The sequence below is a fragment of the Acidithiobacillus sp. AMEEHan genome (assembly GCF_030996345.1).
GTDB lineage: Bacteria > Pseudomonadota > Gammaproteobacteria > Acidithiobacillales > Acidithiobacillaceae > Igneacidithiobacillus.
In genome coordinates this window covers 57672-173014 of record NZ_CP118747.1, presented here as the reverse complement: position 1 = coordinate 173014, position 115343 = coordinate 57672, and the positions used below count along the sequence as shown (strand labels likewise).

At 59.7% G+C, this 115343-nt stretch carries 102 protein-coding genes, 5 tRNA genes and 8 pseudogenes (2 of these 115 cut by a window edge); 50 read left to right on the top strand and 65 right to left on the bottom strand.

All coding sequences use genetic code 11. The features are described from left to right. From ilvA to ORD17_RS00850, 5 genes are all read right to left on the bottom strand, one after another. Positions 1–1362 carry the 5' portion of a threonine ammonia-lyase, biosynthetic gene (gene ilvA / locus ORD17_RS00870; protein WP_308389042.1) on the bottom strand. 207 nt of this gene lie to the left of the window's left edge, so only the first 1362 of its 1569 coding nucleotides appear in the window; it begins with the start codon at positions 1360–1362; its stop codon lies off the left edge, out of view. Beyond that, the gene (locus ORD17_RS00865; RefSeq protein ID WP_308389041.1) at positions 1359–1751 is read right to left on the bottom strand and encodes a LysR family transcriptional regulator; all 393 of its coding nucleotides are present in this window, start codon (positions 1749–1751) and stop codon (positions 1359–1361) included. Before ORD17_RS00865 ends, ilvA begins: the two co-directional genes overlap by 4 nt. After that, a complete protein-coding gene (locus tag ORD17_RS00860) occupies positions 1738–2694 on the bottom strand; it encodes an alpha/beta fold hydrolase (RefSeq protein ID WP_308389040.1) in 957 nt (318 codons plus the stop codon). Before ORD17_RS00860 ends, ORD17_RS00865 begins: the two co-directional genes overlap by 14 nt. After that, complete coding sequence (locus tag ORD17_RS00855) at positions 2691–2900, bottom strand: (2Fe-2S)-binding protein (RefSeq protein ID WP_308389039.1); 210 nt, start codon at positions 2898–2900, stop codon at positions 2691–2693. Before ORD17_RS00855 ends, ORD17_RS00860 begins: the two co-directional genes overlap by 4 nt. 27 nt (positions 2901–2927) lie before the next feature. Continuing rightward, positions 2928–3012, bottom strand: a tRNA-Leu gene (locus ORD17_RS00850). 53 nt (positions 3013–3065) lie between these two features. Between ORD17_RS00850 and ORD17_RS00845 the strand changes: the two genes are divergently transcribed. Then, the gene (locus ORD17_RS00845) at positions 3066–3674 is read left to right on the top strand and encodes a nucleotidyltransferase (RefSeq protein WP_308389038.1); all 609 of its coding nucleotides are present in this window, start codon (positions 3066–3068) and stop codon (positions 3672–3674) included. A 1-nt stretch (position 3675) separates the two neighbouring features. Here the strand turns inward: ORD17_RS00845 and ORD17_RS00840 are convergent, their stop codons facing one another. From ORD17_RS00840 to ORD17_RS00805, 8 genes and pseudogenes are all read right to left on the bottom strand, one after another. Beyond that, entirely contained in the window at positions 3676–4746 is a 1071-nt protein-coding gene (locus tag ORD17_RS00840; RefSeq protein WP_308389037.1) for an alkene reductase, read from the bottom strand. 94 nt (positions 4747–4840) lie between these two features. Next, on the bottom strand, positions 4841–5800 hold the full coding sequence (locus ORD17_RS00835; RefSeq protein ID WP_308389036.1) for a hypothetical protein: 960 nt from the start codon (positions 5798–5800) through the stop codon (positions 4841–4843). Positions 5801–5939: 139 nt separating this feature from the next. After that, positions 5940–8980, bottom strand: a pseudogene (locus tag ORD17_RS00830) (efflux RND transporter permease subunit). Next, complete coding sequence (locus ORD17_RS00825; RefSeq protein WP_308389035.1) at positions 8980–10014, bottom strand: efflux RND transporter periplasmic adaptor subunit; 1035 nt, start codon at positions 10012–10014, stop codon at positions 8980–8982. The pseudogene ORD17_RS00830 and the gene ORD17_RS00825 overlap by 1 nt, the downstream one beginning before the upstream one ends. Next, positions 10011–11351: a TolC family protein gene (locus tag ORD17_RS00820; RefSeq protein WP_308389034.1), complete on the bottom strand. Its 1341-nt coding sequence runs from the start codon at positions 11349–11351 to the stop codon at positions 10011–10013. The genes ORD17_RS00825 and ORD17_RS00820 overlap by 4 nt, the downstream gene beginning before the upstream one ends. After that, positions 11348–12706: an ATP-binding protein gene (locus ORD17_RS00815; protein WP_308389033.1), complete on the bottom strand. Its 1359-nt coding sequence runs from the start codon at positions 12704–12706 to the stop codon at positions 11348–11350. The genes ORD17_RS00820 and ORD17_RS00815 overlap by 4 nt, the downstream gene beginning before the upstream one ends. Beyond that, on the bottom strand, positions 12703–13374 hold the full coding sequence (locus ORD17_RS00810; RefSeq protein WP_308389032.1) for a response regulator: 672 nt from the start codon (positions 13372–13374) through the stop codon (positions 12703–12705). The genes ORD17_RS00815 and ORD17_RS00810 overlap by 4 nt, the downstream gene beginning before the upstream one ends. A gap of 41 nt (positions 13375–13415) precedes the next feature. Next, positions 13416–13715 (bottom strand): PepSY domain-containing protein, encoded by a 300-nt coding sequence (locus tag ORD17_RS00805; protein WP_308389031.1) that lies wholly within the window; start codon positions 13713–13715, stop codon positions 13416–13418. A gap of 164 nt (positions 13716–13879) precedes the next feature. On the opposite strand from ORD17_RS00805, the gene ORD17_RS00800 reads away from it, so the two are divergent. Beyond that, a complete protein-coding gene (locus ORD17_RS00800) occupies positions 13880–15484 on the top strand; it encodes a multicopper oxidase domain-containing protein (RefSeq protein WP_308389030.1) in 1605 nt (534 codons plus the stop codon). 3 nt (positions 15485–15487) lie between these two features. On the opposite strand, the gene ORD17_RS00795 is transcribed toward ORD17_RS00800, so the two are convergent. Next, entirely contained in the window at positions 15488–16519 is a 1032-nt protein-coding gene (locus ORD17_RS00795) for a hypothetical protein (RefSeq protein ID WP_308389029.1), read from the bottom strand. A gap of 298 nt (positions 16520–16817) precedes the next feature. Here ORD17_RS00795 and ORD17_RS00790 point away from each other — a divergent pair, with 298 nt between their 5' ends. From ORD17_RS00790 to ORD17_RS00735, 12 genes are all read left to right on the top strand, one after another. Then, positions 16818–19190 carry a TonB-dependent receptor domain-containing protein gene (locus tag ORD17_RS00790; protein ID WP_308389028.1) on the top strand — a complete coding sequence of 791 codons (2373 nt, stop codon included), beginning with the start codon at positions 16818–16820 and terminating at the stop codon, positions 19188–19190. A gap of 62 nt (positions 19191–19252) precedes the next feature. Beyond that, the gene (locus tag ORD17_RS00785) at positions 19253–19834 is read left to right on the top strand and encodes a cytochrome b/b6 domain-containing protein (RefSeq protein ID WP_308389027.1); all 582 of its coding nucleotides are present in this window, start codon (positions 19253–19255) and stop codon (positions 19832–19834) included. Between the two features lie 191 nt (positions 19835–20025). After that, entirely contained in the window at positions 20026–20823 is a 798-nt protein-coding gene (locus ORD17_RS00780; protein WP_308389026.1) for an MBL fold metallo-hydrolase, read from the top strand. Continuing rightward, on the top strand, positions 20820–21164 hold the full coding sequence (locus tag ORD17_RS00775) for a roadblock/LC7 domain-containing protein (RefSeq protein ID WP_308389025.1): 345 nt from the start codon (positions 20820–20822) through the stop codon (positions 21162–21164). The genes ORD17_RS00780 and ORD17_RS00775 overlap by 4 nt, the downstream gene beginning before the upstream one ends. Positions 21165–21237: 73 nt before the next feature. Then, complete coding sequence (locus ORD17_RS00770) at positions 21238–22584, top strand: hypothetical protein (RefSeq protein WP_374693378.1); 1347 nt, start codon at positions 21238–21240, stop codon at positions 22582–22584. A 45-nt stretch (positions 22585–22629) separates the two neighbouring features. Next, entirely contained in the window at positions 22630–23079 is a 450-nt protein-coding gene (locus ORD17_RS00765; RefSeq protein ID WP_308389023.1) for a hypothetical protein, read from the top strand. A gap of 93 nt (positions 23080–23172) precedes the next feature. After that, positions 23173–25044 carry a diguanylate cyclase gene (locus tag ORD17_RS00760; RefSeq protein ID WP_308389022.1) on the top strand — a complete coding sequence of 624 codons (1872 nt, stop codon included), beginning with the start codon at positions 23173–23175 and terminating at the stop codon, positions 25042–25044. Beyond that, positions 25041–25613 (top strand): heme NO-binding domain-containing protein, encoded by a 573-nt coding sequence (locus ORD17_RS00755; protein WP_308389021.1) that lies wholly within the window; start codon positions 25041–25043, stop codon positions 25611–25613. Before ORD17_RS00760 ends, ORD17_RS00755 begins: the two co-directional genes overlap by 4 nt. Continuing rightward, a complete protein-coding gene (locus ORD17_RS00750) occupies positions 25610–26950 on the top strand; it encodes an ATP-binding protein (RefSeq protein ID WP_308389020.1) in 1341 nt (446 codons plus the stop codon). Before ORD17_RS00755 ends, ORD17_RS00750 begins: the two co-directional genes overlap by 4 nt. Then, positions 26947–27303 (top strand): response regulator, encoded by a 357-nt coding sequence (locus ORD17_RS00745; protein ID WP_308389019.1) that lies wholly within the window; start codon positions 26947–26949, stop codon positions 27301–27303. Before ORD17_RS00750 ends, ORD17_RS00745 begins: the two co-directional genes overlap by 4 nt. Then, a complete protein-coding gene (locus ORD17_RS00740) occupies positions 27300–29366 on the top strand; it encodes an EAL domain-containing protein (RefSeq protein WP_308389018.1) in 2067 nt (688 codons plus the stop codon). The genes ORD17_RS00745 and ORD17_RS00740 overlap by 4 nt, the downstream gene beginning before the upstream one ends. A 4-nt stretch (positions 29367–29370) precedes the next feature. Next, on the top strand, positions 29371–30024 hold the full coding sequence (locus tag ORD17_RS00735) for a thiopurine S-methyltransferase (protein WP_308389017.1): 654 nt from the start codon (positions 29371–29373) through the stop codon (positions 30022–30024). A 682-nt stretch (positions 30025–30706) separates the two neighbouring features. Here the strand turns inward: ORD17_RS00735 and istB are convergent. The 6 genes and pseudogenes from istB to ORD17_RS00695 form a co-directional block, all read right to left on the bottom strand. Beyond that, entirely contained in the window at positions 30707–31489 is a 783-nt protein-coding gene (gene istB / locus ORD17_RS00730) for an IS21-like element helper ATPase IstB (RefSeq protein WP_308389016.1), read from the bottom strand. Continuing rightward, positions 31486–32508, bottom strand: coding sequence for an IS21 family transposase (gene istA, locus ORD17_RS00725; RefSeq protein ID WP_308389015.1), 1023 nt, complete (start codon positions 32506–32508; stop codon positions 31486–31488). The genes istB and istA overlap by 4 nt, the downstream gene beginning before the upstream one ends. Positions 32509–32866: 358 nt before the next feature. Beyond that, the gene (locus ORD17_RS00715; RefSeq protein WP_308389014.1) at positions 32867–34186 is read right to left on the bottom strand and encodes a cation:proton antiporter; all 1320 of its coding nucleotides are present in this window, start codon (positions 34184–34186) and stop codon (positions 32867–32869) included. A 380-nt stretch (positions 34187–34566) separates the two neighbouring features. Beyond that, positions 34567–34862 (bottom strand): annotated as a pseudogene (locus ORD17_RS00705) (transposase); the annotation flags it as partial. 210 nt (positions 34863–35072) lie between these two features. After that, positions 35073–35393 carry a winged helix-turn-helix domain-containing protein gene (locus tag ORD17_RS00700; protein ID WP_308389013.1) on the bottom strand — a complete coding sequence of 107 codons (321 nt, stop codon included), beginning with the start codon at positions 35391–35393 and terminating at the stop codon, positions 35073–35075. A 77-nt stretch (positions 35394–35470) separates the two neighbouring features. Then, entirely contained in the window at positions 35471–36886 is a 1416-nt protein-coding gene (locus ORD17_RS00695; protein ID WP_308389012.1) for an MFS transporter, read from the bottom strand. Between the two features lie 248 nt (positions 36887–37134). Here ORD17_RS00695 and ORD17_RS00690 point away from each other — a divergent pair, with 248 nt between their 5' ends. Together ORD17_RS00690 and ORD17_RS00685 are read left to right on the top strand one after the other, a co-directional pair. Beyond that, positions 37135–37482 (top strand): metalloregulator ArsR/SmtB family transcription factor, encoded by a 348-nt coding sequence (locus tag ORD17_RS00690; protein WP_308390113.1) that lies wholly within the window; start codon positions 37135–37137, stop codon positions 37480–37482. Beyond that, positions 37479–37928 (top strand): ArsI/CadI family heavy metal resistance metalloenzyme, encoded by a 450-nt coding sequence (locus tag ORD17_RS00685; protein ID WP_308389011.1) that lies wholly within the window; start codon positions 37479–37481, stop codon positions 37926–37928. The genes ORD17_RS00690 and ORD17_RS00685 overlap by 4 nt, the downstream gene beginning before the upstream one ends. A gap of 443 nt (positions 37929–38371) precedes the next feature. On the opposite strand, the gene ORD17_RS00680 is transcribed toward ORD17_RS00685, so the two are convergent. Beyond that, positions 38372–38447: transfer RNA gene (locus ORD17_RS00680), tRNA-Asn, on the bottom strand. 149 nt (positions 38448–38596) lie between these two features. Between ORD17_RS00680 and cutA the strand changes: the two genes are divergently transcribed. Together cutA and dsbD are read left to right on the top strand one after the other, a co-directional pair. After that, entirely contained in the window at positions 38597–38920 is a 324-nt protein-coding gene (gene cutA, locus ORD17_RS00675; RefSeq protein WP_308389010.1) for a divalent-cation tolerance protein CutA, read from the top strand. 63 nt (positions 38921–38983) lie between these two features. Then, positions 38984–40840: a protein-disulfide reductase DsbD gene (gene dsbD / locus ORD17_RS00670; protein ID WP_308389009.1), complete on the top strand. Its 1857-nt coding sequence runs from the start codon at positions 38984–38986 to the stop codon at positions 40838–40840. 10 nt (positions 40841–40850) lie between these two features. On the opposite strand, the gene ORD17_RS00665 is transcribed toward dsbD, so the two are convergent. From ORD17_RS00665 to glnE, 4 genes and pseudogenes are all read right to left on the bottom strand, one after another. Next, positions 40851–41072 (bottom strand): zinc-finger domain-containing protein, encoded by a 222-nt coding sequence (locus ORD17_RS00665; protein ID WP_308389008.1) that lies wholly within the window; start codon positions 41070–41072, stop codon positions 40851–40853. Then, positions 41062–41979: a branched-chain amino acid transaminase gene (locus ORD17_RS00660; protein ID WP_308389007.1), complete on the bottom strand. Its 918-nt coding sequence runs from the start codon at positions 41977–41979 to the stop codon at positions 41062–41064. The genes ORD17_RS00665 and ORD17_RS00660 overlap by 11 nt, the downstream gene beginning before the upstream one ends. A 9-nt stretch (positions 41980–41988) precedes the next feature. Next, entirely contained in the window at positions 41989–42372 is a 384-nt protein-coding gene (locus ORD17_RS13400; RefSeq protein WP_374693417.1) for a hypothetical protein, read from the bottom strand. A 137-nt stretch (positions 42373–42509) separates the two neighbouring features. Continuing rightward, positions 42510–44851: pseudogene (gene glnE / locus ORD17_RS13395) on the bottom strand (bifunctional [glutamate--ammonia ligase]-adenylyl-L-tyrosine phosphorylase/[glutamate--ammonia-ligase] adenylyltransferase); the annotation flags it as partial. Positions 44852–45007: 156 nt separating this feature from the next. Between glnE and ORD17_RS00645 the strand changes: the two are divergent. Then, complete coding sequence (locus ORD17_RS00645) at positions 45008–47755, top strand: bifunctional YncE family protein/alkaline phosphatase family protein (protein ID WP_308390111.1); 2748 nt, start codon at positions 45008–45010, stop codon at positions 47753–47755. A gap of 81 nt (positions 47756–47836) precedes the next feature. Here ORD17_RS00645 and ORD17_RS00640 read toward each other — a convergent pair whose 3' ends face one another. The 5 genes from ORD17_RS00640 to ORD17_RS00620 form a co-directional block, all read right to left on the bottom strand. Continuing rightward, the gene (locus tag ORD17_RS00640; protein WP_308389005.1) at positions 47837–48865 is read right to left on the bottom strand and encodes a phospholipase D-like domain-containing protein; all 1029 of its coding nucleotides are present in this window, start codon (positions 48863–48865) and stop codon (positions 47837–47839) included. Positions 48866–48890: 25 nt separating this feature from the next. Next, entirely contained in the window at positions 48891–49133 is a 243-nt protein-coding gene (locus tag ORD17_RS00635) for a DUF465 domain-containing protein (protein WP_308389004.1), read from the bottom strand. Positions 49134–49261: 128 nt separating this feature from the next. Further along, positions 49262–51670, bottom strand: a complete 2409-nt coding sequence (locus ORD17_RS00630; protein ID WP_308389003.1) for a DUF2309 domain-containing protein — start codon at positions 51668–51670, stop codon at positions 49262–49264. After that, positions 51667–53361, bottom strand: coding sequence for a proton-conducting transporter membrane subunit (locus ORD17_RS00625; protein WP_308389002.1), 1695 nt, complete (start codon positions 53359–53361; stop codon positions 51667–51669). Before ORD17_RS00625 ends, ORD17_RS00630 begins: the two co-directional genes overlap by 4 nt. A 109-nt stretch (positions 53362–53470) precedes the next feature. Next, positions 53471–54448 carry a LysR family transcriptional regulator gene (locus ORD17_RS00620; RefSeq protein WP_308390110.1) on the bottom strand — a complete coding sequence of 326 codons (978 nt, stop codon included), beginning with the start codon at positions 54446–54448 and terminating at the stop codon, positions 53471–53473. Between the two features lie 126 nt (positions 54449–54574). Here ORD17_RS00620 and ORD17_RS00615 point away from each other — a divergent pair. Together ORD17_RS00615 and ORD17_RS00610 are read left to right on the top strand one after the other, a co-directional pair. Next, positions 54575–54661: transfer RNA gene (locus ORD17_RS00615), tRNA-Leu, on the top strand. A 65-nt stretch (positions 54662–54726) separates the two neighbouring features. Next, a complete protein-coding gene (locus ORD17_RS00610) occupies positions 54727–55242 on the top strand; it encodes a DUF3568 family protein (RefSeq protein WP_308389001.1) in 516 nt (171 codons plus the stop codon). Between the two features lies 1 nt (position 55243). On the opposite strand, the gene ORD17_RS00605 is transcribed toward ORD17_RS00610, so the two are convergent. The 6 genes and pseudogenes from ORD17_RS00605 to purH all read right to left on the bottom strand — a co-directional run bounded on the left by ORD17_RS00605 (position 55244) and on the right by purH (position 60625). Further along, positions 55244–56329: a quinone-dependent dihydroorotate dehydrogenase gene (locus tag ORD17_RS00605; protein WP_308389000.1), complete on the bottom strand. Its 1086-nt coding sequence runs from the start codon at positions 56327–56329 to the stop codon at positions 55244–55246. After that, on the bottom strand, positions 56326–57216 hold the full coding sequence (gene hemF, locus ORD17_RS00600) for an oxygen-dependent coproporphyrinogen oxidase (protein WP_308388999.1): 891 nt from the start codon (positions 57214–57216) through the stop codon (positions 56326–56328). The genes ORD17_RS00605 and hemF overlap by 4 nt, the downstream gene beginning before the upstream one ends. A gap of 2 nt (positions 57217–57218) precedes the next feature. Further along, positions 57219–57794 carry an L-threonylcarbamoyladenylate synthase gene (locus ORD17_RS00595; RefSeq protein WP_308388998.1) on the bottom strand — a complete coding sequence of 192 codons (576 nt, stop codon included), beginning with the start codon at positions 57792–57794 and terminating at the stop codon, positions 57219–57221. Then, a complete protein-coding gene (purD, locus tag ORD17_RS00590; protein WP_308388997.1) occupies positions 57781–58914 on the bottom strand; it encodes a phosphoribosylamine--glycine ligase in 1134 nt (377 codons plus the stop codon). Before purD ends, ORD17_RS00595 begins: the two co-directional genes overlap by 14 nt. 47 nt (positions 58915–58961) lie before the next feature. After that, positions 58962–59030, bottom strand: a pseudogene (locus ORD17_RS00585) (hypothetical protein); the annotation flags it as partial. Between the two features lie 24 nt (positions 59031–59054). Then, positions 59055–60625, bottom strand: a pseudogene (gene purH, locus ORD17_RS00580) (bifunctional phosphoribosylaminoimidazolecarboxamide formyltransferase/IMP cyclohydrolase). Between the two features lie 262 nt (positions 60626–60887). Here purH and ORD17_RS00575 point away from each other — a divergent pair. The 6 genes and pseudogenes from ORD17_RS00575 to ORD17_RS00550 all read left to right on the top strand — a co-directional run bounded on the left by ORD17_RS00575 (position 60888) and on the right by ORD17_RS00550 (position 65092). Beyond that, entirely contained in the window at positions 60888–61460 is a 573-nt protein-coding gene (locus ORD17_RS00575) for a phosphoribosyltransferase family protein (protein ID WP_308388996.1), read from the top strand. Continuing rightward, positions 61457–61792, top strand: a pseudogene (locus tag ORD17_RS00570) (adenylyltransferase); the annotation flags it as partial. The gene ORD17_RS00575 and the pseudogene ORD17_RS00570, both read left to right, overlap by 4 nt. A 62-nt stretch (positions 61793–61854) precedes the next feature. Beyond that, positions 61855–63102: an adenylyl-sulfate kinase gene (gene cysC, locus ORD17_RS00565; RefSeq protein ID WP_308388995.1), complete on the top strand. Its 1248-nt coding sequence runs from the start codon at positions 61855–61857 to the stop codon at positions 63100–63102. Positions 63103–63105: 3 nt separating this feature from the next. Continuing rightward, positions 63106–64593, top strand: coding sequence for an NFACT RNA binding domain-containing protein (locus ORD17_RS00560; RefSeq protein ID WP_308388994.1), 1488 nt, complete (start codon positions 63106–63108; stop codon positions 64591–64593). Beyond that, positions 64593–64796 carry a hypothetical protein gene (locus ORD17_RS00555; RefSeq protein ID WP_308388993.1) on the top strand — a complete coding sequence of 68 codons (204 nt, stop codon included), beginning with the start codon at positions 64593–64595 and terminating at the stop codon, positions 64794–64796. The genes ORD17_RS00560 and ORD17_RS00555 overlap by 1 nt, the downstream gene beginning before the upstream one ends. Next, on the top strand, positions 64757–65092 hold the full coding sequence (locus tag ORD17_RS00550) for an N-acetyltransferase family protein (protein ID WP_308390109.1): 336 nt from the start codon (positions 64757–64759) through the stop codon (positions 65090–65092). Before ORD17_RS00555 ends, ORD17_RS00550 begins: the two co-directional genes overlap by 40 nt. Positions 65093–65096: 4 nt before the next feature. Here ORD17_RS00550 and ORD17_RS00545 read toward each other — a convergent pair. Continuing rightward, a tRNA-Ser gene (locus ORD17_RS00545) sits at positions 65097–65186 on the bottom strand. Between the two features lie 145 nt (positions 65187–65331). Here ORD17_RS00545 and ORD17_RS00540 point away from each other — a divergent pair. After that, positions 65332–65604, top strand: coding sequence for a hypothetical protein (locus tag ORD17_RS00540; RefSeq protein ID WP_308388992.1), 273 nt, complete (start codon positions 65332–65334; stop codon positions 65602–65604). A 6-nt stretch (positions 65605–65610) separates the two neighbouring features. Here ORD17_RS00540 and ORD17_RS00535 read toward each other — a convergent pair whose 3' ends face one another. The 11 genes from ORD17_RS00535 to ORD17_RS00485 form a co-directional block, all read right to left on the bottom strand. After that, positions 65611–66222, bottom strand: a complete 612-nt coding sequence (locus ORD17_RS00535; protein WP_308388991.1) for a class II aldolase/adducin family protein — start codon at positions 66220–66222, stop codon at positions 65611–65613. A gap of 3 nt (positions 66223–66225) precedes the next feature. After that, positions 66226–66609: a Smr/MutS family protein gene (locus ORD17_RS00530; protein WP_308388990.1), complete on the bottom strand. Its 384-nt coding sequence runs from the start codon at positions 66607–66609 to the stop codon at positions 66226–66228. Continuing rightward, a complete protein-coding gene (locus ORD17_RS00525) occupies positions 66593–67255 on the bottom strand; it encodes a YoaK family protein (RefSeq protein WP_308388989.1) in 663 nt (220 codons plus the stop codon). The genes ORD17_RS00530 and ORD17_RS00525 overlap by 17 nt, the downstream gene beginning before the upstream one ends. Before the next feature lie 2 nt (positions 67256–67257). After that, on the bottom strand, positions 67258–71085 hold the full coding sequence (locus ORD17_RS00520) for a DUF3683 domain-containing protein (RefSeq protein ID WP_308388988.1): 3828 nt from the start codon (positions 71083–71085) through the stop codon (positions 67258–67260). Continuing rightward, positions 71082–71915 (bottom strand): pantoate--beta-alanine ligase, encoded by an 834-nt coding sequence (panC, locus tag ORD17_RS00515; protein WP_308388987.1) that lies wholly within the window; start codon positions 71913–71915, stop codon positions 71082–71084. The genes ORD17_RS00520 and panC overlap by 4 nt, the downstream gene beginning before the upstream one ends. Further along, positions 71915–72700 carry a 3-methyl-2-oxobutanoate hydroxymethyltransferase gene (panB, locus tag ORD17_RS00510; protein ID WP_308388986.1) on the bottom strand — a complete coding sequence of 262 codons (786 nt, stop codon included), beginning with the start codon at positions 72698–72700 and terminating at the stop codon, positions 71915–71917. The genes panC and panB overlap by 1 nt, the downstream gene beginning before the upstream one ends. Further along, on the bottom strand, positions 72697–73290 hold the full coding sequence (locus ORD17_RS00505; RefSeq protein WP_308388985.1) for a deoxynucleoside kinase: 594 nt from the start codon (positions 73288–73290) through the stop codon (positions 72697–72699). Before ORD17_RS00505 ends, panB begins: the two co-directional genes overlap by 4 nt. Beyond that, complete coding sequence (gene folK / locus ORD17_RS00500; RefSeq protein ID WP_308388984.1) at positions 73284–73835, bottom strand: 2-amino-4-hydroxy-6-hydroxymethyldihydropteridine diphosphokinase; 552 nt, start codon at positions 73833–73835, stop codon at positions 73284–73286. The genes ORD17_RS00505 and folK overlap by 7 nt, the downstream gene beginning before the upstream one ends. Next, positions 73805–75079, bottom strand: coding sequence for a CCA tRNA nucleotidyltransferase (locus ORD17_RS00495; protein ID WP_308388983.1), 1275 nt, complete (start codon positions 75077–75079; stop codon positions 73805–73807). The genes folK and ORD17_RS00495 overlap by 31 nt, the downstream gene beginning before the upstream one ends. A gap of 10 nt (positions 75080–75089) precedes the next feature. Further along, positions 75090–76538 (bottom strand): polynucleotide adenylyltransferase PcnB, encoded by a 1449-nt coding sequence (pcnB, locus tag ORD17_RS00490; protein WP_308388982.1) that lies wholly within the window; start codon positions 76536–76538, stop codon positions 75090–75092. An 89-nt stretch (positions 76539–76627) separates the two neighbouring features. Next, complete coding sequence (locus ORD17_RS00485) at positions 76628–77689, bottom strand: AbrB family transcriptional regulator (RefSeq protein WP_308388981.1); 1062 nt, start codon at positions 77687–77689, stop codon at positions 76628–76630. 180 nt (positions 77690–77869) lie between these two features. On the opposite strand from ORD17_RS00485, the gene guaB reads away from it, so the two are divergent. The 3 genes from guaB (at position 77870) to ORD17_RS00470 (ending at position 82223) form a co-directional block, all read left to right on the top strand. Next, the gene (guaB, locus tag ORD17_RS00480) at positions 77870–79336 is read left to right on the top strand and encodes an IMP dehydrogenase (protein ID WP_308388980.1); all 1467 of its coding nucleotides are present in this window, start codon (positions 77870–77872) and stop codon (positions 79334–79336) included. After that, on the top strand, positions 79333–80952 hold the full coding sequence (gene guaA / locus ORD17_RS00475; RefSeq protein WP_374693377.1) for a glutamine-hydrolyzing GMP synthase: 1620 nt from the start codon (positions 79333–79335) through the stop codon (positions 80950–80952). The genes guaB and guaA overlap by 4 nt, the downstream gene beginning before the upstream one ends. Positions 80953–81386: 434 nt before the next feature. Then, the gene (locus ORD17_RS00470) at positions 81387–82223 is read left to right on the top strand and encodes a hypothetical protein (RefSeq protein WP_308388978.1); all 837 of its coding nucleotides are present in this window, start codon (positions 81387–81389) and stop codon (positions 82221–82223) included. A gap of 143 nt (positions 82224–82366) precedes the next feature. Here ORD17_RS00470 and ORD17_RS00465 read toward each other — a convergent pair whose 3' ends face one another. The 4 genes and pseudogenes from ORD17_RS00465 to ORD17_RS00450 form a co-directional block, all read right to left on the bottom strand. Then, positions 82367–83275 carry a DMT family transporter gene (locus tag ORD17_RS00465; protein WP_308388977.1) on the bottom strand — a complete coding sequence of 303 codons (909 nt, stop codon included), beginning with the start codon at positions 83273–83275 and terminating at the stop codon, positions 82367–82369. Positions 83276–83339: 64 nt separating this feature from the next. After that, positions 83340–84352 (bottom strand): annotated as a pseudogene (locus ORD17_RS00460) (NADH:flavin oxidoreductase/NADH oxidase). A gap of 55 nt (positions 84353–84407) precedes the next feature. Continuing rightward, a complete protein-coding gene (locus ORD17_RS00455; RefSeq protein WP_308388975.1) occupies positions 84408–85139 on the bottom strand; it encodes a dienelactone hydrolase family protein in 732 nt (243 codons plus the stop codon). Between the two features lie 72 nt (positions 85140–85211). After that, positions 85212–85817, bottom strand: a complete 606-nt coding sequence (locus ORD17_RS00450; protein WP_308388974.1) for a TetR/AcrR family transcriptional regulator — start codon at positions 85815–85817, stop codon at positions 85212–85214. Between the two features lie 64 nt (positions 85818–85881). On the opposite strand from ORD17_RS00450, the gene ORD17_RS00445 reads away from it, so the two are divergent. The 5 genes from ORD17_RS00445 to ubiD all read left to right on the top strand — a co-directional run bounded on the left by ORD17_RS00445 (position 85882) and on the right by ubiD (position 90218). After that, on the top strand, positions 85882–86655 hold the full coding sequence (locus ORD17_RS00445; RefSeq protein ID WP_308388973.1) for a TatD family hydrolase: 774 nt from the start codon (positions 85882–85884) through the stop codon (positions 86653–86655). Beyond that, on the top strand, positions 86645–87394 hold the full coding sequence (locus ORD17_RS00440; RefSeq protein ID WP_308388972.1) for a tRNA threonylcarbamoyladenosine dehydratase: 750 nt from the start codon (positions 86645–86647) through the stop codon (positions 87392–87394). Before ORD17_RS00445 ends, ORD17_RS00440 begins: the two co-directional genes overlap by 11 nt. 61 nt (positions 87395–87455) lie before the next feature. Next, a complete protein-coding gene (locus ORD17_RS00435) occupies positions 87456–87848 on the top strand; it encodes an SCP2 sterol-binding domain-containing protein (protein ID WP_308388971.1) in 393 nt (130 codons plus the stop codon). An 82-nt stretch (positions 87849–87930) separates the two neighbouring features. Beyond that, a complete protein-coding gene (locus ORD17_RS00430; RefSeq protein ID WP_308388970.1) occupies positions 87931–88722 on the top strand; it encodes a PhnD/SsuA/transferrin family substrate-binding protein in 792 nt (263 codons plus the stop codon). Between the two features lie 23 nt (positions 88723–88745). Beyond that, positions 88746–90218, top strand: a complete 1473-nt coding sequence (gene ubiD, locus ORD17_RS00425; RefSeq protein WP_308388969.1) for a 4-hydroxy-3-polyprenylbenzoate decarboxylase — start codon at positions 88746–88748, stop codon at positions 90216–90218. 15 nt (positions 90219–90233) lie between these two features. Here the strand turns inward: ubiD and ORD17_RS00420 are convergent. Beyond that, a tRNA-Gly gene (locus tag ORD17_RS00420) sits at positions 90234–90307 on the bottom strand. Between the two features lie 107 nt (positions 90308–90414). Here ORD17_RS00420 and ORD17_RS00415 point away from each other — a divergent pair. From ORD17_RS00415 to ORD17_RS00375, 9 genes are all read left to right on the top strand, one after another. Continuing rightward, positions 90415–90717 carry a metalloregulator ArsR/SmtB family transcription factor gene (locus ORD17_RS00415; protein ID WP_308388968.1) on the top strand — a complete coding sequence of 101 codons (303 nt, stop codon included), beginning with the start codon at positions 90415–90417 and terminating at the stop codon, positions 90715–90717. A gap of 81 nt (positions 90718–90798) precedes the next feature. After that, on the top strand, positions 90799–92229 hold the full coding sequence (locus tag ORD17_RS00410; protein WP_308388967.1) for a TolC family protein: 1431 nt from the start codon (positions 90799–90801) through the stop codon (positions 92227–92229). Next, on the top strand, positions 92226–93299 hold the full coding sequence (locus ORD17_RS00405) for an efflux RND transporter periplasmic adaptor subunit (protein WP_308388966.1): 1074 nt from the start codon (positions 92226–92228) through the stop codon (positions 93297–93299). Before ORD17_RS00410 ends, ORD17_RS00405 begins: the two co-directional genes overlap by 4 nt. After that, positions 93292–96579 (top strand): efflux RND transporter permease subunit, encoded by a 3288-nt coding sequence (locus tag ORD17_RS00400; protein ID WP_308388965.1) that lies wholly within the window; start codon positions 93292–93294, stop codon positions 96577–96579. The genes ORD17_RS00405 and ORD17_RS00400 overlap by 8 nt, the downstream gene beginning before the upstream one ends. A gap of 1 nt (position 96580) precedes the next feature. Next, positions 96581–96802, top strand: coding sequence for a DUF2892 domain-containing protein (locus ORD17_RS00395; RefSeq protein ID WP_308388964.1), 222 nt, complete (start codon positions 96581–96583; stop codon positions 96800–96802). 3 nt (positions 96803–96805) lie between these two features. After that, positions 96806–97225 (top strand): rhodanese-like domain-containing protein, encoded by a 420-nt coding sequence (locus ORD17_RS00390; protein ID WP_308388963.1) that lies wholly within the window; start codon positions 96806–96808, stop codon positions 97223–97225. Then, complete coding sequence (grxC, locus tag ORD17_RS00385; RefSeq protein ID WP_308388962.1) at positions 97225–97482, top strand: glutaredoxin 3; 258 nt, start codon at positions 97225–97227, stop codon at positions 97480–97482. The genes ORD17_RS00390 and grxC overlap by 1 nt, the downstream gene beginning before the upstream one ends. A 15-nt stretch (positions 97483–97497) precedes the next feature. Then, the gene (gene trxC, locus ORD17_RS00380; RefSeq protein WP_374693376.1) at positions 97498–97923 is read left to right on the top strand and encodes a thioredoxin TrxC; all 426 of its coding nucleotides are present in this window, start codon (positions 97498–97500) and stop codon (positions 97921–97923) included. Beyond that, positions 97920–98756: a carbon-nitrogen hydrolase family protein gene (locus ORD17_RS00375; protein WP_308388960.1), complete on the top strand. Its 837-nt coding sequence runs from the start codon at positions 97920–97922 to the stop codon at positions 98754–98756. The genes trxC and ORD17_RS00375 overlap by 4 nt, the downstream gene beginning before the upstream one ends. A gap of 7 nt (positions 98757–98763) precedes the next feature. Here the strand turns inward: ORD17_RS00375 and ORD17_RS00370 are convergent, their stop codons facing one another. Then, complete coding sequence (locus tag ORD17_RS00370; protein WP_308388959.1) at positions 98764–99252, bottom strand: DsrE family protein; 489 nt, start codon at positions 99250–99252, stop codon at positions 98764–98766. 93 nt (positions 99253–99345) lie between these two features. Between ORD17_RS00370 and ORD17_RS00365 the strand changes: the two genes are divergently transcribed. From ORD17_RS00365 to ORD17_RS00355, 3 genes are read left to right on the top strand one after another with little or no spacing between them, the layout of a single operon-like run. Further along, the gene (locus ORD17_RS00365; protein WP_308388958.1) at positions 99346–100581 is read left to right on the top strand and encodes an SbmA/BacA-like family transporter; all 1236 of its coding nucleotides are present in this window, start codon (positions 99346–99348) and stop codon (positions 100579–100581) included. Between the two features lie 8 nt (positions 100582–100589). Next, entirely contained in the window at positions 100590–101117 is a 528-nt protein-coding gene (locus tag ORD17_RS00360) for an ATP-binding cassette domain-containing protein (protein WP_308388957.1), read from the top strand. 27 nt (positions 101118–101144) lie between these two features. Beyond that, the gene (locus ORD17_RS00355) at positions 101145–101711 is read left to right on the top strand and encodes a thioredoxin family protein (protein ID WP_308388956.1); all 567 of its coding nucleotides are present in this window, start codon (positions 101145–101147) and stop codon (positions 101709–101711) included. A 3-nt stretch (positions 101712–101714) separates the two neighbouring features. On the opposite strand, the gene ORD17_RS00350 is transcribed toward ORD17_RS00355, so the two are convergent. The 11 genes and pseudogenes from ORD17_RS00350 to ORD17_RS00300 form a co-directional block, all read right to left on the bottom strand. Continuing rightward, a complete protein-coding gene (locus tag ORD17_RS00350; RefSeq protein ID WP_308388955.1) occupies positions 101715–101918 on the bottom strand; it encodes a hypothetical protein in 204 nt (67 codons plus the stop codon). Positions 101919–102055: 137 nt separating this feature from the next. Then, entirely contained in the window at positions 102056–102514 is a 459-nt protein-coding gene (gene lspA / locus ORD17_RS00345; RefSeq protein WP_308388954.1) for a signal peptidase II, read from the bottom strand. Continuing rightward, complete coding sequence (ileS, locus tag ORD17_RS00340) at positions 102514–104856, bottom strand: isoleucine--tRNA ligase (RefSeq protein ID WP_308388953.1); 2343 nt, start codon at positions 104854–104856, stop codon at positions 102514–102516. The genes lspA and ileS overlap by 1 nt, the downstream gene beginning before the upstream one ends. Positions 104857–104945: 89 nt before the next feature. Then, positions 104946–105275, bottom strand: a pseudogene (locus ORD17_RS00335) (class I tRNA ligase family protein); the annotation flags it as partial. 23 nt (positions 105276–105298) lie between these two features. Then, positions 105299–106249 carry a bifunctional riboflavin kinase/FAD synthetase gene (locus ORD17_RS00330; protein ID WP_308388952.1) on the bottom strand — a complete coding sequence of 317 codons (951 nt, stop codon included), beginning with the start codon at positions 106247–106249 and terminating at the stop codon, positions 105299–105301. Positions 106250–106304: 55 nt separating this feature from the next. Continuing rightward, on the bottom strand, positions 106305–107831 hold the full coding sequence (murJ, locus tag ORD17_RS00325) for a murein biosynthesis integral membrane protein MurJ (RefSeq protein WP_308388951.1): 1527 nt from the start codon (positions 107829–107831) through the stop codon (positions 106305–106307). Positions 107832–107877: 46 nt separating this feature from the next. Then, positions 107878–109818 (bottom strand): lytic transglycosylase domain-containing protein, encoded by a 1941-nt coding sequence (locus ORD17_RS00320; protein WP_308388950.1) that lies wholly within the window; start codon positions 109816–109818, stop codon positions 107878–107880. 9 nt (positions 109819–109827) lie between these two features. After that, positions 109828–110196, bottom strand: coding sequence for a hypothetical protein (locus ORD17_RS00315; RefSeq protein WP_308388949.1), 369 nt, complete (start codon positions 110194–110196; stop codon positions 109828–109830). A gap of 81 nt (positions 110197–110277) precedes the next feature. Continuing rightward, positions 110278–111057: a metal ABC transporter permease gene (locus ORD17_RS00310; protein ID WP_308388948.1), complete on the bottom strand. Its 780-nt coding sequence runs from the start codon at positions 111055–111057 to the stop codon at positions 110278–110280. Further along, positions 111057–111917: a metal ABC transporter permease gene (locus ORD17_RS00305; RefSeq protein WP_308388947.1), complete on the bottom strand. Its 861-nt coding sequence runs from the start codon at positions 111915–111917 to the stop codon at positions 111057–111059. Before ORD17_RS00305 ends, ORD17_RS00310 begins: the two co-directional genes overlap by 1 nt. After that, positions 111910–112728: a metal ABC transporter ATP-binding protein gene (locus ORD17_RS00300; protein ID WP_308388946.1), complete on the bottom strand. Its 819-nt coding sequence runs from the start codon at positions 112726–112728 to the stop codon at positions 111910–111912. Before ORD17_RS00300 ends, ORD17_RS00305 begins: the two co-directional genes overlap by 8 nt. A gap of 221 nt (positions 112729–112949) precedes the next feature. Here ORD17_RS00300 and ORD17_RS00295 point away from each other — a divergent pair, with 221 nt between their 5' ends. After that, positions 112950–113834 (top strand): ABC transporter ATP-binding protein, encoded by an 885-nt coding sequence (locus ORD17_RS00295; protein ID WP_308388945.1) that lies wholly within the window; start codon positions 112950–112952, stop codon positions 113832–113834. Continuing rightward, positions 113831–115343, top strand: partial view of a CPBP family intramembrane glutamic endopeptidase gene (locus ORD17_RS00290; RefSeq protein ID WP_308388944.1) — the 5' portion only. The gene runs 680 nt beyond the window's last position; only the first 1513 of its 2193 coding nucleotides appear in the window; it begins with the start codon at positions 113831–113833; its stop codon lies off the right edge, out of view. Before ORD17_RS00295 ends, ORD17_RS00290 begins: the two co-directional genes overlap by 4 nt.

The window sequence follows — 115343 nt, the reverse complement described above, 5'->3', positions numbered from 1 at the left end:
GAACAGGCTGATGTTCCAGCGCCCGCCGACCTTGTCGAGAAATTCCATGAGGGCGCCGGGGCGCTCGGGAAATTCAAAACGAAAAATGCGCTCGTTACGGGCCTGCACCGCGTGGCCGCCAACCATATGACGAATGTGTAGCTTGGCCATCTCGTCGTCGCTGAGGTCCAGCGCGGTATGTCCCGTATCGCGCAATCCCTGCAGCAGGGTCTCGGCGTCGCTGCGGTCGCGTACGGCAACGCCGACAAAGATCTGCGCCTCGTCGCGATGATGCAAGCGGTAGTTGAATTCGGTGATGACGCGCTGTCCGCCAATGGCAGCACAGAAGGCCTGGAAGGCCCCGGGACGTTCGGGAATGGTAACGGCAAAGAGGGCTTCGCGCGCTTCCCCGATTTCGGCGCGCTCGGCGATGAAACGCAGTCGGTCGAAGTTCATGTTTGCGCCGGAGAGGATGGCCACCCACGCCCCCCGCCCGGCCGGTGCGGGTCCTTCTAGCGCCAGACGCTTCAGTCCGGCAACCGCCAGGGCGCCGGCCGGCTCCATCACCGTACGGGTCTCGTCGAAGACATCTTTGATGGCGGCGCAGATTTCGTCATTGCTGACGCGCACGATCTGATCGACGTACTGACGGCAAAGGGCGAAGGTATGTTCGCCTACCTTGCGCACGGCGACACCATCGGCGAAGATCCCGACCTGTTCCAATTCAATCCGCTCGCCAGCCTGCAGGGACCGATACATGGCGTCGGCCTCGAAGGGTTCGACACCGATGATGCGGATCTCCGGCACGATACTTTTCAGGTAAGCGGCCACGCCAGCGATCAGACCGCCACCCCCCACGGGTACGAATACCGCATCGAGGGCATTTCCGCGTTGACGGAGCAGTTCCGCCCCGACGGTACCCTGACCGGCAATCACCAGGGGGTCGTCGAAGGGGTGGATGAAGACCATGCCGGTTTCGACGATGAGCTGCTGACAGTAGGCCTGCGCGTCGGAATAGCTGTCGCCGTGCAGAATGACCTCAGCACCCAGGGTCTGCACGGCGCGGACCTTGATCTCCGGGGTGGTGCGCGGCATGACGATGCAAGCGCGAATGCCGAGGAACTGGGCGCTGCGGGCGACCCCCTGGGCATGATTGCCGGCACTCGCCGCAATTACGCCCCGCTGGCGTTCCTCGTTGGACAACTGTGCAATCCGGTTGTAGGCCCCGCGTAGTTTGAAGCTGAATACCGGCTGCAGATCTTCGCGTTTGAATAGGACCTCCCGCCCGAGGCGGGCGCTCATTTTGGGCGCAGCTTCGAGTGGCGTCTCACGGGCGACGTCGTAGACCCGACTGCAGAGAATTTCGCGGAGCAGGTCTTTCACTCGGGGGTTCCGTGGCTTGGGGGAAGGGGGCCGTCGGGGCGCAACCACTGGCGGAACTGATCAATGTCCTCTCGCAACACCTCACTGGCCTTCTTTTCCATTGCCTCATAGTGGGCCAGGACTGCTTTGCCCAGATCGGTGAGAAAGGCGCCGCCACCGCGCGTGCCGCCCGTTGCCGTACCCACCAGGGGAGCAACGAAGGAGCGATTCATGGTGTCGACCAGTAGCCAGGCGCGGCGATAGCTCATGTTCATGGCGCGTGCCGCAGCCGAGATCGAGCCCTTTTCCTCGATGCGGTGCAAAAGTTCGGCCTTGCCGGGACCAATGGCGATGGCCTCGGCCAGCAGTATGCGCAAACGCGGCGCGATGACATGACTATGCTTCTGCATCTGGATTCTCTCCCTGAAAAAAACGCAGGATTTGCTCCGGAAGCCAGTCGGTATCTCCGGGAAATCTGCCTTGCACGTAGGCAACATGGCCACCGCGCTGGGTGAAACAGCGATGCACGGCAGGACTGCGTGGCCATTTCGCAACGGCATCCAGAGGTACGATAGGATCATTGCGACTATTGATCAACAGCGTGCGCGTGCGTACCTGTGCAAGACCCGGTCCGGCAGAGCCCTGCTGCCAGTAGCTCATGGCATCGCGAAAGCCATGGACCGGCGCGGTGAAGGCATCGTCAAATGCCCGTAGACTCTTGCTGCGGTGCACGGCCTGCCAATCCACCAGGTCGGGAAATCGCTGGGCATAGCGTCCCATCTGTCGTTTCAGGGTGCGGACAAAATACTGCTCATAGAGGGGGTGAGCAGCGATATGGGCGGCCGTGGCCACCAGATCGACCGGGGCACAGACTGCAGCCGCCGCCGTCAGGCGCTGAGGGTGTCCGGCACCGAGATATTTGAGCAGGGCATTGCCGCCGAGAGACACGCCGACGGCGTAAAGCGGGCGCTGCAACGCCTGCAGCCGCTCGACGATCCAAGCAATTTCCGCGCTATCACCGGCGTGATAGGCGCGTGGGAGGAGATTATCGATGCCGCCGCAACCCCGAAAATTGATGAAACAGCCCGTCCAGCCGAAGCGCTGCAACGCGGCACCGATGGACAGGGCATAGTGTCCTCGACTGCTACTGCCGAGGCCGTGAAAGAGGACCAGCACCGGGCTGTCGCCCTGGCCATCCACCCAGTCGACGGCAATGCGATCTTGATCTGGTGTCGTCCAGATTTCGCGACGCAGGGGTATAGACGCCCTGCGGGAAAAAAACGGCGCCCAGATGGTTTCGAAATCGCCGTTGGGGAGCCAGAATGGAGGGCGAAAGCGGCAGGAGAACGTCAATCTTCGATGTAGGCGTCGTGCGCCCGCAGGTACTGCTCCAGCTCTTCGATGCAGCTACCACAGCCGGAACCACAGCCCGCATGCACCATCAGCAGTTCCATGAAGGGTAGGGGTTGGGCGCGCTGGCGCTCGAGGATTTCCTGAAAAGTGGCCGCCGAGCAACAGCAATAAGGGCTGTCGTCGATTTCCTGCGCTTCTGCTGACATTCTCGCTGCGTCCCTCGATCATCAATGTGGTGCGAAGAGGGAGACTCGAACTCCCACGCCTTGCGGCGCTGGAACCTAAATCCAGTGCGTCTACCAATTCCGCCATCCTCGCGTCTGCGTTATCTTATCCCCTAGGGCCCTCCCGGACAACGACGGAGTCGAAAAATGGCTAAGTCCCCACAACGCTTGCGTCAGTTATTGGCAGTGGAGGCGGCTCGCATCATGGTGGACGAAGCCGTGGGCGATTTTCGCAGCGCCAAGGAGAAGGCCGCACGCCGGCTGGGCGTCCATGCCCAGCAACACTGGCCGAGCAACATCGAGATCCACAGTGAGCTGCAGGCGCGATTGCAGCTCTTCCATGCGGACACCCAGCCCCAGGTCTTGCGCCATTTGCGGGAAATCGCCCTGCATGCGATGGAGTGGCTGCAGGCGTTTCAACCGCGCCTGGTGGGACCGGTCTGGGAGGGGGATGCGACGGAGAATAGCAAAATTACCCTGCATCTGTTTGCCGATGCCCCGGAAAGTGTGGTGTTTTTCCTTCTCGATGCCCAAGTCGACTACGAAGAGGGTTGGCAGCGCCTGCGCTTTGGCGACGCCAGCGCCGTGGATTACCCCACTTTTTTGTTGGAGCTTGAAGGTGTGCCCCTGCGCCTGGTGGTCTTCGCTCTGGACGAAGACCGCCGCAGCCCGGCTTCGGCGCGCGATGGGAAACCCTTGCCGCGGGGCAGCATCGCGCAGCTACAGCGATTGTTGGCCGCAGAAAGTCCCCGCTGATTCAGCCGGCCAGGGTTGGATAATCGGTGTAGCCTTCCGGTCCTGGGGTATAAAAGGTGTTGGGGTTGGGCTGGTTGAGCGGGGCGCCGCGGCGAATACGCGCGGGTAAATCGGGATTGGCGAGAAAGGCAGTGCCGAAAGCCACGGCGTCCGCTTTGCCCTCGGCTATGGTCCTCTGTGCCTCCTCTGGAGTATATCCCATGTTGACCACGAGCGTGCCGCGATAGTGTTGACGCACAGGAGTCAGCACATCGCCCGTCTGCTTCCCGTAAAAATCGGCACGCATGAGGTGGAGATAGGCGAGGTTCCGTTCATTGAGGGAAGTCGCCAGCCAGGCAGAGAGTCCCACAGGATCGCTATCCTTCATGTCATTGAAACTGTTGAGTGGTGACAGACGCACGCCGACGCGGTTCGCCCCTATGGCTGTACTTACAGCGTCCAGAACCTCGAAAAGGAAGCGGGCGCGGTTTTCCCGACTGCCCCCGTAAGGCCCCTCACGATGGTTGCTCCCGTCGCGCAGGAATTCATCGATCAGGTAGCCGTTGGCCGCATGGACTTCGACCATGTCGAATCCGGCCGTTCTGGCATTGCGGGCCGCCTGCGCAAAGCCTGCGATGATGGCTGGGATTTCGTCGTCCGATAGCGCGCGTGGCAGGGTATAGCCCTGTTTCCCCTTGGGCGTGTAGACCTCTTCATTGGCAATGGCGATGGCACTCGGTGCTACCGGGATCGCGCCATGGTTGAGATCGGGATGGCAGGCACGCCCACCATGCCAGATTTGCAAGGCAATTTTTCCACCGGCCTGGTGCACGGCATCGGTCACTTTGCGCCAGCCGGCGATCTGCTCAGCGGAATAGATGCCCGGTTCGTGCCAGAACGCCGAATTCCCGGGCAAAATCATGGTCGCTTCGGCGATGATCAGGCCAGCGCTCGCCCGTTGGGCATAGTATTCGGCCATGAGCGGTGTGGGCACGTGTTCGCCTTCGGCACGGCAGCGAGTGAGGGGAGCCATCCATATTCGATTGTCAAGTTCGATGGCGCCCAACGTCAGGGGAGAGAATAGGTCCGTCATACTTGCTCCTCAGCTGGATCAACTGCAGAGAATGGTACCGACCGGTCAGTCTGTTTGCAACTCCACCGATATCGGTATCAGCCTTCCGCGCCGTTCATCGGTTAGGCTTATGTGGCCGGAAATAGACCCACGCCGCCAGAAACAAAAACGCGAAGATATAGATGTTGGTGGTGCCAAGGACATCGCCTTTGTTGGCAGTGCTTCCCGGCGCATAGGGTGCACCCCAACCCTCGGCGGTGGTCCAGACGCCAAAGCTGTAGGCGATGCCGACGGGAATGATCCAGCGCAGCTGCTTGCCACCCACCAACAGAAATAGGGCGATCACGCTTTCCACCAGCGCGGCGAAAACGCCGAAGAGAAAAGGACCCACGGCGTTGATGATATGGATGAAAAAGGTGATATAAGCGGCAATCCATGCCGGCTCACCGGGAAGGGCCTGCTGCAGGTAGCTGACGGCGTTGTGCAGGAAAAATGGCTGCCACTTCCAGAAGGCATCGAAGGCCCAGAGCAGACCAAAAAGTATGCGTGCGGTGTGCATGGCTGCCGGGGAAAGACGCCCAGGGCGTGTGCCAGACAGACTCCAGCAGTCCCAGGAGCGACTGGCGATGACAAACACAAAAACCAGCGCATAGATGATGGCAGTGCCCGGATCTGTGGCGCCTTGGGTGTAGGGGCCGCCAAAGCCGCCGACGGTGCTCCACAGCCAGAGGTTGTAGAACACCCCGACGTAAGCCAGGAAGGGTAGCAACAGTCCGGTGATCAGGCTGACGGCCAGAATTGCGTCGAGCACGATGGTGATCCAGGCGACCAGGTTCGGGCCAATACTGGCAACCACGGATGCCATCCAATGTCCGTAGGCCATAACCCAAGCGGATTGCCCGCTGACCCAGTCAGCACTGAAGGTATCCAAAAAATGCGCACGGTATGCGGGACTGAGCTGCAGGGCGGCGTTGATCAGCCAGACGCATCCAAAAAGGATGCGCACCACAGCGAAGGCGCGTTGTTGCGGAGAATACTCGGCAATCGTGGGTGCTGCAGTAGTTGCGGTAGTCATTGGTGAACTCCTTGTGCTGCTGAGAATAAAGCGCTTTCATCAGACCGCAGATCGACGGCGCGCCCCGCCATTCTTCGTCTGCGGCAAAGCGTGAAGGTCTGGAAACTGCTCCAGCCAATTGGTATTCATCTATCGATCGTCATTCATAACTCCGGGAGTTACGCCGCGGTAGAATCCTCTGCAGGGTGGCATAGATTCCCGGCATCACCAAGAGCACCAAGGGAATTTCGGCGAGTAGGCCGGAGATGATGGCGACGGCCAGCGGAGCCTGCATTTGTGCGCCAGCGCCAATCCCCAGGGCCAGGGGTAGCAGGGCGAGAATGGCGATGATGGCGGTCATGAGGACCGGGCGTAGGCGTGCGGCGCCAGCCCGCACGAGTTCTTCCGGATGATGGTTGCGCAGCTCTGCAAAGTAGAAGATCGCCGTCTCGGTGACGATGCCGACGATCATGGTCATACCGATCATGGCGGTGAGATTGCGCTCGGTACCCGTCAGCCACAAACCGACGAATACCGCCCCCAGGGCCAGCAGCGCGGTAATCAGGATACTGAACACGATAGCAAAGTTTTCGTAGAGAAAGAGGAGCAGCGCCGCAACGAGCAAAATTGCTGCCAGCAGTACCAAGGCCAGATCATGCATGGCCTGCTGCTGTTCCTGATAGAGACCGCCGTATTCCAGGTATACCCCGTGTGGTAGTGGGAGTTTGGAGAGATGTTGCTGAATTTGCGCGAGGACCGTACCCATGGCGTAGCCGTTATCGATGCGCGCGGTAACGGCGATCATCGGTTGCAGATTTTCCGCATCCAGCTCCGCCTGGCCTGCTTGGATGGAGATCGTGGCCACCTGATCGAGAAAAAAGGTCTGCCCGCTGGGCGCAATCAGCGGCAGGTGGCGCAGCTGATCGATCCGCTGGGAGAGGTCTTGCGGGGCGCGCAGACGCACACCGATCATTTCCTCGCCGTGCGGAATTTGGGTGACTACCTGCCCCTGCAGCAGGGTGCGCAGCTGTTGGGTGACTTCGGCGGGTGTCATACCCGCAATGGCCCGTGCACGCAGGGGATCGACGTGGATGTCGATGGCATCCCCGGCAATGGTAATGCCGTCAAAGGCCTCGGTGACCCCGGGAACCCCCTTGATCGTCCGGGTGATCTGCCGCGCAATGGGTTCCAATTCTCGGGGGTGATTGCCAAAGATCTTGATTTCTATGGGTTGTGGAACGGCGGTCAGGTCGCCGATCAGGTCTTCCATGAGCTGACCGGTTTCCACTCGTAAGCCTGGCACCTGATTCTCGATCTGCGCCCGCACACTATCCATGACCTGCCAGATGTTGCGTTTGCGCTGGGTCTTGAGACGGATGAAAAAGTCGCCGGTATTGGCCTCGGTAATCCCGCCACCCAACTGCAGTCCAGTGCGTCGCGAGTAGTCGGCGACTTCGGGTGTCTGTGCCAGAATCTGCTGTACCTGATCCAGCAGGCGATCGGTCTCCGCGAGGGAAGTCCCCGGGGGGCGCGATAGTCCAGCACAAAGCCACCCTCGTCCATGGGGGGCAGAAAGCCGCTGCCCACCTGGGTGTAGGACCATCCGGACAGGGCGACCAGCAAGCCCACGGAAAGCAGGAGCCACCCGGGTTTTTGCAGGAAACGGGCGAGCAACTGCCGGTAGCGCTCGGTGGCCCAGCGCTGCAGCGATCCCTGATGCTCGGCCCGGTCGGCGTCTTTCTGCCGGAGCAGCAATTGCGCCAATACCGGAACGGCGAGAAAGGCAACTAGAAAGGAAATGAGTAGGGCAGCGGCAATGGCGATGGCCAGGGCCTGGAAAAATGCGCCCGTCACCCCTGATAGAAAGGCCAGCGGAAGAAAAATGATCAGCGTCGCCGCCGAAGAGCCGGCCAAGGGGATGCTGAGTTCCTGCGCCAGATGCAGGATCGACCAGTCTTTGCGCTCTTCGCTGATGCGCCGCATCAGGTGTTCGAGCATGACGACCACGTCATCCACCACCAGGCCGACCGCTGCCGCCATACCGCCCAGGGTCATGATGTTGAAACTCTGATGCAGTACGTAAAGGACCAACGCACTGGCGATCAACACGCTGGGCAAGGTGATGGCGACGATCAGGGTAAGGCGCAGATTACGGAGAAAGGCGAAGAGCACCAGGGCGGCGAGGAGGGCGCCGATGATGATCGCATCGCGCACGCTGCCGGCAGCGGCGGTGATGAGTTGGCTCTGATCGTACCAGGTGCTGATCTTCACGCCCGGGGGTAGCGAGGCTGCACTGCTGCGCAAAAGTTTGCGCAGGGCCTGGTCGATGGCGACGGTGTTACCGCCTGGTTGCTGCAAGATGTTGAGGAGCACGGCGTTCTTGCCGTTGGCGGTGACTGTGGTCCACGCGGGACGCGTGCCCTGCTTGATCTTGGCCACATCGGCGAGATCGACAATGCCTTCGGGACCGCTTTTGAGGATGGTCTTGCCGATTTCGTCGCCATTGACCAAGTGGCTCGTGCTGAGGATCTGATACAGGCGGTAGTGGCGTTGGCTGCGCCCCACTGCCTCGATGATATTCGCACCCGCCAGGGCCTTTTCGACGTCGACATAGGATAGACCGTAATGTTGCAGGAGCCAGGGATCGACGGAGACCTCAAACTCTTCCTGGGCGCCGCCCTGTACCGTCACTTGCGCGACCCCAGGGATGCTCAACAGGCGTGGGCGTAGTTGATAGTAAGCGACGCGTCGCAACGCCACGGGATCCAGCTGCGCGGAGGTCAGGGCCAAGCCCAGAATCGGATCCACGGTCGGATCCATGCGGCGCGCATGAAACTGGGTACCAGCGGGGAGTTTGGGCAGCTCCTGATTGATGGCGGCCTCGACCTGCAGGAGGGCGTTTTGCATGTCACTACCCCAGGCGAATTGCACCGAGATATCTGCCGCGCCCCGCGCCGTGGTCGAACGGATCTTGCGTACCCCGGGTACCGCACGCAGGGCCTGTTCCAGGGGCAGGGTCAGGGCGATCTGGGTCTGGCCAATGGGCATATTGCCGGCATCTACCGAGACTTCGATGCGCGGAAAGGAGACTTGTGGGAAGAGTGCGACCGGCAGTTTCTGCGCCGCCAGCAGACCACCGAGGGTGAGCAGCAGGAGCAAAAAGAGGAGGAAACGACGGTGTCGGAGCAGCCAGTCACCCATCAGGATTTCCCCTCCAGACGCAGGGACATGCCTTCCTGTAATTCATAGTTTCCCAGGCTCACGACCGCCTCGCCGGCGTGGAGCCCGTGCCGTACCTCGATCCATTTCCCCTCCTGCCAGCCGGTTTCGATCCAGCGCTTTTGCGCGATACCGTGCGCATCGACGAAGCAATAGGACCGTCCATGCTCGCGCAGGACAGCGGAGTCGGGAATGGCCAGGGACTGCTGCTGGGCAAGGGTGATCTCGCCACTGAGCAGGGTGCCGGGAAGGGCTTGGGCGTCCGCCGGTAAGGGTACGATTACCCCGGCAAGACGCGTGTTCGGATCGACTTGCGCCAGGACCTGTTGCACCTTGGCGGACCAGGATCGCCCACGATCTTCCAGGCTGCGCAAGACGACCTTGGCTCCCGGATGCACCTCGGCGAGATCTTGCGGCTCCACACCGAGGGCGACAACGCGCGCCGACGCAGGGTTGATGGTGAGAAAGGATTGCCCCGCCGCGACGGTATTGCCCGCCTGGACCGGGACGGCGGTAATGACGCCGGCGATGGGGGCGCGAATGGCGCCTCCCTGTAAGGACTGTTGGCGCTGCTCCAGGCTCTGCAGTAGTGCCTTGGCTTTGGCGAGATTTTGGGCCGCGCTCTGCACCTGGGCATTGGTGGCCAGCTGCCGTTGCCGCAGATCGCTTTGGCGCTGCCATTCGTTCTGTGCAAATCGCAGATCGATTTTTGCCTGTTCCACCTGCAGTTGCTCGGCGGGCGAGGCGCTGAGGCGCAGTAGTAGCTGTCCTTTCCGTACCTTTTCCCCAGGAACCACCAAGACCTGTTGCACGACACTTTCACAACGTGCGCTGAGCAGGTGGGCCGCCTGGCTGGCAAAGGCTACGGTGCCATAGGCGCGCAAAGTGTGGGTGAAGAGCCTGCTCTGCACCGGGCTGATCTGCACCAGCGCCGAGGGCGCGGCGTTGCCCGCCAGAGATGCAAGCCCAACCAGGGCGGTGAGGGCAGTGAGTTGCAGCGCACGCTGCCAGTTCATGGGGCTTTTCTCCATTTTTCCCAGGGAATGCCAACGGCCAGTTCCAGGGCGGCCTGATCTTCTGTAGCCGCCCCTTCCAGGCTCAGGAGTTGCAATTTTTTGTCGAGCAGCTGGCTGCGGACGCTTTCATATTCGACGAGGGTCGCGTTGTGCTCCGCTACCGCCTGGCGCAAAACCTTTTCCGCCTGCGCGAGCGCTGGCAATTGGCTGCGCAAGAGGGTGATCTCCGGGCGCAAACGCTGCAGGTCCTGCACCAGGCTCGCAATGTCCGCGCGTGTCTGAAAAAGCCGGGCGCTATAGGCGGCGTGCAATTCGGCGCGGGTTGCCTCGCTCTGCCGGATGGCTGCGCGATTGCGGTTCCAGAGTGGTAGGTCGAAGGTGATGCTCGGCCCCCAGGTCTGCACGTTGGAGGTGTCGGCGGCGTGGTTGACACCAATGCTGAAGCCCGGGTATTGACCAAGGATGGCGCGCCGAACCTGAGCCTCTTGGGCGTCGTACCCGGCACGCAGCGCCGCCAAATCGAGACGATGCTGTAGTGCCTCGCGCACGAGCTCCTTCTCGGGGGGCAGTTTCGCCAGGCTTCGTGGCGCCGCCAAGTTGAGGTGGAAGCTGGGAGGTAGTCCCAACTGTGCATTGAGTTCTTGTTGAGTTTTGGCCACCTGACGGCGCAGTGCCAGTTCGCGATCCCGACTGTCCACATAGGCAATCTGGCGCAGGGCATGGTTGGGCAGGGTCGTATCCCCGGCGCGGAGATTCTCCGATGATTTCTGGTAAAGTTCCTCGCTGATCTGCGTCGCGGCGGCGGCAATGGATTCCTGCTCCTGCAGAAAATAGAGTTTGCGCGCCAGAATGCGGACCTGATTGGCCAGCAGCCATTCCTGCCAGGCCACGTCATAGCGGACGGAACGAGCCTGCGCACGGGCGATGGCAAGATTGGCAGAACGGGTGAAGAGGCTAGCCAGACTCCACTGCAGACCCAAGCTGTAGGCAGAATAGTAGCCGGGAGTGGTCGGCAGATCGGCACTGAGGGAAAGCTGTGGATCGGGTAGCAACCCTGCGGCGAAGACCTGCGCATTCGCAACTCCCAGCTTGGCGCGGGTAGCACGCAGTTGCGGATTGAGCAGGATAGCGATTTGCGCCAGTGCCGTGCCCGACAGGGGGGCATGAAGATTGATTGCGTCAGTGTGGAGATGATTTCCAGCGTTGGCCGCGGCGAGTGCCTCGCTGAGGCTCTTGGGCTGCGGGATCTGCGTGGACAGTGGCAGCGGATGGTAGCTGGCGCAAGCACTGAGCAGCAGCATCCCCGTGGCAAGCGATAGAGAACGTGCTCCTCTCATGCGACACCGGCTGGGGGCATTCCGGCTAAGGGCTGGCGGTACTGAAACAGCAGCCCTCGACCTGCGTGACCATCGCGCAATTCGATGCTGCCGCCCAGCCGCCTGGCGGCGGCGGCAACAATGGCCAGCCCAAGGCCAGTGCCTTCGCCCTCGGCATCCGCGGCGCGATGGAAGGGGGAGAAGATCAGCTCACGTTGGGCGGGGGGGATACCCGGACCTTCGTCCTCAATCTCCAGTTGCAACGTGTCCTCGTGTGCCTGCACTCGTACTGCTACCAGACTCTTGGCTGGCGCGTAACGTAGCGCATTGTCCAGAACATTGCTGATCAGTACACGTAGCGCGAGGGCTTCGGTGTAAAGGGGCAAAGGGCCAGAGGGCATCTGCAATTCGAGATCGATGCCCTTGCTTTCCGCTACTGGAAGGCGATCCCCAAGGATTTCCCGCAGCAATTCGCCAAGTTCGATGCTTTCCCGCTTTTCCGTGCCGGCAAGTTGGCGCTCGAGGGTGAGCAGTTGATCGAGGAGATGGCGACTGCGTGCCAGACCCGCGTCTACCTGCTGCAATCGCTGCCTGCAGCTATCCCAGCTGGCGGCGCGTTCGGCATTTTCGACCTGCAAGGAGAGGGCAGCCAGGGGCGTGCGCAATTCATGGGCGGCGTCGGCAATGAAGCGGCGCTCCGTCTGCATCAGATCGGCAACCCGTTGCAGCAACTCTTGGATGGCGAGCCAGAAGGGCAACAGCTCGCGCGGCACCGGGGTGCTTGGCAGACGGATTTGTGCCTTGTCCGGCTGTAGTGCCGACAATTCCCGTGCCAGGCGGCGCAGAGGACGAAACACGGAATAGACCTGCCAGCGCAGGGCAAGAAGGACGATCGGCAGCAGCAATAGGATCGGCCAGATGCTCTGCTGTGCCCCGTCCCAGGCGGCTTCCTGTAGTACCGAGATGGGCTGGGCGACGGCAAGGCGATCGCCGCTAGGCAACGCAGCAAGGAATACCCGCCAGTGCTCTCCCTTTGCCTGCAGATGATGAAAGCCGGGTTTCCACTTCGAAGGGATCGGCAGCGCATCATTATTCTGATCGATGCCAACCCGCTCCACGATCACCCTACCAAACTCTTCGTCGTGATCGATATGATTTTGCTTGTGCCGAAACCAAGGCGCACGCAGATCGTGCTGGGGCAGATGGGCCGGATCGACCCATTGGGCGATTTCGGCCAGGGTCGCATCTTGCAGGTGTTTGGCGTCTTCGTAGGCCAAACCGTAGTCTACGGCGGCGGCAATGACCCCGCCGAGGATGAGCCAAAAGCTCAAGGTCCAGAAGAGACGCCGCTGCAGCGAAGGAGCCGCAGTGCTCATCCGTACTTCTCTACCAGCCAGCCGGCACCGCGCAGGTTCTTGATGGCGTCGCTGCCCAATTTTTTGCGCAGGCCATGGATGAGGAAGTCGATACTGTTGCTCTCCACCTCTTCGCCCCAGCCGTAGATGCGCGTCTCCAGCTCTTCCCGGCTGAGGATGCGTCCGGGTTTCTGCAGTAGGGCGCTGAGCAGGGCAAACTCCCGGCGCCCCAGGCGTTGTCGCTGGGATTCTGCTCCTTCCCGCCAGGCCTCGTGGCTGCTCGGATCGAGATGAATCTTGCCATTGCTGAGCAGAACTTGCCCACTGCCACCTTGCCGTCGCTGCAAAACGCGCAGGCGGGCCAGCAGCTCCCTGCTCGAAAAGGGTTTGATCAGGTAGTCGTCGGCACCGGTATCGAGGCCTTCGATACGGGTCTCGACGGCGTCCCGGGCGCTAAGAATAAGTACGGGAATCGCGCTTCCCTGGGCGCGCAAGGCACGCAAGAGATCCAGACCCTCCCCATCGGGAAGACCGAGATCTAGGAGCAAGACTTCGTGCTCAGGAGGGGTGAGGGCGGCACCCGCGGCCCGGGCGCTACGCACCCAGTCCACCGCGTGACCACCCTCGCGCAGGGCAAGGACGAGGGCCTCTCCCAGCATTTCGTCATCTTCTACCAACAAGAGTCGCATTGGCCTTGATTGCCCTCGTCAACCGTACAGACGCCTGTTACTCAATCCTTGCCGTTGTCGATGGAGTTTTCCAGGACCTTGCCCGTGACCGCGTCCACTCCCACTTCGTGGGTTACCGTACCACGTTGAATATCGAAAGAGTAACGCAGGCCGCTACCGCCGGCCTCCTTCTCTAGTTCCACGTCGGTAATCTTGCCTGGGAAGGCCTTGCTGGCAATCGCTTTAGCCTCGGTCAGACTCACCTTAGCCTCCTTACTGTACTGCTCGCCCTTGAACGCGAGTGCGGAACCACTGGCAACCAGACCCACGAGAACCAACCCAATGATGATCTGCTTTTTCACGCTACCCTCCAACATTTCCGAGAACGCCCCATGCGTTCACGGTGCAGAGTGTGCAGCAGGAGTATTAGCTAGCAATTAGTCGGGAAAACGACAGTTGACTTTCTACTTCTTTCAAGTGTTATGGTGGACCTATCGCCACGTTTCTCAACTCATAGGGTGTCAACATGTCGAAAGAACCCCTTTTCCCGCTTTCTCGTAGGCAGTTTCTGACCCTTGGTGGCGGTGGTCTGCTGAGTCTGACTGCCCTTGTGGCCCTTGGCAAGAAAAACATGGAGGGGATGCGGATGTCCGCTCCGTCCGCGGCGCTACCGAAACCGCACTTTTCTGCGCCCTTACCCATTCCGCCGCAGTATACGGGTCATCTGGCCGCTGATGGCGTGCGGGAATTCCACTTACGGATTGGTGCGGGAACGAGCCAGCTCTGCTCTGGTTTGCACACGCCTACCTGGGGCTACAATGGCGGGCTTCTGGGGCCGGCATTGCTGATTCCCCGTCATCAGCCGGTGCGCCTCTGGGTGCATAATACCCTTGCGGAGAGCACCACGACCCACTGGCATGGCGCCCACGTGCCGGGCAGTATGGACGGAGGGCCGCAGAGCCTGATTCTTCCAGGAAAGGTCTGGCGCTACGAATATCAGCTTGCGCAGCCTGAAGCAACGCTTTGGTATCACCCGCACCCCGCCTCCCGCACTGGTCCCCATATCTATGCCGGCCTAGCCGGTTTGTATCTGGTGCAGGACGGTACCGACGCGGCTCTCGGGTTGCCACGTGACTGGGGTGTCGATGACATTCCGGTGATCGTACAGGATCGCTTGCTAGACGACTCTGGAACTTTGCAGTACATGCCAATGGCCATGGATGTGATGGGCATGAAAGGCAATCGTTTCCTGATCAACGGTAGGGAATCGCCGGTTCTGGAGGCGCCCGCCCAATGGCTGCGGCTGCGACTGCTCAATGCCTCCAACGCTCGCCTCTACAATTTTGCCTTTTCCGAAGATCGCGAATTTTACGTTATTGCCAGTGATGCGGGCTATCTGGCGGCACCAGTCGCCGTACAGCGCTTGCTTCTCGCGCCGGCGGAGCGAGCGGAAATCCTGATCGATTTGCGTCGTCTGGCCGGGAAAGAGCTCTACCTTCGCAGTGATTCCGGGAGTGTGGTCCCTGCCTTGAGTCTGCGGCCCATGGACAGCGACCAGTATGATCGCAGTAACTTCCCTCTCTTGGCCATTCGTGTGCGCCCGGCGCAGCAGCCCGGAGGGACGTTGCCAGAGCAATTGGTAGATATTCCGCGTTTGCGCCCCGATGCACCTGCGCGTCGTTTTGTACTGCGGGGCATGGCGATGCGCCAGGACATGCCCGAATTGCGCAAAGCGATGCAGCAGGTCCGCTATGCTGGCCCGGGGGGAATGTCATTGGGAATTGGGGGGGAGCCCTTGTTCTCAATCAATGGCGCTAGCATGAATATGTCAGTGATCAACGAGCGATTACGACTCGGAAGCACGGAGATCTGGGAAATAATAAATCAAGCCGAAATGGCGCACACGTTCCATGTGCATGGGACATCCTTTCAGATTCTCGCGCGCGATGGTGCACCTCCTCCGGCGACGGAGCGTGGGTGGAAGGACACCCTGCTCATCCGCCGCGAGGAAACAGTGCGTTTCATTGCCCATTTTGGCCAGAAAGCCACTGAGGAATTTCCGTACATGTACCACTGTCACATGTTGGAGCACGAGGACAACGGCATGATGGGGCAATTCACCGTTACCTAAAACTCAAGGTTTGGACGAGATTGGTCGATAGACGAATATTGTGTGATCCATCCCTGCATAGGCATAGATTTCGTGGGTTTGGGGATTGACTGCACCGGTGTGGGTGCTGAGGTATCCAGTTTTGACAAAACCCACGAGTTGCAGGGTCTTGGCGTTATACACGTTGAATCCCTTGCCTTTGCTCTCGAAGGCGTAAATCAATTGATATTTGGGATCGAGGGCAACCTCATCGATTCCTGCTTTGGAGGGCAGGCGTTTGATGATTTTCAGGTTGCTGGCGTTTAGGACGAGAATGCCGCCCTTCGTGGTACCGACCCACAGATCGCCGGTTTTTTCGTCATATACCTGACCCTTGGTGTGCGAGCTTTCTCCCACCGATCCCGGCAGCGCGGTATTTACCTTGGCGATGATCTTGTTGGTTTTTAGATCGATGGTCTCTTCCCAGGAGTCATCAGGAATGTAGAGAAGATTCGCCTTGGCGCGCAGCACGCCGACATCTGGGCCGCTGCCAGATGTGGGGTAGAGCGGAATTTGGCCCAGGTACACCGGTTTTTCCCCAAGGCTGTAGATATCGATCCAGTTGCTATCGTTCATCACGACGTACAAACGATGGTTTTTTTCATTGGCATAGATGGCATCGGGAGTTAATCCGACGGGATGGAAATGATACACGACTTTCCAATTCTGCTTGGAAACGACATAAATCTGATCGTCTGGATGACCATGGGATTTGGCATTAGATGTCCAATAGACGTAGTTTTTATCCCAAGACATTCCCGAGGGATTCTCTATCCCGCCCTGAATGATATGGGAAATGTTATGGGTCTTGGTGTTGATGACGGCGCCACCGCTACGGGCCATGGAGGCGTAGATTTGTTGGTTACCGGGGTCATAACGAAGTAGGTCGCCATGGCCATCGACCGTAGGCAAGGTGATTTTTTTCACTAGGGCAAAGTTGACAGAATCGGCCATGGAGCTCAATGGGAGCAGAACAAGGGCAACGGCGATGCCACGACGGAGCAGAGAGAGTTTCATTGGGTATCCTTTGCAATGTAGCGGGTGGCGAAACGATAGCAGGCAAGATGGCCCTGGTCCATGCCATTGGCTATACATCTGGGTGCCGAACGATTCCTAATTTTTTGCTAATTGATGGGCGCTAAATTCGCGCGGAAGCAGCGGATAGAAAAACTCGCAGCAACAATTGACTGTCACAAAAAGTTCATAAAAGGTTCATAAAATTGTAATAATAATGTGCTAGCTTCTCTCGTGTTTGGTTGTTGTACGACCAAATGGTTTGTTGCAATACAACGCCCAGCTACGAGAGGTTAATCGCATGTCAACAAATTTTGTATCTTCGCGTCCCCACCGTGGGGCGCCCTCTGTCCTGCGCGCGGCGATGGCTGCCGCTGGTTTCCTGTTCATCGGCGTTGCCCACGCTGAAGATTCCGTTACTGCTCCTACGCAATCCACGATTTCCATTGGCGAAGTCAGTGCCGCCGTTGCCGCTACTAGCGACCTTGGCAGCAAGGAAGCCAGGAGTCTCACCCAGAAACACAATTTCACTTCTGGACAATCCATCAAGGTGCTCGACAAGGCGCAGATGGCCGCTGCGGGTCCCATGGGTGGGAGTGCCCAGGCCCTCAGTTACGCTCCCGGTGTTGGTGTATCTGGGTATGGCTCCAGTGGCGCGACCAAGACTTCCATCAGTATCAACGGCATCAAGCAGGGCTGGGGCGGTTTTTCTGGCGGTCAGATCGATGATGGTAGTCTTTCCGTAACCTTCGATGGTGTGCCGATGGTTGACCCGTCTACCGGCTTGTGGCAATCACCTCAGGTTCCACAGACCGGGATCCTGCAGGGCATTGGCATTACCTATGGTCCAGGTAACCCAGAGAATCGCTGGTATAACAATATCGGCGGTCAAATCAATTTCGTGCCGCTGCAGCCAACTGCCAAGCCCGGTGGCGATATCAAGCTCACCTATGGCAGCTATGATTCGAAAAATATCGTTTTCAACATTCGCACGGGCAACGTCGATGGATGGTCGACAATTCTGGCCGGAGGCGCTGGTTCATCGAATAGCTATCGGCAAAGCCCTGACGGTTTCAATAACCCCAGTTACAGTTATGCGTGGTTCTTGAAGACGAGAAAGACCTTCAGTAATGGTGATTTTTCTGTGGGTGCGTATTTGGCAAAAGGTTCTGGCTATCGTCCGGTACCCATTCCAGTCAATCCCATTGCCGGTGTGACCTTGAATGGCACTGCGAACTCGCCGTTGTACAGTCAGGCAACGAGTGGCTTCTACTCCTCCTTACCCAACGACGTTTGGTATAAGCAGGACAGCAACAGTACTTGGCTCTTGTACAGTAAGCTGAATGTCGACCTGGACAAGATCTGGTCGCTGCACAACATGATCTGGTACCGCTACGGCCATCGTTTACACTTCCATTACAATAACTATGGCCTAAGCAACCCGAGTAACCTCTATGAGTACAACAATCCCCATGACGCGGTGTATGGAGACAAGCTCTTCCTCACCGCTAAGCTTCCGTATAACGAAGTAAGTTTTGGCGGATTTTTCCTGAACAGTGACTACAACACTCGAAACGCGTTCTACAACACCAATGCGCCATACTTTGGATCGCGACTTGTACCCAACGCCCACTATCGTAGTGATTATTTCCAGCAGACCGATCTCGCTGCCTTCGTGCAGGATCGGATCAACCCGATGGAAAATCTGCACATCACCCCAGGAGTCCGTGTCATCAATTATCAGACCCGCTATACCCCCTCTGGGCAGACAGACTTTGCACAGGCGTATGCCCTGTATCCGCAGAATAATCAGGGTGTTCTGCCAGCAGCAAGTAGGAGTTTTACCCAGGTGGAGCCGTCGCTGGATTTCAATTGGCGTCCCATTCCGTGGTTGGCGCTCTTTGCCAGTTACGCGGAAGCCTACAAGGAGCCACAAGTGGGTGGCGGCGGTGGGCTTTATCAGTCAACAGCGCCCATCTATAACCTGGAGCGCAGCGCTGATTATAATGCCGGTGTCAAGATCCACTTTGACCATGCGGCATTTCTGCATCATTTCCTCTTTACCGCAAGTTTCTATCATCTCCACTATACCAATCAGTATATTCCTCTCTATGACAGCAACGGGAACTATATTGGCGATGCCAATGGCGATTCCATCTATCAGGGCGTGAATCTGGCGTTGGATGACGAGATTTTGTATAACCTCGATCTGTTCATGAATGCGAACTTCGAGAAGGCGGTTTTCGGTCACTACGTCACCGGTGGGGTCTCCTATAATGGCCTGCCGGTATCGAATGTTCCCAACAAGACCTTCAACATTGGTGTGATTTATCGCCTGCCTTTGGCGGGAACCGTGCTGCAGCCGCGTCTGTGGTATCAGTATGTGGGTGCGCAATCGATGTTTAATAATGCTGGTATGCCCAGTACGGAGAAAATGCCTGCCTATGGTACCCTCAATCTCGGTATCGACGAGAAAATCCCCACGGTTGGCATGGTACCGTTCCTACGGCATGTCGATTTGAGCCTGAATATTCTCAATCTCACCAATAATCACTACAACGAATTCCAGTACATTACGGCTGGTGGCTTGTTGGGTGGGAATTCGGCCGGCCAGGTTTTGGCCTTGCCAGGTGCGCCACTCACGGTGTTCGGCAGTATCTCCGCGCACTTTTGATCGTGTATTATGCTTGGCGCCGATATCGTGGATGTTGGCGCCTTTTCTGCTGAGAGAAAACCATGGAAGAGCAATCTTGGCCCTTATCATTAAAATGGTTACATTTGGCCCTGGCGATCCTAGTGACATTCCAATTGTTCAGTCAATTGAAAATGCATGCGATCTGGAAGCATGTGGGTGTTGCCCTGTATCAGCATGTGCTGTACTGGGCGCATATGCTTCTGGGTACCACAACCTTTCTGGTCATCCTCCTGTTCTGGCGAGAGATTTGTCTGTCGCGAGAGCTTCGCTTGCATCTGTTTCCCTATCTGGGGATACATCGTGAACGAATTTGGATGGATATGCGCGGTGCCCTGCAAGGAAGCCTGCCCGAGGGTGGGATGCGCGGCGGGTTGCCCGGCTTTGTGCATGGATTGGGTATTCTCGTGGTTACGGCGATGGGGCTTACGGGCATTTTGATGTTCTATTTGATTTTTTCTGCCCACGGAGTGAAACCCGCCGCTACCTATTATGCCCTACCCAAGAGCATCCATTCTCTGGTTGCCAATTTGCTCTGGGGATATTGGGGTGGGCACATCGCAATGGCCTTGCTGCACGCACGGAAGAACCCTCGCATCCTGCGGATTTTCGTGCCGGAGACATAAGCTCGATACCCTGGCACCGGTGTCTGGCTGCAGGATCACCCCGCGTACGCCGGTCGATGCTGCTCGCCGTGCTTTCCGGTTTGTTCGAGGCAGGGAAAGATGCCTGCGGAGCTGCTGCCAACCGCCTTGCAATCATATTAGATTATACTAAATATCTTGCCGTCTGATTATCTGGAATAGGAAAGATATGTATGAGCGTATTGCTGTACGATGACGGTGAACATAAATGTGTCGCGTTTACGGACCTGGTGGAGGGGGAGGGCATTCAGGCCAACCAGTTTCTGATTGTTCACCAGGGTGAGGGGATGCTGCTCGACCCAGGAGGCAATCTGACCTACAAAAACCTCCTTGCCGGCATGGCCGACTATTTTTTGCCGGCACATCTGGACTATGTCTTTGCCTCCCACGAAGATCCGGACATCGTTGCCTCGGCCAATGGCTGGCTCCTGATCACCGATGCCAAGATTCTCATTGCCCAGGAATGGACACGCTTTCTGCCACACTTCTGCTCCAAAGGAATGACCGCCGGACGGGTCATTGGCATTCCCGCGCAAGGCGCCATGGTTTCCCTCGCGGGACAAGACCTGCATCTCATTCCTGCCCACTATCTGCACTCGGTGGGCAATTTTCAGGTCTACGATCCACGGAGCAGGATCCTGTTTTCCGGAGATATTGGTGCCAATCTGGTGAGCGGGAAGGAAGCCATGACTCCCATCGAGGGTGCCGACGCCTTTCATGCGCACCGCGCGAGATCGGGCATGGATGCCTTCCATCGCCGCTACATGGGTGGCAACAAGGTCTGTCGACTCTGGGCACAGATGCTGCGCAGTATGGATGTCGACTGGATCGTGCCGCAACATGGCGCTTCCTTCAAAGGCAAGGAGACCGTCCGTGCCTTCCTCGATTGGTTTGCGGAGCTGGAATGTGGTCCGGACCTGCTGAATGAAGAAGCATTCCAATTTCCTATCCGCTCAGGAGAAGCGCTGTGAATCCAGAGAGATTTCAAAAGCTGTCGACAAAGATCCACGCTGCTGTAGCGAGCGTTCGCAGTATTGCCGTGATTTCCAGTGATGGAGCCATCCTGCACTACGCGGGGGAAAAAGTGGCCGACGAGCGGCTGATCGGCGTGGCGGGAGCGGCGGTAATGCGGCTGGCGGAACATGTTGGCTCCGGCCTTGCCGAATGTGCAACGCAGGAGATCATCATCCGCTGCCAGGATCATGCCGCCCTGTTTCTTCCTCAGAGCGCTGACACCCTGCTGATGATCGTGCTGCCCGCCGATGCTGATGTCCAAGGTTTGGGTCAAAAGATCAGGACGCTGGAGGGCTGAGCCGAACGGCAGGATCCCGAAATCTCGCCTATCTAAGTCGTTGGTCCACAGATATGCCAGGGGTCCCCTTGTTATGTACGCGTGCCAACCAGTTCGCGACGATCACAGCGGGGTGGTGGTTCTCGATGGAGAGCCGATGGTCTTCCATTGCAACCACTACAACCGCTTTCTGCAGCTCGTGGTGGAAGACTGTCATTACATTGCCCATGAGCCAATCCTGCAAGACGCCGCTACCGAAGTCGTCTTTCGCCAGTTGCGAGGGATTTTTGCCAGGCATCCTGAATGGAGGCTGGAAGAGCGAACTGCCTGTGCAGAAACGCTCTACCGCTACTGTGGATTCGGTAATCTGGACTTCACGCATGTCGATCAGAGCACAGGGGAATGGATGGATGTCCGCGAGACCCACTCCCACTATGGAAGTGCCCTGCGCCTGAACTATGGAGTGCGTCGCAGTCCTGGCGAATATTTTGACCTGGGTTTTGCCGTAGGCAGCCTTTCCGCCATCCAGGAGCGTCCCCTGCAGGGAGCCATTCAGACCAGCCCTGAACCCATTTCCAAAGGCGGCGATGCCACGGTTTTCCGGATCATCCCCCGTCTCGAAGGAGATTTTCCGCTCCGGACCCCGGCCATCTCGCAGCCGATTCTACCAGAAGGGGCCGCGCAGATATCGCCGCGCACGCAGAGTCTCCATGTAGACGAGGACGCCATCATCGGCGCCGTGGGAACACTCCCTCTGTCCGGTGACGAAAACGGCCTGATCCCGGCCTTCGGTGTCTACCTGACCCGGCACTATGCCGACTACTACAACCTGGTCTCCTTTCGCTTCGAGGAAGCATTGGCGCAGGCCTTGTCCACCCACAAATACCTGGGGGAGATGCTCTGGTATGAGTATCCCGCCCTGTTTTACTACAAAGACAAGTTTTGCCACCTACAGGGCAAGGCCTTGGCGCAAACCCTGCTGATCGAAGCAGGACATATCTGCGGCTTCAACACGATGGGGGGGATCATGCGCTCCGATCCCTGGTACCAGCTCGTTGTCCCCCAGCTGCATAGCAAAGAGGATTGGCTGGCAGGGATCATCGCCTGCATCAATGCCCTGGGTTGGGGAATCTGGCGTATTGCCGAGATCATCCCCAATGAACGGCTGGTGTTGCGCGCCTGGTATCCCTATGAATCACTCGGCTATCTGCGCATCTACGGCAGTTACTCCGACCACCCCATCGATTATTTGATGACCGGAATCGGCGCCTCGCTGATGAATCTGCTCTATACGGCGGATATTACCACCAAACCGGATCTCACCCTGGACTTCTATTATCAGGTGAACCGCAGCAAAGGGGGATTCTGGGGCCGACAGACCCGTTGTGTTGCCCAAGGAGACGCATATTCCGAAGTGGTTGTAGAACGGAATTGTTTGTGATTTTGGGGGTTGTTGAGTCCTGGAACGGATTGCGGGAGACATTTGATGACAGAGCAGGTCAAGCAATGTGCGATGGATACCAAGGACGTGGTCGAGCTCCTCTACAGCATTGCCAATCAGGTGGGCGTGCTGATCGGCGATAAGGGCGCCGTCAGCGTCTTTCGTTTTGCCGGCAGACAACTGGGCAAAAAAATTGGAGAAGGCCATGCCGGTAAAAGCGTCGAGGAGGCACGGGCCCTGGTGTCCGACTTCTTCCGTAACAAGGAATTCATGGAAGGAGTCTGTCTGCTGGATGGCCAAGCAGAGCTTGTGGGTTGCAAGATCGGGCTCACCTTGCGCGAGCAGGGAATTCCTGCCGGCAACCACGCCCTCTGCCATTTTGGCTTTGGCCTCATCGACGGGGTCGTGGAATCCGTCACGGGTCGGAAAATCGTGACCCTGCACTTGCGTTCGGAGTATCACGAAAACGGCGTGACCTGCTCCGAAAGCTGGTGAACGAATGGGGAGTTGCAAGTTGTCAGGATGGAAATGCGTTTCCAAGATACGCATGATTCGGCGGTTTCTCTACAGTGAGGGTGCGGCCCAGCCATGACCATGGATGATTTTTTGCGCTATCTGGATGATTGCGACTGCCCCTCGCCGCCCCGCTTGGCCTTGGAGCTGCTCGAGATGCTTGATCGGCCGGAGGTATCCGTACGCGACATTGCCGAAAGGGTGCGGCGAGATCCCATCCTTGCCGCCAAGGCTGTGCAGCTCGCGAACTCGGCGCTCTACCGGGGTTTGCGTCCAGTGGTCGCCATCGAAGATGCGGTCATGCGCATTGGCTTGGCGGTGCTTGCTCGGCTGGCGATTGGTCTTTCTCTGACGGAGCAGCGACCGGCCCTCTCCCGTTTCTTCGATTTGCCCCGTTACTGGAGTGCCGCCCTCATACGCGCAACGGCCTTGCAGGCGCTCGCCAAGGCAATTGGTGCCTGGTCGCCCACCGAGCTCTTCACTGTCGGGTTGCTGGCCGACATCGGTGCCCTGATTCTGGCCTGTGCCGTCCACGAGCCCTATGGCCGTATTCTGGAAAGCAGCAGCGATCTGGTAGAGCGGCTGGAAAAGGAACAGGCCGAGTTTGGCTTTGATCACCGACAGCTCAGCGCCGCACTGCTGACGCGTTGGGGGCTTCCCGGCTTCATGGCAGAGGCCGTGAGTTCCGACGACGCCGATGCCGGCAGTCATACGCTTCGGAGTCAGGAGCTGCGGGCGATGCTGAATATCGCACGTTGGTTTGGCGGCTACGCTGACGGCAGTTGTGCGGAGAATGCCCCGCCGCCAGAGCGGCTGCTCGCCAAATTCGGACCGCACAATGACCTGATGGACCGGATCCGCACGGAGATCGAAGGTGAGTGGCAAGATCTCGCCGATCTTTTCGAGATCGATCCACCAGCCGATGTGCGCAGCCGACTGCAGCAGCTTAGTCATCCCGAAGCAATGCCCTTGGTGGGGCGCGCCAGCGGTGCCGGCCGCGCGGTCCGGGTGTTGGTCGTCGACGACGACGTTGCCAGCCGCACGCTGCTTCGGCGCATGCTGGAGCCCGCCGGATATGAAGTGCTGGAAGCCAGCGATGCGGAATCGGCGATGGAGCTCATTCAGCAATTCCTGCCCCGGATTCTGATTCTCGACTGGGTACTACCGGGCATGGATGGCGCGGGCCTCTGCCAGTGTCTGCGCAAACAGTTTGGCGGACGGGTATATCTGCTGGTACTTTCTGCCGTCATGAATGGTGAACACACGGTACAGGCCTTGGATGCTGGTGCCAACGACTTTCTGGAAAAGCCGGTTTCCCGGAACTTGCTACTGGCCAAACTCAAAAATGCGCGCGATGCCGTCGAACTCACCCAATCGCTCGAAGAGGCACAATACCAAGTTCGTGAAAGTCAGCGCGAACTCCTTCTGTTGAATGAGGCGCTGCGACAGGCCGCCGCGCAGGACGACCTGACCGGCCTGAGCAACCGTCGTAGTATCGACCAGTATCTCGAGGAAGCCTGGGAAAGCTCCCGGCGCTATGCTTCCCGTCTGGCTGTCGTCATGCTCGATGTCGATCACTTCAAGCAGGTCAATGATGAACATGGTCACGACACCGGCGACCGTGCGTTACGAGCCCTGGCAAAGATCTTGAAAGATCACGTCCGCAGCAGTGACCGAGTGGCACGCTGGGGGGGTGAGGAGTTCGTGGTCGTGTGCAGCAATAGCAGCGCAGAGGAGGCCGCGCAGCTTGGCGAGCGGCTCCGCAGGGCGGTAGAGAAATTGGCCGGCGACTTCCCATCCATCACCCTCAGCGGCGGTGTTGCCGAACGTACACCAGAGATGTCCAGCCCGGATGATCTGCTGCGGGCGGCCGACCAAGCCTTGCTGCAGGCCAAGCGCGATGGACGCAATCGCATCATTCTGCACGGCACAGGTGGCAGCGCATGATTGGCCTGATTCAGAAAGTGCTGTTGGATATGGTCCAGCAGGTGGGTGGTGACGAGGCGCTGGCGGAGGTCAAACGACGCACCGGACTCGCGCCGGATTTCCAATATCGCCTCGATACCGATTACGATAACGAGGAAGTCAACGAGCTCCTGAAAAATGCCTGCCTCGTGCTGGGCGTGGATCAGGACGAGGCATTTCGTATCTACGCGCGGTTTTTTCTCGCGGAAACCTTCACCCGCTTCCCAACTTTTTTCCAAGTATCGGCCGATGCTCGCGAGTTCCTGGCACGTCAGCCAGCGATCCACAACATGCTAGCCTCGGGCCTGCGCGATACGGCAAAACGCGATGCGGTCAACGACAAGTTTGCCGTGGAGGAAGGTCCGGAAGGAAAATTGCTCGTTTTTTATCGTTCTCCCAACCGCTATTGCGGCCTGTACATCGCCTTGGCCGAGGAGTTTGGCAAACACTATGGACAGCAGGTGCAGATCGACGTTCTCCAATGTCGGAAGCGCGGTGATACCGAGTGTGCGTTTCAGCTGCAGTTCAGCGCCAAGGATGACTCCCATTGAAGATTGGTGACCCAGATCCGTTGCGCCAAGCGCTACACGAAATCAGTAATCAGCTTTGTCTGGCCGTGGACGGTCGGGTGGATTTCACTGTCCGCGCGCAAGTTGCCGATCCTGATATCGAACAACTGGTGCTGCTGATCAATTTTCTGCTGGATTCCGTAGCCCGGCTTCTCGATCGCGAACAGGCCAATGTCCGTGATCTCGATCAGCGCGTGGCTGAGCGCTCTGCTTTGCTCAAGGCAACTTGGGACACTCTGCTCGATGGACTGATCGTGATCGATGCCCACGGTACCATTCTGGAAGCCAATCCTGCGGCCAGGCAATTGCTGGCCACAGACGATAGCCTCCTGGGTTGCAACATCAAGGTTTTCATGCCGGAGCCTTACGCTCATGAGCACGATAACTATCTGCTTCGCTACCTGCAAAGCGGTGAGAGACGCGTCATTGGCGTCGGACGAGAGGTTGAGGTTCGTCGGCGTGATGGGACTCGGATACCCGTGCATCTTGCCGTCGCTGAAATTTGTGTCCACGAGCAACGCCGTTTTGTCGGTTTGTTACGCGACATTCGCGAGCAACGGGCGCAAGAAAGAACTCTGGAAGAGCGCCGTCAGGCCGCCGAGGCGGCATCGTTGGCCAAGAGTCGTTTTCTTGCCGGCATGAGCCACGAACTACGCACCCCCCTCAATGCCATTATCGGCTACAGTGAGCTGATCCTCGAGGAGCTCGATGATGGCGTAGCAGCCGAAAACAGTCGCAGCGATCTCCAGGCAATCCGCGATGCCGGCCGGCATCTGCTGGGGCTGATCAATGACGTCCTGGATATGAGCCGGATCGAGGCTGGCCAGACACGGGTACATAGAGAACCCGTCCACCCCGCCGAGTTGGCGCGCGCGGTGGGCAATGTTGCGCGGCCGCTGGTGGAAGGCAATGGCAATCGCTTTGCGCTGGAGCTGGATGCGCAACTCCCCATATTGGACACCGATAGCGGCAAACTGCGCCAATGTCTCCTCAATCTGATCGGCAATGCAGCAAAGTTTACTCGCGATGGCGTCGTCACTTTGCGCGTGCAACGGGTTTACGACGACGTCCGATGGACAGTTTCGGACACGGGTATTGGTATCAGCCCCGAGGCAATGAATCGTATCTTCGATGCCTTTGTGCAGGCCGAGGACGACATCGACCGTCGCTTTGGCGGCACCGGGCTTGGTCTGGCTCTTACCCGTCAATTGATCGAATTGCTCGGGGGACGTATCGAGGTGGAGAGCCATCTGGGGATCGGTTCCTCCTTCCATCTTTTTCTGCCGCTCTCGTCGACAGCCGGAGGAGAGGGACGATGAATCTGCTTCTCGCTGAGGATGACGCACGAAATCGCGATATGCTCAGCCGTCGCTTGCAGCGCCGGGGATTTACGGTCATCGAGGCCGAAAATGGCCACATCGCCGTGCAGGCAGTCAAGGCGCATGGCCCGCAGATCATCCTGATGGATCTTGCCATGCCCGAGATGAATGGCTGGGAGGCCATCGAACGCATTCGCGAGGCTGATCAAAAGGTGCCGATCATCGTACTGAGCGCCCATTCCCTGGGCGGTGAACGGGAGAGGGCGCTGACTTTGGGGGCTCAGGCCTACCTGAGCAAACCCATAGATTTTGAGCAGCTACTGGAGTCCATCAAGGAATTGGTAACGTCGTGACTTTTGAATCGATTTCCCTGCCGGCACCCATTCTGGTCGTCGAGGATGACTCCGCCAGCCGTGCCCTTTTGCTGCGCAGGCTTTCCCGTGAGGGCTGGGAAGCGCAGGGGGTGGCAGACGGTATAGCCGCCCTGACTTGGCTGGAGAAACAACAAGCGGCAGCTATCCTGCTGGACATCGGTCTGCCGGGGCTGACGGGGCTCGAGGTCCTGGCGCGGATCCGCAGCACGCATACGGCCAATGTCCTGCCGGTCCTCATGGTGACAGCGTTTGATGAAGAGGACCATCTCGCCGAAGCGTTCGCCCTGGGCGCCAACGACTATGTCAGTAAGCCCATCGACTTTACTACCTTACGTGCCCGCCTTCGGTCCTGTTTGAGCCTCAGCCATTCCCACCAGAAATTGCAGCAAGCACGGGTCCGCCAAGAGCTGATTTTGGCCGGAGCCAATGATGGCATCTGGGAGTGGTTCGTGCCGGACGATCTTATGGAGCATTCGGCGCGCTGGAGCGAACTGCTCGGCGGTGCATCTATCGCGCGTACGGATCCCAGCGCGGAGTGGCTGCAACGTATTCACCCGGACGATCGCCCACGGGTAGAGGCGGAATTGGTGCGGTTTCTGCATACGCCCGGACAGACCGACTTCCACTGCGAGTACCGAATGCTTGGCGACGATGACCGGTACCGCTGGGTGCTCACCCGCGGCGCCGCTCTGCGGTCTGACGATGGATCGTGTTCGTATTGCGCTGGCACGCATACCCACATCAGTCACCTGCGTTACACCAACCGGCTTACCGGCTTGCCGAATCTCCTGTATCTCACGGACGAGCTGGCGCGCCGGGCGGTGCTGGCAGGGGCAGTGGGACAGAGCGAGCAGACTCTCATCTTGCTGCAGCTCACCAACCTTGAAAATTTTTTGGACAAAAACGAAGGGCGCCGCGCCGCGGTTGCTGCGCTGGGCAGAGCGCTCGCGCAGGAATTGCCGAGTTGCCTGGTCGGCAGTGGAGAGCAGTTGGAACACCTGCTGCTTTTACCCCAGCCCGAGCAGGGTGGGGCGGTCTCTGGCGAGAACTTGGCGCGCCGGGCCATAGCGATCGTCAATGCCGGGTCCCCGTACTTTCCACCGTGTACCGCGGTGGCGGGCGTCGCGACGATGACTCCGAGCGAACTTGTGCCTTCCGCAGACGTGCTCCTTGCGGCAGCCCAAGCGGCGGCGCAGGAAGCAGATGCACTCGGACTGGGCCTGTATCGCTTCGATGACGCCTTACGGCAACGCAGCAAACGCCGTCGAGAACTGCGTACGGAATTGGCGCTTGCCGTAAAAAATCGTGCGTTTCAACCCTGGCTCCAGCCCATCGTCCATGGCCATGGGCAGCTCGTGGGTTTCGAGGCTCTCGCCCGCTGGCAGCGCGAGGATGGCGAACGTGTTTCTCCCGCCGAGTTCATCCCTTTGCTGGAAGAGGCGGGATTGATCGGGAAGTTGACCGAGCAGATGCTCGATGCTTCCTTGCCGATGATTCGCGAGTGGATCCAAGGTGATGTAGTGCCAGCGGATGCCTATGTCGCCATCAACTTCCCACCGGGACTTCTCGATGATCAATTGCCGGCAAAGCTCATCGGACATCTGCGCCAGCATGGACTCGGTCCCCACAATCTCTGCGTGGAAGTGACCGAGTCCACAGCGGTGACCAACCTACAAACCGCCGGTGATTGCCTGCAGCGCTTGGGGAAGGCCGGTTTTCATCTGGCGCTGGATGATTTTGGTACCGGATACGCGTCCCTGAGTACTCTCCATCGCTTGTCGTTCGATACCCTCAAGATTGATCAAAGTTTTGTACGCGATTTCGATTCTCAAGAAGAAATCTGGCGTATGATCGAAGCCATCATCGCGATTGCCCGTGCCCTGAACCTGAAAGTGGTTGCTGAAGGCGTGGAAAACTTGGATCAGGCCGAGGCCCTGCGCGGAGCAGGGGTGGACCGTTTACAGGGTTATTTATTTGCCAAGCCCATGCCCCGCAGTGAGTTGGAGACTTGGCTGAGGGCCAATCAGCGGAAAATGGAATAGGGTAATGAGCGCAGAATCTTGGTTGCAACGTTGGCAGGAAAATCGGATTGGTTTTCATCGCTCGGAATTCCATCCACAGCTCGTACGCCATTGGAGTCAGCTGGGAGCAAGTAGCAATGGTTGGGTTTTCGTGCCGCTTTGTGGCAAGAGCCTGGACCTACTGTGGCTTGCCAAGCAGAGATACAAGGTACGGGGGGTCGAACTCAGCCCAATTGCCGTCGAGGCATTTTTTGCCGAGCACGGCCTGGAACCCGAATCTGAACGCCAAGGCGCCTTTCAACGATACCATTGTGGGGCTTTGGAAATTTTCTGCGGAGATTTTTTTGCCCTCTCGCGAGCGGATCTCACTGACACCGTGGCGGTTTACGATCGGGCAGTGCTCATTGCCCTGCCGCCGGAAGTGCGTTCTGAATACGCCCGAATGCTGCACCATCTGTTGCCCAATCGTCCGCCCATGCTGCTGATTACGCTGGACTATCCGCAAGGCACCCGAGCTGGTCCGCCCTTTGCCGTGGAGGAAAGTGAAGTCAGAAACTTGTACGAACCCGCATGGTCTGTAGAAACACTGGAGACCAGAGACCTTCGCAGCCAGGAGGGTAAGGAGGAGCTTGTACGCTTCGACGAATTGACCTTTCTGTTGCGCCGAGGTGAAGCCTGACGAGGCGATGGATCTTCCGCTCCCCGGGACGGATTCGAACTGCCGACCTAGTGATTAACAGCGAAAATCCCTCGCTTCTCATGACTTCTCAGCAAATCCAGGTTACCTATGTAAATCGTAGGGTAAAGCTTGTTTCCGGTGATTATTCAGTAGTTGCAATCGGACAGAATTTTCGCTCTAGGTATGCCACGGCTAAGCCACGGACAGAAAGCCCACTGATTTTTTAGCAGTCGTTCATCTCGCTAGGAGCAACTGTCTTTGGACATCAGCTCGCAAGCTCGGTTAGGAATCAGCCCGCTGCCAGTAATCGTCCAACCCACCTTCACAGTCGCTGAGTTTTCCCTGACGCTATGCTTGGTTTTTTCTCTGGGAGTAGCGATGTAACCGGTATCCCTGCGGCGTTTTTTCACGGAGTGGATAGTGTTGTCATGATGGCTCCTTTACGCCGATCCCGAAATGGCGCCGTATTGCCGATCGCTGACACCTTGGAAGACGCGCTCTTCTGTGGAATGGGCTACGTTGGAGTGGGTTCGAAGGTACAACAGCCATGGGCCCTACGGACCCTTGGGATACATCTCTACGGCGGAAGCAGAGGCAAACTGTCAACGCCGGTTGAAAATTGACCCACTTTGGGCGAAAAACGCCGGTTGAAAACTGACCCACCCTGGCTCCTTGGTGATGGCTACGCTGTAACCATTGTTGGTGAATTGGTTGCTCCTGCCCGGCGCTTGTTTCTCAGCCGAAAGCTCTCTCCGCTGATCTGCACGATGTGGGCATGGTGCAGGAGACGGTCGAGCATGGCGGCGGTCAAGGTCTGATCATCGGCAAAGGCACTAGCCCATTGGGTGAAAGGCAAGTTGCTGGTCAGGATCATGCTGCCCCGCTCGTAGCGTTTGGCTACCACATTGAAGAAGAGGTTGGCTTCTTCCCGTCCGAAAGGTAGATAGCCGATCTCGTCGATGACCAGCAGCTTCGGTGCCGAGACCACGCGGTTAAAGTATTCCCGCAATCGGTCCTGCCGATGGGCAGCCATGAGTTGCAGCATGAGATCGGCGGCGGTGACGAAGCGGGTTCGCAGTCCTGTCATCACGGCGCGATAGGCCAGGGCAATGGCAATATGGGTCTTGCCCACTCCGCTGGGACCAAGCAGGACAATGTTCTCGGCCCGTTCCAGGAAGGTCAGGGCCGAAAGCTCCTGCAACTGGGCCCGCGGTGCACCGGTAGCAAAGGCAAAATCGAACTGCTCCAGGGTCTTGATGGCCGGGAGGCTGGCCATTTTGAGGAGTGTCTGGCGGCTCCGCTCGCGCCGAGCATCGTGCTCGGTTTGTAGTAGGTGCTCGAGGAAATCGGCGAAGCTGTCTTCCTGCTCCGCCGCCCTTTGCGCCAGGGATATCCAGTCCGCACCGATGCGCTCAAGCTTGAGCTCCTGACACAGAGCCTGGATGCGATCGTGTTGGAGATTCATTCCACGCCCTCCAGGAGTCGGTCATAGACGCACAAAGGATGCTGGATGCTTTCATGGGGCAGGACTTGTCCAGACCTCTCGACGGTCCGTGGTGTCGCGGCAGCGGTGCGCAGAGGCAAAGGGAGCAAGGCCTGTCGCTCTTCCACCAAACGGACGGCGGGCTGGACCCCCGTCGTGCCATGTACACGCAGATGGGCGACATTCTCTAGCCAGGGCCCCACATGGGCATTGGCCGTGTCCACGTCCAGGACCAGTCCGGCACTCCGGAGGGTGGCCAAGAGCGGGGTGACGAAGCTTTCCTTCAAGTAACGGTTGAAGCGTTCCACCTTGCCTTTGGTCTTGGCCCGATAGGGGCGGCAGACTTGTGGTTGGAAGCCATATTCGCCGGCTAGGTTCAACAGCCCGGGATGCCAGCGGTGCTTGCCCTCCCCATAGGCATCCCGCTCCAGAATGACGCTGCGGGCATTGTCGAAGAGGACCCGCCGGGGGACTCCGCCAAAGTAGGCGAAGGCCAAGCGTAAGCCTTCCAGCCAAGATTCGCCGTCTTCGTGGCTGCAGAAACGCACGAAACTGGCCCGACTGTACCCCAAGGTGGCCACAAAGGCCCTGAGGGGATTTCGGCCCAGCCGGATGGTAGTGAAATCCGCCTGCATCTGCTGCCCTGGCGCCGTCTCGAAACGGAACAAAGGCTCCGGGGTGGGCTTCCGAAAGGGTGCCAAATACGCTTTGAGTTGCGTGTATCCACCGCCATAGCCCTGAGCCTGAATCTCCCGCAACAGCACCGTGGCAGGTATCCAATGCGGCCGGGCCGCTTCCATGCGCCCCTGCAAATAGGCTTTGAAGGGATCCAGCTTGGTTGGCGGTGCCGCCGGCCTGCGATAACGGGCAGGCTCCGGGTTCTCCTGCAGGTAGCGACGCACCGTGTTGCGTGATATCCCCAACTCCCGCGCGATGGATCGGATACCCATGCCCTGTCGGGCCAATATTTTGATCTCCACTGCTTGCTCCTGGGTCAACATGTCGGCAGCTCAAAGCCGCCATTCTCGCCCAAGGTGGGTCAATTTTCCCCCGGCGCTAGTGGGTCATTTTTGCACCGGCGGTAACAGCAAACTACTATGGCTAACTGAGTGAACAGCCGCCAGCGGCAGCAAAAGAAACAAAAGACGCCTTCCACTAAACCCGCGGGGTTCAATGGCTTGGTAACGCTGCAGGTTCTGGGAGAGAGCCAGGAGTGAGGGGCGCGTGACCAAATCGCACCAAGTGGACGAGTGGTTGTCGTGGGTATACTCCACGGGATATCCGGCAACTGTCCGCAGGAATAGCTGAGCGAGTTCGTCTATCGCTTCAGCGTCGCTGGTCAAGACAGTAAACTTTGAGTCAAATAGTTTTTTGACCATTGGATATGGGAGAGGGAGCGGGTAGTTGCATCCCGGCCCGGGGTAACCAGACACGGAGAAAAGGCGTCGTGATGATGGTGCTGAAGATGGCCATGATCACCAGCATGGTGAAAACCTGCTGGGATATGGCACCAAGATCATAGCCCACATTAATGACGATCAATTCCATTAACGCCCGGGTATTCATCATGATGCCGATAACCTTCGCCTGGTGGTGATTCAAGCCGGAAATCCTTGCCGCCCCATACGCACCGGCGAACTTGCCTGCGGTCGCAAAGAGTAAGGTCAGTCCGCACCAACCCCAGAGTGACACACTATCCAATCCGCCAATATTGGTACGCAGGCCCGTATAAGTAAAGAAAATCGGCAAAAAGAAGACTAGCACAAAGGGGGAGACCCGCTCAGCCCACGCATTGGCGAACTCATCTGCGTCATGGAGAATGACCCCCATGATAAAGCCGCCAAAGATCGTAAAAATGCCTAATGAAGAGGTGACCAGTCCGGAAACGAATATGCTGATCAGGATGATTCCCAATAAATTCGGAGTCAGTTTTCCTCCTGTGCTGAAGCGCCGGATCATCCATTTCATTAGCGGCCGAATGCCAAGTATCCAGATGATGATGAAGGATATTACTAAAAGAATCTTGATCACGAAGGCAACCGCCTCAAAATGGGACAGCGCCAGGGTCGTCACAAGCGCGAGCAACAACCAGCCGACGACGTCGTTGATCGCGGCAGCACTGATGGCGATGACTCCGAGTCTGGATCTGGTCATGCCTAATTCCATCATGATACGGCCGAGGACAGGTACGGCCGTAATGGCAAATGCTGTAGCGATGAAGAGAGCCGATGTCCACCGCCCGGCCTGGGGAGAGAGTATGGGAGCGCTGACCAGGGCGAACCCTAGACCAAGAATGAATGGTGCCAGTATGCTTGCTACTGCCACCCATAACACCGCATTCCGATTGACCTTTTCTTTCAGATGGGAAAAATCGAATTCCAGGCCAACCTGAAACATCAATAGAGTAAGTCCCAGTTGGGAAAGGGCATCTAGAGGCCCGGCAGAAATTGAATGAAAAATGTAATGGAAGGTGTCTGGCAGCAATAGGCCAAGCAGTGACGGACCCAGAACAATTCCGGCGATGATTTCGCCAACGACTGCCGCTTGGCCGATCCTCCGGGCGATCTCTCCACCAATGCGCGCAACCAATATGATGACGCTGAGCTGAATCAATGTGAAATAGATCAGCAGCTCGGACCTCTGTGCAGGCAGATCGAAAATATGACTAAAAATACTCACGGAAGGCTCCCAGGTTTATGTCATGGCGCCATTGATGGAAATCGGCGGTTTGCATTTTGAAATGCAATACTGCTAGTTAGCTCCTTGAGTTTCTGTGCAATTCCTTTGGTTGGTGTCAGAAGTCCAAGGATTTTCGTGGTCGATTGTTCATCCCCTCGGCCACTTTGGTCAAGTATTGCCGGGAGTGTTGCGACAAATCAGTTCCTTTGGGGAAGCACTGGCGCAGAAGCTCATCGGTGTTCTCGTTCGCGGACCCTTACCAAGGGTTGTGAGAGGGTCGGCAAAGTAGACTCGCCAATGGGTGCGATTTTCCTGTTCTTCGTGCCGAGCCATCCCCCCACTCTGGTCAGAGGTAAGCGTCTTGCGTAGAGCCAGAGGCACTTTCTGTCCCTTGGCGGTCACGCCAATGATCACCAAGAGGCAGATGCGCGGATCATCCTCCGCCCGCAAGTTGGTGTAGATGCCATCGGCCCGCCGGCATGCGTACCGTTTCCGCAGTAAAGATCGGTGCTGCCACTCGGCGTGCTCTCGCGCCCACTCGGCTTTCAGGCGCCCCAGCGCGGCCGCGGATAATCCCTGCACCTGCTCGCCCTCAAGGGGCCACCAGTGCACTGCGCAGATTTCCGGAAGACACTCCGCGCAAACACAGCCAAGGCGGAGCGGCGGCAATGCGGCGGAAGCAGCCGTTCAGGATAGCCGGACAACCTTTGGCGGATTATTTCTTTGGTATAAAATGGTGAATGCTGTATCCGACATTTTCCTACGCCTAAAAAGTGCCAGTAAACCATTTATAAGATTTCTCTATAAATCATTGCCAATGTCACTCGGCTTTTGGTGGTGTGGCCAATTAAAAGATCGCCATGCGAGTCCTCTGGCGAAGTCTTCTTTAGTCAGGCAGTAATAATCGATAACCCACTCCTCTAACTGCTTCTATCCAGCTTTCCGCATGATACTCGCTCAGTACTTTTCTTAACCGATAGATACGAACAACCACGGTATTTATCTTGTCGCGCGGATAATGAAATAAATCATTTAGCTCTTCCAAAGAGATTACTCGGTACCTGTTTTTATATAGATAATAGAGAAGCCTAAAATTTGGCGTTGATATTTTTATTGCTTTTCCATAAATGAAAACCATCATATCCTTCTCATAAATCACCAGAGGGGATTTTGAAGATTTTGATTTATCACTTACTTTGTGACTCATGGTTAACTTCTCACTACATGCAGGCAGCAGAGAGCTGCCGCAGAAGGCAAACTCTCAACTGATTCGCTGATTAGGGCTTAGACACTAGGGTTGGAAGCAATACCCGCAGGCACTGAAATGCTACTTTCCCCACTGATCTCTTCCAAAGTCTTACCGCTGGGTTCTGGCAAAGTCAGTTTGGTAAGGATGACACCGACTACCGATACCCCTGCCGAAAAGAGCATGACACCTTTGACGCCTCCGGCAGCGCTGATGAAGGGAAACACGAAGGTGCCTACAAAAGCCCCGAATTTGCCAATGCCGGCAGCCATACCATGGCCTGTAGTCCGGATGCTGGTTGGGAACACTTCTGCGGGCATAACGAAGGTTGTGCAGTTGGGTCCAAACTCGATGAAAAAGAAGCTGATTCCGTACAGGATGAGGAAGGGAGCAACCTCGCTGGTAATCCCGGGCACCAAGGCAATTGCGGCAAATGCCGCTGCCATGACTGCAAAGCCGATCATTTGGAGCCGCTTATGACCCACTGCATCCATGAAGAAGATCGATGCTAAGTACCCTGGAATGGCGAAAATGGCAAAGATCATCAACGCCCATGCACTCCCTGCAAGTTGGTTAGATGTCGGAGCAACCAGTTTCAGGATTTCAGGCGTGGAGATGGCATTTCCGTAAAAGGCGTAGTCATTGAGGAACCATGCGCCACCCGTACCCAAAATGAGGATCAGATACTTGGGATTGCTCAGCATTTCGCCAAGACTGATACGCTTGGGCTTGATTTTCTGCTCCACCTTTGATTGCAGCTGCCCAGAAGAGTACACCGCCATATCATTGGCTGCCTCGTCGACGTCACCTCGAACCAAGGCTTTGTAGCGCGGTGATTCCGGCATGGTGCGCCGTAGATAGAGTACGGCAAGGGGCGGCAGTGCGCCCAAACCCAACATGATTCGCCAGACGGAGTCTGGCGGAAGTCCAGAAGCTTCCAAAGTCAATGCCACAATAGGACCAAAGGCCAGACCCAGACCCTGCATGCCGAAAACCATCGAGGTCATAGCGCCACGTTTTTTGGCATTGGCGTACTCTGCCATCAGCACGGCACTCATGGGGTAGTCACCACCGATACCAATGCCGAGAATGACGCGGAACACGAGGAGCCACAGAAAACTGGGAGCGAAAGCACAGGCAAGGGCACCAATCGCCATGAGCAGGGCTTCCATACCATAAATGCGTTTGCGGCCCACGACGTCAGCCAACCGGCCGAAGACGAAGGCGCCAAGAAAAGCGGCTACTAGTGAGGCGCTGCCGAGGAGGGCGATTTGGTCAGTACCCAGATGCCATTGTGGCTTGATATACACCAGGGCAGATCCGATGATGAACAAATCATAGGCGTCGGTGAAGAAGCCCATACCCGCGGTGAAGGCGGCGCGAAGGTGAAAGAAACTGATAGGGGCGTTATTGAGGTTGTCGATTACATCGAGCTTGGTTGCTGTACGGTCCATGCGTACTCCTGCTGATATTGAAGTGGTATTTCCAAAACCGTCGAAGAGTCTAGCACGCTAATATGACACTAGTGTGACACTTTTATGAATCTTTTATGACGCTTGACAGCCAGCTGTATGCTTTGCTGGCGGGCAGGGCGGCAGCAAGCAAAGCGCAGGTTGTGACTGCAGGCTGTGACCTTGCCACCCTCGGGTCTTTGCGTTAGGATGAGATATTAAGTTTCCAGACTTATGGAAATATTGATATGCTGAACGATGACCTTGCGGTTAGTGCGCTCGCAGCCTTGGCGCAGAAGAATCGTCTGGCGATTTTCCGGCGGCTAGTTGTCGAGGGGGCCCAAGGGCTCACGCCAAGTGATCTCAGCGACGAGCTCAAGCTCCCCCCGCCCACGCTATCATTCCACCTCAAGGAATTGCTTTGGTCTGGATTGCTGCACAGCCAGAAGGACGGGCGATCCATTCGCTATCGGGTAAATTTCAGTACTATGAATGAGTTGCTACAATACCTTGTCGAAAACTGCTGCCAGGGAAGCTCTTGCGATTTGGTGAGCGAAAAGCTGTGCCAGGCAGACCATAGAGGAGTAAAGGGTCAATGAAAAGATTTCATGTTCATCTCGCCGTAACGGACCTCAATGCCAGCATCCGCTACTACAGCGCGCTGTTCGCTAGCGAGCCTAGCGTGTTGAAAGAAGACTATGCCAAGTGGATGCTCGAAGATCCTCGCGTGAACTTTGCCATATCCCAACGGGGAGCCCGCCCAGGCCTGGACCACCTCGGCTTTCAAGTGGAGTCGGATGAAGAATTAGATGAAATCAATCAGCGTTTGGCAGCGGCGGAGTTGCCATCTATCGAGGAATCCAATACCTCATGCTGTTACTCACGATCGAATAAATACTGGTCGACTGATCCGCAGGGGGTTGCTTGGGAAGCTTTTCACTCGCTAAGCAGTATCCCGACATTCAACGATAAATTTTCTGTAGTGGGGGAAGCCGCAGCATGCTGTTCGCCCAAGCGGCCAGCGGAAAAAACCTGCTGTTCATGAAAAGAGGATGACAGTTTTTTGGTCTGGAACGGGCCTTGGAGCCGTAGATCTGATCCACGGGCGAGCGCTTTTCGCAATCTGATGTCGCGCTATCACCACTCCCGCTCCACCCAAGAGTTGCGGGCTGGAATGTGGTTTTCCAAAAGTTCCACGGCAGACCGACCACCAGATCAAATCGCCGGCGCGAGGCCGTTCTCGTATAAATGCGCGAAAAGGCGTACTGAGCAAGGCGATTCTCCGTCCGAATGTTCGCACCCCCCTATTCTCGACCAAAGTTCGTTGGCTTCAGGTAAGCCAGAAAGACAATCTGCAAACCATATCCGTTGCTACTTGGGGTGCTGGATATAAGTTGGAATTCAACCCATCTTGGCTGTAGGTACGCCACAGGTAAGCTAAGACAATAAAAAAGGCACTTAGAAGTTAGCCTAAGTGCCTAAGTTATTTGGCTCCCCGGGACAGGCTCGAACTGCCGACCTAGTGATTAACAGTCACCCGCTCTACCGACTGAGCTACCGGGGAAAAGTTCGCGTAGGATAGCGATGGAGGGCGTTGACGTCAACCAGCTTCGCGCCCCGCTTTGTGCCCGGTCAACGCTGGCTTCCGGGCGATTTGCCCGCTCCTCTTCTGCTATGCTGCACTGAGTTTAGAAGATCTGGATGGAGCAGGGTATGGCAGAAGAAATGATCGTGGTGCTCTGTTCGCTGCCGGGAGACGCAGCTGCTGAACAGCTCGCCGGGATTTTGGTAGAGGAGAAACTCGCCGCTTGCGTGCAGGTCTTGCCGGCCATGCAGTCGGTGTTTTTCTGGGAAGGGCAGGTACGAGTCGCGGCAGAAAAGCTGTTGCTTTGTAAAACCTTCGCGAGCCGCTACTCTGCCTTGGAGCAGCGCTTGACTGCGTTGCACCCCTACGATGTCCCGGAAATTCTGGCACTTCCCGTTACCGCCGCGCTCACCTCCTATCGTGGCTGGATGGGGGACGTGCTCCGTGGATGATCCCGGTCTGAGTCTTGCTAGCCGATAGGGAATGGCGCGAATCATCAAATTGGGGAGCGGTGCATGAGAGTAGGGAATTCAGGCGGATGGCAGAGATCCTGGTGGGAGCTTCGATCTCGTCTGGGAGCCAGTGTGTTGGCCCTGCTGGTGCTCTGCTGCGCGCTTTGGGGCAGCACAGCCTTGGCGGGGCAGTTTCTTTCGCCGGATCAGGCGTTCCGCTTTTCCGCCGAGAGCGCTGGCGCAGGGCGTCTGGCCCTCCAATGGAGGGTGGCGCCTGGTTATCATCTCTATCGTTCCATGGTCCGGGTGCAACTGGCGCCAAGCAATGTCCAGATGGGGAAATTGCAACTGCCGCCGGGCAAGCTGCTCGATGACCCGGCCTTTGGCAAGGTGCAGGTGCTAGAAGGCGACAATCGGGTCCTCCTGCCTTACCGCATTCAGGGGCCGGCGCCAAAGGAAATCCAGGTAACTAGCGAATTCCAGGGTTGCGCCAACGCCGGTGTCTGCTATCCACAGCAGAAAAAGACCATCAGCGTTTCTCTCGCCCCAGAAGTTCTCGCAGAGAGCGCACCGTTGGCTTCCTCCAGCAGTAGTGCAGCGACCAGCTCATCCCTGCTGAGTTCACCAGCAAGTCCTCCGCAGAACAATGCCCAGAGCCTCGCCAGATCCTTGCGAGAAAGCTTTGGCTGGACCCTGGTGCTGTTTTTTGTGTCGGGGCTGGGTCTGGCCTTTACTCCTTGCGTATTTCCGATGATCCCGATCCTGTCCGGCATCATCGTGGGCCAAAAGGAGCGGCCGGGGCGTACCCGCGCTTTCGCCTTGTCGCTGGCTTATGTTTTGGGTATGGCCCTGACCTACACCATTGCTGGTATTGCGGCAGCCTTGACGGGCGCCTATCTACAGGCCTTTTTCCAAAGCCCGTGGGTAATCGGCGCCTTTGCTCTGATTTTCCTGCTGCTGGCATTGTCGATGTTCGGTTTTTATGATTTGCAGATGCCCTCTGCCATCCAGAGCCGCTTATCCCGCGTTGGCAAGGGTGGGCATCTCTTCAGCAGCTTCATCATGGGCATTTTGTCGGCGCTGATTGTCGGCCCGTGCGTGGCTGCACCGCTCGCGGGCGGTCTGCTTTTCGTGTCGCAAACCGGAAATGTGCTGCTCGGTGCTTTGGCGCTGTTCGCGCTGGGTCTGGGAATGGGCGTGCCACTGCTGGTCATCGGCACCTCTGCCGGACATTTTTTGCCCAAGGCCGGTGCCTGGATGGATGGCATCAAGGCGATTTTTGGGGTCTTGATGCTGGGCGTAGCGATCTGGTTCTTGAGCCGGATCCTGCCAGGCAGCGTTACCTTACTGCTCTGGGCGTTGCTGGCAATATTTTCTGGGGTCTACCTGCGCGCCCTCGAGCCTGCGGCTACGGGGGGATGGAATCTGTTTCGCAAGGCCTTGGGCGTTACCCTACTGGCCTATGGACTGGTGATGGGGGTCGGAGCCTTGCAGGGGCAGTCCGACCCTCTGCATCCCTTGGCTGTCAATACTTCTAGCCCGGCGTCCAGTAACAACGCTGTCGAATTGTCGTTTCAGGTGGTCAAAAGTCCCGCGGCCTTGCAAGCCGCCTTGCAGACCGCCCGAGGGAAGCCGGTGTTGGTGGATTATTGGGCCAGTTGGTGCGTGGAATGCGCGCGTATGGACCAGATTGCCTTTCGTGATCCCGCGGTGAAAAAGGCCTTGGCAGGGTATACGCTCATTCGGGTGGACGTGACGGCTAGCGATGCCAATAGCCAGGCGTTGCTGAAACGCTATCAACTGGCGGGACCTCCTGCCTTCATTCACATCGACCGCAGTGGGCAGGTGGCTGCTGTACAGGAAGGATATCTGGGCCCAGATGCCTTTTTGCGCTGGCTGGACAGGTCTTCCCGACAGTGATTCGAGGCTGCTAGTGCCCGCTCTTGGCGAGCGGGCCACCTTTGAGCAGATACAGTGTGCCGCAGTAGGGGCAACGCGCCTCGCCGGTCTCCTCTATTTTCAGGAATACCCGCGGGTGTCCATTCCAGGACCCGCCTGCCGGGCGTGGGCAGGCGAGGGGGAGCTCCTTGGGGTCGATCTCGACGAACCCCTTTGCACAGCAGTGGATTTCGTTGGCAACCTCAGTCGACATAGTGCAACCACTCCGGATGGTCATCGCGCCGGCCCGCAACGGTGTCGAAATAGCGCTGCTGCAGGGCCTCGGTGATGGGGCCGCGGCGGCCATTGCCGATTTTGCGGTCGTCGATTTCGCGGATCGGGGTCACCTCGGCCGCCGTTCCGGTAAAGAAGGCCTCGTCGGCAATGTAGAATTCGTCGCGGGTGAGCTGCTTCTCGACAATGGGAATACCGGCATCGCGGGCAAAGCGCAGGATGGTATCGCGGGTGATGCCTTCGAGGGCGCTGGTCAGGGTCGGGGTGTAGAGGATGCCGTCGCGGACCATGAAGATGTTCTCGCCAGAACCCTCGGCGACATAGCCTTCGCGGTCGAGGAGCAGGGCCTCGTCGTAGCCGGCATGATGGGCTTCGCGGTGCGCCAGCATGGAGTTCATGTAGTTGCCACTCGCCTTGGCCTTGCACAGGTGAATGTTGACATGATGCCGACTGAAGGAGCTGATCTTGACGCGAATGCCGCGCTCCAGGGCTTCCTGCCCCAAGTAGCTGCCCCAGGGCCAGGCGGCAATGAGGGCATGCACCTTGAGCCCGCGCGCCGACAGGCCCATGCCTTCGGCGCCGTAGAAGAAGAGGGGGCGAATGTAGGCCGATTCGAGACGATTGGCGCGAATCACTTCCTTGGTTGCGGCGTTGATCTCTTCCGGGGTGAAGGGTGCGTCCATCTGCAGGATTTTGGCGCTGTTGAAAAGGCGCTTGGTGTGCTCGGGCAGTCGGAAGATGGCCGCACCGCGCTCCGTAGCGTAGGCGCGTTCGCCTTCGAAGCAGCCCAGACCGTAGTGCAGACTGTGGGTCAGGCCGTGCACCGTCGCCTCGCGCCAGGGCACCAGCTGACCATCGAACCAAATGAATCCATCACGATCTGCCATCGACATCATTCACTCCTCAGTGGGCCCTAGGCCCAGTCGTAAAGTCCATTGCCGCACCTGCTCGGTGAGACCCTGCAGGGTAGCAAATTCTGCGTCGGCGCTTTCGAGTACGGGAGACTCGAGGCGCAGCCAGCGGCGATTTTCTGCCTCGCGCAGGGCACGCCAAGCCCGCAGCAGGGTGTTGACCGCGTCTTCCTCCCAAAGACCGAGGGCAGCGATCGCCTGCAAGGCCGGGCGCGTACCGGGGTGGTGCAGCAGCGCGGAATTGTCGGCAGAAAGGGAGAGAATAGCAAACTGTACGAGAAATTCGATATCCACCAGTCCGCCGGGGCTCCATTTGAGGTGAAAGGCGTTGCGAGGGACGGGTTTTTCCTGGGCGATGCGTTGGCGCATGGCGATGACTTCTTGGGCCAATACCCGGGAGTCGCGGCGTTGGGAGAGGATTTCCTCGCGCAGTTGGGCGAATTTTTGCCCGAGCCGGGGTCGCCGGCAATGAAGCGGGCGCGGGTGAGGGCCTGGTGTTCCCAGGTCCAGGCGGATTCGCGCTGATATTTCTGGAAGGCGGCGAGGGAGCTGACCAGGGGACCGGACTGCCCGCTCGGGCGCAGGCGCATGTCGATTTCGTAGAGGGTGCCGGCGCGGGTGAGGACACTGAGGATGTGGATCAGCTTCTGCCCCAGGCGCGCAAACCAGGTGGCGGCAGGCAGCGGGATCCGCCCCGCACTTTCTAGCTCCGGCGCCATGTCGTAGAGAAAGACGAGATCGAGATCCGAGGCCAGCCCCATCTCCATGCCGCCCAGTTTTCCGTAAGCGATGATGGCGAAGGGAATCTCGGGGTAGCCGGGCAGGGGGCCATGCTGCTGCAGCATGGCTTCGATTGCCCAGGGTAGGGCGCGCTGCAGGCAAAAGCTGGCGAGTTCGCTGAGTTCCGTCAGCAGGCTGTCGATGTCTTTGCTTTCCGCCCAGAAATCGCTGGCGAGGAGCAGGGTCTCGGTATTTTTGAAGCGGCGCAGGAGGTCCATGCGTTCTTCCAGATCGCGGCCCTCGTCTTCGGTACTGCTGAATAGCTGTGGCCAGTCCCGCGCTGCCGCCGAGCGCTGGCAGAGGACGTCTTCGAGGAGGGTCGGAAAGCGGGTGAGTTCTTGGCTGAGCCAGGGGCTGGCAAGGAGTTCTTCGAGGCGGCCGAGCCAGTGGGGATTTTCGGCGAGCAGGGCGAGATATTGCGGCTGCCCGAGGAGGGCATCGAGGAGTTCGAGGTTGCGGTGCAAGAGGGTGCCGGGATGGTCGGCGGCAGCGAGGCGTCGCAAGAGCGGCGGAACGAGGGCATCCAGCCTGGCTTGACCGCGTTGGGAGAGCTGCAGCACCCGGCGGCTGCGAGCAAAACGCCGCAATTCCTGCCAAGCCATGCCGTCGCCGTCCCCGGGCAGCAGTTGCTGCCAGCCTTCGGGCGGGTTCTCGTCGAGGGCATGACGCGCTGCGAGCCAGGCAAGATTGGCAGGGTCGTCTTGGTTCTCTCCTGGGGTTGTCGGTAGCACTTCGCGGAACAAGGCATGGACGGCGGTTCGTCCGCTGGCGATTTCCTCCTGCAGTCCGTCGGCACTGTCCAGGCCGAGGGCGCAGGCGAGGCGCGCCCAGCTCAGGGGATCGTTGGGGAGCGCTTGGGTCTGGCGGTCGTCGATCATCTGTAGGGCATGTTCTACCCGGCGCCAAAGGCAATACTGTTGCCGCAGGGTCGCTATGGCGTTTGCCTGCAGCAGTCCGGCAGCGCCAATCTGCGCTAGCGACTGCAGGGTGTTGCGCTGGCGTAGCTGGGGCAAGCGGCCACCATGAATCAATTGCAGGGACTGGACGATGAACTCGATTTCCCGGATGCCGCCTTGGCCTTTTTTGATGTCTTGGCTCGCCCGACCTTGTTCGGCATCCATCAGGGCCTTTACCCGGCGCAGGCCGGCGAGGGCGGTAAAATCGAGATAGCGGCGGTAGAGAAAGGGTTGCAGGCGCTCGAGCAGCGCGGCGCCAAAGTCCAAGTCGCCGGCTACCGGGCGGGCCTTGAGCAGGGCGTAGCGCTCCCAACTGCGGCCATGGCGATGGTAGTACTGTTCCAGGGCATCGCCGGTAACGCAGAGGGGCCAGCGTCGCCAAAGGGGCGCAGGCGCATATCGACGCGAAAGACGAATCCCTCGGGGCGGTTTTCTGCCAGGGCGCGGATCAGCCATTGGCCGAGGCGCTGGAAGTAGGTGGCATTGTCGAGGGGGAGGGGGCCATCGCTCTCGCCTCTGGCGCCATAGACGAAGAGTAAATCGATATCCGACGAGAGATTGAGCTCCTCGCCGCCGAGCTTGCCCATGCCGAGAACGACGAAGGGGACCGCGGCACCCTCCTCGCTGCGGGCGAGGCCATGGCGTTCCTGTATACGCCGCTGGCCGTAGTCGAGGGCCCATTGCAGGGTGTTCTCGGCGAGGTGGCTGAGGGCGGCAAGGGTGTCTTCGAGCGCCTCGGGGCCGGATAGGTCGTGCCAGAGAATCTGCAGCATGCGTAGCTGGCGGTAGCGGCGCAGCGCGGCAAGAAATTCCTCCTCGCTGCCGTGCAGGTCGGGCGGAGGGGGAGCTGCTTGCGGCTCCGGCAGGGCGGCGAGCCATTCTGGATGCTGTAGAAGCTGCCGCCGGGCATAGGGGCTGGCAAAAAGCAGGCGCCGTAGGCGTAACTCCTCGGCAGATCCAGGGGCCAGCAGCGCCAGGGTTTGTCCAGCCCCTCCCGCAGGGCCGCGATAGCCTCGTCCACACGCTCCCACTCCTCGGGCCAGTGCACGGGTAGGTTTTGCAGACAGGAGGACAGAGGAGGGGATACGTTCATGTTCATCAGAATGTAACATTTCTGTGCTAACGTCGAGGGATGGAAATCGGTTGCTAGCGGCGCAGAAGGAGGAAATCGCGTGCCACGTTTCTGTCGTTCCCTCGTCCTCGCGGTACTCACGGCTTCGGGTTCTGTGATTGCCTCCCCTGCCGCTCTCGCTTCGCCAACGGTAGCGGTGTACGACAATGCCGGCGGGATTGCGGCGCCGTCCTTGATCCCTGAGCGGGACAACCGCGATTTGCTGGCGCCGGTTACGGTGAATGCCGCCAATCGCGACTGGGTTACCCATGTCCTGCCCACAGGGCGCATTGTTTCGCCGGTCGGGACTGTCAACGGGACCCCAAACTTTGCCGCCAATGTCGTGCCTCTGGGTACGGGCGTGGTGGCGGTGCTCGCCAATGGTGCCACGGCGGCGCAGACCGTTACCCTCTATGACACTCAGAGCCTCAAGCCTGTTGCGCAAGTAGCAGCCTATAAGAAAGAGCCGGAGGCGAAGGACGCGGCTGTTGCCAAGGATTCCACTCCCATCGGTCACCAGAGTTTTTACCAAGGCATTACCCCCGGCCCCGATGACACCTTCTTTACCGCCGGTGGCGCGAGCAACGACGTGGTGCAATTCCGTTACCACGACGGCAAGGTCGAGCTACTGCGCCGCTATCCCTTGCAATGGCAGCCTTTTCCCAAGGACCAATACCCCTACTACTACCAGGGCGAGCATCGCGCCAATGAGCCGCGCCTGTTCTATCCCGATGCCGTCGTCCTCGGGCCGCGGCAGCGGCATCTCTTCGTGACTGGGATGCTGAGCAACAGCATTGCCCGCATCGATTTGCAGACCGGGCAGACGGAGTATCGGAATGTCGGGCCCTATCCCTTCGCCATGACTCTGGCGGATGGCGGCAAGAGCTTGGTGGTGAGCCTCTGGGGAGCCGATGCCGTGGCGGTGCTGGATCCGGAGACTTTCCGACTCTTGGGTACGGTGGCAGTGGGACCCCAGACCGGCCCCGATCACTATGCCGCCGGGGTCCATCCCACGGCCTTGGTCGCTGCTCCGGAGGGGCCGGATGTGTACGTTGCCCTCGCCAATGTCGACCAAGTGGCCAAGGTGGACAGTCGCAGTCTGCAACTCAAAGGCGTACTCAACGACAGCCCGTATCCCGATGCGCCGCCGGGGTCCTATCCCAATGCCCTCGCCATTGCCCAAGGCAAGCTCTTCGTTGCCAATGCCGGCAACAACGACGTCGCGGTCTATGATCTGGCCACTGGCAAGGCCTTGGGGCTGATTCCCACGGCCTGGTATCCCACCGGAATGACGGCCACGGACGATGCCCTCTACGTGGTAGCTGCCAAGGGCCTGGGGACCGGCCCCAACGTCCAGCACCAGTGGGTGGGGACGATGATGGGCGGCGTGCTGCAGAAGATTCCTCTTGCGGACCTTGCCGCCAAGCTACCCGAGTGGACTACGGCGGCCCTGCACAACGACGGCTTCAGCCCGCAACAGCAAGCGGCGCGCCGGGCTGAGGATGCCAAAACCACGGCTTTCCTACGCAAGCGCATCCAGTACGTGGTTTTCATCCTGCGGGAGAACAAGACCTTCGATGAGGACTTGGGCGATTACCGGCCGGCGGGGGTCTGGGCCGATCCCAAGCTCGATCTCTACGGCGAGAAAGAACTACCCAATCTCTATGCTCTCGCCAGTCGCAATACCCTCTTTGTGAATTTCATGGCTGATGGTGAGGTCACTGCCCAAGGACACCAATGGACAACGGCGGCCTCGGATTCCGACTTCGTGCAGCGCACTTGGCCCATGTATTACTCCGGCCGCGGGCTGGTGGGCAATCCCGGCTGGACCCAGCCTCTCATTCCCGTCGGCGAGCCGGGCAAGCCCGATTTCCATCCCAGCTCCGACAACCCCTACTCTATCTATCGCAATCTATCCGCCTTGGGCAAATGGAGTAATCCCTGGATCAGCTATCCGCAGCGGCTTTTTCTTTTCAACGATCTGCTGCATCATCACGTGTCCTTCGAGGATTTTGGCGAGTTCGTATCGCGTTCTCAGGAAGGCAACATCTCGCCAGCGATGAAAAAGCATCTGGCAACCGATTTCCCTGGTTGGGATCGAATGCTCTTGGATACCCAGCGCGAGCAACTGGCAGAGAACTGGCTCAAGGCCCATCCTGGCGCCAAGTTTCCGCGTTTCATCTATATCTGGTTACCCGACGATCACACTGCCGGACGCAGTCCCTGCTACTACACCCCGGACTATTATGTGGCCAACAACGATTACGCCACTGCCAAGTTCATTCATTACCTCTCCACCACCCCCGAGTGGAAACACATGGTGGTGTTCCTCACCGAGGATGACGCCCAGTCCGGCGCCGACCACATCAATGCGCACCGTACCTTTGCTTTGGCCATGGGGCCTTGGGTCAAAAAGGGTTTTCTGGAAACCAATCTCTACTCCCAGGTGAACATCCTGAAGACGACGGAGGCCATCCTCGACCTGCCGCCGATGTCGCAGTGGGACCAGAATGCGAGCGTCTTCAGCGGAATTTGGACCGACCATCCGGACTTTGCTCCCACGCCCAAGCCCATTCCCATTCAGGTGCCCTTAGCCTTCAATCCCGGGCAATGCGGCGATATCAAACTCTTACGTCGGGAAGCCGGTATGGCCGGTCACTCCCTGAGTGGCGCCTGGTTCCGTCGTCATCAGAATGAGCTTGGTGCCCAGTTACCACCGCCGGCCAAGGATGTCAGCTACAGCCCCACCACCTTACTTAAGGTGCCCGGCCCCGAGCAGATGAAGCAGGAGTGGATTGCGAGTAAAGGGGTGAAGTCCTATGAGCAGGTCATGGCCTACCTGCAGAAGATGGCGGCGGCCCATCACGCACCCCTCGCGGCTTATCAGGCGGGGGAGGACGAGTAGAATGTGAAACGTGTGGCGGCGGCCCGCGAGGGCGTCATGAGCCGATCCGCTGTCGCTGCCTCAGCATCGATAGCCAGATCGCTAACGCGCGTGGCGTAAGGCGTCACCGGCTGCATCCACGACCAATCGCCCGCCTTCGACGACCGCCTTGCCTATGGCCCAACCCATGCCATTTGGTAAATGATGGGTGTCTGACGCAGGTGTCTGGGCGGCATGTTCCGGATGCTCCTGCCCTTGCTGCCAGTCGGCGTCGAACTGCTGCTGCAGGGTGGAGACGGCCGCACTGCGGAGCAAGACCCCCATCTCCCGGTTGTCTTCCAAACTGGTCTGGCTGAAATTCTCGGAGCCCACGAAGGCCAGATTGGTGCCCACGATCATCTTGGCGTGGAGATAGAGCGGTTTGCTTGGCAAGAAGCGCACCTGGCAACCGTGCTGGCGCAGGAGTTCGACATTCTGCAGATCATCGGGATTCAGCGTCGCCGGCAGCAGGAGACGCAGCTCGCTACCCTTGGCGGCCAACGCATCGAGAATGGGACGATAGGGCCCGAGTTCCTCGCTTTCTATGGCAATGGCCCCTGGCTGCCGAATGACGTCGAGGATGGGCCCGAGACTGTGGCCGGGGGAAAGGACCAGACGCTCTGCGCTCTCTTGGGGCGCGCGCCGATTGTCCCAGTCAGCGTCGAAAACCGCATGCACTGCCGAGACAATGGCGGGATCTCGGGTGACATACAGATATTCCCGGTTGTGGTGAAAGGCCGACCAACTGAAATTGGCGCTGCCGATTTCTGCTTCATGGCCATTGGCGCAATATTTGGCGTGGTAGAAAGCGTAGTGCTCACCATGGGAGGTGAAGCGATAGGGCGCCGTTTTCCACTGCACTCCCGTCGCGGCTATGGCGCGCTCTTCTTTCTGTACCTGCCACGGCTTCATGCCGTAGGGCTTGGCGGCGATGATCACCCGCACTCGCACCCCTCGTTCCTGGGCGTTTGCCAGCGCCGCGAGGATTTTCCGATCATTCAGGTAATAGACACCAATGTCCAGTTCGCGGCGCGCATCGCGAATGATTTGGAGCACCGGTTGCACGCCCGCGTTGGGTTCGATGTAGAGCATGAGAGGGCTTCCGCAATGGGCTGGCTCAACTTTCCGACTGCAGGATCCGATAGAGCTCGTCCTTGAGGGCGAGACGCTGTTTCTTCATTTCCTCCAGGGAACTGCTGCCGGAGGCAGCGTCATTCCGCTCGATGTGCTCGATCTCGGCCGTCAAGGCGTCGAACTCGGCCAAGCGTTTAGCAAAGTGGGGATGATTGACGCGGAGGGTGCTGATGCGTGCTGCAAGTTCCGGAAATTCCGTTGCTAGATCCTGATGTTCGCTTTCCATGGGAAGATCCTCTTGGTGGATGACGAAGCCCGCTGAAAGTAGCAGAGATTGCGATAGATTGCAGCCGCCGCAAGTCAGTGGCCCCGAGAATCTCTGCGCGGGGCCAAGTACGAAGCAAACGGTGAATACTAGACGCGCACCCAGTCTCCGGCGCCGCGTCGCTCGCGCAATTCCCCCTCGCGACCGATCTGCAGTAGGGTTAGCCAGCGGTTATCGACCAGTTGGCGCAGGGCTGGACTTTCGGCGATGATGCGGTCCATGGCCTCACAAGGTGCCTCTACGAGGGCCGAGAGGCGCAGGGGCTCATGCTGCAAATTGCTGGTATTGTCGCGCAAGGATTGCTCGGACAAGCCTACCCGCAGATCACCGCCGTTACCTTCCAGGACGCCGATGGTGCCGCCGACCACATTGTGCAGTACCTTGTTGCCGCAGCCTTGGCGCTGGTTATCGATGGTCGACGCGTAGTATTGCATGTTGATCCAGTTCGCTACCACCAAGGGTGCGGTAAGGATGAGCCGCAATACGGAAAAGTCCGGGTCTTTGTTCGCGTCATAGTCGTGCAGGAAAGCGCGGCCGGCGAGATTGCGTCCCCGAGTTCGCCAGCGCGGGGCGGCGATGAAGGCGGCATTGCCGGCCAGGGCCCATTCCGGTCGCACCTGGGACCAGTCCCGACCTCGATGCAGGAGGTTTTGCGCCACGGCGACAGGGTCACGTAGATCGGGTTCGAGGCGCAGGATGCGCTCCAATCCGCAACGCTTACCGGCTTCGGCCAGACTCTCCTGTAATTCCCGTAGCCGTTCGGGGTCGAGGCGCGGGTCGTCGATGCCGACCAGGATTTCCACTTGATCGGTGGTGGTATCGTGCAGGGCAGGCAAAAAGACGACCTTGTCGTCGATCTCCCAACCTTTTGCGCGCAGGCCGATACGCACCGCTGGGTCGTTGAGCAGATCCGCTGCTGCGCGGGCATTTACCTCTCCGGTTTGCCCTGCGCAGGCGCCACAATCGAGACCAGCGCGGTGCGGGTTGTTGGTGGTAGAGCTGCCGTGCCCTACCAAGAGCACCAGCTGTGCCATGCCGTGATTCAGCCCCAGACCAGTGAGGATGGATGCCGCCATCTGCACCCGCTCTTCGGGATGCAGGGAGGGTGGCAAAACGCAGTGCAACCGGGTCCGTGCAGCGGCGGAGAGCCCAGCCAGATCGGGTGGCAAAGAGGGGCGCTGCCAGCCCACGGTGTGCGCCAGCAGTTTGCCGACGTAGCTCAAGCCAGCGGTCTCGACGAAAGAGAAACAGGATGCCGCCGATAGTTTGAAGTGCTTCCATTCGGCGCTCCGACGCAGGCGGCGAAAACGCCGCTGCAGGATCTTTTCTGGTCCGGTCTCCTCGACATGCACTTGCGGACGTAGCAGCACCGGTGCCTGCGCGCGGGCGACATTGTCGCCCTGGCGTTTGTAGTCGAGCAGGACGCCAAAGAAACCGGCAAAGCCGATGGTCTCAAAATCGTCGAGGACGCTCTCCAGGTGGCGACGAAAGACCTCGGAGCGGACGTCGATACAGAATGCCGCCTGTATCCGCGGTTTCCCGTTGCTTCGATGGGTCCGCGAGGGCTGGCGGCGCAGGCACGCTGCGAGCTGGCGGCGATAGGCGATTTCGCTGGCACGCAGGAGCACCTCGCTGCGCCGTGCATCCTCGTGTTCGGCATTCTTGTCGTCGTAAAGCCAGCCGCGCAGCTGTCGCCGCCAGGAGTCCACGATCGCGGGCTTTGCGAGCTGGCGCAGGAGTGCCTCCCAGACCAGACGAATGCTAAGCAGATCGAGAAGATCCGCATCGGACTTCCCCTCGAGCTCCGCTTGCCAGAGCAGGTAGCGGCACCAGCTCGCCCAGCCGTTGATGGATTTGAGTAGGACCAGAAGATACGCCTCTACTACTGCATCGGGTAGGTCCAGAACCTCCAGAGCCCAGCGTCTGGCTGCTGTTGCATCTGTAGAGAGAGCAAGCAGCTGTTTACGGGCAGGGCGCAAGCCCATGGGACCCAGGCTGTGATCGTGCAGGGTATATTGGCGCCAGGCGGCAAACAGTCCCTGACTCGGATCTTTGGGCAAGGACCAAAGGGCCTGCCCGCGATCATAGTAGGCCGCCAAAAAATGACTGATCTGCTCCAGTACGTATTGCGAGATGGATGCGTGTCCCTGTCGGTTCATGAGCTCCGGCAGCAGGGGCAGGCGCATGGGCGGCTCTATCTGCCCCTGCAGATAGGCTTGCCAATCCTCTTCGTCCCCACCAAGACCCAAGTCTTCGGCAGCACGAAGGATGTCTTCAATGGAAAGTTTGCCCGCGCTCACTTGCTCGGCGTACCAGCGCCGGTCCATGATCACCCGCTCGCCAACGCTTCCTTGCAGCTCTGCGGCGAGCTCGGCAAAGGGGCGGTCGGCAAAGCCCCAGTAGGGATTTACGGCAATGTAGCTATCCAGGGGCCAGAGCGGGGCGATGCGGCGTGTCACCTGCTCGCAGAGGGTGGTAAATTGCTCTTCACGATTCATTGCGCACCTCCAGAATTTTCCAGAACTTCCTGATTACGGGCGATATTCTCCAAAGACTCCAAGGCAAGATTCTTGCGCGGCAGCTCCACTCCGACCTTCTCGGCCCAGAAGCGATGGGAAAACTGCTCGACCCAGTAGTCCACGTACAAGCCGTTGTAGAGATGGGTGTAGAGGGCGAGTTGCAAGCGCTGGGGTAGCAATGCTCGGCCTGGCCCCTGCAGCCAGCTCAGGAGCAAAAAGCTGGCGGCAACGGCATAGACCAAGACTTGCTCGGCAAGGCCCGTATCATCCAGGGGAGCAGCCAAATCGCTGCGGAAGAGCCAAACAAAGAGACTGTGCAGGAGCAGGTAGAGCCCGCCAGTCAGCAACGCCAGGCTGAGGGCGCTCAAGCGATCCGCCAGGTTGTCGAAGCCAAAGCCTTTGACCAAAAGCTGCGACAGGGCGATGGAGACGATGGCGACCAAGGCAAACCAGTCTGGGTCGGCCAGGGGATTTTCCCCCAATGCCCAAGCCCCGCCGCCAGCAATGACCACTCCCGCCAGCACTGCTGCCATCCAGACGCCCATGGTCGGGATCTTCTTGGGACCCGCCGGCACCTGCCGCAGTTGGTCGGTCACGCTCCCCGAGGAAAGAAAAGCGTGCGCCTTGTACAGGGAGTGCCCCAGGAGATGCAGGAGTGCCAAGGGGAAAAGACCCAAACCCAATTCGAGTGACATGAATCCCAGCTGTGCCGTCGTCGACCAGGCAAGGGCTGACTTGATGGCGGTTTGGGTGGTCATGACCAGAGAGGCAAAGAACACCGTGAGCAGGCCCACCGCCCCCAGGAAAAGCAATGCGTCGGGTACTCGTACCAGCAGAGCACTGCAGCGCAGAGCGATGATGGCGCCGCTGTACACGACTCCGGCGTGCATCAGGGCCGAGACCGGGGTTGGCGCCTCCATGACCTGAATCAGCCAACCTTGAAAGGGAAACAACGCGCTTTTGAGGATAACCGCTGCAACCAGCAACCATGCGGCAATCTGCAGGCTGATGGGCAAGCTTGCGCTGTGTTCCACGCTGTGGCGCAGCGCCGCAAATTGCAGGCTGCCCGTCGCTTGGCCGATGAGGACGGTTGCCCCGAGTAGGCAGAGATCCGCACTGCGGCTGAAGATCGACTTCTTGTGCGCAGCCATGATCGCTTTTGGGCGCTCGCTGTAGAACTTCAGCAATCGATGCAGGGTAAAGCCGGTGGCAAAAATTCCCAAGGTAAAGAGCCCGACGTTGCCGGCCACGACGACAATGAGAAAGAAACCGGCAGTGCTGGCCAAAAGCCGCGAAAAACGTGCCTGCTGCGGGTCACCATCGAGGTATTGCACGCTGTACTGCGCAATCATGACGATGACAAAGGCTGCCAGGGTGGCCAGGGTCAGGGTGAGTCCATTGACGGCAATCGATAGCGGTAGCGAAAAATGCAGACTTGGAAGGGGAATCTCCGCCAGCGTCAAGTCGGCGCGGGCACCGAGCAAAAACGTGCAATCGGCGAACAGCGCCGCTGCCAAGGCGAAGAAGGCTGCCCAGCGTATCCGTTGACGGGTGTTGAGGGCAGCGTGACGGGTGGGCTGTACCCGCGCCAGGGCTGCCAACAAGAGTCCTGTGGGCATGAGGGCCAAGGCCGCTGCGCTGAGCCAGGGGACGGAAAGATGGGTATACATCGCTGCCTCCTTCGTAAGAAACCGAGGGAGACTCTAGGAGATGTATCCTATTTATTCAAATTTGAATTAACAATGAAATAGATTTATTTTTATAAATGTTAAAGCCACGTCAGCGCAAATGTTGCGCCAGGCCTGGCCAGAGAGCCACCAAACGGCGCGTGATAAAATCTTCCTGAGCCACGCAAAACTCCAAAAATCGCTGGGCAGTGAGTGAAAGGGTCTTGCCTCGTGGATAGACCAAATACCATTGGCGCAGAATGGGAAAGCCCTCCACCTCGAGGATCTGAATTGGACCTCCAGTCCCCTCCAAGGCCAGGGAATGTACGGAAAGAATGGAAATCCCCAGTCCACTGGCGACGGCGTGCTTGATCGCCTCGTTGCTGCTCAGCTCCATGGCGATCTGCGGTTTCAGCCCCTGTTCGGCAAAAAGGCGCAAATAGGCGTTGCGCGTTCCCGAACCCGGCTCACGGGCCAGGAAAGGTACTTGCGCGATACTTGCCAGGGGCAGGGGCGGGGTGCCCTTCAGCAGCGGGTGGTCGCGGGGGGTCATCACAGCCAGGGGATTCAGGGCGAAGGGGATGGCCTCGACATCGACCTCTGTCTCTGGCACCTGACCCATGATGTAGAGATCGTCTTCATGGGCTTGGATACGTAGGATGATTTCGTCGCGATTGCGTACCTGCATCGCAAAGTGAATACCGGAATACTGCTCCCCAAAAGCCGCCAACAGTTCCGGGGCAATGTATTTCGCCGTGGTCACGACCCCCAGGCGAAGATTTCCCCGTCGCATTCCCTTGCGTTCGGCGATTTGGCTGTCGAAGTTCTCCAGGCTTTGAAAAATTTCTTCGCAGGCCGCATACAGATCTTCCCCCGCTCCGGTTGGACGAATAGTCCGCCCCACCTGTTCCCAGAGTGGCATGCCCACCGTGTCTGCCAGCTTTTTCATCTGCAGAGAAATCGTTGGTTGGGCCAGGAACAGGGCATCCGCCGCTTTGCTGAAACTGCCCAGGCGTATCACGGTCACGAAAATCTGCAGCTGGCGTAGACTCAGGTGTCGGATCAGAGATGAAACAGGTGCATTGGTCATTAAAGGTAGAGCCGTCGTAGTCTTGCTGCCATTGTCACCCTCGTGAAGCTCGCCTCGCAACACTGCTCCCGAATGTGGCGCCCATTGTCAGAAATTTCCCACCTTGGTATCCTTCGCGCTTGAATTGCCGGGATGGCGGAATTGGTAGACGCGCCGGACTCAAAATCCGGTGGTGGTGACACCGTGTCGGTTCGACTCCGACTCTCGGTACCATGTTGAGAAAGAGCCCGGGCAGCCCGGGCTTTTTTGTGGGCGGCGGGATGCCTTCGGAGACAAAAATGCGCTTTTCTTCTCGTTACTTGCTGGCGGCGACGTTGTTGGCTACGGTTCCTTTGAGTGGTTGTGTAGCCTTGCTCGGCGCTGGTGCTGGTGCTGGTGCCGTCACCTACGTCGAAAATGGCGGCGTAGCCAATTATTATGCCTACTATCCGGTTTCTGTGGCGCGAGCGGCGCAGGCGACCCAGGCGGCCTTTTCCCAGGTTGGCATCCAATACCAGGGAATGATCCAGAAAACGCCTAGCGAGGTCATGATCGAGGGCAGCGACCAGCAGGCGCAGCGGGTCAAAGTAACCATCACTTCCATGGCCACCGATGTGAGCAAGGTCAATATCCGTGTCGGCACCTTTGGCGACAAGCGGGTGTCGTTGGGCTTCCAACAGGCCCTAGCCAATCAACTCGGTCTGCAGCCGATGGCGGCGAGTTCGGTAGAGAGCCAGGCGCCGGCTCCCGCCGCAGCAGCACCGGCCCCAGCACCTCAAGAGCCGGAGCAGCAGACCATTCCGCTGCAGCAATAGGCTAGGAGCCCTGGCCGACGGCTTCCGCGAGGCAGGAAAAGCCGTCGCGCCGCAAATATTCCGGTAGGTTGCGCGTCAGTTCCTGCACTAGAGACGATCCGCGGTAGAGCCAGCCGGTGTAGCTCTGTAGCAAACTGGCGCCGGCAAGAATGCGTTCGTAGGCATCCTCGGCGCTCGCTATGCCGCCGACGCCAATGATTGGCACTTGGCCGCCTGTACTACGCCGTAATTGACGTAGCACCGCCAGCGCCTGCCGCCGCAGGGGCAGACCGCTCAAGCCACCGGCTTCGGCGGCATACGGCCATCCCTCTGGGCGCGAAATCGTCGTATTGGTCGCGATGAAGCCTTCCAAGAGCGGCTGCGCGTCCTGCGCTAGGCTACCGATTTCCTGGATTTCCTCGTCGGTTAGGTCGGGGGCGATTTTCAGCAAGAGCGGCCGCGGCGCCTCCGTGCCTGCCAGTTCGCGGCGTATCTCCCGCAGTCTGCTGAGCAGCGGGCGCAGGGCATTGAGGCTCTGCAGTTGGCGCAGACCGGGGGTGTTGGGAGAACTGACGTTGACCACCCAGTAGTCCGCGAAAGGATGCAGGTGCCGCAGTAGCTGCTCATAGTCCTCCACCGCCCGCTCCAGCGGCGTGTCTTTGTTTTTGCCGAGATTTATACCGACGGTAATGGCCGGATGTCCCTGGCTCGCCAGACGTTCGCCTACCCGCAGCATGCCCTCGCTAGGGAAGCCCAGGCGATTGATGATTGCCCCCTGCTGCGGGTACCGAAACAGCCGCGGCGCGGGATTGCCGGCTTGGGGCTGGGGAGTGATGGTACCGATCTCGACAAAGGCAAAACCCATGGCGGCAAGGGCGGGCAGGGCGCGGGCATCTTTGTCGAAGCCAGCGGCAAGACCCAAGGGGTGGCTGAAGTCGAGCCCCCAGAGGGTCTGTCGTAGCATGGGGTCGATGGCTTCGTTGCTCGGCCAGAGTCGGATACGGGTGCGCGGCATCTTGCCTAGGGCTTCCAGGGCGCTCATGGCGAGGGCATGGGCGCGCTCGGGCTCAAAGCGGAAGAGCCAGCTGCGCAGTTGCTCTTCGATCATGCCCAATCCCGCGGCGTCAGAAACTCGCTCTTCAGCCTTGCCTCAGGGCTGCCAGCCTCACCTTGCCAGTCGTACTCCCAAGCCGCGAGGGGAGGCAGGGACATGAGGATGCTCTCGGTACGCCCCCCCGATTGCAGGCCAAAGAGGGTGCCGCGGTCGTAGACGAGGTTGAACTCGACGTAACGCCCGCGTCGCAAGAGCTGAAACTGCCGCTCCCGTCCGCCATAGGGCAGATGGCGACGACGTTCGGTGATCGGCAGGTAGCTCGGCAGAAAGCTCTGCGCTACATCTTCCCAGAGGGCGCGAATCCGTTCGGCGTCGCCGTGGAGATCGTCGAAGAAGATCCCGCCGACGCCGCGCATCTCGCCGCGATGGCGAATGGTGAAATAGTCATCACACCAAGCCTTGAAACGCGGATAGTAGGCCGGGTCGTGACGATCGCAAGCGGTCTTCAAGGTACGGTGAAAATGCTCGGCGTCCTCGACAAAGCCGTAGATAGGGGTCAAATCCGCACCGCCGCCAAACCACCAGGTACTCCCCGCGCTAAAAAAGCGATAGTTCATGTGGACGATGGGCACGTAGGGATTGCGCGGGTGCAGAACGAGGGAGACACCCAGGGCGTCGAAGCCCTGGCCGGCCAGCTCGGGTCGCGCAGCGGTAGCGGAAGGCGGTAGCTGCCGTCCATGCACGCGAGAAAAATTCACCCCGGCCTTTTCAAAGAGATCGCCTTCGGCCAGGACTCGGGTGCGACCTCCACCCCCCTCGGCGCGCTCCCAGAGATCCTCGCGGAAGCTCGCGACGCCATCGGCGGCAGCAAGCTGGGTGCATATCTCATCCTGTAATTGCAGTAAAAACTGTTCCAGGGACGAGAGATCTAAGGCGCTCATACTCAACTCCTGAGGATCTTGCCACTACGGGCATCAATAATGCGACTTGGGCGGCCTTGGCCACCTAAGCGCGCGGGCAGCGTGAGCAAGTCCCGACCAAAGTGGCGGCGCAGCTCGCGCAGGGAGCGCGCTGGGCGCTTTCCAGCAGGATTGGCACTGGTGGAGACAATGGCGCCGCCGAAGGCCCGGCACAGGGCACGTATTCCAGGGTGCGCGCTCACGCGCAGGGCAATGCCATCGTGCTGGCCGCGAATCCATGCGGGACAAGGTCTGCTGGCGGGAAGGACCAGGGTAGTGCCGGGCCAGTAGGCTTCTGGCTGCAGCGCCAAGGGCTCCGTAGCCTGCCAATAGAACCGAGTTTGCGCCTGATTGGCGGCAACGAGAAGCACGCCCTTTTTCTGGGGTCGGGCCTTGAGAGCAAGAATCTTGCGCAAGGCACGCCGATTGCGGGGGTCGCAGCCTAGGCCCCAGACCCCTTCCGTTGGGTAGGCGAGGACGCCCCCCCGTCGCAACTCGGCGACGGCTTTGCGCAGGGCCTGACGACGAGGATGGCGCGGCAACATGCTAGCTACGAGCACGGGCCCGCCAGCCGATGTCGTGGCGCAACTGCATCCCCGGCCAATGTATCTGCTGCGCCAGGGCGTAGGCTTGTGCCTGGGCGGCACTGATGCTCGGCGCGAGGACCGTCACCCCGAGCACCCGCCCACCAGCAGTGACCAGAGCGCCGTCCTGGACACGGGTGCCGGCATGAAAAACCTTCGCCGTCGCGCCATCAAGGGATCTTTCCAGCCCGCGGATGGTCTGCCCGAGCTGTGGCGCGTCGGGATAGCCGGGGGCTGCCAACACCACGCAGAGGGCCAGTTCCTTCTTCCACTGCAGCTCTGGCGGCAAGGCATCACCGCGGGCAGCGGCGAGCAGGGTCAAAAACAAGTCCGAATCCAGACGCATCAGCAGGGGCTGGGTTTCTGGGTCTCCTAGGCGACAGTTGAACTCGAGGACCTTGGGGCCGCTTTCGGTGATCATCAAGCCGGCATAGAGAAAGCCGCGGTAGGGCAGGCCTTCGGCCTGCAGGGCACGGGCCATGGGCAACATGACTTCCCGCCGCACCCGCTCGCTCATTGCGATGTCGAGGATGGGAGTAGGGGAGTAAGCCCCCATGCCGCCGGTGTTGGGGCCCTGATCACCGTCAGCGAGGCGCTTATGGTCTTGGGAGCCGGCCAGAGGCAGGACCTGCCCGTCGGCAATGATGGCAATGAAACTCCCTTCCTCGCCGCGCAGAAACTCTTCGATGACCACGGGACCCCAGGCCAAGAAGCGCGTCAGGGCTTCTTCCGCCTCCTCCTGGCTCTCGGCAATCACCACGCCTTTGCCCGCCGCCAGACCATCGGCCTTGATGACGATAGGCAAGGGCTGCCGGGCCAGAAAAGCATGTGCCGCCTTGATTTCCGTGAAGCGGCCATAGGCAGCGGTGGGGATTCCATGCCGCTCCATGAATTCCTTGGCGAAGGCCTTGCTCCCCTCGAGGCGGGCAGCGGCGGCATTGGGGCCAAAGACGGCCAGACCGCTACGGCGCAGGGCATCGGAAACCCCCGCCACCAGCGGCGCTTCTGGACCCAGCACCACCAGGGAGACGCCTTCGGCATGGGCGGCAGCGACCACGACTGCCGCATCGAGGGGGAGAGAGGGAGATTGCGACACTTGGCTTCGGCGGCGGTGCCGGGGTTGCCGGGTACGCAGAGCACGGCCTCGACGGCCGGCGATTGCGCGAGTTTCCAGGCGATGGCGTGCTCCCGACCACCGCTACCGAGGACCATGACCTTGTGCATAGCTACTCTCCCTTAACCATGGCGAAAGTGGCGGACGCTGGTGAAGATCATCGCGATACCGTGCTCGTTGGCACTGGCGATGACTTCTTCATCGCGAATCGATCCGCCGGGCTGGATGATCGCCTTGACCCCCGCTGCCGCGGCGGCGTCCACCCCATCGCGGAAGGGGAAGAAGGCGTCGGAAGCCAAGGCCGCACCCTGCAGGGAAAAGCCCAGTTCTTCTGCTTTGGCGGCGCCGCAACGAGCGGCATCGACGCGACTCATCTGCCCGGCGCCAACCCCTACGGTGCGGCCGTCGGCAGCATAGACGATGGCATTGGAACGTACATGCTTGGCGACTTTCCAGGCAAAGCGCAGGTCCTGCAGCTCTGCCGCGCTCGGCTGGCGCTCGCTTACCATCCGCCACTGAGCTTCATCTTCGACGAGATCGTCAAAGTCCTGCACGAGCATGCCACCACGAACGCGCTTGTAGTCCCAGGCGCCCGCCCGTCGCCATTGCGCCATATCGCCAAAGGCGAGAACCCGCAGATTTTTCTTGCGCCCCAGGATGGCCGCTGCCTCGGGCGCAAGCTCTGGTGCCAGAATGACTTCGATGAACGATTCGGTCATCGCTTGGGCAAGCACTGCATCGATACTGCGATTGCAGGCAATGACACTGCCAAAGGCGGAGACCGGGTCGGCCGACCAGGCGCGGGAAAAGGCATCGCTAATGTCCTTGCCAATGGCGGCACCACAAGGATTGCCATGCTTGATGATGGCACAGGCGGGTTCGTCGAATTCCACCACCAGATTCACCGCCGCGTCGCTGTCACTCAAGTTGTTGTAGGAAAGCTCCTTGCCCTGCAGTTGCTGTGCATGGGCCAGGCCGGCGCCGCTGGCATCGGCATAAAAAGCCGCCCGCTGGTGCGGGTTTTCGCCGTAGCGCAGCCCCTGCTTCTGCTGCAGTTGCAGCGTGAGGATTTGGGGAAGTCGTCGGGCTGGTCGAGATTGTCGAGGTGGCGGGAGAGATGATTGGCAATCAGGCCATCATAGCGAGCGGTATGGGCGAAAACCTTGGCCGCTAGGCGAAAACGCAGTTTTGCACCAACGCCACCGCGGCTCTGTTCCATTTCCCGCAGCACCAGCTCATAGTCTGCGGGATCGACCAAGACGGTTACCCCTTCCCAGTTCTTGGCGCCAGCGCGCAGCATGGTCGGCCCGCCAATGTCGATCTGCTCGATGGCCTCCTCCAGACTCACGCCCTCCTTGGCGATGGTCGCTTCGAAGGGATAGAGATTGACGCAGAGCAGGTCAATGGGCGGGATGCCCTCGCGGCGCATGTCTTCCTGATGCCGCGGATCATCGCGGCGGGCTAGCAGGCCACCATGAATTTTGGGGTGCAAGGTCTTCAGCCGACCTTCAAGCATTTCCGGGAAGCCGGTGTAGTCTCCCACCTCGATCACCGGGAGTCCCGCCTCGCGCAACAGGCGTGCCGTGCCACCGGTGGATAGCAGCTCTACCCCACGGGCGGCCAGACCGCGCGCCAATTCTACCACGCCAGTTTTGTCGGAAACGCTGATGAGAGCCCTTGTGATACCGCCCATGTGACCTCTTGTCTGCCTGTCGTCCGCGGGACGATGAAATAAAAAAGGTACGATCAGGAAACCTGTCGTACCCAAACCTCCTGATGGAGGGAGCGTTACGTACACATCGCCGACGGCGACGGAACGGTTGGATAATATACCCGGAATGAAAGTCACGCAATAGCCATGATGAAAGCGGGATCGTTGGAAGCAGGGTGCTTGGGCAGCGTGCCCAGTCGTGGCAAACTGGCGCTCTCCAAAAAGTGAACAGGATAGGCCCTCAATGCAGAATTCCCTCCCGCAAGAAAGTCACAGCTTGCGCATCGGTACGGTGCAGCGCGATCTCCCGCTCTTTGCCGTCAGCCCGGATCTGGCGATTGCCGTACTCAACATCCTGGGAGACACGGAACTCTGCGAGGCTGCCGCCGAAGCCTTGGCCAAAGAGCTGAGCGTCCACGAGTATGTGGCCTTGGTGACCGCCGAGGCGAAGAGCATCCCGCTGGCCTACGCGCTTTCCTTACGGACGAAGAAGCCCTACGTAGTGTTGCGCAAGAGCTATAAGTCCTACATGGGGGAGGCGTTACAGGCTTCGACCCTGTCGATCACCACTGGCAAGCCGCAGACTCTCTACTTGGATGCCAAGGACCGCGCTTTGCTGCAGGAACAGCCGGTGGTGCTGGTGGATGATGTGATCAGTACGGGTTCGACGCTGGAAGCCATGCGCAACCTGATGCGCGAAGCGCGGGCGCGGGTTGCTGCCGTGGCGACGATCTGCACCGAAGGCGACCAGCCACAACTGGCGGAACCCTTGCTGTCGCTGGCGCATCTTCCCCTCTTTCCCCTGCAGACCGCATGAGCAGCGAAGTTGCCGTACATGTGCTGAGCGCACGCCAGCGCTGCGACCTGGAGCTGCTGCTCAATGGTGCCTTTGCGCCTCTGCCGGGCTTCATGGATCAGGCGAGCTGGGAGTCGGTACTGACGCAGATGCGCTTGCCCGACGGCAGCCTGTGGCCCATTCCCATCACCCTCGAGGTAAGCGATCACCTGGCGCAGGGTCTGGAAGAGGGGGCAATGCTGCGTCTCGACCGGGAAGACGGCACGCCTTTGGCGCGTTTGCAGGTGAGTGAGATCTATCGGCCCGAGCGTCGACGGGAGGCCTTGGTGGTTTACGGTAGTGATGACCGTAGACATCCCGGGGTGGCGCAGATTCTCGATTCGCTTCCCTGGAATGTTGCTGGCAGCGTCGAGCCGTGGGAAGAGAATGCCCTACGCCGTGCTGCCGCCGTGGAGTTCCCCCAGAATACCTATATCCCAAAGAAATCCGCGAGCTGGCGACTGGGCGTCCTTTACTTGCTTTTCAGACCAGAAATCCCTTGCACCATGCGCACATTGCCATCACCCAGGCGGCGCTGGCGGAGCTGGGTGAGGAGGCCCGTTTGCTCCTGCACCCGGCGATCGGTCCCACCAAGCCGGGTGATGTGGATGCGGCGGCGCGCATGCGCGCGTACCGCGCCGTGCTGCCCCATTATCCCGCGCGGCGAGTACTGCTTTCCCCGCTCCCCCTGGCGATGCGCATGGCTGGACCGCGCGAGGCGCTTTGGCATGCGCTGATCCGGCGCAATCACGGTGCTACCCACTTTGTGGTGGGACGGGCCCATGCCGATCCCGGGCACCCGGAGCAGGGCAGTTGGTACCCGCCCTTTGCCGCGCAAGAGCTGCTGGAGGAACACCGGAACGAACTGGGCATCGTGCCCGTGCTCCTGCCGGAGTACGCCTACTCCCCCAGTCGACGCGCTTACGTACCCCGCGCCGAGGCCAACGGCGAGCGCCTGTCCGAGCTGTCGGGCACGGAGTTGCGGCGGCGTCTGGCGGCCAATGAAGAAATCCCGGAATGGTTCTCTCCCCCGGAGGTCATCCGCATCCTCCGTCAAGCTTATCGCGGCGCGGACCGCCGTGGGCTGGTGGTCTGGTTTACCGGGCTCTCCGCCAGTGGCAAAAGTACCTTGGCCGGCATGCTGGCACGTCGCCTGGAAAGTCAGGACTCCCGCGCACTGACTCTGCTCGATGGCGATGTCGTACGCCGATTTCTCTCCAAGGGCCTGGGGTTCAGCCGCGCGGATCGCGATGAAAACATCCGTCGCATTGGCTTTGTGGCAAGCCTCATCGCGCGTCATGGCGGCATTGCCTTGGTTGCCGCCATCTCTCCCTACCGGAATGCACGTGCCGAGGCACGTAGACTGGTAGAGGAGGCCGGTGGCTTGTTCCTCGAGGTGCATGTGGCGACGCCGCTGGCGGTTTGTGCGCTACGCGATCCGAAAGGACTCTACGCTCGCGCGCAGCGCGGCGAAATCGCCAGCTTTACCGGGGTGAGCGACCCTTACGAGGAGCCCGAGGCGCCGGAGCTGCGTTTGGACACCAGTCAAGCGACGGACAGCGAGGCCCTCGACATCATCTGGCACTATTTGCTGAGCGCCGGCGTATTGCAAGTGCGGCCCTAGCTTGTGGATACCCTGCAGATCTTTGCCGCCGCGCGCTGTCTGCAAGAGGACTTCGTTGAGCAGAGCCTGCGGGGTGTCTCTGTAGAAGGGGGCAGAGCGACCCTGCATTTTGCCCGCAAACGACTGCTGCTGGCGTATCAGGCAGCACCCCTGGGCTTGTATTGGAGCGAGGCGACCTCCACGGTTCCGAAACCCGCTGGTCCTGCGGCCTTGTTGGGGCAGAAGCTCGCGGGTTTTCGTCTGCTGGCCATCGCAGTCCCCTGGGCCGATCGCATCGTGTCCTTGTCTTTCCGCCATGTTGGTCTGGATCGGCAGGAACGGAACTGGACGCTGATCGCCGAGTGTTTCGGAGGGCGTGGAGCACTGCTCTTGCTGGATGAGAACTTGCGAATCCACTGGTCTTCCCGCTGGGATTCTCTTGATCAGGGAACAGCGCGTATTCTGCCGCAGGCAGCGTATCAGCCGCCCACGACGACACGGCACTGGGAAGAGCTTGGCAACCCGCTCCTGTTGCTGCATCCCGCACGCCGCGCGCTGATGGCCAGCGACGCCGGGACGCAGATCGATGCCGTTCTGCATGGGCCGCCCTGTGCCGGATGGTGGCAGTCACCAGGGCAAGGGCCGCATCCTCTGGGCAATGACCCTGCTGCAAGCGCGCTTCCGGTACACGCAGCCACGTATTGGCAGGAACTGCCGGCGGCTGCGCCGGCTAGCGGCGCTGTCTTGGAAAGGGCGCAGCATGAGCGCGAGGAACGGCGCTTACGGCGGCGCCTGCAGCGGCTGCAAGCCGATCTCGCCCGTTGGCAGAGCCTTCCAGTGGATGATCGACGGTATGCGTCGGCACTTTTTGCCTTGCCCGATCGCGTGCATTCGGGAGGTCCGTTGCTGGTGCCTGAGTACCTTCCTGATGGCATTGGCCAGATAGAGCTGGATATTCCAGCGGGAAAACTCCTCCATGACCATGCGCGGGAACTTCTCCGCCGTGCCCAGCGCGCACAGCGAGCGCAGCAGCGCATCCACGAAGAGATTGTCGCTGTGGAAAAGGCGCTGGCCACCTTGCCCAATGAGCTTCCTCTCCAGGCCAGCATATCCAGGCCCGGCAAAGAGCAGCCCGCGCAAGCGCGTCGGCAGGGCATCGAAGAGCGGGTGGTGGAGGGCTTTACCATCCTCTGGGGAAAAAACGCGCGCGCCAACGAATACCTGACGTTTCGTCTGGGTAGGCCGCAGGACCTCTGGCTGCATGTGCAGGATCTGCAGGGCAGTCATGTGCTGATCCGCCGCTCCCATCCCCAGCAGGTGGTACCCGCGGAGGTCTTGCGCGCGGCAGCCGAAATCGCCCTGCAGCACAGCGATTGCCAGGCTCTGAGCGCGGAGGTCGACTGGACCGAACTGCGCCACGTAAGCCGGCACCCGCAAGGCGGACAGGGACGGGTTCTGTATCGACAGTTTCAGACCCTGCGCGTGCGCCGGCGTGGAAGTGGCAGGAAGTGATGGAGAGCTCCTTGCGCTTGGCGACTCTGGAGGACTTGCCGGAAATCGTCGCCATCTACAACTCCACTATTGCATCTCGCACGGTTACCGCTGATACCGATCCGGTAACGGTTGCGAGCCGGATCCCCTGGTTTCAAGCCCATGATCCCAAGCGACGGCCGATCTGGTACTGCAGAGTGGTGCCGGAATCGATGCCTGGCTGAGCCTCTCCGATTTTTACGGACGCCCGGCCTATGCTGCCACTGCGGAGGTTGCGATCTATGTGCGGGAGGATCAGCGGGGAAAAGGTCAGGCCAGTATCTTGATGGAACATGCGCTGCATGCTGGCCCAGCACTGGGCATTTTCACATTGCTAGGCTTCATCTTCGCGGAAAATCAGGCGAGTGTACGGTTGTTCAAGAAATTTGGCTTTGTCGAATGGGGAAACCTGCCGGACGTCGCCGAGCTCGACGGCGAGACAAGAGATCTGCTGATCCTCGGCCGAAAACTGGTGAATTGAGTAGTGGCGGAGGCGGTGAGATTCGAACTCACGAGGGGCGTGAACCCCTGCCGGTTTTCAAGACCGGTGCAATCAACCGCTCTGCCACACCTCCGAAGCGCCCAGTGTACGAAAAATGACGCCGCTGGGGAATGCGAAGAGGAACAAAGCTCGGCAACGAGATTGGCCCGCAGTTCTGGATCGAGCGTAAACATCGCGCGTATCATGGGTGGCTCCATTTCCCCGCAGTTGGAGGATCCGTGTTTCTTCTCAAAGTGTTGTTTCCCAGTGCCGATGCCATGCAGATGGCCCTGAGCAAAGTTCGCGAGCAGCTTGCCGAATTGCAGGATGCACCGCTGGAACTGCAGTCGGCGTTGCAACTGTTGTTGAGTGAAAACCCTCGCATGGAAGCGGCGGAGTTTGCGGAGAAGCCGGCTATCGCCGCTGTCTATGGGGGGTTTGACCCCCAGGCGGCGGCCATCGCCGAGGCAGCCTTGCTCGAGGCGGGGGCGCTGGAAGTGGTTCAGGAATAACGTCGCTCAGATGGCGGGTGCGCGGGCAATCGCGCGCAGCAATGCCTGGCCGCATTCGTCGGCCTGCTGGCCGGCTACCAGGATGCCGTCTTCGTGGCCGGTCATGCTGAGCAGCAGCGGCAATCTGGCATGGCGCGCTATCTCCTGCACGGCCAGGGCCATGGCCGGCGTACCATACGCGATGTCAGCGGGAGTGCGTGGCAGGTCCAGTTCTGCCGCACGTCTCCATAGCTCCGGCAGGTGCGCATGAAACACCCAGTGGATGTCTCGCCGTAGATCATAAAGCGCCGCATGGCTCAGGGATTCGGAGGAGGGTGCCACTGGACCACTGGCATAGACGGTGTTGGCGCCAATATCCCAACGCTCGACGAGACTGTAGTGTTGGGGACCGAGGCTGGCGAGCTCCCCGGTTTGCGTGCCGGTGATCCAGAAACCCTCGGCGCAGCGGTGACTGAGGTTGCCGAAACCAATCCCGCCATAACGACGCGGGTTTGCGCCAATGCCGCCGATGGCACGCACTCGACTGCGCCAGGCTTCCAGTTCGCGGATGAGATCTGGGGCAGGGGCACTGCTCGCCTGCCAATGCAGTTGAAACTTGATGACGCCTTCTTCTTCCATGTATCACTTCCGCAAAAAGATGGACTGCAGCAGACGATACCAGAACGGCGCTTTGCTGACTGTCAGTTCGACGCCCGGCGCGGCCTTGGCGGGCGGGGTGACGTCGGCGGGGTAGAGGTCGACCCAGGTAGCCCCCCAGCTGCTGCGGTCCTGGGCAAGGCCGAAGGCCCGTACCGCTACCTCACGGCGCAGGATGGCATGCACCCGCCGGCGCAGGACGCCCTTGCCTTTGCCGTGGATGATGCGGACCTGCAGGACCCCGGCGGCGCGACAGGCGCGAAGATACTCGCGGACCAGGTCGTCGACTTCTGCCGGGCGAAACTGGTGCAGATCGAGAACGCCGTCGAGGGGGACGGGCACGGTGCGGTCCTCACGCGCTTGTTTCATGTCGTCCTAAAAACCATACCACCAGTAGTGCGACCCAAGGCAGATTGACGGCGAGGAGCGGACTGAACCAGAGTAGGGCCGCGATGAGGACAGCACCGCCCGCGTAGGCGAGGAGGGCGGTGAGCTGTTGCACGGTTACCCAGGCAGGCTTTTTGCCCGCTCGCAGCGCTTCGGTGAGGCCAATGAGAATGCTGGTCAGGGTGTTGGTGAATACTACTGAGGGCACGCCGGCCACATTGATTCTCCGTGCCAGGACGCTTTGCGTGCCCATGGCCACGGCAGAACCCAGGATCATCAGTGCCAGCGGTCCGCCGCCGACGGGAAAGCCCCACAGGCACCAGCCGGCAGCAAAGATCCAGAGCCCCAACAGTTCCAGAAAGAGGATGCGTTCTCCCCGCCCCCAGGCGGTGGTTCCCAAGGCACTGGCAGCCACGGCGCCGAGGGTGAAGCCGACGAGGGCCAGGAGGGAGTGCGTCGCTAGGGCCAGATGTCCCTGCCCCAGGGCCAGGCCCAGGAGGGCGAGATTGCCGGTCATGGCCGAGGTAAAGACGTCGTGAAAACGAAGGAATGCCGTCACGTCAGCGGAGGCGGCGATGGCGGAAAGGAGTTGAATGCGCAGGTCGGCACGGGTAAATGCCTGCGTCATGCCTAAAGCAAGACCCGTTCGATGCCACCGTTGCGGGCGGCGTCGGCAAATTGTCGCGCCCAATCGGCCCCCATCTGCGCCTTGGCGAGCTCCACGACGATATAGTCGGTACCGAGGCCAGTATCCAGGCGGTAGCGTTCCAAACCCTGTTGACAGGCCGGGCAGGAAGTCAGCAGCTTGACGTTCCCGCCCTGCGCTTTGGGCGCCCCGGTGAGGGCCTGGATGTCGTTGTGCAGGACTTCCTCCTTGCGCGCGCGCAGTTGCGTCGCGATATCCGGACGGCTGCTGGCCAAGGTGCCGGCCTCGCCGCAGCAACGCTCGGAGCCGCGCACCGGTTGCCCCAACAGGGTTTCCGCCACGATCAGCGGTTTGTGCGTCTTCATCGGACTATGACAAGGATCATGGTAGAGATACTGCACGCCGGAAACCCCTTCCATGCGCACGCCCTTTTCCATGAGAAACTCATGGATGTCGAGCAGCCGGCAGCCGGGAAAGATCTGCTCAAACTGGTACTTGAGCAACTGATCCATGCAGGTGCCGCAGGACAGGATGACGGTCTTGATATCGAGATAATTGAGGGTGTTGGCAACACGATGGAAGAGCACCTGATTGCGTACCGAGATTTCCTGTCCCTTGTCTTCCTGTCCGGCAGCGGTCTGCGGGTAGCCGCAGCAGAGGTAGCCCGGTGGCAGCACCGTTTGCACTCCCACGCGATAGAGCATGGCGAGGGTGGCCAGGCCAATATGGCTGAAGAGGCGCTCGCTGCCGCAGCCGGGAAAATAGAATACCGCCTCGCTGTCCGGGGCGGCCTGCGGATCGCGCAGAATGGGCACCGTTTCGTGGTCGACGATACCGAGGATCTGGCGCATGGTCTGGGCACCCATGTCGGTCGGCAGGGGCTTGCGCAAAAAATGGATGACCTCGGCGCGGACATCGGCCTTGCCCGTGGTGGCCGGCGCCTCGCCCTTGGGTAGTAGGGGGCGGACGATGCGGTGCGCCAGGGCCTGCGCCTGATAGGCCGGCTGCAACACGCCACGGCGCAGAAAGTGCACGGTCTGCGGGTCACTGGCGTTGAGATAGCTCATGGCCAGCCGGGTACCGGCACTGAAAGTCTTTTCGCCGCGCGCCCGCAGAAGATTGCGGATGTGCACCGAGACCTCGCCGAAATCGATGTCCACCGGGCAGGGGGTCATGCACTTGTGGCAGGTGGTGCAATGGTCCGCCACATCTTCCAGAGCCTGAAAATGCTGTTGCGATACCCCGCGTCGGGTCTGCTCTTCGTAGAGGAAGGCCTCGATCAAAAGCCCTGTCGCCAGGATCTTGTTGCGCGGCGAATAGAGCAGATTGGCGCGCGGCACATGGGTCATGCAGACCGGCTTGCACTTGCCGCAACGCAGGCAGTCTTTGATCTCGCGGTTGAGGCTGTCGAGCTCACTCGCCTCGAGAATCAGCGCTTCCTGCTCCACCAGTTGCAGGGAGGGGGTATAGGCAGCTTCCAAGCCGGAGCCGGGCAGCAGTTTCCCTGGATTGAACACGCCCTCGGAATCGATCTGTGCCTTGTATCGCTGGAATGCCGCCACCTTTTCCGGTTCCAGCCAGCGCATTTTGGTGATACCGATGCCATGCTCGCCGGAGATGACCCCATCCAGCTCCTTGGCGATCTCCATGATGCGGTCGACCACCCGATCGGCCTCCTGCAGCATCTCGCGGTCAGAAGAGAGCACTGGGATATTGGTGTGGATGTTGCCGTCGCCGGCGTGCATGTGCAGTGCGACAAAGATCCTTGTGCGCCGGACCCGCTCGTGGATGCGCCGGATCTCCTCCAGAACAGCGGAGAAGCGCTCTCCGGCGAAAAGTTCTTCCAGTGGTTTGCCGATGTCTTCGCGGTAACTGATGCGCAGGTCACGGCGCAAGAGCAGTTGGAGGAGGCTCTGCTCCGGATCGATCTGCCCTTGCTCTTCTGCGGGCAACCCGGGCAGCAGATCGCGGGCGGGCTGGTCGAGATGAGCGAGATATTTTTCCCAGCGATCATATATTTCTCGCAAGAGTTTCAGTGCGGCATCTCGTTTGCCGGCGACAATCGCCTGTTCCTCGGCGCTGTCCTCAAAATCCTTCACCCGGCGCAGTTCCGGCATCTCTCCCTGCAGGTAGACGCGCAAGGCATCGATGATGCGCAATTTGTTGGCGATCGATTGTTCGATGTTCAAGCGCTCGACGGAGCGGGTGTACTCGCCCAGCCGGTCCAGGGGGATGACGACATCTTCATTGATCTTGAAGGCGTTGGTGTGCGCGGCGATGGCGGCGGTGCGACTACGGTCGGCCCAGAAGCGCCGCCGCGATTCGGGAGTGGTGGCGATGAAGCCCTCGGCGCCGCGGGCATTGGCCAGACGCACCACTGCCGAGGCGCAGGCCCCCACGGCGTCGGCATCGTCGCCGGCGATGTCGGCGAGCAGCAGCATGCGCGGACGCTCGCGCCGTGGCGCCTTGTTGCTGTACTTGACCGCTTTGATGTAGCGCTCATCAAGGTGCTCCAATCCGGTCAGCAGCACCTCCGCGCGCCCTTCCACATAAGTCTTGACTTCGACGATGGCAGCGACCGCCGGTTCCAGATCTTTACCGTAGAATTCCAGACAGACCGTGCGCAGATGCTTGGGCATGCGGTGCAGGATGAAGCGTCCCGAGGTGATGATGCCGTCGCAGCCTTCCTTCTGTATGCCCGGCAGGCCTCCCAGGGCTTTATCCGTAACGTCCTTGCCCAAGCCGGCTTTGCGGAAACTGCTGCCCGGAAGTTCGAGGATCTCCGGTGCGTTGCTGGGAGTCTTTCCATCCGCGTCGTAGCGGGTGATACGGAAGCGCACCAGTTCCTGATCGTGGATCTTCCCCAGATTGTGATCCAGGCGTTCCACCTCCAGCCAGCGGGCATCAGGCATGACCATACGCCAGGATGCCAAGTTGTCGAGGGTAGTACCCCAGAGTACTGCCTTTTTGCCGCCTGCATTCATGGCGATGTTGCCGCCGATAGTGGAGGCATCGAGAGAGGTGGGATCGACGGCAAAGACGAGCCCGGCGCTTTCGGCCAGATCAGCTACGGCCTTGGTCACCACTCCGGCACCCGCCTCGACGACGGGTACCGGGGCATCGCAGCCGGGTAGGGCGGTTTTCTGAATCGGCGATAGATAGTCCAGTTTTTCGGTGTTGATGACGGCGCTTCGCGGCGTCAGCGGAATCGCGCCGCCGGTATAGCCGGTGCCACCTCCGCGCGGGATGATGGCCAGTTGCAATTCGCGACAGACGCGCACCTGCTCGGCCAGTTCTGCCTCCGTTGCCGGGTAGAGGACCACCAGCGGCAGCTCGACGCGCCAATCCGAGGCGTCGGTCACATGTGCCACCCGGGCATAGGGGCTGAAGTCCACATGATCTTTGGGGCTGACCTTGGCCAGGGCCTGCGCCGCGCGTTTGCGCAGGTCGCGCTCGGCATCGAAGTTGGCGATGAAACGTTGCTTGGCTGCACGACAGCGATCAAGGAGTTGCAGGACCAGGACGTTACCTTCGGCGCGCTGATCAATCTCGTCCAAACGATGATCCAGGGCCTGCCAGAGGGCGCGCCGCCGTTTGGGGTCGGAAGAGAGGTCCTCCTGCAGATAGGGGTTGCGCGCAACCACCCAGAGATCGCCCAGCACCTCGAAGAGCATCCGCGCCGAGCGCCCGGTGACCCGGTGCCCGCGCAGCGTTTCCAGGGTCGCCCAGGCCTCTTCTCCAAGGAATCGGCAGACGATCTCCCGGTCGGAAAAGGAGGTATAGTTGTAAGGAATTTCGCGTCTCTCGCTCATGGGATCACCATGTTGTCGATGAGACGGACATCGCCCAGGCGGGCGGCAAGCAGCCAGCGCGCCCCAGGGCGAGACTCGGCTATCGGTTCCAGACTTTCGCTGTCCCGCAGTTCCAGATAGTCCACGCGGAAGCCCGCTGCCTGCAGACGCTCCCGCGCCGCCTGGGCTGGCGCCTGTGCCGGGCTACCTATGGGAAGCTGGCAGAGCTGCCGCAGTTCGGCGGCAAGGCGCGGCGCCAGAACCCGCTGTGCGGACGTCAGGCGGCTGTTGCGGGAACTCAGGGCGAGGCCATCTTCATCGCGCTGGGTCGGTCCACAAAGGAGTTGGGTGGAAAGATTCAGGTCGTCGAGCATCTGTCCGACGATCCGGTATTGCTGGAAATCCTTTTCCCCTAATACCAGGATGTCTGGCTGGGCTAGGTGCAGCAGCTTGAGGACGATGGTGGCCACGCCGGCGAAATGTCCTGGACGCTGCGCGCCGCAGAGGATATTGCTGAGTCGTTCGGGCGGGACGATCCGCGTCTGTTCGGTGGCGCCCCTGGGATAGAGATCCTCGTCGCCCGGCACGAAGACGGCGGTGCAGCCGTGCCCCGCCAGTTGCTGCAGGTCACTCTCCAGACTGCGCGGATAGGCGGCAAAATCCTCCCCGGGGCCAAACTGCAAGGGATTGACGTAGATGCTCACCAACACCTGCTCGGCCCGCGCCTGGGCGAGGCGCAATAACGAGATGTGCCCGGCGTGGAGATGGCCCATGGTGGGGACCAGCGCCAGACTGCCACGCTGGCGTTGCCGCCAGCTCCGCAAGCCTTCCGGGTTGCGTAGAATCGGCATCAGCGCTTACCCGGTTTGGCAGGAAAGGACCGTTCGCGCACTGCCTGCACGTAGTCGCCGAGACCGGCACGCAACAGGGCCGCACCGTCGACGAAGGCACGGGCAAAGGGTGGCGCTTCACCAAGGCCGAGGGCGTCGTGCATGACGAGAACCTGGGCATCGGTATCCGGCCCGGCACCAATACCGATGACCGGGACGGGGCTTTGCGCCGTGATCCGCGCGGCCAGTGCGGCGGGAACCGCTTCCAGTAGCAGGAAACGGGCACCGGAGCGGGCCAGGGTCAGGGCCTCCTGCTCCAGGCGTTCCGCCGCCTCGGGCGTCGTTGCCTGGCGCTGAAAAGCGCCCCACTGGCGCAGGCGCTGCGGGGTCAAACCGAGATGCACGCAGACGTTCAATCCGCGCGCTGCACAGAACTCCAGATGCTCGCGGAATTCCAGTCCCCCTTCCCACTTAATCACCTCGACGCCAGCGCGCAGCAGGGTGGTAGCGGAACGCCAGCACTGCGCCGGACTTTCCTCGTAGCTGCCCAAAGGGAGATCGGCAAAGACCAGGCTGCGCTGACAGGCGCGCGCCACCATCTCGCTATGGTAGGCCATTTGTTCCAAGGTCACCCCCAGGGTATCGCGATGACCCTGAACGACCATCCCGAGAGAATCGCCAACCAGAACGCCATCCACGCCAGCCTCTTCCGCCAGCTTGGCGAAGGGATGATCATAAGCTGTCACCAAGACGCGCTTTTCCCCGCGCTCTTTGGCCGCGATCCAGGTATCGATGCGTTTGCTCAATTCCGCCACCCCAACTCGTGTAGTTTATTCCCGACTAAATCAGTCAGGATTTTAGCATCCTTTTCGCGCGCGACGAAGTCCAGCTTCTCGCCGCGCAGATCAAGGACCGACCCAGAATATCCAGCAAAAAACTCAGCATAACGCGCCTGGACCCCCGCCAGGTATTCGCGCTGCATAGCCATGTCCCAATGGTCGCCGCGCGCCCGCACCCGGGAATGGAGGACCGCCAGCGGTGCATCGAGGAAGATCATCAGATCCACCTGGGGCGTCTGGGGTAGCAGTCGGGCACGAATCTGCAGATAGAGCTCGCGCTCGGCCGTGGACAGGGTCTGCGCGGTGAAAAGCAGATCCTTATCCGGTCCGTGGTCGCTGAAACACAGGCCGTCAGGCAATGCCTGCCACTGGGTACAGCGCTGCAGTAAGAAATGCAGCTCGGTTGCCAGGGCGTGACGACCATCGGCATAGAGCTCGGCAAGAAAGGGATTGTTTCCCGGTGTCTCCAGACAGGTTTTTGCGCCAAAATGGCTGGCCAATAGCTGGGTGAGGCTGGTTTTCCCGACCCCCATAGGACCTTCGGCTACGATCAGCATGAGCGCCGGACTTCTGCGCTGCCGGGCTCCGTCGGCGCGGGCATTAGCGCCAGGCGCTGGTCGGCAACTGCCGGCAAAAGCTGCGCGATGGTGCCGAGGCCGGGGATCACCAGGGTTTGGTCGTAGTCCGCCATGGGCTGCAAGACGAAGGCGCGGTGAGCAATTTGCGGATGGGGCAAGCGCAGATTGCTATCTTCGCTGCACAAATCTCCGTAAAGAAGAAGATCGAGATCCAGCACCCGCGGGCCCCAGACCAGCTCCAGCGTACGCTGACGCCCGGCCTGCTCTTCGATGGCATGCAGGGCATGGAGCAGATCCTGTGGCGGCAAAGAGGTTTCCAAACGGGCAACGGCATTGACGAAGGCAGGTTGCGCGACTCCCCCGATGGGCTCCGAAAGGTAATCCTGCGAAATCCAGTCCAAACGCGATTGCGGCAGCGCTGCCAAGGCCATCCGTGCCCGCGCCACCTGCACGCGTGGCTCTTGCAGGTTGCTGCCGATCCCTACCCAGGCGATCACGGCAGTAGCTTTTCTTGTTTCAGCCAACGCAGGGCACCATCCTTGTCTTCAAAGGCTCCATTCCAGGCCGCATCTTGCAGACGCGCGAGCAGATCGCCGAGTCGTGGGCCGGCGGGGATTCCCCAGTTCTGGAGGTCCCGACCATCTACCGGCACCCTTTGCCAGCGTTGTACCTGCAGATAGTGCCAGGCCGAGCGATTCAGCCCGGGATCCTCCTGAAGGGCCAAAGCGCAAAGGATACCTGCCGGCGTCCAGCTCTGCCAGTAGCGCGCCTGCATCGCCGGTGTCGGCCCCGGTAGTCGAGCCGGTAAGGCGGCGAGGTCGTGCAGCCAGGCCCGGTCCGCATGCCACTGCCAATGTTGCCAATGCTGCCTTCGCACTTCCTCGGAAGTGAAATGGGCAAGCAGAAGTAGGGCCGTGGCAGGCCGGTCAGGGGTGTCCTGAAATTGCTGTTGGTATTTATCGAGGGACTGTTCGAGCCGCTCTAGCGCTGGCCAGATCTCTGTCGGTGCTGACGCCAATGGCGGTAGGAGCGGTCCCAAACCCCAGTCGCGCAATGTCTGCAGGTTTCCGGGCAGTCCAGGAAGCTGCAGCAATAGGGAGAGTTCGCGAAACAGCCGAGCACCCCCCAGATGGACAAAGACATGGGTTTCGAGCACCTCGCGCAGTTGTTGGCGGGACTGCGGACCCAGAGAAAAGCCGAAGCGCTTGGCAAAACGCAGTCCGCGCAGGATCCGCGTCGGGTCGTCCTGGAAAGATCGAGGGTGCAGCACCTCCAGGATGCCGGCGCGGAGATCCTCGCGTCCGCAGAAAGGGTCGAGGACCTCGGCAAAGGCGTCCGGGGTGAGCTGCAGGGCGATGGCATTGCAACGAAAATCGCGGCGCTGCAGGTCGGTATGGATGTCGGCGGGGAAAACCTCGGGCAAGGCGGCAGGCTGGGGGTAACGCTCGCCGCGACAGCGGGCCAGATCCCAGCGCAACCCCTCCGGGCCTACGAGAGTGGCGGTATCGAATCGCGAACGTTTGTCGAGCCGGAAACCCAGGTCTTGTAACACATCAAGAAAGGGTTCGAGTGGGCCGTCGATGGCAAGATCCCAGTCCTGGCTAGGGCGGGCAAGGAAGAGATCACGGACCACGCCGCCGACGAGATAAAGCCGAGAACCAAGGGCTTGGACCTTTGCGCCCAGAAAGCGAAGCTGCTGCACGCGAGCAGCCGGCCAGAAATCCTGGATGCGTTGCAGAAGTTCTCCGTGGTCGCTGTCGAGGACCACTGCGCGGGACCTATTCGCCTTCTGCCGCGGCTACGGGTTCCGATGCTTGTTTGGGAGTCCGTCGCCGCCGTCGCCGCCGCTTGCCGCGCTTGGCCTCGCCGGCGGGCAGGGGACCGAGCGGAGCTTCGTTGTCCCGGTCCTCCCGGCGAGCCGATTCGATGAGCTCCTTGCGACCCTCACTGTCGGCATCCTGAAATTGCTGCCACCACTGCGCCAAGGCGGTGAGATCGGCGCCGGCCTCGCAACGGAGCTGCAAAAAATCGAAGGCCGCGCGGAAACGCTCGTGGGCGAGCAGGGCATAAGGTCGACGCCCGCCGCGACGATGAAAACGTGCCTGCAGGTCCCAGATTTCCCGGATCGTCAAGGTAAAGCGACGGGGAATGGCAATCTGTCCACGGTTTTCCTCCAGCACTGCACTGGCCGCCTGCTGCATGGCCACCGCCTCAGGCTTGTCCTCCTGCATCAGCCGCTCTTGCTCCGCCACCAGCACTGGCCAGAGCATCGCCGCAAAGAGAAAGGCCGGATGCACGGATTTACCGGCAATTACCCGTGCATCGGTGTTGCGCAGAGAGAGTTGGATCAGTTCGCGGGCAATCCCTTCCTCGGCGCGCTCCAGCAGTTCCGCGAGTTGGGGAAAGAGGGCGGTGAACAACCCGTAGCGCTGCAAGACTGCCAGACTCTGTTGGGCAAAGCCGGCCAGAAACAGCTTGCCGGTCTCTTCGTACAGGCGGGCCGGAGGCACCTCGCGCAGCAGCTCGCGGCAAGGAGGTATGGCAGACTCGATGGCGGGATCGAGTTGAAAGCCGAGTTTTGCGGCAAAGCGCGCGGCCCGTAGCATGCGCACCGGATCTTCGTGGAAGCGCTGCGCTGCTTCGCCAATCATGCGCAAGCGCTGGGCCTCGATATCGACCATGGCGCCGCAAAAATCGATGATGCTGCGGTCAGCTATGTTGTAGTACAGGGCGTTGGCGGTGAAATCGCGGCGCTGCGCGTCTTCTTCCAAAGTGCCATAGACGTTGTCCGCCAAAATACGCCCACTGGCACTAACCGTTTGCCCGTCACTGTCACCCCCGCGAAAGGTGGCTACCTCGATGATCTCCCGGCCAAATTGTACGTGCACGAGGATGAAGCGCCGACCGATGAGGCGCGCATTGCGGCGAAAGAGTTTGCGTACTTCCTCTGGCCTGGCGTCGGTACAGACATCGAAATCTTTGGGCTCGCGACCGAGCAGCAGGTCGCGCACGCTGCCGCCCACCAGGTAGGCCTGGTAGCCGGCTCGATGCAAGCCATTGAGAACCTGCAGGGCAGCGTCACTGATCTGGCGGCGGGAGATGTTGTGTTTCTCTCGCGGGATGACTTGCGCCCCGGCCGGCAAAGACGGCGTCTGCGTGGCAGTAGCGGGCGGCGGCACTGCATCTTCGGCTAATTGTGCCGCAATGAAGTTTTTCAGGGAGACCAAAGTGTGATTCCAGCCCTCCGACAATTGGCGCGCACAGTGTATACGAAAAATCGGCAATATTCGAAATGAATGACAGCTGCCACCGGAGTTCACTCGACGGTACGCTTGCGCCGCAGGCGTTGGGCGAGTGGTGGCATGATGATCAACATCATCAGTAAGCGCGCGAGATGGGCGCCGAGCACGAAGAGCACGTTGCCATGGGTCGCCATGCTGACCGCTACGGCGGCATAGAGCGCGCCTGGCGCGGTAGCCAGGTAGCCATCGAGATCGCTTACCCCCACCAGCTGCGCCAGAAGGATTCCCAGCAGGGCGCAGAGCAGGTTCAGGGCAACGATCAGCGCTAGAGCATGCGGCAGCAGTCGCAGGTAGGCACGCAGACGCGCCAAGGATAGTTGTAACCCCGCCTGCCAGCCGATCAGTAGGTAGGCAAGGAGCAGCAGGCTGCGGGGTAGTGCCGGGGTCGGACTGTGTTGGCTTGCCGTCAGTGCAAGGCTGACGAAGAGTGGGCCAAGCAGATACGGCGTGGTCAAATGGATGCGTTTGGCAATCCACACGGCGGCGGCGGCACAAATCAGCAGGACTACGCTGCCAGACCAGCTGGCGTGGACGGTATGCAGTCCGGTTGCGTCCTGGATGGGACGAGCAAAGATCAACAGCGCGACCAAGGGCAGACTGAGCATGACGAGAACCACGCGCAGATACTGCAGGATAGCCACCAAGCCGGTCTCGGCGCCGAGCTCCTGGGCAATGGCGGTGATGCCGGCCGCGCCGCCAGCGGTCATTCCCAACAAACCGGTGCTGCTATCCACTTTTTGCCAGCGACTGAAGAGGACGCCGATCGCTAGACTGAGAAGCAGGGTGGCCGCGCTGATGAGCAGGATGGGTGCCCAATGGCGCAGGATGATTGCCATCGCTTGCTTGCTGAAGAGCAAACCAATCTCCAAGCCAAGCAGGGCTTGGCCGGCGCGGGGAAAGCCACGCCCATAGGGAACAGTCGTCCAGCTCGCCTGCAGGATCCCGGCGAGCATAGCGGCAAAGAGGGGGGCAGCAGGGATGCCAAGGACTTGGAACAGTCGGGACAGCGCCAGGCTCGCAATAAGCAGGATGCCCCAGCGCAGAGCCGTCCAGATTTTGTGATTGCGAAAGCGCATGTGCGCGGCTCCCACGCGGTCGGAAGGCCGATAAATCTAGCAGGGCGGTGCTACACCCGCCAGCGGCGGGAATTGTAGTGCGTAAATTGGCATTTTTTTTGCCCCGCAGCTATCATTGCTCATGCCTGACGGGGCTGGGTGTGCAGCGATGCCCGGCCCTTTTTCATTTGAGGATCTCCGATGCAACTGATTGGCGAAGCCCTGACTTTTGACGACGTTCTGCTCGTTCCCGCCCACTCGACTGTACTGCCGCGCGATGTCCAGGTTCGTACTCGCCTGAGCCGCAATCTGCAGATCAACATCCCCCTGCTGTCTGCCGCCATGGATACCGTCACCGAGGCGGCGATGGCCATCTGCATGGCTCAGGAGGGTGGTATTGGCATCGTTCACAAAAACATGAGCCCCGAGGCGCAGGCGGCGCAGGTACGGCGGGTCAAGAAGTTCGAGGCGGGAGTGATCAAAGACCCCATCGTTACCGGTCCCAACGCCACGATCCGTGAGGTTTTGCTGCTGATGGCCGGGCACGGTATTTCCGGTGTCCCGGTCGTTGGCGAGGACGGCCGCTTGGAAGGTATCGTCACCAACCGCGACCTGCGTTTCGAAACGCGCATGGAGGCGCCAGTCAGCAGCGTCATGACCCCGCGAGAGCGCCTGGTGACGGTGGCGGAGGGCAGCAGCCTCAATACCACCAAGGATCTGCTGCACAAACATCGCATCGAAAAGATCCTCGTGGTCAACGACCGCTTCGAGCTGCGTGGGCTGATCACCGTCAAGGATATCAGTAAGGCCACCGCCCATCCCAACGCCTGCCGTGACGGTTTTGGGCGTCTGCTGGTGGGGGCGGCGGTTGGGGTTGGCGCTGGCACCGACGAGCGCGTCGAGCGTCTGGTTGAAGCTGGTGTGGACTTGATCATTGTGGATACCGCCCATGGCCATAGTCAGGGTGTACTGGATCGCGTGTCCTGGGTGAAAAAACATTTTCCGATGGTCGAAGTGATTGGTGGCAATATCGCCACGGCGGAGGCGGCCAAGGCCCTGGTCGGTGCCGGCGCCGACGGCGTCAAGGTGGGTATTGGCCCCGGTTCCATCTGCACCACGCGCATGGTTGCCGGTGTTGGTGTGCCGCAGGTCACCGCGATCAGCACTGTCGCCGAGGCGCTGGCGGGTACTGACGTACCCTTGGTGGCCGATGGTGGAGTGCGTTTCTCGGGGGATTTTGCCAAGGCCTTGGCGGCGGGCGCGCATACGGTCATGGTCGGTGGCCTACTGGCGGGTACCGACGAGGCCCCCGGCGAGATCGAGCTCTATCAGGGGCGCAGCTTCAAGGCATATCGCGGTATGGGCTCCCTGGGTGCCATGCAGCAGGGCTCTGCCGATCGCTATTTCCAGGATGCCAGCAGTCCCGAGGCCCCCAAGCTGGTGCCTGAGGGCGTCGAAGGTCGGGTGCCCTACAAGGGTCCGGCGGCCCAGGTCATCCATCAGCTTCTGGGGGGGCTGCGCTCCAGTATGGGCTATCTGGGTGCCGCCGATCTGGCACAGCTCGCGCGCGACGCGAAATTCATCAAGATCACCCAAGCCGGTGTGCGTGAAAGCCACGTCCACGACGTGCACATCACCAAAGAAGCCCCCAACTACCGGGTAGAGTGATCGCCTCCATGAGTGAAGAACGTATCCTCATCCTAGACTTTGGTTCTCAGGTCACCCAGCTCATCGCTCGCCGCGTGCGCGAGCTGCATGTTTATTGTGAAATTCACCCCTGCGATGTGGGTGACGCGTTTGTACGCGATTTCGCGCCTAAAGGCATCATCCTTTCCGGAAGCCATGGCAGCACCTACGAACACCACGAATTGCGGGCACCGCAGGCGGTTTGGGAGATCGGGGTGCCGGTACTCGGTATCTGCTACGGTATGCAGACCATGGCGGCGCAACTGGGTGGTACGGTGAGCTGGACAGACCATCAGGAATTCGGCTATGCCGAAGTCCGCGCCCGAGGCCACACCCGGCTCTTGCAAGGTATCGAAGATTTCCGGACGCCGGAGGGGTACGGCATGCTCAAGGTCTGGATGAGTCACGGCGACCAGGTTACGGCACTGCCGCCTGGCTTCCGGCTGATGGCGAGCACCGCCAGCTGCCCCATCGCCGGGATGGCAGACGAGGCGCGCGGTTATTACGGGGTACAGTTTCATCCCGAGGTCACCCATACGCTGCAGGGGAGGGTGCTGCTGCGCCGCTTTGTGCACGAAATCTGCGGCTGCTCGGGCGACTGGGTGATGGGTGACTATGTCGCCGCGGCGGTGGCGCGCATTCGCGAACAGGTTGGCGAGGAAGAGGTCCTCCTGGGCCTGTCCGGTGGTGTAGATTCCAGTGTCGCCGCTGCCCTGATCCACCGCGCGATTGGTGATCAGCTCACCTGCGTTTTCGTCGATCACGGTCTCTTGCGCCTGAACGAAGCAGACATGGTCATGGACATGTTCGCCGGTCAGCTCCATGCCAGGGTCGTGCGGGTGGATGCCAGTGAGCTCTTTCTGCGCGAACTCGCCGGCGTTACCGACCCGGAGCAGAAGCGCAAGATCATCGGTCGCCTCTTTGTCGAGGTCTTCAAGGCCGAGTCCGGGAAACTCAAAGGGGCCCGACCCGGTCATCGCGGCGTTCGCTTTTTGGCGCAGGGGACGATCTATCCCGATGTCATCGAGTCGGGCGGTGCCAAGAGCAAGAAGGCCGCCACCATCAAGAGCCATCACAACGTCGGTGGCCTGCCGGAACAACTCGGGTTGGAATTACTCGAACCTCTGCGCGAGCTGTTCAAGGATGAGGTCCGGGAACTGGGTCTGGTCCTTGGCCTGCCGCGGGAGATGGTCTATCGACATCCCTTCCCCGGTCCGGGTTTGGGGGTCCGCATTCTTGGCGAGGTCAAAAAAGAATACGCCGATCTGCTCCGCCGAGCCGACGCCATTTTCATCGAAGAACTGCGGGCAAGCATTGACACCGAAAGTGGCGAAAGCTGGTATGACCTCACCAGTCAGGCCTTTGCCGTGTTCTTGCCGGTCAAAAGCGTTGGCGTGATGGGCGATGGTCGCACCTACGACTATGTGGTTGCTCTGCGCGCCGTGCAGACTAGCGACTTCATGACCGCCGACTGGGCCGAACTACCCTACGCCCTGCTCAAAAAGGTCTCCAGCCGTATCATCAACGAGGTACGTGGCATCAACCGCGTCACCTACGACGTTTCGAGCAAGCCGCCCGCCACCATCGAGTGGGAGTGATTCGGTCTGTAATCTAATGTTGCCGCATCAGCTTCCCGGTGCTTATGATCAACTGGCCGCCCTGTGGTTGGGCAACGGAAGGAGATGCAGGCGCTAGCAGTTAGGCTGTCCATGGCGATCGTGATAGCGCTGGCCGGTAAGTATTCTCTGCGAGTGCGACGGACAGAACACGATCAAATCAGGCGCGATGGTATATTCGCGCGTGCTGGGTTTAGAGGCACGGAACGTATGGCTTATTGCTGAACGAGTCAAGAAGCTATGAAGCTCTGGCACGGTACGTCTGTGCAGTGCTTGATTTCCGAAATGCGTGATTGATTAATGGTTCTTTCCTCCGGGCTAAACGGATTGTAGAGTGCAGAGTGTTCTACGAGTCGCTGCTTCTATTTTTTAGAATGGAGGCGGAAAAAATTCTCTTGGATATCTTGGGGTAAGCTATGGAAACGAAATTTTGTGATGATTACTTGCGATATTTGAAGATGGTGGAGCGTCTGGACGATAAGGCTGCGAGACAGATTGCTGAAAATAACAAAGTATCTGCCTTCGGTGTCCTGGATAAGTTGAAGGTATGGAAGCGTCCGTCAAATGAAAGCGTAACTATCATCAACTCAGAGAAAAGATATGAACCATTCTGGTATGTTGAGGCGGAGCGAGAGATATTCTTCAAGTCGATTTCTTCATATTCCGTAGAAATTAAAAATCCTGATGCTCATTCAATAGAGATTGACGGGAATAGATTTGATGTCAAGCAAGACCGAAAAATACACATTCCGGTGACGGAGCACTGTAAAAATAAAAAGGTTCATGTTTCGCATGTCTATGGAACAAAAAGAGACGTGAACAAAAAAGAGATGGTTGAATACATAGAAAAGCATTCTTCGGAACAGCAGGAGCTGACGTTTGAAGATGTCCTGCAGGACAATCTATTGTTGCAGCCGGAGAAAAAGCTCGCGACGATTATCCATATAACTGAAAGAGAGCTTGCGCACTCTGTAAACGCTAGCGAGATAATAAGTGATATAATTACTTTTGATAAAGTCTATCTTTACTATCATCCGGTTTATGCCTTTGAGTGTCTTTGGGACCAAAAGACGGCGGTATTGGAGGTGGATGGTCTCAATGGAAAAACTGTGGGCGGTGGCAGAATGAAGAAGGAACTGATATCCATGATGAAAGATCCGGACTTTCTTATGGATGTAGCGGGCGACGCTCTGGATATCGTTGTTCCAGGCGGACGTTTGCCTCTGACGATACTGAAGAGATTGCGCAAATGATGCGTGATGCTGCTTTAGAGCGGTGTCTTGTCGCGCTGTTTTCGTTAGACCCGTAATTTTAATGCAGTTGAGCTTCTGAGATATTGGTTTTTACGCTGCAATCGGGAATGAGCGAGGAACAGGCCACCGTGCTGATTCTCACCTCAATCTTGCGTAGTCAGGACGAGGCTTTCCTCCTTGGGCCGCAGGTGTTGCCAGCTGACCAGGATGAGCGCAGAGAAGATTGCCGCCATCCCAATGGCTTCCCAGAGGCTGGGACGTTCACCTAGTTGCAGCCAGGCTGCCAGGACGCCGATGAGAGGGGCGAGGAGGGTGGCGATGCCTGCCACCCCCGAAGGAAGATGGCGCAAGGCAAAGAGCCACAGTACATAAGCGAGTGCAGTTCCGGGAACGACATTGTAGGCCAGGGCAGCAATAAAGGGATCCGTCCATCGCACCTGCCAGCCTTCCAGCACCAGCGCCGCGATGAGGAGTGCCAGACCTCCGATGGAGGCTTGCCAGAAGGTTGCGGTGATCAGGTCCTGACCCTTGGGCATGAAGCGTTTGTGCCAGATCGCCGAGGCCGCCCAGGAAACTCCCGACAAAATCGCAAAGAATGGACCTTGCCAGGGCGAGGAGCCTGCCTGCCATGGCTCCAGAATGACAACGAGCCCAAGTAGCGCCAACACCAGCGCGGGAATTTGTAGCCCGTGCAGGCGTTCCCCCAGTACCGGCCAGGCGAAGAGCATCAGCCAGATCGGCATCATGTAGACCAGGATCGCGGTTTTACCCGCTCCGGCATATTCCAGGGCCAGCAGGGTGGCGCCGACAAAGCCGGTACTCTGCAAGAGGCCGTAGGGCAGAATGTAAATCAGCGGCGGCAGCGCCAGAGAGCGCTTCTGCATGATCAGGAACAGCAACAAAACCGGCGTGCTGAGCACTACTCGTAGAGCGGCAAAGAGCAGTGGCGCGCTGTCTTGCAACGCGACCTTCATCACCACCCAATTGTAGCCCCAGATCAAAGCGATCAGAAAAATCGCAGTGAAAGCCAGATATGTTTCTCGGGAACGCATCGGAAAGAAGCCTTCTGCTGCAAAACCGGGAAGGACGGGCCTCCCCGGTCAGAATACCGGTGCCCTAGCGGCTTGCTTTGGCGCGATCGTACTGCGGCGGCCAGCTCCAGTCTACGCCGAGGGCTTGGGCAGCCTGTAGCGGCCAATAAGGATTGCGCAGAAGTTCCCGCGCCAGGGCGACCGCATCTGCCTGGCCGGTGACCAATATCTGCTCGGCCTGCATTGGTTCGGTGATCAAGCCAACCGCCACCGTCGGCATCTGTAGCTCGCGTCGAATCCGCTCGGCAAAGGGCACCTGAAAGCCGGGACCTGCAGGAATCTGCGCATCCGGAGTCAAGCCGCCGCTGCTGCAGTCGATGACGTCGACTCCGATCTTTTGCAACTCCCTTGCCAGGGCGAGGGACTGTTCGATATCCCAGCCGCCGGGCACCCAGTCCGTCGCTGAAATGCGGGTCCAAAGCGGCAGATCCTCGGGCCACACGGCGCGCACGGCGCGTGCCACCTCCAGGGGAAAACGCAGGCGATTTTCCAGCTTGCCGCCATAACGATCTTGCCGCTGGTTGCTGAGGGGAGAGAGAAAGCTATGCAACAGATACCCATGCGCCATGTGCAGTTCGAGTACCGAGAAGCCGGCGGCATGGGCGCGCTTGGCGGCGGCAACGAAATCGCCGCGCACGCGTTCCAGGTCTGCCACCGACATTTCGCAGGGAACCGTATGCTGCGGGCTGAAGGGCAAGGCACTTGCCCCAATGGGTTGCCAACCCCTTGCGTCGCTGGGCGGGATTGGTTTGCCACCGTGGAAAGGGGCTGCAGTCGATGCCTTACGTCCAGCATGAGCAATCTGGATGGCGGCAACAGCTCCCTGGTCCTGGATGAACTGGACGATGGGACGCAGCGCTGCGCTCTGGGCATCATTCCAGATGCCCAGGTCGTCAGGCGAGATGCGTCCTTCAGGAGCGACTGCAGAGGCCTCGACCATTACCATACCGGCACCGCCGACTGCCCGGCTGCCCAGATGTACCATGTGCCAGTCCCGCGCGATACCATCGGGGTAGAATACTGACACATGGGAGCCATGATGATGCGATTGCGCAGAGTCACGCTGCGCAATTCCCAGGGAGTGAACAGTAACTTACTCACCTGCCTGCCCCAGATACTTGGCGAATTCCGTAACGGTGATCTGCCAGGCCTCGGCCGCTGCTTCTGGCCGGTAGCTGTCGCGGCGGTCGCTGAAAAAGCCGTGTGGCGCCCCCGGGAAGACGCTGAGAGTATAGCGTTTCTTTGCGCGGCTGAGCGCTGCGACGATGCGCGCGTGTTCGTCGGGCTGAATCGACTGATCCTCCGCGCCATAGAGTAAGGTGATTGGGGCGCGCATGGCCGGTACGTGCTCCAGCAAGGCTGGCCGACCGACAGGATCGGATTCGGGAGCGATGCCGCCACCGTAAAAGGCCACCGCCACGGCCGCGTGCTCTGCCAGGGCGGCATTCGCCAGAAAAGTATATCTTCCTCCCATGCAGAAACCGACGATACCGATCTTGCCGGCAGCCACCTCTGGTCGCTGTTGTGTGGCAGCGATGCTGGCGCGTGCCTCGGCCATGACCGATTCGTCGTTCAGGGTGCGCAGGTGCCCGATGGCATTCTGAACATCTTGATAATCATAAACCTTGCCATGGTAGATGTCGGGGATGATCGCCGCGTAGCCTTCCTTGGCCAGGCGTTGCGCGACTTCCTGGAAATGCTCATTGACGCCGAAGGCCTCGATGAAAACCAGAATCAGCGGGAACGGTCCCGAGCCGTCCGGGCGGGAATAGTAGGCGCGAAGTTTGGGGGAAATTTGCAACCACTCGGATTTGACTTGCGACATTGGCATTCACTCCTCAGCGTGGGAAAAGACGGGAGAAGGATACCGACCAATCGGTATCTACGCAAATCTCGGTCAGGCCGCGAGGGTACCGATGTACTGTTGCAATTGTCCCAGGCAGGTCCGATAACTTTGCAGTGATTGCGCGTTTTTCCCAAGACCGACGCAACCTTCGATGGCTGCGATAATGAACAACGCAGCTTCCTTAGGATTCACTTCCCGGCGCACATTACCCCGTTGTTGGCCGCGCATCAGGGCATCGCTGATCACTTGGGTCCATTCATCGAGTATGCGCTGCAGACCGCGCCGGAAATTTTCGTCCAATGGGCTCATTTCCTGCATGAGATTGTTGAGCGGACAGCCATAGCGCAGCAGTTGCTCATCGGCCGCGTCGATCTTTTCCGCCAGCAGCTGTTGCAGGCAGGGCACGGGCTCGGTGGTCTGCTGCAGGGGAACGAACCAGCGCTGGGCCAGTTGCGGCGCGATCACATCTTCAACTACCGCGAGGCCTAGCTCCTGCTTGGTACCGAAATGATGGTATAGTGCTCCCTTGCTGACCGAGGTCTTGGCAAGGATGCGGTCCAAGCTGGCGGCCTGAAAGCCGCTTTCAAGAATTTCCGTGTACGCCGCCGCGAGCAGGTCGGTGCGCGTCTGCTCGGGGTTACGGATTTTTCTGGCCATGATAGTACTCATGCGCTATTAATACCTACCAATCGGTATCTTGTCAAATGTTGAGGTCCGGCTTTTGCTTATCGACAGTCACTGTCATCTCGACCACGAGGATTTTGCGCAGGACCGGGCCGAGGTTCTGGCGCGTTCTCGTGCGGCCGGAGTGCGTGCTTGGGTCGTACCTGCCTATAGCCCGCGGTGTTGGTCGCGCCTGGATTCTCTGCGCGCGGGAGAACGAGGGGTAGTCGCAGCGTTCGGTGTGCATCCCTGCTTCCTTGCCGATCTGCGTGTGGGGGATTGGGAGCGCCTGGAGGCGTTGCTTGGCAATGCGGCGGCTGTGGGTGAAGTGGGGCTGGATCGCGGTACAGGCGCAGCGGATCTCGCGCAGCAATTGCCAATCCTGGAACGACAGTTGGCCATTGCCCGTGCCCATGGCCTGCCGGTGATCCTCCATGCGCGGAAAACGACGGAAGAATTATTGCAGCTGCTGCGTCGGCATCGGCCAGTCGCCGGTGTGCTGCATAGTTTTTCCGGCAGCTTTGAACAGGCCCAAAAGGCCATCGACCTCGGTTTATCTCTCGGTTTCGGGGGAGCAATCACCCACCCCCGCGCACAACGCCTGCGGCGCGTGCTGGCGGCGTTGCCGCAGGATGCCATCGTCCTCGAGACCGATGCCCCATTCCAGGCGCCACACGCGCAGCTTGGGGAGCGCAATGAGCCGGCCTTCCTGACGGAAATCCTTACGGTTGCAGCGGAGCTGCGGCAGGAGTCAGCAGAACAACTTGCAGAAATCTGTACAGCGAATACTCTGCGAGTCTTTCCGAGATTGGAGAAACAGCATGTCAGATGATGCCTCGGTACGGACTCGTATCTTGATTGGTGAGGCAGGGCTGGCTCGTCTTGCCGCCAGCCATGTCTTCATTGCCGGCTTGGGTGGGGTCGGCGCCTACGTTGCCGAGAATCTGGCGCGTGCCGGGGTGGGGCGCCTGACCCTGGTAGACCATGACCGGGTGGGGCCAAGTAACCTCAATCGCCAACTCGTGGCACTGCATAGCACGTTGGGGCAGCCGAAAGTAGAAGTCATGGCCAAGCGGATTGCCGATATCGCCCCCAATTGTCGAATCAGTGCGTATCATACCTTTTTGCAGGCAGAGAATGTGCGAACACTTCTGGCCGAGAGTGAGGCGACAGTACTTGCCGATTGCATCGACGCCATCGCCTGCAAGGCGGCACTGATTCAGGCGGCGCAGGTGCTCGGCATGCAGATCTACTCAAGCATGGGGGCAGGGAATCGGCTGGATCCGGGCCAGGTACGCATGGCCCGACTGAACCAGACCGAGGGTTGTCCCCTGGCGCGGGAGTTGCGCGGCCTATTGCGTCATGCCGGCGCATCGCTCGACCTGTGGACGGTCTACTCGCGCGAACGTCCCCGACCCGCTGCTCCCCGCGAGACACCGGATCAGGGCCCCGGCGGAAGGCCAAAGACAGTGAATGGCACGATCTCTTACATGCCGGCCTTTTTTGGCGTGTATCTGGCGGGAGCCATTCTGCAGCAACTCTTGGCAGGAATAGAAATGTCGGCTAAATAGGCTTCGTAGTCAGTCGGAGTATCTGTAGACAATTATTATATGCTTATATATGGAGGGGCCGATGGCCGCGAAATTCATGAGTGCAGAGTGGATTCGTCTGGTAGGCAAACAATGGGATGCCCATCCGGAAATTCAAAAAGACCTGAGGAATTTCAACGCCACTTGGGAGTATTATATCGAGGATCGACCCGATATCCCCCATGTGATGCTGTTCTGTAAGGCCGGAAAGGTGATCTATGCCGGTCCCTCTGACGGGCGTCGACGGGATTTCATCATGTGGGCTACCATGGAAAACTGGAAAAAAATTCTTTCGGGTGAGCTTACCGGAAAATCGGCGCTCATGAGCCGCAAGTTGAAGTTCAAGGGGTCGATGATGACGGCTATGAAATATATGACGCCATTTAATATTCATTTGAACATTTTGGGAGAAATTCCTGTGGATTTCGATATCTGATGGGCGTGATCGAGCAAAATACGGAAAAGCTATCTTACGGCTTTACCGTAGACCCGAATTATTCCGGAAAGAATCTTCCCGGATGGTTCCTGATGAGCACCTATCTGCAGCGACAGTTGAATTGCCGACTGCGCTTTTCCCCCAAGATGATTTCGAGCAGGGGAGAAATAGCGTTTTGCAGGGAGGAATCGATCTGGTATATGCCAACCCCTTCGACTGGGTGCAGTATGTCGAGAAGAAAGGGTTTATTCCCGTGGCAAAACCCAAAAAGCATTTCGACGAAGTGCTGTTGTGTTCTCGCCAGGGTTCCCCATGGGTAGACTTTGCTTCCCTGCCGGAACGGATCCATATCGCCTCCGCGAGTGATGCCACTTTGGTTCATATGGTCGGTCTGTTTCTTCTGGACAAAGCGGAAATCGACCGCGCTCGCCTCGACTTCACCTTTACCGGCAGCTACCAGTCGGCGCTGAAGAGTCTGCTGCAGGGACGGGTGGAGTTGGCCTTCGTATTCAACGAGGTCTTCGCCAGCGCCAGTCGCATCACACAGGAGAGTTTGCAGATCGTTGCGCAATCGGACGATGCCTTTGCGTTCCATGCCTTTTGTATCTCGCCACGTCTGGCCCATCTGCAAGACAGCTTGTGTGCCACTTTGTGCAGCATGGAGCAAAGCGAAGCCGGACAGCGCTTGCTGCAGGACATCGGTTTTTCCGGGTTCGAGCCGGTCAATGAAGATGAAGTGGCATGCCTGACCGCGCTCGCAGAAGAATACATCAGTGGGCACGAGGCCATCGATCTGCGCGCCACCAGCACGCTGGCGATCGACGACAGTGCCTTCCTGGTGGCGCGTGCGGAGCCTGGAGAGGAGACAAAGTAGGGCGCATGGGCTAGCATTGGCCAATGACGTACATCGACCTGCGCGCCTTTATCAACGACCTGGAATCTCGCGGGGAATTACGCCGCATTCGCGAGTCAGTATCCCCCCAGTTGGAAATGACGGAAATCTGCGATCGCAGCCTGCGCGCTGGCGGTCCTGCCATCCTCTTCGAAACCCCCACCGGTTATGATATCCCAGTACTCGGCAACCTTTTTGGCACGACCCGGCGCGTGGCTTTGGGAATGGGCGGAGAATCCCTCGAGGACTTGCGCGAGATCGGACGTCTGCTTGCCTATCTCAAGGAGCCAGACCCTCCGAAGGGGATTCGCGACCTCTGGAACAAGCTTCCCACTTTGCGTAAGGTCCTGCACATGGCGCCTACGACCCTGTCGCGCCCCCCGTGCCAAGAGGTAGTCCTGCAGGGAGACGAGATCGATCTGGAAAAATGGCCGGTGCAGACCTGTTGGCCGGGGGATGTGGGACCCCTCCTGACCTGGGGCTTGACCATTACCAAGGGGCCCCTCAAAAGGCGGGCCAATATGGGCATCTACCGCCAGCAACGTATTGGCCGCAACCGCGTCATCATGCGCTGGCTGGCGCATCGCGGTGGGGCGCAGGATCTGCGCGAATTTCAGCGGCAAAATCCAGGTCAGCCTTTTCCCGTAGCCGTCGCCTTTGGCGCCGACCCCGCGACGATTCTTGCGGCGGTTATCCCCATTCCCGATACGATTTCCGAGCACCAGTTTGCCGGATTGCTGCGCGGCGGGCGTACCGAGCTGGCCAATGCCCTGAGCGTACCTCTGCAGGTGCCGGCGCGCGCCGAGCTGATCCTGGAAGGCCACATCTACCCGGATGATTTCGCCGTCGAGGGTCCGTTTGGGGATCACACCGGCTATTACAATGAAACCGAGAAGTTTCCGGTGCTGACCGTGGAGCGCCTGACGCATCGGGAGAAGCCCATCTATCACAGCACCTACACCGGACGACCCCCGGACGAACCGGCAATTCTGGGAGTTGCCCTCAACGAAGTTTTTGTCCCGCTCCTGCAAAAACAGTATCCAGAAATTCTCGATTTCTATTTGCCCCCGGAAGGCTGCTCCTACCGCCTGGCGGTGGTGCGGATTCGCAAAGGCTACCCTGGTCATGCCAAGCGAGTGATGTTTGGGGTTTGGGGTTTTCTGCGGCAGTTCATGTACACCAAGTTTATCATCGTGGTGGATGAGGATGTGGATGCGCGCAGCTGGCCCGATGTGATCTGGGCGATGACTACGCGGATGGACCCGGTGCGCGACACCTTGCTGGTCGAAAATACACCGATCGATTATCTCGATTTTGCCTCGCCGGTGGCGGGCCTGGGGGGGAAGATTGGCTTTGATGCTACCAACAAGCTTCCCGGCGAGACGATGCGGGAATGGGGCACGCCGATCCGGATGACGGATGCCGTCAAGCAACGGGTGGACGAGATTCTGGGGCGTCTGGATAAGCCCCTTTACTGACGAGAGAGCAAGAAATGGAGCGGGTGATGGGAATCGAACCCACGTCATGAGCTTGGGAAGCTCAGGTTCTACCATTGAACTACACCCGCGGATGTTTCATTCTATAGAAGATAACCGAGAAAAGGCAAGGTGATCGGTTGCTGGTTTGAATGTATGGACCGGGGCCTGGTAAACGCTGACGATTAGAGGATAAAGAATGGAAGAACTACCCACCCGCGAAGAAGACATTGAGCAGGCGTCGCGCTCACTCAAGGCTATGGCCCATCCCTTGCGCCTCAAGGTGCTCTGCGTTTTGGGCGCGGAGGAGATGAGCGTGCAGGATATCGTTGCTGCCGTGGGCACTACGCAAAGCAATATCTCTCAGCACCTGGCGATCCTGCGTGAGAAGGATATCCTCAAGGCGCGCAAGGATGCCAATAAGGTGTATTACCGGGTGGGCGACCCGCGCACCCTGCGCCTGATCTCCATGATGAGCGAGGTGTTCTGCAGCATTCATTAGGGCGCACACTTCCTATTTTCAGAATATCATTATATACTGATCAACTTTAGCGCTTATGCCTCTTTTGGCAGAGGTCAAAAGATGATGAAAACGTACCGCTGCAGGAATCGCAGACGTTGCTGGGCTGCCAGCATGGCCGCCCTGTTTGCCGTTGTTGCGGCGCCAGCAGTCCAAGCCATGGATTTCGCCCAATGCGTGCACGATGCCCAGAAGCGTAACCCCGACGCCCTGTTGGCCGAAGCGCAGGCGGCCGAGGCGAAGGGCGCGTTGCGCTCTGCCAATGGCGATCTGTTGCCGAAAGTCACAGCGAGTTTTTCTGGGGCACAGTCGAACAACGCGCTGACGGTTTTCGGTATGAAGCTCTCGCAACGCGTCGCTACCTTCAACGATTTTGGTGCCAATCAGTTCAACCCTTCGGACCCGCAGTCTCTCTATACGGCGCCCAACAATCTCGATCATCCGGGCGGTTACCACAATCTCGGCACGGAGATCTCCCTCGCTATCCCCATCTGGAATGGTGGCGCGGTGCGCAGCGGCATCAGCGAAGCGGAGGCCATGCTGCGCGCGGCGCAGGCCGGAGATCGCTATGCCCGGCAGAAGCTCGTCTTCACCGTGCTGCAGGCCTATGACGGACTGATTGCTGCCAAGGCCGGTGAGGAGGTTGCAGAAAAAGCGCTGCGTGCGGCCGACAACTATGTCAAGACCACGCAGCAGTTGCTGAACCAGGGCGTGGTGGTGAAAAGCGACTTGCTGTCGGCGCAAGTGCACCAGGAGGAAGCGGTGCTGGCAGTGCAGCAGGCCAAGGACAATGTCAGCAATGCGCGAGCCAATTTGGCGTTGCTCATCGGTGAGCCGATTTCTACCCCGATACAGGTGGATGCCCCGGTGTTGCCACCACAGCCTGCTGGTGACACCTATGCCCTGGAGCAAGAGGCCATTGCCAATAATCCAGGCATCCGCGCCTTGCAGGAAAAGGTCCGGGCCGCTCAGGCGGGTATCGGTGTCGCCCGTGCCGCCTACTTGCCCCATGTCAACGCCATGGCCAAGCAGGAGTGGAACGGTACGACCTTGGGCAACGCGGTGCCTTCCTACACCGTAGGTGGGCAGATTTCTTGGAATTTGCTGGATTTTTCGCGCTCCGGGCAGATGGATGCCGCCCAGGCGAAGGTGCAAGTGGCATTGGCCAACCTGCAGAAGGCCCAGGATGATACACGGCTGCAGTTGCAGAAGGCCCTCCTGGCTACGAAGCTCGCGGCGCAGCGCGTCAAGACCCGGGAGTTGGCAGTGCGTCAGAGTGAGGAGGCGCAACGTCTGGTGCGGTTACGCTACCAGAACGGCGTGGAAACCTTGACCGGCCTTTTGCGCGGCCAGGCGGCCCTCGATCAGTCGCGCGCAGAGCTGGTCCAGGCGCGCTACGCGGAGGCCGTTGAACGTGGTGCGCTCCTGCTCGCCCTGGGCAAAATGGATATGCAGACGCTGACCGGTGCTGCAACGACGGGAGAAACCAAGTGAAGAAAGAGCTTTTGACGGTCGGAATCATCCTGAGTTTGGGCTTGGCGGGTTGTGGGCAAAAGCCCCCACATGCCGCCGCCGCCGGCGAGGCGGTGCAGGCGCAGACCCTTACCCTCACCGCCGGCAAGGGGCTAGGCTACGAGACGGTGCCGGGCACGGTCATGGCCAGTCAGCAGATACAGTTGGGTTCGCGTTTGAGTGGCTATCTACGCGGCCTGCAGGTACGTGTGGGTGAGTTCGTGCGTCCGGGCCAGTTGCTCTTTCAGGTGGATCCAGCGGATGTCGATAGTCAAGTGGCGCAGGCGCAGGCGGGCCTCGCCCAGGCCGAGGCCAATTTCGCGGATGCCCAGTCCAACTACAATCGCTTCAAGAAGCTTTACGATGCCCAGGCCATCCCACAAAAGCAGTGGGATCAGGTACAGAGCCAGTATCAGATGGCCAAAGCGCAAGTTGCCGCGGCGCGCGCTGGCACTGGCAGCGCTGCCGCCCAGCTGCGCTATGCGCGGGTAACGGCGCCCTTTGCCGGTGTGATCACGGAAAAGTATCTGCAAAATGGTGATCTGGTTGCCCCCGGTCGTCCGGTCCTGAGCCTGGCCAATCCGCAGCAACTCGAGATCGATTGCAGTGTCGGCAGTGCAGCCTTTGCCGCCCTCCACGTCGGTCAACAGCTCATCGTCGATAATGACGGTAAGTCGCTGACGGCAACGGTGCGCGATCTGGTGCCGGTAGCCGATCCGGTGACCCACAGCCATCTGGTGAAGCTGAGCCTGCCTGCTGGCAGTGACATCCAGGCGGGGGCTTTTGTGCAGGTGCAGATTCCCCAGGTCAGTGAAACAACAACGCTGCGTATCCCGCAGAGAGCGCTGCTCAACCGGGCCGGCATCCCCGGCGTCTTCGTCGTCAATTCCAAGGGCGTGGCAGAGTATCGTATGGTGCGTCCGGGCCAGACGATCGGTGATCAGGTCCAAATCTTGGCGGGTTTGAGCGCCGGCGAGCGAATCGTCGTCAGCAACACCGAAGCGGTCAACAACGGCGACCGTATCGAGAGTGCTGGGGCTGCGCATGACTGAGAATGCAGCAAAGATGAATCTGGCCGGTCGCCTGGCCAGCGGCTTTTATCGTTCCAAGATCACGGTATTGATCATGCTCGCGATCGCCCTGTTTGGGGCGATGGCGGTGCTGGTAACTCCGCGTCTGTACAACCCGGAAATCGTCGTGCCAGCAGCGGAGATCTTCGTCATGCGTCCGGGCTCCAACAGCGAGGAAATACATAACCTCGTGGTGCGCCCGCTAGAGGCGTTGATGGCCTCTCTGCCCGGCGTGCATCACACCTATGGCTATGCAGTGAATGACATGGGCATCGTCACCGTGCAGTTCCAGGTCGGTGCCAACGAGGAAAAGAGCCTCCTCGAGGTTTACAACCAGCTCAGTCGCAATATCGATCGCATGCCGCCAGGGACCAAGCAGCCGCTGGTCAAGTCCATCGGCATCAACGATGTTCCTATCCTCGATGTCACCTTGAGCTCCGTGCATTTGGATCAGGTACAACTGCGTGCCGTGGCCATGCGCGTCATGGATCAGTTGCAGAATGTGCCCGACGTGGCCAATGCCGAGTTGATTGGTGGCGCCCGACAGGCAGTGAACATTTGGATCGATCCGCAAAAGCTCGCCAGTAGTGGAGTAAGCCTATCGCAACTGAAGCAGGCGTTGCAGGGCAGCAATCTGGTGATGCCTGCGGGACATCTGGTCGCCAATAACCAGCGCATTCCCCTGCGGGTCAATGCGGCGCTCGGTTCGGCCTCGGCGGTGGGTGATGTGATCATTGGCTCCCACGACAACCGGCCCATCTATCTGCATGACGTGGCGCGGGTAGAAGAGGGGGCGGCAGAGACCAACACCCTGGTGACCAATAACACCGGTCCGGCCAATGACCTCGGGCTACCGGCGGGTAGCAGTATGCCGGCAGTCACCATCACCCTGGCAAAACGACCGGGAACCAATGCCGTGGTGGTTGCCGATGCTCTCAAGGCCAAGTTGCAGCGTCTCGAAGCAGAAGCCATTCCGCAGGGGGTGCATGTATCCGTCACGCGCGACTACGGCGCGCGCGCCGACGATGCGGTGAGCACCCTCTTCGAGCATTTGAGTATTGCGGTGGGCGTGGTCGCCGTCATCCTGCTGATCTTTCTCGGATGGCGCGAAGCGGGTATCGTCATTCTCACGGTGCCCCTCACCCTCGGAGTGGTGCTGGGAATTGGCTGGATCCTCGGGCAGACCATCAATCGCATCACCCTCTTCGCCTTGATTCTCTCGCTTGGTCTGTTGGTGGATGGTGGCATCGTCGTCATCGAAAACATCCATCGCCACCTCAGTCATGGCGGCGAAAAGCGGAGTTTTGCCGATAAGGTGGTGCTGGCCACCAACGAGATCGGCAATCCGACCAATATTGCCACCCTGGCGGTGATCCTGGCCTTTGTGCCAATGGCCTTCGTCACCGGCATGATGGGGCCGTTCATGCTGCCTATCCCGATCTTTGTTCCCATTGCCATGATCGCCTCGGTGCTGCTCGCCTACACCGTGGTTCCCTGGGGGGCTTACCGCTTTCTGCGGGGCAAGGCAGAACGGCATGTTGCAGTGCATCAGCAGCATGAGCACGGGCAGCCGCAACGGGATGCGCTACAGCATGCGTATCTGCGGGTCTTCACCCCCCTGTTGCGCTCCAGCAGGCGGCGTAATCTTTTCTTCCTGGTGGTCATCGTGCTGCTCCTCCTTGCCATGTTGATGCCGGCTTGGCAGTTTGTCCGCCCCTCCGGCATGAATGGTCCCCTGAGCCCCCTTGGGGTCAATGTCAAGATGTTGCCAGCGGGCAATGTCAGCGATTTCATGATTCAGGTCGACACCCCGGCCGGTACGGCACTCGCCCAGACCGGGCGGGTGGTGCAAGCGATCGGGCAGGTGCTGGCACAAAATCCGTATGTTGAAAATTTCCAGAACTACGTGGGGCGTTCTGCGCCGGTGGATTTTGCCGGGCTGGTGCGTGGTGACATGATGCGCGAAGGCAGTAACTATGCGCAGATCCAGGTCAATTTGGTGCCGCGCAGCGAGCGCCCGATGTCGCATGCGATCGGCGTCGATATCTACCACAAGATCGCGCCGCTGCAGCAACGTTTCCCTGGTACGGTGATCAAGCTCTTCGAGGTGCCGCCCGGACCGCCCGTACGTGCCCAGGTGGTGGCGGAGCTCTATGGTCCCGACTACGACAAACTGCGGCGGCTGGCGGGTCAGGTCGAACAGCGCTTCCGCAAGATCTACGACATGATCAATGTCGACGATTCGGTCACCGGGACGGTTCCCGAATATCGCATTCACGTCCTGACGGAAAAGGCGATGTTGGCCGGGGTCGCGCCCGCAGAGGTGGCAGAGCTGGTGCACGATTACATTGCCGGGACCAAGATCGGTACCCTTGCCGTTCCCAGCGCACGTGAGCCGGTGGATATCATTCTTCGCGTACCTCCCGCTGATCGCGCCTGGGAGTCGCAGATATTGAGCCTGCGTATCCGCAATCAGGCGGGACAACAGGTGCCGTTGGCGAGCATCGTTTCGATCGAAAAAACGACCCAGGCCAAGCCGATTGTCGATCGTGATCAGCATGATGTGGTTTATGTCACCGGAGATTTGCTGGGTTCCAGCCCGGTCTATGCCACCTATACCTTGAATGCCATGCTGGACGGTAAAACCCTGGACGGTGTGCGTCTACAGACGGGTAACCTCGGTTTCATGCCGGCACAGCCGAATGACATTACCCATTACCAGATCCTTTGGGGTGGTGACATGCGCCTGACTCTGGACGTCTTCCGCGATCTGGGCGCGGCATTCATCGTCGCTCTGGTGTTCATTTACCTGATGCTGGTGGCCTATTATCAGTCGTTCATCATGCCGATCATCGTAATGGGCGCGATTCCTCTGACCCTGGTCGGTGTCTTTCCCGGTCACTGGCTGTTGAATACCCCTTTCAACGCGACGTCGATGATCGGCGTCATCGCCTTGGCGGGGGTGGTCGTGCGGAACTCCCTGCTGCTGATCGATTTCATTATCGAGTATCGGCGTGAGGGCTATCCTTTGGACGAAGCCGTGATTGAGGCGGGTGCCGTGCGTTTTCGCCCCATTTTGCTGACCGCGCTGGCCATTATGTTTGGCTCGGCAATCATGGTTACCGATCCGGTATTTGGTGGGCTGGCGGTGTCCTTGATTTTTGGTACCTTCGCCTCCACCATGTTGACGTTGATCGTGATTCCGCTGCTCTATTTTCTGTGGGAGCGGCATCTAGAGCGCAAGGCGCAGGGAGTGTCCTGAAATGACGACAGAAAATTGGGTTCGGGTAGTGGCTGGTACCTTTGTGTTCCTCAGCGTTGCCCTCGGCGCGCCGAGCAGCCCGATCTTCGTGAGTGAGTGGTTTTTGGTATTTACCCTCTTTGTCGGATTCAATCTCTTCCAGAGCGGCATCTCAGGCTTTTGTCCGCTGGTGAATATTCTGCATAAAATGGGAGTCAGCGATGCCCCTAGCTGTGGGAGATAAGCAGTGAACCTAGGTGCGGAGTTGTCTACCCATTGGCCTCTGCTGTTGCTGGCTTTGGGCTTTCTCGTGCTGATTTTCAAGGGACCGCTCAGCCGCAAACTGTCGGGTATCGAAGAGATCACTCCGGAGCGTGCCGTGCAGCTCATCAACCAACACGATGCCTTGGTGATCGATGTCCGGGAGCAGAATGAGTGGTCGCGTGGACACTTGCCGGCGGCCAAGCATATCCCCGTCGGAGAATTGAACAAATATCTCAAGGATCTGGAAAAACACCAGGAGCATCATGTGATTTGCCAGTGCGCGAGCGGCATGCGCTCGGCGCGGGCGGCGTCGATTCTGCACAAGGCAGGTTTTCAGAAGGTATATAGTCTTAAGGGCGGGATCCAGGCATGGCGGAGTGCCGGACTGCCGGTGGAAAAGTAATGGCGGAAGTCATCGTCTATGCGACCCATGCCTGCGGATACTGCCGGCGTGCTCTGGCGTTGCTGCAGCAGAAACATGTCGTGGCGCAGATCATCTGGGTGGACCAGGAGCCGCAACGCCGTGCAGAAATGATTCAGCTTGCCGCCGGTCGGCGTACGGTGCCACAAATCTTCATCGCCCAGCGCCATATTGGCGGCTGCGACGATTTATTCGCCCTGGAACGGCGCGGAGAGCTGGATTCCCTGTTGCGAAACTGAAAGGGAGTAATGAGCATGCATATCGTTTGTCCCTACTGCAGTGCCGTGAATGCGGTTCCTCAGGAGCGTTTGGGGCAGCATCCCAAGTGCGGCAAGTGTCACCAGCCACTCTTTGCCGACCACCCGGTGGAGTTGCAGGGCGCGGCCTTTCAACGCTACGTTGGGCGCAACGATTTGCCCGTCCTGGTGGATTTTTGGGCTCCCTGGTGTGGACCCTGTCGCATGATGGCGCCGGCCTTCGCCCAGGCTGCGCAGCAGATGCAGGGACGCTGTCTCTTTGCCAAGCTCAATACCGAAGCGGATGGCGAGACTGGGGCGCGCTACCAGATTCGTTCGATTCCGACCATGGTGCTGTTTCGTGGTGGGCGTGAGCAGGCCCGGCAGAGCGGGGCCATGGGTGCTGCCGATATCCAACGCTGGCTCGTCGGACAGGGAGTATGAACGGCCCGTCGCAGGGGCCGGGGACGGCGGAAGGAAAACTTCTGTGTGCGGTCGTTCAGACGGTATCCAGTGCCAATCTCGAACAAAATCTGGCGGCGGCAGGCGAGGCAATCCGCAACGCCAGCAGCGCTGGCGCCAAGCTGGTCCTGCTTCCGGAAAACTTTGCCTTCATGGGGCAGCGCGACACCGATAAATTGACCCTCATGGAAGATCCGGGCCAAGGCCCCATTCAGGACTTCCTGGCTGAACAAGCGGCGCAATATGGTATTTGGCTGCTGGGCGGCAGCATTCCCCTGCGCGCCCCGGATGGCCGTTGTTTCGCCAGTCTCTTGGTCTATGACGCGCAAGGCAGAATGCAGGCGCGCTATGACAAGATCCATCTTTTCGATGTGGACCTTGCGGGCGGTGAGAGTTATCGCGAGTCGGCGACCATTATGCCAGGAGCCCAGCCAGTGCTGGTCGCGAGTCCTTGGGGCGGAATTGGTTTATCGATCTGTTATGATCTGCGTTTCCCAGAACTCTATCGCCACTATGCAGGCGCATCGCTCCTGGTCGTGCCGAGCGCCTTCACCGTGCAGACTGGACGCGCCCATTGGGAGACGCTGTTGCGTGCCCGCGCCATAGAAAATCAAGCCTTCGTTCTCGCTGCCGACCAAGGGGGCAAGCATGCCAACGGGCGGGAGACCTGGGGGCACAGCATGATCATCGATCCCTGGGGGCAGATCCTTGCCCTGCAGGAAAAGGGCGCGGGCATCGCCCTTGCGGAACTGGACCTTGGCCAACTGTCGCAGATCCGCACGCGCCTGCCGGCATTACGGCACCGCCGGCTCTAGCTGCCCGCTACCAAGCGATGTAGGCGTATCCCTTCTGCTGCAAGGTGATGAGCTCGACGGCACCGCTGAATACCGGAGTGGCCTCGGAAATCAGATCTTCATTGCCGATCTTGATCGTTTTCATGGTCTGTTCACAGGCAGCAAACACCACACCGTACATGTGTAGGCTGGAAACCTGTTCACGAATGAACTGGCTGTAGTGCTCGTGATTTTTCTCGGCCTTGACCAGGAGCCAAATGCCGGGGCCGAAACAGTCGATGACGATGTCGACGTCGTTGTTGAAATGCTCCAGCACCACCGCTGCGCTGTGTAAAATGTCAAGGATGTAGGCCGGATCAGACTGGTTAAGTTGATAGACTACCTTATTCTTCGACGGGCCCATCATGCCCATTCCCATGCCCTGGCCCTGTGCCGCTACGGCCACCGCCGACGCCGCGCCTGCGGCGACCAGGCCGCCGAGAAAGCGGCGACGTGAATGGTTTTTGTCTTCGGCCATGCTATGCTCCTCTTCGCTATCGATTGGCCCCTTTAACCTTGCAAATTCTGCGCCCGGGGCTGGTTTTCTTGGGTAGACAGGCGGAGAGCGAGTATGCGGCAGTTCAATCGCGAGTTCTTTCGCGATCTATGGCAAATCAGCAAGCCCTATTGGACGAGTTCGGAGGATCGTTGGCTGGCGCGCGGCGTCCTTGCCCTGATCATCGGCCTCAACCTGCTGATGGTGTTCTTTTCCTACCGTATCACCCAGTTGTATGCACTTCTTTGGAACGCATTACAACACTATCAAGCTAGCGCAGCTTGGCTGCAGATTTTCATTTTTTGCGGCTTGGCTACGGGCTACATCATTGCCGCGGTCTCCCAGAGCTTCTTTACGGAGATGCTGGTCATCCGCTGGCGACGTTGGCTGACCCACTTCTACTTGGATTCCTGGCTGGCGCGGCGCACCTACTACCACATGCAGGTGCTGGGCGATGGGACCGACAACCCGGATCAGCGTATCAGTGAGGATCTGGCCTCCTTTACCAGCCAGACCCTCAACATCGCTATCGGCCTCTTCAGTTCGGTAGTGACCCTGGGGACCTTCATCTTCATGCTCTGGGAGCTGTCGGCGATGATCTGGATCCCCTTCCGTGGGCAGACCTTTTCCATTCCTGGTTATCTGGTCTGGGCGGCGCTGATCTATTCGGTTTTCGGTACCATTATCACCGCCCTGATCGGCAGACCCCTGATTCGTCTCAATTTCATGCAGGAGCGCTATCAAGCCGACTTCCGTTTCAGCATGATGCGTCTGCGGGAAAACAGTGAAAGTGTTGCCCTTTATGGCGGCGAGGAGCGGGAAGGTAAGCACTTCCGGCAACGCTTCGCCGAGGTCTACGCCAATTTCTGGCGGATCATCTGGCGAAGTATGCGCCTGAACTGGTGGACCTCGGCCTATGGCCAGATTGCCCTGATCTTCCCGCTGCTCGTTTGCCTGCCTGCCTATTTCGTCAACAAGGAAATTGGCGTCGGTGGTCTGCAGCAGATCATGTCCGCCTTCGCCCAGGTGCAAGGTGCGCTGTCCTTCATCGTCAGCAGTTATACGACCTTGGCCAATTGGCACGCGGTAGTCGATCGTCTGCGCTTCTTTCGACAGTCTATGGAGGAAGTGCATGAGATCCAGGACAAGCACTACCATATCGAGCGGCGGGATACCCCGCGCTTGGAGGTTGCCAATCTCAACGTGCGTCTGCCCGATGGGCGGGAGCTGGTGCATGGACTCCAATTTCACGTGGCTGCGGGCGAACACCTGCTGATCATGGGGCTTCCGGTAGCGGCAAGAGTACCCTGATTCGCGCGTTGGCCGGCATCTGGCCCTATGGGGATGGCTCGGTGGGGCTGCCCGCTGCCGAGCGGCCGCTCTTTTTGCCGCAGCGTCCCTATTTGCCCATGGGCACGTTGCGCGATGCGCTGGTTTACCCCTATGGGTTGGAGGACGGCAGTGATCAGGTGCTGGGGGAAGCGCTGCAACGGGTAGGTATGGGCAGCCTAATCGGGCAAATGGAGGAGACCCGGCTTTGGTCGCACACCCTCTCATTAGGCGAACAGCAACGCCTGGCCTTTGCCCGAATCCTGCTGCAAAAGCCGCGCTGGATCTTTTTGGATGAGGCAAGTTCGGCCCTCGACGAACGTGCCGAGGGTGAGCTATATCGCCTACTCGCTGATGAGCTTCCCAATTCTGCTATCATCAGCGTCGGTCACCGCTCGAGCCTTTGGCGCTACCATTCGCGTTGCCTGCGCCTGTTGGGTGGTGGGGCGTGGCGTCTGGAAGACGAGGCCAGTGGGGACGAAGCGCAGTTGGCATTCGGCCGCCTTTCGCGCGCATGATTTGCTCAGTACAAGGAGATACAGACGATGGCTATGACTGGATTCGATTTACCCCTGGGGACCCCATTGCCAGATTTTACTCTACCTTTTGGCGGGAAAGAGGGCAGCTGGTCGACTGCCGCAGCCAAGGGTAAGCCCTTGCTGGTGTTGTTCATCTGCAATCATTGCCCCTACGTCATCCATATTGCCCATAAGCTGGCGGAGCTTGCCAAAGATTGGCAGCGCGCTGGCTTGGCCGTGGTGGCGATCAACAGTAACGATCCGCAGACCTATCCCGACGATGCGCCGGAAAAGATGCCGGCCGAGGCGGCGCGGGCAGGCTATGATTTCCCCTATCTCTTCGATGCCGATCAGTCGGTTGCCAAGGCGTTTCATGCCGCCTGCACCCCGGATATTTTTTTGTTTGACGCGGCGGGAAAACTTTTTTACCACGGCCAGTTCGACGCCGCGCGGCCCAAGAATGAAGAGGCCATCACGGGTAAGGACCTCGATGCTGCGGTACGCGCTGTGCTCGCTGGTGCGGACGCTCCAAGCAAGGTGCAGCCCTGCATGGGCTGCAGTATCAAATGGCGGCCCGGTAATGAGCCGCAATAGGGTTCAGTAGAGGATTTGCGACAGGACGGCGTTACGCAAGAAGGCAAAGCCGCCGCCCTGCGACCGGTGTCCGCGGCGCAGGCGCAGCAGCCGCTTTTGCAAGTCGCGTTTGATGCGCTCGCGTTCCTGGGTGGCCATGAAGGAATGATAGGCTGGGTAATGCCGTACCCGCCGAAGTGCTGCTAGTAAAGTCGCCCGATTATCCATTGCTGTGCCCCTTTTGCTGTGTGCAGAAGGTTAAGCAAGTATCGGGCCAATATTATTATTCATTAAAAAACAATAGGTTATTTTTTATCAGGAAGGGCGCTGTGGTCTTTTTGTCGTATTTGCACGACAAAAAGGCATCATTGGCGCCGAAACGCATCGACAATGAGCATCAGCGCGCCAATGGTGATGGCGCTATCGGCAATGTTGAAATAAGGCCAATAGAGGTTCCCCCAGTGCACGCCGATGAAGTCCACCACATAGCCCAGCCGGATGCGATCGATGAGATTGCCCAAGGCGCCGCCCAGGATCAGGGCAAGGGCGATGGCGGTCCAATGGGCTCCGGGTTTCAGGCGTCGCAATATGGCGACGAGCACCACAACGACAATCACGGCAATGACGATGAGCAGCCAACGCTGCCAGCCGCCAGCGCCAGCGAGAAAGCTGAAGGCAGCGCCGGTGTTATGCACCAGGCGGAGATTGAGAATGCCAGGGATGACGACGATACCTTGCCCGATCCGCCAAATATGACTGAGCCAGAGCTTCACCCCCTGGTCAAGGAGGATGACAAGGACACTCAACCAGAGATAGCGCAGCATCAGCAGTACTCCCTTGTCTCACCGGCGCCGGCGACGTTTTCCGCACAGCGGCTACAGAGTTCTGGATGCTCGGGATGCTGGCCGATGTCCGTGCGTCGGTGCCAGCAACGCGGGCATTTGGGGGCGTCGTAAGCTGTTACCTTGATCTCCAGGCCCGGCAGGGCCTCTTTCGCGTCGGCGGCGAGATCGCGCAGTTGCAGATCAGAGCAAAGCAATAGGAAGCGCAGTTCTGCAGCCATCGGCTGCAGCAATGTCTGCCAGTCGGCGTTGGCGCAGAGGGTTATCTGGGCATCCAGGGCGGAGCCGATTTTCTTCTCCTGTCGCAGCGTTTCGAGAGCGGCATTCGTGGCCTCGCGCAGAGTGAGCAGGCGCTGCCAGCGCGCGTCCAGGACGGGGTCCTGGCTTTCACCAAGGTCAGGATAGCAGGCAAAAAACACGCTTTCGGCGCTGGGCCGAGGCAGGTGTTGCCAAATTTCTTCAGCGGTGAAGCTGAGGATGGGGGCCATCCAGGCCAGCAAGGCATCCAGCATCTTTGCCAGCACGGTTTGTGCCGAACGCCGTGCCCGTGACTGGGTCTGGGTGGTATATAGACGATCCTTGAGCACGTCCAGATAGAGACCACCCAGGTCGATGGAGCAAAAGTTATGTATGGCCTGCACCACGCGATGAAACTGGAACTGCTCGTAGGCGTTGCGGATTTCCTGCTGTATCTGGGCGCAGCGTCCCAACATCCAGCGATCCATCTCCAGAAGTTCGGATTCCGGCAAGGCGTCGACGTCCGGATCGAAATCGTGGATATTGCCAAGGATGTAGCGGGCCGTGTTGCGCATGCGGCGGTAGCTCTCGCCCAAGCGCTGCAGGATATTGTCGGAAATCGGAATCTCACCCCGATAATCCTCCGAGGCTACCCACAGGCGGAGGATGTCGGCACCATAGCGATCGATGATTTCCTGCGGGGCGATGACATTGCCCACGGACTTGCTCATCTTCCGCCCTTCACCATCGACGGTGAAGCCATGGGTGAGCACCGCCCGGTAAGGGGCCCGCCCGCGGCTGGCCACGGATTCTAGTAACGACGACTGAAACCAGCCGCGATGCTGATCCGCACCCTCCAGGTAGAGGTCGGCGGGACTGTGCAGTTCGGGGCGTCGTTCAAGGACGAAGGCGTGGGTGGAGCCGGAGTCGAACCAGACGTCGAGGATGTCGTTGACCTTGTGAAACTGCTCGTGCCCGCAGGCAGCACAGTGATGCGGGGCATCGCCGAGGAAATCCTGGTCTGTGCCGCTGAACCAGGCATCAACGCCACCGGCCTCCACGGCCGCGGCAATACGCTGGAAGACCTCGGCGTCGCGCAGGGGCTCGCCGCACTGTGCGCAGGCGTAGAGGGCTACCGGTACGCCCCAGGCGCGCTGGCGCGAGATGCACCAATCCGGGCGTTTGCGCACCATGTCGGCAATTCGTTCCTCGCCCCAGGCAGGGATCCAGCGTGTTGTGGAGATCGCTTGCAGGGCCTGCTCGCGTAGCCCGTTGCGCTCCATACTGATGAACCATTGGGGTGTGGCGCGAAAGAGCAGAGGCGTCTTGTGGCGCCAGCAATGCGGATAGCTGTGCTCGATCTTTTCCTGGTGTAGCAGGCGTCCACGTTCGTGCAAGAGAGCCGGTATGGCGCGGTTGGCCTCGCTAGTCGAGAGTCCCGCGAGGCCGTCGCCGAGATCGTCACGATAATGGCCATTGCCCCGCAGCGGGCTGTCGATGGGCAGATGATAATCCTGGGCGGCCAGATAATCGTCCACGCCGTGGGCGGGCGCGGTGTGCACACAGCCGGTGCCGGCGTCGAGGGTAACGTGCGCGCCAAGAATGACAGGCACGGTTCGCGCCTGGAAAGGATGATGAAGACGCAATCCCTCCAAGGCCTGGCCGCGAGTCGTGGCGAGGCGCCGGGCATCCGGATGTCCGTAGCGGGCCAAGGCGCTCTCCGCCAGCTCGGCGGCCAGCAGCAAGATGCGTGCACCGGCCTGCAGGAGAACGTAGTCGTACTCGGGATGCACGGCGACCGCCTGGTTGGCGGGCAAGGTCCAGGGGGTCGTGGTCCAGATGACGACTTCCGCTTCGCCGCCGAAGGGCGGAATGCCCAAACGCCGACACAGATCCGCGCGATCCTCTACCAGAAAACCGACGTCGATGGAGGGGTCGCTGCGATCGCGATATTCCACTTCGGCCTCCGCCAAAGCGCTGCCGCAGTCGACACACCAGTGCACCGGCTTGGCGCCGCGATACACCTGTCCCTTGAGGGTAAGTTTGCCCAGTTCGCGCAGGATGTCCGCCTCGGCGGCGTAGTCCATGGTGCGATAGGGATGCTCCCAATCCCAAGGATGCCTAGGCGAATGAAGTCCGCCTTCTGCCCTTCGATCTGCTCCGCCGCATAGGCACGACAGGCCGCACGGAAGGCTGCGGCGCTCAGCTTCTCACCGGGGCGCCCGTGGGTCTTCTCCACCTGAATCTCGATGGGCAGGCCGTGGCAATCCCAACCGGGCACGTAGGGAACCCGCATGCCTTCGACCAGCCGCGACTTGTTGATGATGTCCTTGAGTACTTTGTTGACGGCGTGCCCGATGTGGATCTTGCCGTTGGCATAGGGCGGGCCATCATGCAGGACAAAGCTCGGTGCGTCGGCACGAGTTTGCAGCAGGCGTTGATACAGGTCCAGCTCCTGCCAGCCTGCCAGCACCTCAGGTTCACGCTGGGGCAGTTTACCCTGCATGGGGAAATCGGTCTTGGGAAGATTTAGAGTGCTTTTGTAATCCATGGGCTTTCGATGTCATGGGTAGAAAAAAATTGCCGTACATTTTTTACATCTTGCTGTATGGCGGCGATCAAAACGTCAAGGTTGGGATATTTTTCTTCATCCCGCAACTTATGCAGCAGTTCGACGCCAACCAGTTTGCCGTAGAGGTTCGGACTATCGGCGTCGAGGCAATGGGCTTCCAAAACCAAGCTGTTGCCTTGTACGGTAGGGCGCAGGCCAATACTGATGGCAGCATTCCAGTTTCCGACGGTGCTATGGAGCCGGCCGGCAAAAATACCGCGCAAGGGCAGGGGGCGATGCGCCAAAGGCAAATTTGCCGTGGGGAAGCCCAATTCCCGCCCCAGTTGATCACCCTTCCGCACTCGACCGCAGACGGTATAGGGGCGGCCAAGCCAGCGTGCCGCCTGCGCCAGGTCGCCTTGTTCGAGAAACTGCCGAATGCCGGTGCTACTGACCCGTCGCCCGTCCAGCAGATAGGGAGGCTGCTCGTGCACAGCGAAACCATGCCGTTTACCCATGCGCTGCAGCAGCGCAAAATCCCCACGGCGCTGCGCGCCGAAGCGGAAATCATGGCCGACGAAAAGCTCCCGCACCCGCAGACGCCGAAGCAGAATTTGCTCGACGAAGTCCTCTGCCGACAGGGCTGCCAGAGCCGTATCGAAGCGCGCGCAGACGACTTGCTCTGCCCCGTAATGCAGGAGCGCTGCCATCTTCTCGCGCAGGCTGCTCAGGCGGATGGGCGCCCTGTCGCCGAGAAACAGCTCCCGCGGCAGGGGTTCAAAGGTGAGTACAGCGCGCGGCAATCCACACCCCGCCATGCCGTCAAGGAGCTTTTGGTGCCCTAGGTGGACGCCATCGAAGTTGCCAATGGTCAGCGCCTGTGCCGTTGCCCGCCTGGGCAACGAGTGGAGACGAACGGGCTGGGTCATGGTGGCAAAGGGGCATCCGAGCGAAAAACCCCTGTAGTGTACCCGAATACCCCGTTCAGCGTCGACGTAACTGGCGTAGTTCTGGCAGGCGCAAGGCCCAGAGGAGAAATAGGTAGAACCCGACACTCCCGCCAATGAGCAGCAAGAGATGGGCAACCCGCGCCCCGGCGGACCAGTGTAGCCAATCGCTCGTGGCACCGCGGAGCAGGACCAGGCCGATAGCGAGCGCCATGGCGCTGCAAGTGGTTTTTACAAGAAAGATGCGCCAACCGGGGGCCGGGCGATAGATCTCCTCCCGCCACAGGCGGCGCGCCAGCAGCAAGGCATTGGCCAGTGCGGCGATACTGGTCGCCAGCGACAGGCCGAGCTGGTGTAGGGGCCAGGCCAGGAGGAGGCTGATGAGAATGTTTACGGCGACGCTGATGATGCCGAAGCGCATCGGGGTTTGGGTATTCTGGCGGGCGTAGAAGGCCGGTGCCAGGACACGCGCGGCAATGATCGGCAGGATGCCGAGGCCGTAGCCAAACAGACTCAGATAGCTTTGCTCCATATCCTGAGCGCTGTAAGCGCCATAGCGAAAGAGCGTGATCAGCAGTGGCTTGCCGAGCACGAGCAGACCAATGGTGGCAGGCAGCGCGATGAGCCAGGTCCAGCGCAAGGCCCAGTCCAGAGTGCGGGGAAACTCTGCCGTTTTGCTCTGGCGGCTGAGGGTGGGCAGCACCACGGTGCCCAGGGCTACACCGAAGACGCCCAGGGGAAATTCCACCAGGCGATCGGAGTAGTACAGATAAGAGACCACATTGGCGCCAACCAAGGATGCCAATACGGTGTTGATGAACAGGTTGATCTGCGCTGCGGAAGCGCCCAGGGCCGCGGGTCCCAGTAGTCGCAGGGTGCGACCTACGCCAGGATCGCCGCGGCGCAGACGTGGCCAATGCAGATGGCCGATACGGTATAGCGCAGGGATCTGGAAAAGCAACTGCGCGATTCCGCCAAAAATCATGCCCCAAGCGACGGCAATTACCGGCTGAGCAAGATGGGGAGCCCAGAAAAGGGCCGCAGCGATGATCCCGAGATTGAGAAATACCGGGGTGAAAGCGGGTACCTGAAAGTGTCCGTAGGTGTTGAGAATGCCGCCGGAGAGCGCCACGAGCGACACCAGCAGCAGGTACGGGAAGACGATGCGGGTAAGAAGCACGGTGAGCTGGTATTTGGCCGGGTCAGCGGCAAAGCCGGGGGCGAGGAGGTAGACGAGAAGGCCGGCGCCAAGGACGCCTGCCGCGGTGACGATCAACAGGGTCAGCAGTAGCCAGCCGCTGATGTCAGCGACGAATTCTCTGGTCTCTTGCGGGCTGCGTTGCTGGACATACTCGCCAAGCACTGGCACGAAGGCCTGGGAGAATGCCCCTTCACCAAAGAGTCTACGAAAGAGGTTGGGGAGGCGCTGGGCAACGAAGAAGGCATCGGCCGCCATCCCCGCGCCGAACAAATGGGCAAGGATCACGTCCCGGGCGAAGCCGAGCAGGCGCGACAAAAAGGTATTGCTGGCCACCTTGGCGACATTGCGAAGTGACACACTCATCTTCGGGGATTCCCCGGCCGGGCGTCCAGGCTACTGTTCATCACGATTACCGCGCGAGCTGCCAGTAGGATAGGGGGGGTACCGATGACTCCGAGAGCAGCATACGATAGACGATGGCATTGCTCAGCACCGCCAGGACATAGTCGCGGGTCTGTTGATAGGGAATATTGGCGGCAAAGATCAATCCTGCCCACGGGCCCTCGGCGAGCGAAATTTTTTGTAGCCAACGATTCACCGCTCCCGGCCCGGCGTTGTAGGCAGCGGCGAGGAGTATGGGGGAGTCGCCAAACTGGGAACGCAGATAGGCCAGATAGGCAGTGCCAATCTGGATATTGCCTGCCGCCGTCTGCAGGTCAGCCGCAGCGCTTTGCGGAAAGCGGCTCTGCACCCAGGCCGCAGTGGCCGGCATGACCTGCATGATCCCCTGGGCCCCCACGGAAGAGCGAATGCCAGGTGCGAATCCGGATTCCTGGCGGATCACGCCAGCGACAAAGGACGGGGAGAGGGCATTGCGGTTGGCGCTGGCAATGATGTCCTGGCGATAGGGGAGCACGTAGCCTTGTTGCCAGTCGGCGTCGTTGTCGATCCGTGTGCTGGCATTGATGACCAGCAACCAGGCTTGATGTTGCGCGGCCTGGCGCGCCGCTGCTTTGATCGCGCTGGCGTCTGACAGGGTATCGAGGTACTGCCCCCATTCCCACAGCGCATCGAAGTACAGTCCCAACTGGTAGAGCTTCAGCGCGCGCCGCAGACTGCCGTTGGTGGCGGCGCCGACATGGGTCGGCTGGGAGAATGCCTCAGCGACCAGCTCCGTAGGGCTCTGGGTGGCGACAGGGAGACGCAGATTTTGACCGAGAGCCGCACTGGCCAGCTGTCCATAGGCATCGAAGGGGGAGGCGATCTGTTGCCAGAGCTGCCGCGCCAATGCGTCCTCTCCGGTCTTTTGCAATGCCAGCGCCTTCCAGAATTGCCACTGGCTTTGTTGCGCCTGATCTGCCGGTAAGCGCTGCTCGGCGGCAAGCACCAGGGACCAATTCTGTTGCAACAGAGCCGAGCGAACCATCCAGTGGAGAACTTCCGCATTGGGTCGGTAGCTGGGGTCGGCGGTCAGGGCGGCCTGATACCAAGCATTGGCAGTGCGGGTCTGAAACCGACGCGCAGCCTGCAAGGCAGCGCTATAGCATATGGAAGCGCGCTGCGCAGGCAGAAGGCCCGGCAGGGTTTCGCTTTGGGCTACCGCGAGCGCGGAGTCGTTTGGCAGCATCGCGAGCAGAGTGAGATGCAGCAGCTCGGCGCCGACGTCGGGACCATAGATCTGTTGCGCGCTGCCGCCCTGGCTTGCCAGCCAGGCACCGGGGCTTTGCAGGATATTTTTTACCGCCGACGCCGCATTGCCGGGAAGAAAACTGGCGAAAGTCATGGCGCTGTGGAGATGGCCGCCAAGGATCATCTCCGCCAGTTTGTGCCAGAGCAGCGTCTGTGGGATTTGCCCTTGGCCAAGAGCCGTCTGTGCCATCCGGTTGCAGGCGCCATTGCTTGCCGATGCTGCTTCCCATAGGGTTGCAGGATCGCCGGTCTGGAGCAATGGATTGTGCGCCGCATAACAACGGGCACTGAGGTTTTTCGGCGCGGGACCGGCCCGGTAGACCTCGGCAAAGGTCTGCCAATCCCGACGCTTTCCCAATTCCAGTAGCCATTGTCGGCGCAGCAACAGGTAGGCGGCGCCATGCAGAAATTCCTGGGAGAAGGTCTGGAATTGTGCGGCTTTCAGGGTTTGCAATCGCGGCTGCAGGGACCAGTAGGCAACCCAAGGGCCCATGTAGGTATGCGCGAGCTGGGGCAATGCAGCGGCAGCGGGCTGGTAATTCCCTTGGGCGAAGGCATCTGCGGCTTGTTGCAGCAATTGATCCTGTTGCGGGCTGAGGGCGCCGTGGACAACACCGGAGAAGAACAGCAGTCCTGCCCCAAACCAGTGACGCAGCCGCATGGTTGTTACTTACTTTTGCTTGAGGTGTAGCCAGCGTCCAAGGTGTTTGCTGAGCGACTCTCCTCGGCGGGGATGATCCTGCGCCAAGGGCCCGACATGCAGGTTCAGGGGTTCACAATGGTCTTTCCCGTGGCAAATGACGCCATGCGATTCACAGGAGGCGCCGGCCTGCTGCAGCACCGCCACCATATGTTCCTCCAGTTCCGCACCGCAACGGCCATCATACTGGATCAGGGCAAGGGCCTTTTCCGGCAGATAGTCGACATGCCCCCCGAGTTTTTCGAATTCTTCCAGCTTCTTGCGTGCTTCCGGAGTGACGCCATGCAGGGCACCGCTGATGATGAAGCGATCGGGTCGTTTACTGCCGGTTGTGCTCATGACTTCCCTCGATAGCGCGTTCGTACTCTTTCTCTCGATGGCCGTAGATGATGCCACCTCGCGAGCGAGGAGGGAAGCCGCTCAACTCCGGGCAAAGATGCGACTGAACAGAAAGAGTGCCGCCCCTTGAACGCCAACAAAAAAACTCAACGGCCAGTTCGACCAGTAGGATAGGGCAATGGATGACCAACTCAGAAGCTCGGCAAAGAGGATGGCGAGCCCCCAGGCGAGATACGGGCGGCGTGACAGCCGTTGGGCGGCTGCGGCGGGACTCACCAACAGGGTGAACACCAGCAAGGTACCGACGACTGGCACCGCAGCGGCGCTGACCAGGGCCAGGAGAAGCAGAAAAAACCACTCCATATGTGCGCTGGAGATGGCGCGTGCGTTTGCAAGCTCGGCCTGGGTGGATTCCAGAAGCAAGGTGGGAAACTGCCAAAGGAGCAGCAGCAATACGACGCTGACGAGCAGGCCCAGAGGCAAGAGACTGGCAGCGGAGATTCCCAGCACTTCGCCAAAGAGGAGGCCGTAGACCCGCGCAGCATATTCCCGACCGAGGCTCAGGAACAATCCGCCCAGGGCAAGAAAACTGCTCAGCAGCAGCCCCATTGCTACATCGCGACGTCCCAGACGAGAAAAAATGCGAAGAAACAGGACGCCGATGATGGCAAAGCTGCCCAGCCCCCAGAGGGGAGCAAAGCCGAATAGGCTGGCCAGGGCGCCGCCGGGAAAGGCGGCAAGCGGCAAGGCATGGGCGGCAAAGGCACTGCGCCGGAGAACGACGAAGTAACCGAGGCTGCCGGCGGCAATGGCAAGCAGCGTAGCGGCAATCCAGGTGTGCAGGAGAAAACTGGAGAACATCAGCGCTTGGTCCGTTGCAGGGAGGCCAGAGCTGCGCTGGCCAGGTACAACAGGAGAATCAGCAGCACGACGAAAAAGCTGACCGGCCAGCTGGCACCACCCGACCAATAATAGCTCATGAATGCGAGATAGATGCCGCCCAGCACGGCGGCGAGGGCAATCCCCTGGGCGTAGAGAAAACTCTGCCAGGGTCTGCGCGCGAGTCGCAACGCCGTTGCCGCAGGCCCGAGTAACAGCGCAGTGGCTAGAATGACGCCAATGGACAGCGCCGACAGGGCTGCCGCGGTGCCCAGCAGCAGAAGGTAGAGCAGCTCCAGGCGGCGTACGGGCAATCCTGCGGCACGCCCGAGATCGGGGTTGGCCGCAATCAGTAGGAGCGGGCGGTAGAGCAGGATGATCAGAGAGAGGGCAAGTCCCACCAGGATGATTGTCGGCCAGAGCAGTTGCGGATCCAAAGCGAAGATCGAACCAAACATGACCTCTACGGTGGCGCCGCTGGCTTGCGTGCTGCTCACGTCCAAATAGAGGAAGAGCGCCGAAATTCCCAGTGTCGCCCCCAGCACTACACCGGTGGCCAGATCGCGTTCGCGGGCGCGGCGCAGGCCCAATGCCCCCATGGCCAGTGCCGCTAACCAGGCCATCCCGAGGAATCCCCACAAGGCTGTACTCCCGAGAAAGATTGCCACCGCTCCGCCAGCACTGCTGCCGTCTCCCAGGGCGTGACCGGCAAAGCTATGCTGGCGCAGCACGGTAAAGATCCCCATGCTGCCGTTCAGGATTGCCGCCAGCGCACCGATCCAGAGGGCAGTCTGCACCGCGGAATTGTGCAGAAAGCTGGCCAGATGCAGGGGATCAGTCATGCGCCTCCGGATGTTCGTGGACATGGCAGGGGATTTCCAGGCCCTGCTGCGGGTTTTCCGGCAAGACCAGCAGGCGTCCGCGATGCTGCAATACTTCCACCGGGTAGCCATAGAGCCGGTTCAACACGTCACTGCGAACGACCTCGGCCACGCTGCCCGCCGCGGCGCGACCATCGACCAGGTACACGAGATGATCGAGTATGGGTAGCAAAGGATTCATGTCATGTGCCGTAACCAGTACGCTGATCCCTTGCTCACGGGCCAGCACACCCAGTAGCTCGACCAGGTGGCTGGCGCTGGCGAAGTCGAGGTTGGCAAGAGGCTCATCCAGGAGCAGCAGGCGCGGTCGGCGGGCCAGGGCATGGGCAATGACGGCGCGTTGCTGTTGCCCGCCGGAAAGCATTCCTATCCGCTGTTCGGCAAAACTCTCGGCCTGCACAGCGGCAAGGGCTTCGGCTACTGCCGTCCTGTCCGATCGCTGCCACCAGTGACGTCGCGTTTGCCCCAGGGCCACCAGATCGCTGGTACACAGGGGTAGGTACGGATCGAAAGCGATTTTTTGCGGCACATAGCCAATCTGCGAAAGTTGTCCGCGTGCGGCCTCGCCCAGTACCCGGATGCTACCTTCCTGCCAGGTCTGAATGCCCAGAATACTGCGCAGGAGGGTAGTCTTGCCTGCACCATTTTCTCCAATCAGGGCGGAGACAGTTCCCTTCCCCAGGGTAAAGGAGATCTCGCGCAGCACCTCTCTAGCGCCCAGGCGCACACCCAGGTTGGAGACTTCCAGAATGGGGTCGGTGGAGAAAGGCATGGAGAAATACCGGTGCAACCGAGTTGCGCAATGTAGGGCGCGTTTGCGGCGCTGTCAAGCGCTGCTGAGGGCCCGCCACCATGGTGAAGGAATATCTCGTGCATTGCATGGCCATAGCGGCAAGGTCGCTATCTTTGTCATGAAAATGTCATTTTATTTACATGAAAGTGTAACAATCTTTTGCTAAACTACACTAACTCTGCCCATGGAGAAATGCTTGGGTGAAACCTGGTCATAACCCCCAACTGGAATGCCTGAATCTCAGTAAATCCTACGATGGCAAGCCGGTATTGGAGGATACGCGCTTTGACCTCGGCGAGGGCCAATTGCTCTGCCTGCTGGGGCCGAACGGGGCGGGCAAAAGCACCTTGTTTGGCTGCCTTGTCGGCCTCCTGCAGCCCGACGCAGGGAGCGTGCGCGTCTTCGGGAAGACCATACAGGAAATCAGTATCGCTGAGCGGCAGGGGATGGGCTATGTGCCGCAGGAATTTTCCGGTTTCTCCTGGATGAAGGTCGGGGAGCTGCTGGATTACTTTGCCGCTTTTTACGCCCCGCAGCGCCGAACTTGGCCGGAGCTCGAGGAATGGGCGGCCCTGGACCGAAAAAAGCGGGTCAAGGAACTGTCGGGAGGTCAGCGACAACGTCTTTCCATCGTTCTTGCCATGCGCCACAAGCCGCAGATATTGCTGCTGGATGAGCCCGTCTCCGGGCTCGATCCCGTCAGCCGCCGGGACTTTCTTGGCATTTTACATCGCTATTCGCGGGAGCGGCGAGCCAGTGTCCTGCTTTCGTCCCACATCGTTACCGACCTGGAAGAGATCAGCGATGCAGTGTTGATCCTGGAACACGGTCGTGGGCTGGGGCCGTGGACCCGCGCGCACTGGCAGGGTGGACTCTGCCGGTTGCGGCGCCGAGATGGTGGGGTATTGGAAGAATCGGCGCTGCCACCAGAACTCCGAGTACTCGAACGTCGTCCCGGAGTTTTCTTGCTGGGCTGCGGTAACGAGCATTACCCCGATCTGGGGCGCGAGTTCTTTGTCGAGCCCGTGCGGAATTTGGAAGATCTGTACCTGACTTTCGCGAGTGGAGCATCGGCGCAGTCATGAACGCGAGCTGGCGCAGCCTGCGGCCCGGATTTTTTCTGCGCGACAACGTCTACGCTTTGTTCTCGCTCCTGCTATCTTTGGTACTGTTGCTGACTGTCTTCCAGAGTAATGCGGGGGTGGATCCCCACTTTCCACAGCACGCCTGGGCAGCGCAAGAGACGCGCATAGCGCTGGGTTTTTTTCTGCTGACGCTAAGCGCAGCCCTCGCCACCCACTACTGGCGTTGCGTGCAGGAGCCGCTGACTCTTCTGGTGCCCGGTTATCGACGGGGGCATCACTGGCTCTTTACCAGCATTCTGCTTCTGCTTCTCTTGTTGGCAACTGGCTATCTGCTGTATCGAGACGCTACTCCTCTCGGCGCCTTCCTGATCGCCGGCTATTTCATCCTCGGCGGGATTTTCCTTGGTTCTTTTCAAAACTCGGTCGGCCAAAAGCCGGATTCGGCACGCCGGGTGTACAGATTATTCCTGCTGCTGCCGCTGTATTTTCCGATCTATTTCGGAGCATTCTATTGGACCATGGGCACTCGCCCCGTATGGCTTTCCCTCCCCATTGATCTCGTCTGGCTTTGGCTGCTTTGGCGCTTGTTACAGCCAGAGCATCCGCCGGGAACCTGGCTTCGCGGGCTCCGTGCGGGTGTACGGTTGGATCTTGGGCAGTGGAGCTGGCTGTGCAACAAAGTTCCTCACTGGGGAATTCCCGAGCGCTGGTTTTTCCCACCGAGTCTTTGGTCTCGTCCATGCTACAGCCTCCTTTCCCTCGGGTCGTCCCAGGCTGTCGTGAGTCTTCTCTTGCTGTTTCTCTTGGAGCGATATCGGTTCGGAGCAGCTCTTGTCGAGCTCTTTACCAGCGCGGCTTTCGTATTTTGGGCACTGCCCAGCTTGCGCTGGGGGAACTGGTTCAGCCAAGCCGCAGAATGGCAATATGCGTTTACCCTGGGTCCTTGGGGAGGCAATCGGCAGAGTTTTCTGCAGCAATGGATTGGCCGCTTTACCCGTCATAGTTCTGTGCTGAGTCTATATGGCCTCCTGATTCCGGCTGTGACCCTGGCCATCCTGGGCGTTGCACCCCGTACTATCGCCGCCATGACCTTCCTGCTTTTCGTAGTACAGCTGGCCAATGCCCGTTTTCCCTTGGGGATGGCAACCTTGGGCATCCACGGAGCCACATATAGACTTCTGCTTTCCTTGGGGCTTGTCGGAAATCTCTTGCTCGGCCGGACGCTTGCGGAACTGTTGCTGCATGCGCAGGGACCGGAGCGAGCCAGCGCATTGGGTTTGGTGTATGGCTTTGCGCTTTGCGGACTCTTGCTCGCCTGGGCCTTTACCAGGGCAGGGAGCAAGCGCTTAGATACCGACGATTGGACCTTGATTGGTCTGCGGGCCTTTCGGGGCGCGTCGCGAGAGCATTCCTGGGGCTGGCCGCAGGGTCTTGCCGTGATGCTGCTCTTCGGCGGTCTGCAACTGCTGGTGGGCGTGATCGCCGCCTTTCTTTGGTCGGCCCGCGTCG

Bases quoted from the DNA above. Each gene is read 5' to 3' on its own strand.
- ORD17_RS00780 (WP_308389026.1), top strand. From the start codon at position 20,026: ATGAGCGTATTGCTGTACGATGACGGTGAACATAAATGTGTCGCGTTT.
- istB (WP_308389016.1), bottom strand. From the start codon at position 31,489: ATGAATCTCCAACACGATCGCATCCAGGCTCTGTGTCAGGAGCTCAAG.
- ORD17_RS00450 (WP_308388974.1), bottom strand. From the start codon at position 85,817: ATGGCCAGAAAAATCCGTAACCCCGAGCAGACGCGCACCGACCTGCTC.
- ORD17_RS00305 (WP_308388947.1), bottom strand. From the start codon at position 111,917: ATGACTGATCCCCTGCATCTGGCCAGCTTTCTGCACAATTCCGCGGTG.
- ORD17_RS00485 (WP_308388981.1), bottom strand. From the start codon at position 77,689: ATGCGCTTTCGCAATCACAAAATCTGGACGGCTCTGCGCTGGGGCATC.
- ORD17_RS00755 (WP_308389021.1), top strand. From the start codon at position 25,041: ATGATTGGCCTGATTCAGAAAGTGCTGTTGGATATGGTCCAGCAGGTG.
- ORD17_RS00625 (WP_308389002.1), bottom strand. From the start codon at position 53,361: ATGTATACCCATCTTTCCGTCCCCTGGCTCAGCGCAGCGGCCTTGGCC.
- ORD17_RS00410 (WP_308388967.1), top strand. From the start codon at position 90,799: ATGATGAAAACGTACCGCTGCAGGAATCGCAGACGTTGCTGGGCTGCC.
- ORD17_RS00795 (WP_308389029.1), bottom strand. From the start codon at position 16,519: ATGAAACTCTCTCTGCTCCGTCGTGGCATCGCCGTTGCCCTTGTTCTG.
- ORD17_RS00685 (WP_308389011.1), top strand. From the start codon at position 37,479: ATGAAAAGATTTCATGTTCATCTCGCCGTAACGGACCTCAATGCCAGC.
- ORD17_RS00330 (WP_308388952.1), bottom strand. From the start codon at position 106,249: ATGACCCAGCCCGTTCGTCTCCACTCGTTGCCCAGGCGGGCAACGGCA.
- ORD17_RS00610 (WP_308389001.1), top strand. From the start codon at position 54,727: ATGCGCTTTTCTTCTCGTTACTTGCTGGCGGCGACGTTGTTGGCTACG.
- ORD17_RS00575 (WP_308388996.1), top strand. From the start codon at position 60,888: ATGCAGAATTCCCTCCCGCAAGAAAGTCACAGCTTGCGCATCGGTACG.
- ORD17_RS00760 (WP_308389022.1), top strand. From the start codon at position 23,173: ATGACCATGGATGATTTTTTGCGCTATCTGGATGATTGCGACTGCCCC.
- istA (WP_308389015.1), bottom strand. From the start codon at position 32,508: ATGTTGACCCAGGAGCAAGCAGTGGAGATCAAAATATTGGCCCGACAG.
- ORD17_RS00630 (WP_308389003.1), bottom strand. From the start codon at position 51,670: ATGAATCGTGAAGAGCAATTTACCACCCTCTGCGAGCAGGTGACACGC.
- ORD17_RS00535 (WP_308388991.1), bottom strand. From the start codon at position 66,222: ATGGAAGAAGAAGGCGTCATCAAGTTTCAACTGCATTGGCAGGCGAGC.
- ORD17_RS00430 (WP_308388970.1), top strand. From the start codon at position 87,931: ATGGTTCCTGATGAGCACCTATCTGCAGCGACAGTTGAATTGCCGACT.
- ORD17_RS00465 (WP_308388977.1), bottom strand. From the start codon at position 83,275: ATGCGTTCCCGAGAAACATATCTGGCTTTCACTGCGATTTTTCTGATC.
- ORD17_RS00320 (WP_308388950.1), bottom strand. From the start codon at position 109,818: ATGCGGCTGCGTCACTGGTTTGGGGCAGGACTGCTGTTCTTCTCCGGT.
- trxC (WP_374693376.1), top strand. From the start codon at position 97,498: ATGCATATCGTTTGTCCCTACTGCAGTGCCGTGAATGCGGTTCCTCAG.
- ORD17_RS00300 (WP_308388946.1), bottom strand. From the start codon at position 112,728: ATGCCTTTCTCCACCGACCCCATTCTGGAAGTCTCCAACCTGGGTGTG.
- ORD17_RS00315 (WP_308388949.1), bottom strand. From the start codon at position 110,196: ATGAGCACAACCGGCAGTAAACGACCCGATCGCTTCATCATCAGCGGT.
- ORD17_RS00505 (WP_308388985.1), bottom strand. From the start codon at position 73,290: ATGCTGATCGTAGCCGAAGGTCCTATGGGGGTCGGGAAAACCAGCCTC.
- ORD17_RS00365 (WP_308388958.1), top strand. From the start codon at position 99,346: ATGCGGCAGTTCAATCGCGAGTTCTTTCGCGATCTATGGCAAATCAGC.
- ORD17_RS00695 (WP_308389012.1), bottom strand. From the start codon at position 36,886: ATGGACCGTACAGCAACCAAGCTCGATGTAATCGACAACCTCAATAAC.
- panC (WP_308388987.1), bottom strand. From the start codon at position 71,915: ATGCCGATTCTACGCAACCCGGAAGGCTTGCGGAGCTGGCGGCAACGC.
- ORD17_RS00530 (WP_308388990.1), bottom strand. From the start codon at position 66,609: ATGAAACAAGCGCGTGAGGACCGCACCGTGCCCGTCCCCCTCGACGGC.
- cutA (WP_308389010.1), top strand. From the start codon at position 38,597: ATGGCAGAAGAAATGATCGTGGTGCTCTGTTCGCTGCCGGGAGACGCA.
- ORD17_RS00415 (WP_308388968.1), top strand. From the start codon at position 90,415: ATGGAAGAACTACCCACCCGCGAAGAAGACATTGAGCAGGCGTCGCGC.
- ORD17_RS00770 (WP_374693378.1), top strand. From the start codon at position 21,238: ATGTACGCGTGCCAACCAGTTCGCGACGATCACAGCGGGGTGGTGGTT.
- ORD17_RS00790 (WP_308389028.1), top strand. From the start codon at position 16,818: ATGTCAACAAATTTTGTATCTTCGCGTCCCCACCGTGGGGCGCCCTCT.
- ileS (WP_308388953.1), bottom strand. From the start codon at position 104,856: ATGGACTACGCCGCCGAGGCGGACATCCTGCGCGAACTGGGCAAACTT.
- ORD17_RS00520 (WP_308388988.1), bottom strand. From the start codon at position 71,085: ATGAGCGAGAGACGCGAAATTCCTTACAACTATACCTCCTTTTCCGAC.
- ORD17_RS00635 (WP_308389004.1), bottom strand. From the start codon at position 49,133: ATGGAAAGCGAACATCAGGATCTAGCAACGGAATTTCCGGAACTTGCA.
- ORD17_RS00855 (WP_308389039.1), bottom strand. From the start codon at position 2,900: ATGTCAGCAGAAGCGCAGGAAATCGACGACAGCCCTTATTGCTGTTGC.
- ORD17_RS00370 (WP_308388959.1), bottom strand. From the start codon at position 99,252: ATGGCCGAAGACAAAAACCATTCACGTCGCCGCTTTCTCGGCGGCCTG.
- ORD17_RS00435 (WP_308388971.1), top strand. From the start codon at position 87,456: ATGGCCGCGAAATTCATGAGTGCAGAGTGGATTCGTCTGGTAGGCAAA.
- ORD17_RS00840 (WP_308389037.1), bottom strand. From the start codon at position 4,746: ATGACGGACCTATTCTCTCCCCTGACGTTGGGCGCCATCGAACTTGAC.
- ORD17_RS00815 (WP_308389033.1), bottom strand. From the start codon at position 12,706: ATGAGCACTGCGGCTCCTTCGCTGCAGCGGCGTCTCTTCTGGACCTTG.
- ORD17_RS00785 (WP_308389027.1), top strand. From the start codon at position 19,253: ATGGAAGAGCAATCTTGGCCCTTATCATTAAAATGGTTACATTTGGCC.
- ORD17_RS00355 (WP_308388956.1), top strand. From the start codon at position 101,145: ATGGCTATGACTGGATTCGATTTACCCCTGGGGACCCCATTGCCAGAT.
- ORD17_RS00350 (WP_308388955.1), bottom strand. From the start codon at position 101,918: ATGGATAATCGGGCGACTTTACTAGCAGCACTTCGGCGGGTACGGCAT.
- ORD17_RS00800 (WP_308389030.1), top strand. From the start codon at position 13,880: ATGTCGAAAGAACCCCTTTTCCCGCTTTCTCGTAGGCAGTTTCTGACC.
- lspA (WP_308388954.1), bottom strand. From the start codon at position 102,514: ATGCTGCGCTATCTCTGGTTGAGTGTCCTTGTCATCCTCCTTGACCAG.
- ORD17_RS00835 (WP_308389036.1), bottom strand. From the start codon at position 5,800: ATGACTACCGCAACTACTGCAGCACCCACGATTGCCGAGTATTCTCCG.
- ORD17_RS00660 (WP_308389007.1), bottom strand. From the start codon at position 41,979: ATGGCAGATCGTGATGGATTCATTTGGTTCGATGGTCAGCTGGTGCCC.
- ORD17_RS00440 (WP_308388972.1), top strand. From the start codon at position 86,645: ATGTCAGATGATGCCTCGGTACGGACTCGTATCTTGATTGGTGAGGCA.
- ORD17_RS00820 (WP_308389034.1), bottom strand. From the start codon at position 11,351: ATGAGAGGAGCACGTTCTCTATCGCTTGCCACGGGGATGCTGCTGCTC.
- ORD17_RS00605 (WP_308389000.1), bottom strand. From the start codon at position 56,329: ATGATCGAAGAGCAACTGCGCAGCTGGCTCTTCCGCTTTGAGCCCGAG.
- grxC (WP_308388962.1), top strand. From the start codon at position 97,225: ATGGCGGAAGTCATCGTCTATGCGACCCATGCCTGCGGATACTGCCGG.
- ORD17_RS00375 (WP_308388960.1), top strand. From the start codon at position 97,920: ATGAACGGCCCGTCGCAGGGGCCGGGGACGGCGGAAGGAAAACTTCTG.
- ORD17_RS00640 (WP_308389005.1), bottom strand. From the start codon at position 48,865: ATGCTCTACATCGAACCCAACGCGGGCGTGCAACCGGTGCTCCAAATC.
- ubiD (WP_308388969.1), top strand. From the start codon at position 88,746: ATGACGTACATCGACCTGCGCGCCTTTATCAACGACCTGGAATCTCGC.
- ORD17_RS00665 (WP_308389008.1), bottom strand. From the start codon at position 41,072: ATGTCGACTGAGGTTGCCAACGAAATCCACTGCTGTGCAAAGGGGTTC.
- guaB (WP_308388980.1), top strand. From the start codon at position 77,870: ATGCAACTGATTGGCGAAGCCCTGACTTTTGACGACGTTCTGCTCGTT.
- ORD17_RS00845 (WP_308389038.1), top strand. From the start codon at position 3,066: ATGGCTAAGTCCCCACAACGCTTGCGTCAGTTATTGGCAGTGGAGGCG.
- ORD17_RS00735 (WP_308389017.1), top strand. From the start codon at position 29,371: ATGAGCGCAGAATCTTGGTTGCAACGTTGGCAGGAAAATCGGATTGGT.
- ORD17_RS00400 (WP_308388965.1), top strand. From the start codon at position 93,292: ATGACTGAGAATGCAGCAAAGATGAATCTGGCCGGTCGCCTGGCCAGC.
- murJ (WP_308388951.1), bottom strand. From the start codon at position 107,831: ATGAGTGTGTCACTTCGCAATGTCGCCAAGGTGGCCAGCAATACCTTT.
- ORD17_RS00620 (WP_308390110.1), bottom strand. From the start codon at position 54,448: ATGACCAATGCACCTGTTTCATCTCTGATCCGACACCTGAGTCTACGC.
- ORD17_RS00395 (WP_308388964.1), top strand. From the start codon at position 96,581: ATGACGACAGAAAATTGGGTTCGGGTAGTGGCTGGTACCTTTGTGTTC.
- ORD17_RS00825 (WP_308389035.1), bottom strand. From the start codon at position 10,014: ATGAACTGGCAGCGTGCGCTGCAACTCACTGCCCTCACCGCCCTGGTT.
- ORD17_RS00765 (WP_308389023.1), top strand. From the start codon at position 22,630: ATGACAGAGCAGGTCAAGCAATGTGCGATGGATACCAAGGACGTGGTC.
- ORD17_RS00700 (WP_308389013.1), bottom strand. From the start codon at position 35,393: ATGAGTCACAAAGTAAGTGATAAATCAAAATCTTCAAAATCCCCTCTG.
- ORD17_RS00865 (WP_308389041.1), bottom strand. From the start codon at position 1,751: ATGCAGAAGCATAGTCATGTCATCGCGCCGCGTTTGCGCATACTGCTG.
- dsbD (WP_308389009.1), top strand. From the start codon at position 38,984: ATGAGAGTAGGGAATTCAGGCGGATGGCAGAGATCCTGGTGGGAGCTT.
- ORD17_RS00470 (WP_308388978.1), top strand. From the start codon at position 81,387: ATGGAAACGAAATTTTGTGATGATTACTTGCGATATTTGAAGATGGTG.
- ORD17_RS00525 (WP_308388989.1), bottom strand. From the start codon at position 67,255: ATGACGCAGGCATTTACCCGTGCCGACCTGCGCATTCAACTCCTTTCC.
- ORD17_RS00810 (WP_308389032.1), bottom strand. From the start codon at position 13,374: ATGCGACTCTTGTTGGTAGAAGATGACGAAATGCTGGGAGAGGCCCTC.
- ORD17_RS00555 (WP_308388993.1), top strand. From the start codon at position 64,593: ATGGAGAGCTCCTTGCGCTTGGCGACTCTGGAGGACTTGCCGGAAATC.
- ORD17_RS00745 (WP_308389019.1), top strand. From the start codon at position 26,947: ATGAATCTGCTTCTCGCTGAGGATGACGCACGAAATCGCGATATGCTC.
- ORD17_RS00310 (WP_308388948.1), bottom strand. From the start codon at position 111,057: ATGTTCTCCAGTTTTCTCCTGCACACCTGGATTGCCGCTACGCTGCTT.
- hemF (WP_308388999.1), bottom strand. From the start codon at position 57,216: ATGAGCGCCTTAGATCTCTCGTCCCTGGAACAGTTTTTACTGCAATTA.
- ORD17_RS13400 (WP_374693417.1), bottom strand. From the start codon at position 42,372: ATGCGCCAACGCATCGCCCAGGAAAAACCCGTCCCTCGCAACGCCTTT.
- ORD17_RS00455 (WP_308388975.1), bottom strand. From the start codon at position 85,139: ATGTCGCAAGTCAAATCCGAGTGGTTGCAAATTTCCCCCAAACTTCGC.